This is a genomic window from Aeromicrobium sp. MLTX1, from assembly GCF_046452335.1.
Classification (GTDB): domain Bacteria; phylum Actinomycetota; class Actinomycetes; order Propionibacteriales; family Nocardioidaceae; genus Aeromicrobium.
This window is the reverse complement of record NZ_JBKFDN010000002.1, coordinates 844,476-959,150: the sequence shown is the minus strand read 5'-3', so window position 1 is coordinate 959,150 and position 114,675 is coordinate 844,476. Positions and strand designations below refer to the sequence as shown.

Below are 114,675 nucleotides of genomic sequence, written 5' to 3'. Positions count from 1 at the left end.
TGATCGGCGACCGCGACGTCACGCGCGTGCCGCCGAAGGAGCGCGACATCGCGATGGTGTTCCAGAACTACGCGCTCTACCCGCACATGACGGTCGCCGAGAACATGGGCTTCGCCCTGCGGATCGCGAAGGTCTCCAAGGCCGACATCCGCACCCGTGTCGCCGAGGCCGCCGACCTCTTGGGCCTCACGGACTTCCTCGACCGCAAGCCGAAGGCGCTCTCGGGCGGCCAGCGCCAGCGCGTGGCCATGGGTCGCGCGATCGTCCGCTCGCCGCAGGTCTTCCTCATGGACGAGCCGCTGTCGAACCTCGACGCCAAGCTGCGCGTCCAGACCCGCACCCAGGTCGCGGCCCTGCAGCGGCGCCTCGGCACCACCACCGTCTACGTCACCCACGACCAGGTGGAGGCGATGACGATGGGCGACCGCGTCGCGGTGCTCAAGGACGGCGTCCTGCAGCAGGTCGCGGCTCCGCGCGAGCTGTACGACCGCCCGGTCAACCTCTTCGTCGCCGGCTTCATGGGATCGCCCGCGATGAACCTGCTCGAGCTGCCGATCAGCGACGGGGGAGTGGCCTTCGGCACGACGCACCTCGCGGTGCCGCGGCAGGCGCTGCTCGGTGCCAGCGGCGGCTCGATCGTCGTCGGCGTGCGCCCCGAGAACCTCGCGATCTCGGACGAGGGACTGCCGATCGTCGTCGACGTCGTGGAGGAGTTGGGCTCGGACGCCTACCTCTACGGGCGGGCCGACGGGGTCAGCACTCCCGTGGTGGCGCGCACCGACTGGCGGAACCCTCCGGTGAAGGGCACGCCGTCGCACCTGGCTGTCCTCGACCCCGAGCAGGTCCACCACTTCGACCCCCGAACGGGGCTGCGGCTCGGTCGATAGCATCGGGGCCATGACACGCGTGGCGGTGCTGGGTGCGAAGGGCCGGATGGGATCGACGTCGGCGGCGGCGATCGAGGCGGCCGAGGGACTCGACCTGGTGGCCGGCATCGACGTCGGCGACGACCTCGAGGCCGTCGTCGAGGCCGACGCGGAGGCCGTGCTGGTCTTCACGACGCCCGACGTCGCCTTCGACCAGGCGCGCTGGTGCCTCGAGCGCGGCATCCACGTCGTCATCGGCACCTCGGGCTTCGGCGACGACCAGGTCGCACGGCTGCGCGAGCTCGTCGACGGACAGTCGGGCGTGGGCGTCATCGTCGTCCCGAACTTCTCGATCGGGGCGGTGCTGATGATGCGCTTCGCGGCGCAGGCGGCGCCCTTCTTCGAGTCGGTCGAGGTCATCGAGATGCACCACCCCGACAAGGTCGACGCGCCGTCGGGCACGGCGGTCCGCACGGCCGAGGTCATCGCGCAGGCGCGACGCCACGCGGGCTCGGACCCGCTGCCCGACGCCACCACCACCGACCCCGACGGCGCCCGCGGCGCCAAGGTCGAGGGCATCCCGGTGCACGCGGTGCGCGCGCGGGGCTTCATCGCCTCGCAGGAGGTCGTGCTGGGCGACCCGGGCGAGATCTTCAGCATCCGCCACGACTCGTCGAGCCGTGAGTCCTTCATGCCCGGCGTCGTCGCCGCGCTGCGCTGGATCCCGTCGCACCCCGGCGTCACCGTGGGGCTCGACGAGGTGCTCGGCCTGGAGTGAGGCCGCTCAGCCGGCGACGAGTCGCACGAGCGCGGTCGCCGCGGCCGCGGCGATGAGCATCGGCAGGAACGGCACCTTGCGCCACAGCAGCACGGCCGCGACGCCGAGGCCCACGACGCGGGCGTCCAGGACGACCTCGGAGCCGGTGCTGAGGCCCTGCACGGCGACGAGCGCCGCGAGCAGTCCCACCGGGATGAACGCCGCCGCACGCACGGTGAGCGGGTGCTCCAGCACGCGCTCGGGGACCGACAGACCCAGCAGCTTGAGCGCGTAGCAGCCGACCGCGACGGCCAGCACGCCCCACCAGATCTCAGTCATCGGCGCCTCGCGACGTGTCGGGGACGAACGTCAGACCCACCAGCACGGCGACGACCCCGCCGATGATGATCGGCGCGCCCGGAGGCGTGAAGGGCACGAGCCCGAGGGCCACGGCGGCCGCCAGCAGCGCCAGCAGCCGCGCGGCGGTGGAGTCCAGTCGCGGCCACAACAGTCCCAGGAACGCGGCGGCGACCGCGGCGTCTAGGCCGATGGCGCGCGGGTCGCCGATCCGCTCGCCCGCCACGGCGCCGGCGAGGGTCATGAGGTTCCAGACCACGAAGATCGACAGGCCCGTCCAGTAGAAGCCCAAGCGGGCCTGCCGCGGGTCGGCGCGCACGACCGACATCGCGGTGGACTCGTCGATCACCACGTGGGCGGTGCCCAGCCGGCGCAGTCCCTTGACCCGCAGGATCGGCGCCAGCGTGATGCCGTAGAACGTGTTGCGCACGCCCAGCAGCACCGCGGTCAGCGCACCCGTGAGCGGGGCGCCGCCCGCCGCGACGACGCCGAGGAAGGCGAACTGCGAGGCACCGGTGAAGGCCAGGAACGACAGCGCGCACGCCTGCAGCACGGACAGGCCGCTCGTGGTGGCGAGCGCGCCGAAGGAGACGCCGTAGAGCCCGACGCCGATCCCCACGCCGAGCGAGTCGGCGACGACCTGCCGGTCGCTGGTGGACTCGCTCACGTCAGGGTGGTGTGGAGTCGGACCTGCTTGAGCGGGCCGGTGGCACCGGCGAACTCGCGGTGGGCGCCATCGGCGGCCCACCCGGCCTCGAGCAGCCAGGCGCGCAGGGCGTCGTCGGCGGGGGAGACCCACCACACCGCGCGACTGAAGCCGTCGGCGCGCACGGTGTCGACGCACGCGTGCAGCAGGCGCGAGCCGTGACCCTGGCCGAGATGGTCGGCGTCGACGACGAACTCGCCGATCTCGGCGTCGCGCACCTGGTCCGCGTCGGGGTCGTGGCACGGGTGCACGAGGGCGAAGCCGCGCACCGTGGCGCGCTCCAGCGCGACGAGAGTGCGCATGCGCGCGTCACGTGGCGCCGTGATCAGCTGCGCCCACCGCTGTGCCATCTCGTCGGCGTCGAGCGCGTCGAGCTCGGCCCGGTCGACGACCTCGCCGTACGTGCGCTCCCAGTGGGTGCGCTGGACCGCCGCGATCCGCGTCGCGTCGTCCGGCCACGCCAGCCGAACAGACAGGTCAGCGCTCATCGGGCCACCGCCTCGGACAAGCCACGGTAGGGCGATGGCCCGACTCGAAGCATGGACTGGTTCGCTCGCTGGCGCTCGCTCATCGGGCGAACGCCTCACGCAGTCCGGAGGAGGCGCCGCCCTGCTCGAGGGCCGCGGCGAAGCGGTCGACGTTGCGGCGGGTGGGCCAGGTGCCGAAGACGAGGGCGGCGAGCGCCGCGACGACGGTGACGAGCATGACGCCGCCGCCGATCAGTCCGGCGAGACCGAGGACGGCCGAGATGACGAGGGGGATCTCGAGGACGAGGAACGCCCGGGCGATGTGCGAGGACAGCCGGCGCAGCGCGGTGTCGCGCGGATCGGGGTCGTCGGCGGCCAGGGGCGCGGGACGCGACCACGAGCGGGCCACCCAGCCGCCCGCCACGAGGACCAGCGCGAAGAGCGCCAGCGCGACCCACCAGCGGGCCGCGGGCTCGTCACCGCCGCCGAAGACGACGAGCACGAGGGCGGCGAACAGGGCGGTGACACCGAGCTGGAGGGCGACGAATCGCCTCACGTCCGCAGGACTCGGCGCAGTGGGTTCCGGCACGCGGCTCAGTATCTCACGGCGTTCGGACGGAACGTCGGGGCGCGTTGCTAGTCTGCCGACATGCAGGCCTACCTCGATCTCGTCCGCCGGATCCTCGACGAGGGAGTGGCCAAGGGCGACCGCACCGGCACCGGCACCCGCAGCGTCTTCGGGCACCAGATGCGCTTCGACCTCGCCGAGGGCTTCCCGGTCGTCACGACCAAGAAGGTGCACCTCAAGAGCGTCGTCGCCGAGCTCCTGTGGTTCATCGCCGGCGACACCAACACGCAGTACCTGCGCGACAACGGCGTCACGATCTGGGACGAGTGGGCCGACGCCAACGGCGACCTCGGTCCGATCTACGGCTACCAGTGGCGGTCCTGGCCCGCGCCGGACGGCCGCCACCTCGACCAGCTGCAGGCGGTCATCGCCGCGCTGAAGGCCGATCCGAACTCGCGCCGCCACATCGTCAGCGCCTGGAACGTGGCCGACCTCGACGCCATGGCGCTGGCGCCGTGCCACGCGTTCTTCCAGTTCTACGTCGCCGACGGGAAGCTCAGTTGCCAGCTCTACCAGCGCTCGGCCGACGTCTTCCTCGGCGTCCCGTTCAACATCGCCTCCTACGCGCTGCTCACGCAGATGGTCGCCCAGGTCACGGGCCTCGAGGTCGGCGAGTTCATCTGGACCGGCGGCGACTGCCACCTCTACGTCAACCACCTCGACCAGGCGCGCGAGCAGCTCACCCGCGATCCGCTGCCGCTGCCCACGCTGCGACTCGACCCGTCCGTCACGGACATCGACGACTTCACGCTCGACTCGATCACGATCGAGGGCTATCAGTCGCACCCCGCCATCAAGGCGCCGATCGCGGTCTGACGCATGACGGTCACGGTGGCGGTGGCGGTCGGCGAGAACGGCGTCATCGGGTTCGAGGGCGGCATGCCCTGGCCCCGCACGGGCGACATGCGCCAGTTCAAGGAGCTCACGTGGGGGCACCCGATCGTGATGGGTCGGGCCACCTACGAGTCGATCGGCCGGCCGCTGCCCGGCCGCACCTCGATCGTGCTGACGCGTCGCGCCGGCTGGGACCCGGGCGATCCCGGCTTGATCGTCGCGGGCGACCTCGACGCCGCGCTGACGCGGGCACGTGAGCTCGACGACCAGGTCTTCCTCATCGGTGGCGCGGCCGTCTTCGACGAGGCACTCGAGCGCGACCTGGTCGACACGATGGTGGTCACGCACGTGCCGCTGAGCCCGCCGGGCGACACCTTCTTCGCGCCGATCGACCCCGATCGCTGGACCGAGGTCGAGCGCGTGGCGCACGCGGGCACGCCCGACTACGAGATCGCCACGTACGTCCGCCGCTGACCCCTTGTCGCGAGCCCGTCGCCGTTCGACACTGGCCGGGAGGACAGGAGTCATCCATGGCACACGGCGACATCACGCACATCGACATCCCGGCGTCCGACCACGAGCGCGCGAAGGAGTTCTACGGCGCGCTCTTCGGCTGGAAGTTCCAGGAGTACCCCGGCTACGAGGGCTACCCCATGTGGCAGGCCCCCAACGAGATCAGCGGCGGCGGACTGGCTCCCCGCTCGGACGACTTCACCCAGCCCCGCTCGTACGTCGAGGTCGACTCGATCGACGACGTGCTGGCGACGGCGCGCGAGCACGGCGCCCGTGTGGTGATGGAGCGCCAGCCGATCTCCGAGACGAGCTGGTGGGCGATCCTCGAGGACCCCGACGGCAACGTCATCGGTCTCTACGAGGGCACCACCGACACCTCGGGCGGCTGACCCGTCAGAGCAGGATGGCGAGCTGACGCGACTGGGCCACGAGGCGCCCCTGGTCGTCCCACAGCTCGCCGTCCTCCTCGTGGAACCCGTCGGCGAGGTGGCGGGTGCTGAACCGCGACGCCACCCAGGACCCGGGCTCGGGCAGGCGGTGGAAGTGCACGGTGAGCTGCACCGTCATCGACACGAGCGAGCCGAGCTCCAGCACGGGCGGGGGACAGGCGTCGACCAGCAGGCCGAGGGCGGGCCAGTCGATCTCGGTGCCGCCGTCGAGGCGCTGCCACAGGTCGATGGTGGGATCGCCCGACGGCTGGCCGACCGCCCAGCCGGGCGGGTGCGCCATCCGGTACTCCACGCGACCGAAGAGGCCGTGAGCCGGCATGCCCGCCTCGCGCGGGTCGGGAAGCGTGCCCGGCTCGGGCAGGACGGGCGCGGCGCCCAGCTCCTGGGTGGCGCCGTGGTGGTCGCGCGCGAAGCTGGCGGTCATCCGCGCCAGCGGCCGTCCGTCGCAGGCGAGGTCGACGTCGATCGTCTGCACGCGCCGGCCCAGCTTGACCGGCGTGACCGTGAGGTCGGCGGTCGTGCCGGCCTCGGGGGAGGCGAAGTAGGTGATGGCCGCCACGACGGGGCGGCCGACGTCGGCGTGGTCCATCGCCGTGCGCAGCATCGAGGCCAGGACCCACCCGCCGTTGGGCTTGCCGAGCGGCGTGTTCCAGCGATCGGTGACCTCCAGGGTCAGCCGTCCGGTGCCGTCGGGGGTCGCGATGGTGTCCTGCGGGTAGAAGTCGGTCACGGCCTCATCCTGCACGAGGGCACCGGCGCCGTGACGGTAACCTCGGAGCATGACGTCTCCGCTGGCGACCGAGGCCGCGCCCTTCGGCCGGCTCCTCACTGCGATGGCCACCCCGTTCACCCCGGACGGTGGCCTCGACCTCGACGCCGCCGCGGCGCTCGCGACCCACCTCGTCGAGATCGGCAACGACGGCATCGTCGTCTCCGGCACCACGGGCGAGTCGCCCACCACGACGGGCGAGGAGGACGGCCGGCTGCTGGCCGCCGTGCTCGAGGCCGTCGGCGACCGCGCCACGATCGTGGCCGGCGTCGGCACGAACGACACGCGCCACACCGTCGAGCTGGCCGAGCAGGCCGTCCGCATCGGCGCCCACGGTCTGCTGGTCGTGTCGCCGTACTACAGCAAGCCGCCGCAGTCCGGGCTGCTCGCGAACATCGACGCGGTCGCGGCAGCCGCCGGCGACACGCCGATCATGCTCTACGACATCCCCGGACGCACCGGCGTCGAGATCTCCGAGGAGACCTACGTCGAGCTCGAGTCGCGTCGCACGGTCCTGGCCGTGAAGGACGCCACCGGCGACCTCGCCCGGGCCGCGCGCCTGCGTGCGAATTCGCGTCTCGCCCTCTACTCGGGCGACGACGCGGTCAACCTGCCCTGGTTCTCCATCGGCGCCGCCGGCGTCGTCAGCGTCATCGCCCACGTGGCCGGCGCCCGCATCAAGGCGATGATCGAGGCCGTCGACGCCGGCGACCTCGTCCGGGCGCGCCGGCTCGACGACGAGCTCCTGCCGATCGTCGACGCGATCATGGGCCAGACGCAGGGCGCGATCGCCACCAAGGCCGCCCTGGTCGAGATGGGGATCATCCCCCACGCAGGCGTGCGACTGCCGCTCACGCCCGCGACGGACGCCCAGGTCCAGGTCATCCGCACGGCACTGAAGGACGCAGGCCTCCTGGCGTGAGCCGGAGCAGCGTGCGCAACCGAAGGAATTCCATGACATCACCCGCCAACGCCGCTCTCCGCCCGGAGGTCGCGTCGTGACCCACATGCACACCGAGCTGTCCACCCCGCCGCCGCTCGCCCCGGGCGCCATGCGCGTCGTCCCCCTCGGAGGACTGGGTGAGATCGGCCGCAACATGACCGTCTTCGAGTTCGACGGCAAGCTGCTGATCGTCGACTGCGGCGTGCTGTTCCCCGAGGAGCACCACCCGGGCGTCGACCTGATCCTCCCGGACTTCGCGCCGATCCGCGACCGCCTCGACGACATCGTCGGCCTCGTCCTGACCCACGGTCACGAGGACCACATCGGCGGCGTCCCGTACCTGCTGCGCGAGCGCGGGAACATCCCGGTCATCGGCTCGAAGCTGACGCTGGCGCTGCTGGCGCCCAAGCTCAAGGAGCACCGCCTCAAGGACGTGCCCACGCACGTCGTGTCCGAGGGCGACGTCGAGCAGTTCGGCCCGTTCGCGTGCGAGTTCGTCGCGGTCAACCACTCGATCCCCGACGCGCTCGCGGTCGCCATCAAGACCGCCGCCGGCGTGGCGCTGCACACCGGCGACTTCAAGATGGACCAGCTGCCGCTCGACGGCCGCATCACCGATCTGCGCGCCTTCGCGCGTCTCGGCGAGGCCGGCGTCGACCTGTTCCTCACCGACTCGACCAACTCCGACGTCCCGGGGTTCACGACGGCCGAGAAGCAGATCACCCCGGCGATCGACGCGGTCTTCGCGCGCAGCAAGAAGCGCATCATCGTGGCCTCGTTCGCCTCGCACGTGCACCGCGTCCAGCAGGTGCTCGACGCGGCCGCGAAGCACGGTCGCAAGGTCGCGTACGTCGGCCGCTCGATGGTCCGCAACATGCAGATCGCGCGCGAGCTGGGCTACCTCAACGTGCCCGACGGCGTCGTCGTCGACTCGATCGACGCGGCCCCGCCGGAGAAGATGGTGCTCATGTCCACCGGCTCGCAGGGCGAGCCGATGGCGGCGCTGTCGCGCATCGCGAACCGCACGCACGACAAGGTTCACCTCGAGCCCGGCGACACCGTCCTGCTGGCCTCCTCGCTCATCCCGGGCAACGAGAACGCGGTCTACCGCGTCATCGACGGCCTCACCAAGCTCGGCGCGAACGTGGTCCACAAGGGCAACGCCCTCGTGCACGTCTCGGGTCACGCCTCGGCCGGCGAGCTCCTGTACTGCTACAACATCGTGCAGCCGTCGAACGTCATGCCGGTGCACGGCGAGATCCGTCACCTGCACGCGAACGCCGCCCTCGCCACGCAGACCGGCGTCCCGAACGTGATCCTCGCCGAGGACGGCTACGCGGTCGACCTCGTCGACGGCCATGCCAGCATCGCGGGCGCCTACGACTGCGGCTACGTCTACGTCGACGGCTCGTCGATCGGCGACCTCACGGACTCCGAGCTCAAGGACCGCCGCATCCTGGCGTCCGAGGGCTTCATCTCGGTCATCGCCGTCGTGGACTCCACCACGGGCAAGATCGTCAGCGGTCCCGAGATCCACGCCCGCGGCCTGGCCGAGGACGACTCGGTCTTCGACCAGATCCAGCCCAAGGTCGTCGCGGCGCTCGAGCAGTCGATCGCCGACGGCGCGCGCGACGCGGCGGCACTGCAGCAGGTCATGCGGCGGGTCATCGGCTCGTTCGCGGGTCGCCGCCTGCGCCGTCGTCCGATGATCATCCCGATCGTCCTCGAGGCCTGAGGGACGGGCGAGGCACCCGTTACCGAACCTCGCCCGCACCGTAACCGCGAGGAAACAGTCGCTCACGACTCTTGAGTCGTGAGGACTCGGATCATCGTGTGCAGCCACGGCACGACGTCGCACACGGGCCGGTCGGCCATCGCGTCGCTCGTCAACGCGGTCCGACGCCAGGCGCCGGCGTGCGAGGTCGTCGACGCGTTCGTCGACGTCCAGCAGCCGTCGCTGGCCGACGTCGTCGCCGAGACCTCCGGCCCGCGGATCATCGTGCCGCTGCTGCTCAACCACGACTGCGAGACGGCCCGCCTGATGAACGAGGTGGCCGCCACGGACCCGCTGGTCCGGGTGGCCCCGGCGATGGGACCCGACTGGGTGCTGGCCGAGATCGGCGTGCGTCGGCTCATCGAGGCGGGCGCGAAGCCCTCGGACACGATCGTCATGGTGGCGCCCCAGGCCAACGGCTCGCCGGCGCTCACCGACGTCTCGAAGGCGGCCCGCCTGCTGAGCGCGGTGTGGGGCGGGCCCGTGCACGTCGGAGTGGTGGACGGCGTCGGCACACCGGTCGAGGACGCGCTGGACGTGGCCCGCGCCCACAACCGGAGGGTCGTCGTCTCGATGTACGCGCTGGCGTCGGGGGAGGGGGCCTCGGCCATCGGGCGTCTCGGCGCCGACGTGGTGACGGCGCCGCTCCTCGGGGCGGGCGCCCCGGATCCGCGCCTCGTCGCGCTCGCGCTGGAGCGTGCCGACGTCCTCGCGACGCCCGGCGAGGTCGGATCCGCGATCCGCTGACCCCGGTCGCCCGCGCGGCGTGGGTCCGTGAGAAGTCTCAGGTTCTGGTTTAGCCTTGGGATCATGGCGACCCGAACGTCTTCCCCGCCGCGCAAGCGGCCGTCCGGCAGCCAGGCCCGCAAGAAGAAGCCCGCGGCGCGCAAGCCTCCTGCGCGCAAGCCGGCACCCCGCACGGGTCCTGGTCCCCTCAGCGCTGCCCTCCAGGGCACCATGCGCGCCTCCACGGCCTTCTGGCTGGGGCTGGCGGGCGTGGTCGGCGCGATCGCGCGCAGCATCGGTCACGGTGCCCGCGAGCTCGACGCCGAGCAGCGCCGCGACGGCGTGGGCCTGGCGCTGGTCTCCCTCGCGCTGGTCACCGCCGCGTCGGTCTGGTGGGACATCCCCGGCGGGGTCGGCGCCACCGTCCGCCGCATCACCACGGGCTCCGTGGGCGTGCTCGCGTGGGCCGTCCCGATCCTGCTGGCCGTCGTCGCCTGGCGCACGCTGCGCCACCCGGACCGCAACGGACCGGCCGGTCGCCAGGCGATCGGTTGGGGAGCCATCGTCGGCGGCGTCCTGGGCCTCGTGCACCTTGCACACGGCACCCCGCGCCCCAGCGACCCCGACATGTCCGAGGCCGGGGGAGCGGTGGGCTTCCTGTTCTCCGCGATCCTCGTCGACCTGCTCAAGACGGGCTGGGTCGTCGCGCCGATCCTCGTCCTGGTCGTGATCTTCGGCGTCCTCGTCGTCACCGCCACCCCGCTCTACGCCGTGCCCGATCGCGTCTCGTCGCTGGTGAGCCGCGCCCTCGGCAGGGACAAGGCGGTCGAGCCCGAGCCCGCGCCCGAGCCGGTCAAGAAGCGTCACCCGCGCACGATGCCGGTGGTCGACGACGAGCCGTTCGAGAATCCGCTCGTCGACGGGCCCGACGAGGACCGCCAGGTGTCCGTCAGCCCGCCGCCCGTGCCCGTGATGTCCGAGCCCGAGCCCGAGCCCCAGCCCGACCCGCGTCCGCTGGAGCCGCTGCCGGTCCGCGCGGAGCAGCTGGCCCTCTCGGGCGACATCGTCTACACGCTGCCCGAGCCGAACGCCCTCAAGGAGGGCACGCCGCCCAAGGCCCGCTCCGCCGCGTCCGACGAGGTCGTCGGACGGCTCACCGAGGTGCTCGAGCAGTTCCAGATCGACGCCACCGTCACCGGCTACACCCGCGGCCCGACGGTCACCCGCTACGAGGTCGAGCTCGGCCCCGCGGTGAAGGTCGAGAAGGTCACCGCGCTGAGCAAGAACATCGCGTACGCCGTGGCCTCCAACGAGGTCCGCATCCTGTCGCCCATCCCGGGCAAGAGCGCGATCGGCGTCGAGATCCCCAACGTCGACAAGGAGATGGTCTCCCTCGGCGACGTGCTGCGCTCGAACAAGGCGCGCAGCGACCACCACCCGATGGTCATCGGCCTGGGCAAGGACGTCGAGGGCGGCTACGTCGTGGCCAACCTGGCGAAGATGCCCCACCTGCTGGTCGCCGGCGCCACCGGATCGGGCAAGTCGAGCTTCGTGAACTCGATGATCTCCTCGATCCTCATGCGCTCGACGCCCGACGAGGTCCGCATGATCCTCGTCGATCCGAAGCGCGTGGAGCTCAACGCCTACGAGGGCATTCCGCACCTCATCACGCCGATCATCACGAACCCGAAGAAGGCCGCCGAGGCCCTCCAGTGGGTCGTGCGCGAGATGGACCTGCGCTACGACGACCTCGCGAACTTCGGCTACCGGCACATCGACGACTTCAACAAGGCCGTCGCGTCGGGCAAGCTGCAGGCGCCTCCGGGCAGCGAGCGCGTCCTGACGCCGTACCCGTACCTGCTGGTGGTCGTGGACGAGCTCGCCGACCTCATGATGGTCGCGCCGCGCGACGTCGAGGACTCGATCGTCCGCATCACGCAGCTGGCCCGTGCTGCCGGCATCCACCTGGTGCTGGCCACCCAGCGACCCAGCGTCGACGTCGTCACCGGCCTCATCAAGGCCAACGTGCCGAGCCGCCTCGCGTTCGCCACCAGCTCGCTGGCGGACAGCCGCGTCATCCTCGACCAGCCCGGCGCCGAGAAGCTCGTGGGCCAGGGCGACGGGCTGTTCCTGCCGATGGGCGCGAACAAGACGATGCGCATGCAGGGCGCCTGGATCACCGAGGCCGAGATCGAGACGATCGTCACGCACTGCAAGGAGCAGCTGAAGCCCTCGTACCGCGAGGACGTCACCGCGCCGCAGCAGGCCAAGCGCGAGCTGGACGACGACATCGGCGACGACATGGACCTGGTCCTGCAGGCCGTCGAGCTCGTGGTCAACACGCAGTTCGGCTCGACCTCGATGCTCCAGCGCAAGCTGCGCGTCGGGTTCGCGAAGGCCGGTCGCCTCATGGACATCCTCGAGAGTCGTGGTGTGGTCGGCCCGAGCGAGGGCTCCAAGGCGCGTGACGTGCTCGTCAAGCCCGACGACCTCGCCGACGTGTTGGCGAGCATCCAGGTCGGCTGAGCCACTAGGCTCGACGGACCAACGCGTTCACCCTCGGGGGTGAACGGTGACGCGAAAGGGAACGCTGCATGACCTACAACGCACCTCCGCCGCCTCCGTCCTCGGGGCCCTACGGCGGAGCGACGCCGCCGCCGAACAACCTCGTGTGGGCCATCCTCACGACGCTGTTCTGCTGCCTGCCGCTCGGCGTGGTCTCGATCGTCTACGCGGCGCAGGTCAACGGCAAGTTCGCCGCCGGTGACCTCGCCGGCGCCCAGGAGTCGTCGCGCAAGGCGAAGCAGTGGGCCATCTGGTCCGCCGTCGTCGGCCTCGTCGTGATCGTGATCTACATCATCGTCATCGTGATCGCTGCGATGAGCGGCACGTCGACCTCGACGTCGAGCCTCTGATCTCGATCGACAGCCACCAGCGCCCCGCGCCCGCCGGACCCGTCCGGCGGCGCGGGGCGCTGATGTTCGCGGGGGTGACCGCGGCGGGGCTCGCCGCCACGGCCGTGCTCGCAGCGGTCTCGCCCGAGGAGCCCGGGCACTACCCGACCTGCCCGTTCCTGGCCGTGTCCGGCCTCTACTGCCCCGGCTGCGGCAGCCTGCGCGCCGTGCACGCCCTCACCCGGGGCGACCTGGCGACGGCGTGGGACCGCAACCCGCTGGCCGTCCTGCTGCTCCCCACGGTGCTGGTCGCCTGGGTCGCGTGGGGCCTGCGCCTGCTGGGCCGCCGCGCGTGGCATCCGAGCCGCATCCCCGCCGCCTGGATCTGGGCGCTGCTGGGCGTCGTGCTGGCCTACTGGGTGGCGCGCAACGTGCCCGGCTGGACGTGGCTCTCACCTGCCTGAGCCATACTGAACTCCATGGACTCGTCTCGCCCGGCCGACAAGCCGAGCAACCTGAACGTCCCGAACGTCCTCACCGTGATCCGCATCCTCGGTGTCCCGGTCTTCGGCTGGCTGCTGCTCCACGACGGCGGGGAGTCCATCGGCTACCGCATCGCCGCGTGGGCCACGTTCGCGGTGCTGATGGCCACCGACAAGATCGACGGCGACATCGCCCGCAAGCACAACCTCATCACCGACTTCGGCAAGATGGCCGACCCGATCGCCGACAAGGCGCTCACGGGCATGGCCTTCATCGGACTGGCGATCATCTTCACCGACCAGCCGTGGGGTCCGGTGTTCTGGGCCGCCGTGATCCTCATGCTCCTGCGCGAGTGGGGCATCACGGTGATGCGCATGGTCATGGTGCGTCGCGGTTTCGTCATGCCGGCGGGACGCGGCGGCAAGCTCAAGACCGTCCTCCAGTCCTTCGCGATCGCCGGCTACTGCCTGCCCTTCGAGCTGTGGGACGGCGTCGTGCCGGCCGCGCTGCTCGTCGTCACGCACGTCCTCATGGCCGCGGCGCTCGTCGTGGCCCTGGTCACCGGCGTCCAGTACGTGATCGAGGCGCGCCGCCTGGCCGCCCAGCCCGCGGGCGACGTCTCGCGGTGAGTCCGCTGGTCGACGCCGCGGCCGTCGTGGCCGACCTGCGCGCGGCCGGCCAGACCGTGGCCACCGCCGAGTCGCTCACCGGCGGCCTCGTGTGCGCCGCGCTCGTGGACGTCCCCGGCGCCTCCGCCGTCGTCCGTGGCTCGATCGTGGCCTACCAGCCCGACGTGAAGATCGAGCTGCTCGGCGTCGATGCGGACGTCGTGGCCGAGCACGGCACCGTGAACGCCGAGGTCGCCGAGCAGCTGGCGCGGGGCGCCCGCGAACGGCTCGGTGCCACCTGGGGACTGGGCACCACGGGAGTCGCCGGTCCCGGCCCGGCGGAGGGGCATCCCGCGGGCACGGTGCATGTCGCGGTGGCGGGTCCCGACGGCATCACCTCGCGCCGGCTGCGGATCGACGGCGACCGCGACGCGGTGAGACGTTCGGCGGTCCGCGCCGTCGTGGCGGACCTGCACTATAGGCTGGGGAAGAACGACGGCTCGACGAGCGTTGAGCTCGACAGGGAAGGGTGATGGCGATGACCGCGATGCGTGAACTCATCGGTGACGTGCTGCGCGCGCGTCGTCTCGCCGAGGGCCTGACCCTGCGCGACGTCTCCGAGCGGGCCCGGATCAGCCTCGGCTACATCTCCGAGGTCGAGCGTGGTCAGAAGGAGGCCAGCTCCGAGCTGCTCGCCGCCCTGGCCCAGGCGCTCGACGTCCCGCTCAGCAAGGTCCTGCTCGACGTCAGCTCGCTGCTCGAGCTGGAGGAGGCGGCCGATCTGGCCACCGTGTCGTCGATCGCCCGCGACGAGGCCCAGGCCTCGGCCGCGTGAGGCACAGCGAGTTCTGGCAGCGCATGGAGGCTGCCCTCGGGCCGGCGTACGCCGCGTCCTGGGCGCGCCAGCAGGCGATCGCCTCGCTGGACGGGCGCACCCCGGTCGAGGCGCTCGACGCGGGCATCGACCCGCAGCGCATCTGGCGCGCGGTGCACGCCTCGCTCGACCTGCCGGCACGCGACCGTTGAGCTAGCGTCGAGGAATGAGCGATCAGAGCGATCTTCCCGACCTGACCGGCAAGCGTGTCGCGATCATCGCGACCGACCACTTCGAGGAGTCCGAGCTCACGACCCCGCGCGACCAGCTGGAGGCAGCCGGCGCGGACGTGAGGATCTTCGCCCCGCACGAGGGCACCCTGCAGGCGATGGAGGGTGACGTCGACAAGACGATCTCGGTCCGCGTCGACGGCACGCTCGAGGGCTTCGACCAGCGGTGGCCTGACGTCCTCGTGGTTCCCGGCGGCACCGTGAACGCCGACCACCTGCGCACCGACGAGCAGGCGCAGGGGATCGTCTCGGCCGCGTTCGAGTCGGGGCTGCCCGTCGCGGCGATCTGCCACGCACCGTGGCTGCTGGTCTCGGCCGACCTCGTGAAGGGTCGGCGCCTGACCAGCTTCCCGAGTCTCGCGGTCGACGTGCGCAACGCCGGCGGCGACTGGGTGGACGAGGAGGTCGTGGTCGACGGCAACCTCATCACGAGCCGCAATCCCGACGACCTTCCGGCCTTCGTCGGCGCGATCGGCGAGGCCCTCACCGCCTGAGACCCTTCCCGCGAACGCCCCTTCCCCCGTGTGACGTCACGAGGGGGAGGGCCGTTCGGCGTGTCGTGCTTCCGTCGAACACCTGTTCGGCCTAGGCTCGTCCACAGGCCGACGGTGAGGTCGGGCAGCATCCACAGGCGAGTCGACGAGGCTCACGAATGTCAGTGGGTCCGCCTACCGTCGAAGATGGCCCGCCACCCGACCGCGACGGTCGACGACACGAAGGACGCAGCATGGCTAAGAGCAGCACCACCCCCTCCAACAGGGACATCGCCAAGGAGCGAGCCAACAAGGACAAGGCGATCGAGAACGCCCTGGCCCAGATCGACCGCTCGTACGGCAAGGGAGCCGTCATGCGCCTGGGCGACCAGGCCCGCGCCCCGATCGAGGTCATCCCCACGGGCGCCGTCTCGCTCGACGTCGCGCTGGGCATCGGCGGCCTGCCGCGCGGCCGTGTCATCGAGATCTACGGCCCGGAGTCCTCCGGCAAGACCACGGTCGCCCTGCACGCGGTGGCCAACGCGCAGAAGGCCGGCGGCGTGGCGGCGTTCATCGACGCCGAGCACGCGCTCGACCCCGAGTACGCCCGCAAGCTCGGCGTCGACACCGACGCCCTGCTGGTGTCCCAGCCCGACTCCGGCGAGCAGGCGCTCGAGATCGCCGACATGCTGATCCGCTCCGGCGCGCTCGACATCATCGTCATCGACTCCGTCGCCGCCCTCGTGCCGCGCGCCGAGATCGACGGCGAGATGGGCGACAGCCACGTCGGCCTCCAGGCCCGCCTCATGAGCCAGGCGCTGCGCAAGATGACCGGTGCGATCAACGGCTCGGGCACCACGGCGATCTTCATCAACCAGCTCCGCGAGAAGATCGGCGTGATGTTCGGCAGCCCCGAGACCACCACGGGTGGCAAGGCGCTGAAGTTCTACGCCTCGGTCCGCCTCGACGTGCGCCGCATCGAGACGCTCAAGGACGGCACCGACATGGTCGGCAACCGCACCCGCGTCAAGGTCGTCAAGAACAAGGTCGCGCCGCCGTTCAAGCAGGCCGAGTTCGACATCATGTACGGCCAGGGCATCAGCCGCGAGGGCAGCCTGATCGACCTCGGCGTCGACGCGGGCTTCGTCCGCAAGGCCGGCGCCTGGTACACGTACGAGGGCGACCAGCTCGGCCAGGGCAAGGAGAACGCCCGCAACTTCCTGCGCGACAACCCCGACCTCGCCGACGAGATCGACAAGCGCATCAAGGAGCACCTCGGCATCGGGCCGCAGGTCGACCAGCCGGCCGATCCCGCCACCGTCGTCGACGACCTCGCGGGCGACCTCTCGGCCGCCGACTTCTGATGATCGACCCCACGGATCCGGACACGGATCCTCGGGCCGTCGTCGTCGCGGGCCGGACGATCGCGATGGATCGTCTGGCCGCGCGCGACCGCAGCCGCGGTGAGCTGCTCGACGCGCTCGCGCGTCGCAAGTTCCCCGAGGACGTCGCGCACGTGGTCGTCGACCAGCTCGAGTCCGAGGGCCTGGTCGACGACGAGCGGTTCGCCCGGTTGTGGGTCGAGCAGCGTGGTCGCGCGAAGGGCCTGGCGCGTTCGGTGCTGCGGCTGGAGCTGCAGCGCAAGGGCGTCGCGCCCGAGGTCATCGACGTGGTCCTGGCCGACGTCGATCCCGACCTCGAGCGTCAGGCGGCCCACCGCCTCGTGCAGCGCAAGCTGCGCTCGGTGGCCGGTCTCGACCAGTCCGTGCAGGTCCGGCGTCTCACGGCGATGCTCGCCCGCAAGGGCTACGCGCCACAGGTCGCCTTCGACGTGGTCCGCGCCGAGCTCGACGCCGATCACGTGGCGATCGAGTCCACCTGACGCCGGTCGCCCTACGCTGTCCGCGTGTTCACGTTCCGCCCCCTGGTCGACGCCGACCTGGGGGCGGTCGTGTCCTGGCGGCGCGAGCCGCACGTGCTGGTGTGGTTCCCCGACCGGCTCGACGACGTCGACCACGCACGGCGGCGCTTCGGGCCTCGGCTGTCCGGTGACGACCCGGTGCGGATGTGGATCGCCGAGCTCGGGGGAGTGCCGGTCGGCTACCTCCAGAGCTTCGTGGTGGCCACCGACGACGACCTGACCGTCCGGTGCCAGGACCCCGAGGCGGTCGCGTTCGACTACCTCATCGGCGACCCCGACCTGGTCGACAAGGGCCTCGGTACGGAGATGATCGAGCGGTTCTGCCGCGACGTGCTGGTGCCCGAGTATCCCGACGCTCCGCGCTTCCTCGCGGCGCCCGACGCCCGCAACCATCGGTCGATCCGGGTGCTCAGCAAGTGCGGCTTCGTCACGGGTCTGTGGATCCAGCCCGAGGGTGCTCCTTGGGCCGACGTGGTCTGCACCGCCCAGCGCGCGACATTCGACCCTACTGTCGAGTAACATCGCGGTCATGCCCTCGACCTACGTCATGTACCGCAAGCTCTCGGCGCTGCCCAAGGGCCGCGCCGTCTTCGGCCAGCTCTTCTCCCGCGCGGCTCCGTACTTCGCGAGCGCGCACCTGCGGATCGTCGACATGCGACCCCACCACGGTGAGGTCGTCGTGCCGCTGCGGCGGTCCACGAAGAACCACATCGGCACGGTGCACGCGATCGCGGCCTGCAACGGGCTCGAGGCGGCCATGGGGCTCCTGGCGGAGGCCACGTGTCCGCCGGACCACCGCTGGCTGCCCAAAGGCATGGAGGTGAGGTACCTCGCGAAGTCCGACTCCGACGTGGTCTGCACCGCCGACAGCGACGCGACGGACTGGGCCGAAGGGCCGGAGGTCCCGATCAGCGTGCGCGCCACGCGCGCCGACGGCACCGTGACCGTCGAGGGCACGATCCACCTCTGGGTGACGCCCAAGAAGTAGAGCGTCAGCTCAGGCTCGCGGCCGCGTGGGTGAGGCGGCCCGCACGCATCGTGGTCTCGACGCCCACGGCCCGCAGGTGTGCGGCGACGGCGGCCGAGTCGCCCACCGCCAACAGCGGGTCGCGGTCGAGCAGCACGATATCGGCCGCGCTTCCGGCCGCGAGGGTGTCGCGGCCGTCCACGCTGGCAGCGAGCGCCTCGGCGGCGCTCAGCGCCTCTCCGGGGTTCCACGGCGCCCGCCCGTCCGCCGAGCGGTGCACGGCCGCGGCCATCGCCCACCACGGGTCCAGCGGCGACACGGGCGCGTCCGAGCCGAACGTGACGGTGACGCCCGCGTCGAGGAGTCCGCGGAGCCGGAAGCAGCGGTCGGCGCGGTCGGCCCAGAGCCGGGCGGTGACGTCGCGGTCGTCGAGCAGGTGGCCGGGCTGGACGCTCGCCGTGACGCCCAGACGCGCCATCTCGGCGATGTCGAGTCCGGTCAGCAGCTGGGCGTGCTCGATGCTGCCGACGGCGCCCGTGGCGGCGAACGCGGCGAGTGCCTCGTGAGCGGCCGCGTCGCCGATCGCGTGCACAGCCGCGCGGAAGCCGGCGCCGTGCGCTCGGGTCAGCAGCTCGATGAGCGCCGCGCGGTCGTGGTTCTGCACGCCTCGGCCGGACTCGCCGCCGTAGGGGTCGTGGCAGAACGCCGTCAGGGTGTTGAGCGAGCCGTCGGAGATGATCTTGAGCGGGCCCACCGTGACCGGGCCGTCCGGCGTGACGGGGGCGCCCGTGCGCAGGCCGGCGGCGATGACGTCCTCGAGGTACTCCGGGTACACGGCCGAGCGGACCCACAGTGCGTCGAGGCCCTGCTCGACGCGCTCGCGCCAGATGGTGAGGGGCTCGGCCCACTCGAAGTCGACGATGCCGACGACGCCGCGCGAGGCCGCCTGGGCGATCGCGTCGGCCACCGCGCGACCGCCGTCCTGAGCCGCGTTGCGCTCGACGACCTCGGCCATGAGCGCGAACCACGGAGCCTCGGTCAGCGGCCCGTCGCTCGGGGGAGCGCCGAGCGCCGCGAGGGCGGCGGAGTTGAGCCAGCCGGTGTGGGCGTCACCGCTGGTGAGGACGACGGGACGGTCGCCGGTGACCGCGTCGAGCTCGGCGACCGTCGGCTCACGCTCCCAGCCGGCGAGCCGGAAGCCGAACCCGAACAGCCAGTCGCCGTCGGGGACGGACGGCAGGTGCGCGCGGACGATCTCGACCGCCGCGGCGGGATCGGTCGCCTCCGAGACGTCGAGCCGCGTGCGGGTCTGCGCCCACTGGGTGAGGTGGACGTGCTGGTCCCACAGCCCGGGGATCGCCCAACGCCCCTCGGCGTCGACCACGCGATCGCCCGGCTCGGGCGCCAGCCCCGTTCCCGCCGCCACGATCGTGCCGTCGTCGATGCGCAGGCAGACCGGCTCGCTCGGGGATGCCGAGCGGACCGGCACGAGGCGCACGTCGCGCAGGAGGAAAGGACTCACACTCACGGCACCATTGTGCTGATCCGCGCGGGTGGGTCAGCGGGCGGTCGGGCCCCCGCCGTGGTGGACCCCGGATCGCGCGGGCTCGAGGTCGACGGCCTTGACCGTCTTGGACTCGGTGAGCCGCTTCTGCACGTACACGCCGATGCGCGAGAGGATCACGTTCAGCACGATGTAGATGGCAGCCAGAACGATCGCGGTCGCGAGGCGGTTGTCGAACTCACGCCAGATCTCGCGACCGATCGTGGTCAGGCCCGGCGCCAGGATGTAGTAGCCCAGCGACGTGTCCTTCAGGACCACGACGCACTGGCTGATGATCGAGGGCATCATGATCTTGACCGCCTGCGGCAGCTGCACGATGCGCGTCACGGCGGTCTTGCGCATGCCGAGCGCATAGGCTGCCTCGACCTGACCGCGAGGCACGGCGTTGATGCCGGCGCGGAAGACCTCGGCAAGCACGGAGCCGTTGTAGAGCGTCAGCCCGATCACCAAGGGCGCGATGATTCCCACCCTGGTGTCGAAGCCCCAGAACCAGATGAAGATGATGAGCAGCAGCAGGGGGACCGCTCGGAAGAACTCCACGACGGTCCACGCCACGGCGCGGATCGGGGCGTGGTCGGAGAGCTTGGCGACTCCGAACACGACGCCGAAGACCACGGCCAGCACGATCGAGATCGCGGCGATCCGCACGGTGTCCAGCACGGCCTGACCGAGGATCTCCAGGTAGGCGGGAGTCGTGAAGACCTCCCACTTGTCGGCGGTGAACTGGTCCTCGACGGCGAGCTTCCAGATCACGGCGGCCGCGGCCAGGACGAGCGCGACGACCGTGACCACGCCGGCGATGGCGTGACGCCGCCGGGCCTTCGGACCCGCGATGTCGTAGAGGACGCTCATCGCGAGACCGCCGTCCATCGGCGCTCGAGCATGGTGGCGAAGGCACTGATGACGGCCACGATGACGATGTAACCGAGAGCGAATCCGAGGAAGATCTGGACCATCTCCGTGGCATAGGTGTTGAGGAAGCCGCGCATCCTGAAGGTGGCCTCGGCGATGCCGAACACGGCAGCGAGGGACGTGTTCTTCGCGAGGGCGATGAACGCGCTGGCCATCGGGGGCACGGTCAGCCGGAAGGCCTGCGGGAGCACGACCTGACCCATCGTGCGGGTGAACGGCATGCCGATCGCCCGCGCCGCTTCGGCCTGGCCGACGGGCACGCCGTTGAGGCCGGAGCGCAGTGCCTCGCAGACGAACGCGGCGGTGTACAGCCCCATGGCGAGCGTGATGTTCCAGAAGAAGCCGAAGTCGATGCCGATCTCGGGCAGACCGTAGTAGGTCAGCAGGATCAGCACGAGCAGGGGAGTGTTGCGGAAGATGGTGACGTATCCCGAGCCGATGCCGCGCAGGATCGGCACGGGAGCGACGCGCGCCACGGCGACCAGGGTGCCGACGACCAGCGCCAGGACCCCGGAGGCCACCGTCAGGCGGGTGGTCATCCAGAAGCCCTGCAAGTACAGCTGCCAGCCGTCGTCAGTGAGCAGCCAGTCCACGAGTCACCTCGAATCCGTCGATGTCAGACAGGCGTGGGGGTGGGCTGGTGCCCACCCCCACGCCGTCGTGTGGGTCAGGGGCAGGGGTCGAGCGTGGGCGGATCGCCCGCCTCGCCGCCGCCCTTGCCGAGCGTCGAGTCGAACGCTTCCTTCCACGTGCCGTCGTCGAAGGCCGACGTCAGGCTCTCGTTGATGAACTCGCACAGCTCGGGGTGGTCCTTGCCGTAGCCGATGCCGTAGCGCTCCTCGGAGAAGGGCTCGCCGACGACCTTGAGCTCGTCCGGGTTCTCGGCCGCGTAGCCCAGGAGGATCGCCGCGTCGGTGGTGACGGCGTCGACCGAGCCGTTGAGGAGCTGGTCCACGCACTCGGAGTAGGTGTCGAAGCCGGCCGGCGTCGCGCCGAACTCCTTCTCCACCGTCTCGATCGAGGTGGAGCCGGTGACCGAGCAGACCTTCTTGCCCTTCAGGTCGTCCGGGCCGTTGATCGAGTCGTCGTCCTTGGCGACCAGCAGGCTCTGGCCGGTGACGTAGTACGGGCCGGCCTGGCCCACGACCTGACGGCGCTCGTCCGTGATCGAGTAGGAGGCGATGACGAAGTCGACCGTGCCGTTCTGCAGGAAGGGCTCGCGGTTCGCCGAGACCGTCTCGACCCAGTCGATGTCGTCAGCGTCGATGCCGAGCTTCGCGGCCAGGATCTTGCCGATCGCGGGATCGAATCCCGTCGGCGTGTCCGAGGCGGCCGACTTGAAGCCGACGCCCGGCTGGTCGTACTTCACGCCGATCTTGACCGAGCCGGCCTCCTGGAGGTCGGCCATGCGGGTGCCGGCCTCGAAGTCCTGCTCCTCGACCTCGACGTCGGGACCGGAGTCACCCTCGTCGTCGCTGCCCGCGTCGCCGCAGGCGCTCAGTGCCAACAGGCCGGCGGCCAGGACGGCCGCGAACCGTGTCCTTCGTGCTCTCATCTTTCGTCCTCCCCCTTCGGGATCGATGTTGCGAGAAACGTCGTGATGCAGATCAGTGCTTGAGGATCTTGCCGAGGAAGTCCTTGGCGCGATCGCTCTGCGGGTTGGTGAAGAACTCGTCGGGCGTGTTCTGCTCGACGATGCGCCCGTCGGCCATGAAGACGACGCGATCGGCGGCCGTGCGCGCGAAGCCCATCTCGTGGGTGACCACGACCATCGTCATGCCGCCCTTGGCGAGGTCGACCATGGTGTCGAGGACTTCCTTGATCATCTCCGGGTCGAGCGCGGAGGTGGGCTCGTCGAAGAGCATCACCTTCGGCTCCATGGCCAGGGCGCGGGCGATCGCGACGCGCTGCTGCTGGCCGCCGGACAGCTGCGACGGCAGCTTGCCGGCCTGGGACCCGACGCCGACGCGGTCGAGGAGCTCGCGGGCGCGCTGCTCGGCCTCGGCCTTCGGCTTGCCCAGCACCTTGATCGGTCCGAGCGTGACGTTCTCGAGGACCGTCTTGTGGCTGAACAGGTTGAACGACTGGAAGACCATGCCGACCTCGGCGCGCAGCCGGGCGAGGGCCTTGCCCTCCTCGGGCAGGGGGACGCCGTCGATCTCGATGGTGCCCTCGTTGATCGGCTCGAGTCGGTTGATCGCGCGGCACAGCGTGGACTTGCCCGAGCCCGAGGGCCCGATGACCACGACGACCTCGCCGCCGGCGACCTCGAAGTCGATGTCCTGCAGCACGTGCAGGTCGCCGAACCACTTCTGGACGCCGTCCATCCGGACCATCGGCGTGGTGGTGTCTCCCATGACGTACAACCCAACCGCAGCGCCCCCGCCCGCGCAACTGTTGAACCCGGTGGGCCCGAGACCGCAACCGGATCGCAACCCGGACGCACGAGTCCGCGCCACCTCGCCCCACCAATTTTCACTGGCATCACTGGTCACATGAGTCTTGTCCGACACCCAGTAGCAAACAGGTAACAAATCTCTTCTACGATCTGCCCAACGCATGGAAGAGACGTGCGTCACGTTTCAGCCCGAGTGAGGACCCTGCCTTGAGATCCGTTTCCCTCCGTCGCACCCTGAGTGCGGCGGCCCTGATCGCCTTGGGGCTCAGTGCCCTGGCGACCCCGGCCGTCGCCGATCCGCTCGTCCCCGAGACCCGTGAGCAGGCCCGCATCCTCGGCGGCGCCAGCGCCGGCGCCGACGTGACCTCCGAGGACGAGAGCAACGGCTCGATCGCCCCCGGCGGCGTGCCGTTCGTGCCGATGGACTTCACCGCTCCGCTGGCGTTCGGCCAGGAGAAGGCCACGCCCAACGTCGAGCTCGTGAAGAACGTCCCGCTGCAGGAGGGCCAGGCGACGATGTCGAACCTGGCGTTCAAGGGCGACTACGTCTACCAGGGCAGCTACAACGGCTTCGTCGCCTACGACGTGAGCAACCCGGAGGACCCGCAGGTCGTCTCCAACACCATCTGCCCCGGCTACCAGGGCGACCTCTCGATCGCGGGCGACCTGCTGTTCTTCTCGGTCGACCAGCCGCGCAACGGCTCGGAGTGCGGCGCGGCCGCCGTCGCGTCCTCGAACGCCGCCGCGTGGGAGGGCATCCGGATCTTCGACATCAGCAACCCGGCCTCGCCGCAGTACGTCGGCAACGTGAAGACCCGCTGCGGCTCGCACACGCACACGCTCGTCCCCAAGCCGGGCGACGACAACAGCGTCTACCTGTACAACGCCGCGTACGACGTCTCGGCCTCGGCGTTCTACTGCAAGCCCCCGCACCAGCAGCTCGAGATCATCGAGGTCGATCTCGACGATCCCGCCGGTGCGCACATCGCCAAGGAGGTCTCGCTGTGGGACGCGGAGAACCCCGCGTTCACGACGGCCGACCGTGTCGACGGCGGCGCCTCCACCTCGGCGACGAACGGCTGCCACGACCTGACCGCCTACCCGGCCAAGGGCCTGCTCGCCGCGGCGTGCATGGGCGACGGCGTCATGGTCGACATCTCCGACCCGCTGAACCCGGCGGTCACCGAGCGCGTCCGTGACGAGAACTACGCCTTCTGGCACACCGCGCAGTTCAGCGACGACGCCAGCAAGGTCGTCTTCCAGGACGAGCTCGGCGGCGGCTCCTCGGCCACCTGCCTGCCCGGCACCCCGCAGTACCGCGGCGCCAACGCGATCTTCTCGATCGCGGGCGACGACCTGACCCTGCGCAGCTACTACAAGATCCCGCGCCGTCAGTCGACGCGCGAGAACTGCGTGGGCCACGAGGGCAACATCGTCCAGGTCGGCGACCGCGACGTCATGGTCCAGGCCTGGTACCAGGGAGGCGCCTCGCTGATCGACTTCTCGAACCAGACGAAGCCGCAGGAGATCGGCTACTTCGATCGTGGCTCGCTGGGCGAGAACAACCTGGTCCTCGGCGGCTACTGGGCCGTCTACCACCACAACGGCTACCTGTACGGCTCGGAGATCGGCCGCGGCCTCGACGTGCTCAAGCTCAAGGGCGACGAGTTCGCCGACGCCGTCCGCCACCGTCAGGACGTCCGCAACCCCGCCACGCAGGAGCCCATCACGTGGGACTGGAAGACCGCCCCGGTCGTCCCGTCGCTCGGGTCGCTCCCCGAGGCCGAGGTCTCGCCCGCGAGCTTCCGCGCCGGCACCGACCGCGACGTCACGGTCTCGGTTCCCGCCGGCACGTTCGACGAGGGCGAGTACGTGGACGTCTGGAGCACGGGCGTCGAGCCCGAGGTCCTGGCCACGGGTCGCGCCGAGGCGGACGGCTCCGCCTCGCTCACGGTGACCGTCCCGGGCTCGGCCAACGTCGGCACGCGCTCGTTCGTCGTCCGCGGCGACTCCGAGCTGGACGAGGCCCTGTACGCGGCCTCGGTCGAGCTGACGGCCGTCACCACCACGACGGCGCTGTCGGTCAGCCCGAAGTCGCAGGTCTTCGGCTCGAGCCCCGCCACGCTGACCGCCACGGTCACCGGTGAGGGCGCCGAGGGCACCGTGACGTTCAGCCACGGTGGCGGCGTCATCGCCAAGGGCGTGGCCCTGTCCGGTGGCAAGGCCAGCGTGAGGCTGCCGCGCGACTTCCCGGTCGCCAAGCGTCACGCGCTGCGTGCGGCCTTCGTGCCGTCGTCGTCGGGCAGCACGGCCTCGACGTCCTCGGTCGTCTCGTTCGACGTCCTCAAGGCGACGGCGAAGGTCAAGGCGGCCTCGGTCACCAAGGTGAAGGCCTCGAAGCGCGGCAAGCTGACGGTGAAGGTCACCGCCACCGGCACCACGCCGACCGGCAAGGTCACCGTCACCGTCGGCGGCAAGAAGGCGGCCGGCGTCCTGCGCAACGGCGCGGTGACCATCACGCTGCCGAAGCTGAAGGCGGGCACGTACCGCGCCACGGTCGCCTACGGCGGCAGCGCGTCGGTCTCGGCCAAGAGCGCCAAGGTGACGATCCGGGTCACCAGGTGACCTTGGCTCGTCGTGTCGTGGCCACGGTGGGCGTCGTCCTGACGCTCACCGTGGCCTCGGCCTGTTCCGGCGACGAGGAGAAGAGCGACGGTCCGGTCGTCAACGTGCCGGGCAAGGTGGGCGAGTCCAGCCGCACCGTCGACCCGGACGACCTCACGACCCCGCAGGACGACTACAACGAGGTCGACCGCGAGTTCGTGGAGATGATGGTCCCGCACCACCAGCAGGCGGTCGAGATGTCGGCGCTGGCGGCGAAGCACGCGAAGGACTCCGAGGTCGCCGGGTTCGCCCAGCGGATCAGCGACACGCAGCGCACCGAGATCGAGACGATGCAGAACTGGCTCCGCGATCGCGACCTGCCCGAGGCGCCGCTCGAGGCCACCGGCGAGCACGCCACCCACATGCAGGGCATGCTCACCCCCGAGCAGCTGGACGAGCTGGCCGCGGCCCGCGGCACGGCGTTCGACAAGCTCTTCGTCCGCCGCATGATCGCCCACCACGAGGGCGCCCTCGCGATGGCCGACCGGGCGCTCAGCGACGGCATCGACACGACGAACCGCGGCTTCGCCGCCGACGTCGCCGCGTCGCAGTCCGCCGAGGTCGCGCGCCTCAACCAGATCCTCGCGACCCTCTGAGCCCCGTCAGCCGAAGCCTCGGAACACGCCGTCGGGTCCGACGTGCGCGGCGAAGTCCTCCCAGTCGAGATTGGCCAGCAGCGCCACGTTGATCTCGAGCAGGGCGACCTGGTCCGCCGCGGCACGCATCTGCGCCGGCGGGGAGGCGCCGTCGGCGAGGAGGACCAGCAGCGGGTGCCCGGCCTCGGTCATGGCTCGCCGGTCCGCGACGATCACGAGGCTGAGGCCCGTCGGGACGGGGTGCAGCGCCGCGAGGTCGGAAAGGGAGAGTCCTGCGGCATCCGAGTCGTCGACGATCGCGATGTTCGCGTACTCGTCCCGCTCCTCCTGGGCGCGCGTCACCGCCTCGGTGAGGAGGCGCTGCCACGCCTCCTCGTCCTCGAACCACGTGCGGACCAGGGGAGTGGAGCCGTTCGGATACTCGACCATCGCGCCACCGTAGCGGCGGTCGGACTCGGACGACCGCGTGTCGACTCTCGCGTCCGCCGGCCCACGTACCATGGGACGGTCATGACGAAGACCTATGAAGTGCGCACGTACGGCTGCCAGATGAACGTCCACGACAGCGAGCGGCTGTCGGGTCTGCTGGAGACGGCGGGCTACGCCGCGGCGCCGTCGGGGGAGACCCCCGACCTCGTCGTGTTCAACACGTGCGCGGTGCGTGAGAACGCCGACAACAAGCTGTACGGCAACCTCGGTCACGTCGCGAGCCTCAAGGCGAAGAAGCCCGGCATGCAGGTCGCCGTGGGCGGCTGCCTGGCGCAGAAGGACAAGGACACGATCACCACGCGCGCCCCGTGGGTCGACGTCGTCTTCGGCACCCACAACATCGGCTCGCTGCCCGTCCTGCTGGAGCGTGCGCGCATCGCCGAGGAGTCCCAGGTCGAGATCCTGGAGTCGCTCGAGGTCTTCCCGTCCACGCTCCCCACGAAGCGCGACTCCGTGTTCGCCGCGTGGGTGTCGATCAGCGTGGGCTGCAACAACACCTGCACGTTCTGCATCGTCCCGGCGCTGCGCGGCAAGGAGCGCGACCGCCGCCCCGGTGACATCCTCGCCGAGATCGAGGCCCTCGTCGCCGAGGGCGTCGTCGAGGTCACGCTGCTGGGCCAGAACGTCAACAGCTACGGCGTCGAGTTCGGCGACCGCGAGGCGTTCTCGAAGCTGCTGCGCGCGTGCGGCCGGATCGAGGGCCTCGAGCGCGTGCGCTTCACCTCGCCGCACCCGGCAGCGTTCTCCGACGACGTGATCGCCGCGATGGCCGAGACCCCCAACGTCATGCCGCAGCTGCACATGCCGCTGCAGTCCGGCTCCGACCGCATCCTCAAGGCGATGCGCCGCTCCTACCGCAAGGAGCGCTTCCTGGGCATCCTCGACCGCGTGCGCGCGCAGATGCCCGACGCCGCCATCACGACCGACATCATCGTGGGCTTCCCCGGCGAGACCGAGGAGGACTTCCTCGAGACGATGGACGTCGTCCGGAAGGCGCGGTTCTCCAGCGCGTTCACGTTCCAGTACTCCCAGCGTCCCGGCACGCCCGCCGCCGACCTGCCCGACCAGCTGCCGAAGGCGGTCGTGCAGGAGCGCTACGAGCGCCTCGCCGCCCTCGTGTCGGAGGTCGCGTGGGCCGAGAACCAGCGCCTCGAGGGCACGGTCGTCGAGCTGCTCGTCTCCGACCAGTCGCAGGCCGGCGGCCGCAAGGACGCCGAGACCCACCGCATGAGCGGGCGCGCCCGCGACAACCGCCTCGTGCACTTCGCGCCGGGAGGTCACGACGTGCGCCCCGGCGACCTCGTGGTGACCACGGTGACGAAGGCGTCGCCGCACCACCTCGTCGCCGACGACGCGCCGATCGAGGTGCGCCGCACCCGGGCCGGCGACGCGTGGGAGGCGCGGCAGGGCCGCACCTCGGTCTCGCCCGGCTCCGTGGGCCTGGGCATGCCGTCGGTCGGGGTGCCCGCACCGCTGCCGCCGGCTCCCGCCTGCGCCGCCACCTGAGCCGGCGCGAGTGAGGGTGGCCTCACTGGAACGTGCGAAACGTTGAGGTAATCTGAATCCGCTGATGAGGCCAATGTCGTCCTCGCCCAGTTCTTTCCCCTTGGCACCGACGACAGGTTCTTTCGATGGATCGTCCTCTCTTCTCGGCCGCGCCCCCGGCGCAAGGCCTCTATGACCCCGCCAACGAGCACGACAACTGTGGTGTCGCCTTCGTGGCCACCCTCACCGGCGTGCCCAGCCACGAGATGGTGCAGCACGGCCTGACGGCCCTGCGCAACCTCGACCACCGTGGCGCCGTCGGCGGCGAGCCCAACACCGGCGACGGCGCCGGCATCCTCATGCAGGTGCCGGACCGGTTCCTGCGCGGCGTCGCCCCGACCGAGCTGCCCGACCTCGGCCACTACGCCGCCGGCATGGCGTTCCTGCCGCGCGAGCGCGTCACCGCCGCGAAGGCCGACGTCGAGCGCATCGCCGCCGAGGAGGGCCTCGAGGTCCTGGGCTGGCGCGAGGTGCCCGTCGAGCCGTCGATCCTCGGCTCCATGGCCTACGCCGCGATGCCCGCCTTCGAGCTGTTCTTCGTCACCACGCCGGATCGCTCGGTCGCGGGCCTCGAGCTCGACCGACTGACGTACGCGGTCAACAAGCGCTCGCACCACGAGGCGGGCGTCTACTTCCCGTCGCTGTCGTCGCGCACGCTCGTCTACAAGGGCATGCTCACCACCGAGCAGCTCGACGTGTTCTTCCCCGACCTGCTCGACGAGCGCATGGAGTCGGCGCTGGCCATCGTGCACAGCCGCTTCTCCACCAACACGTTCCCGAGCTGGCCGCTGGCGCACCCGTTCCGCTACCTGGCGCACAACGGCGAGATCAACACTGCCCGCGGCAACCGCAACTGGATGCGCGCCCGCGAGGCGCTGCTCGAGAGCGACCTGATCCCCGGCGACCTGTCGCGCCTGTTCCCGATCTGCAGCCCCGACGGCTCGGACACGGCCTCGCTCGACGAGGTCCTCGAGCTGCTGCACCTCGGCGGTCGCTCGCTGCCGCACGCGGTGATGATGATGATCCCCGAGGCGTGGGAGAACAACGCCGAGATGGATCCCGCGCGCCGCGCGTTCTACGAGTTCCACTCCACCGTGATGGAGGCCTGGGACGGCCCCGCCGCGGTGTGCTTCACCGACGGCAGCCAGATCGGCGCGGTCCTCGACCGCAACGGCCTGCGCCCCGGCCGCTACGTCATCACCGAGGACGGCCTCGTCGTGCTCGCGTCCGAGGCCGGCGTCCTCGACATCGACCCCAAGACGATCACCCGCAAGGGTCGCGTCGAGCCGGGCAAGATGTTCCTGCTCGACCTCGCCGAGCACCGCGTCGTCGAGGACCACGAGATCAAGCGCTCGCTCGCGACCGAGCAGCCCTACGAGGAGTGGCTGTACTCGGGCCTCGTGCGCTTCGAGGACCTGCCCGACCTCGAGCACATCGTGCACACGCACGCGTCGGTCGCCCGTCGCCAGCAGGTGTTCGGCTACACCGAGGAGGAGGTCCGCAAGCTTGTCGCGCCGATCGCGCGCACGGGTGCGGAGGCCATCGGCTCGATGGGCACCGACACGCCGATCGCGGCGCTGTCCGACCGCCCGCGCCTGCTGTTCGACTACTTCAGCCAGCTGTTCGCGCAGGTGACGAACCCGCCGCTGGACGCCATCCGCGAGGAGGTCGTCACGTCGCTCGCCGGCACGATCGGCCCGGAGAAGAACCTGCTCGACCCGAGCCCGGCCTCGTGCCGCATGCTGCAGCTGCCGTTCCCCGTGATCGACAGCGACGAGCTGGCCAAGATCCGCCACATGAACCGTGACGGCGACATGCCCGGCTTCAGCGTGCACGTCGTCCGCGGCCTGTACGACGTGCTCGGCGGGGGAGAGGCCCTCGCGAAGCGCCTCGACGAGATCTGCGCCGAGGTGTCCGACGCCATCGTCAACCGCGGCGCGCGCATCATCGTGCTGTCGGACCGTCACTCCAACGTCGACCTCGCCCCGATCCCGTCGCTGCTGCTGACCGGCGCCGTGCACCACCACATGGTGCGCGAGAAGCTGCGCACGCAGGCCGGCCTGCTGATCGAGGCCGGCGACGTCCGCGAGGTCCACCACGTGGCCCTGCTCATCGGCTTCGGCGCCACGGCGGTCAACCCGTACCTGGCGCTCGAGACCGCCGAGGACCTGGCCCGCGAGGGCGTCTACGTCGAGGGCGTCGACCCGACCAAGGCGGCCCGCAACGTGGCCTACGGCCTGGGCAAGGGCGTCCTGAAGGTCATGAGCAAGATCGGCGTCTCGACGGTCTCGTCGTACACCGGCGCGCAGATCTTCGAGTGCGTCGGCCTGTCGAACGAGGTCGTCGACCGCTACTTCACCGGCACGTCGAGCAAGCTCGACGGCGTCGGCCTCGACGTCATCGCCGAGGAGGTCCACGCGCGTCACCTCAAGGCCTACCCGACGAAGGGCATCGCCAGTCCGCGACGCCAGCTCGAGGTCGGCGGCGAGTACCAGTGGCGTCGCCAGGGTCCGGAGCACCTCTTCGACCCCGACACCGTCTTCCGCCTCCAGCACTCCACGCGCACGGGCCGGTACGACATCTTCAAGCAGTACACGCAGAAGGTGGACGACCAGTCCGGCCGCCTGATGACGCTGCGCGGCCTGATGAGGTTCAACTCGGACCGTCAGCCCATCTCGATCGACGAGGTCGAGCCGATCTCCGAGATCGTCAAGCGCTTCTCGACCGGCGCCATGTCGTACGGCTCGATCAGCCAGGAGGCCCACGAGACCCTCGCCATCGCGATGAACCGCCTCGGCGGCAAGTCCAACACCGGTGAGGGCGGCGAGGACCCCGAGCGCCTCTACGACCCCGAGCGCCGTTCGGCGATCAAGCAGGTCGCGTCGGGCCGCTTCGGCGTCACGAGCGAGTACCTCACGAACGCCGACGACATCCAGATCAAGATGGCCCAGGGCGCCAAGCCCGGCGAGGGTGGCCAGCTGCCCGGTCCGAAGGTGTACCCGTGGGTGGCCAAGACGCGTCACTCGACGCCGGGCGTGGGCCTCATCAGCCCCCCGCCGCACCACGACATCTACTCGATCGAGGACCTCAAGCAGCTCATCCACGACCTGAAGAACGCCAACCCGTCGGCCCGCGTCCACGTGAAGCTGGTCTCCGAGGTCGGCGTCGGCACGGTCGCGGCGGGCGTCTCGAAGGCCAAGGCCGACGTCGTGCTGATCTCCGGCCACGACGGCGGCACGGGCGCGTCTCCGTTGACGAGCCTCAAGCACGCCGGCGGTCCGTGGGAGCTCGGCCTGGCCGAGACCCAGCAGACCCTGCTGCTCAACGGGCTGCGCGACCGCATCGTCGTGCAGGTCGACGGCCAGCTCAAGACGGGGCGCGACGTCGTGATCGCCGCGCTGCTCGGCGGCGAGGAGTTCGGCTTCGCCACGGCGCCGCTCGTGGTCTCGGGCTGCATCATGATGCGCGTCTGCCACCTCGACACCTGCCCCGTGGGCGTCGCCACGCAGAACCGCTCGCTGCGCGAGAAGTACTCCGGCAAGGCCGAGTACGTCGTGAACTTCTTCGAGTTCATCGCGCAGGAGGTCCGCGAGATCCTCGCCGAGCTCGGCTTCCGCAGCATCGACGAGGCCGTCGGCCACGCGGAGGTCCTCGACGTCCGCGAGGCGATCGACCACTGGAAGGCCAGCTCGCTGAACCTGGCCCCGGTGCTGTTCCGGCCCGAGCTGCCCGAGGGCGCCTCGCTCCGCCGCACGGTGGAGCAGGACCACGGCCTCGACCGCGCCCTCGACAACGAGCTCATCGCGCTCGCGGGCGACGCGCTGGAGAAGGGCGAGCCCGTCCGGGCCCAGCTCGAGATCCGCAACGTCAACCGCACCGTGGGCACGATGCTCGGTCACGAGGTCACGAAGCGCTACCGCGGCGCGGGCCTGCCCGACGACACGATCGACATCACGTTCCTGGGCTCGGCCGGCCAGTCGTTCGGCGCCTTCGTGCCGCGCGGCATCACGCTGCGCCTCGAGGGTGACGGCAACGACTACGTCGGCAAGGGCCTGTCGGGCGGCCGCCTCGTGGTCCGTCCGCCGCGCGAGTCGCAGTTCGCGGCCGAGGGCCAGATCGTGGCCGGCAACGTGATCGGCTTCGGCGCCACCGGCGGCGAGATCTACCTGCGCGGCAAGGTGGGCGAGCGCTTCTGTGTCCGCAACTCCGGCGCCACGGCGGTCGTCGAGGGCGTGGGCGACCACGCGCTCGAGTACATGACCGGCGGCCGCGTCGTGATCCTGGGCCCGACTGGCCGCAACGTCGCGGCCGGCATGAGCGGCGGGTCGGCCTACGTGCTCGACCTCGACCAGGACGTGGTCAACCCCGAGATGGTCGAGGTGCGCCCCGTGCCCGAGGCCACCGGTGCCGAGCTGGAGGCGATCGTGCGCCGCCACTTCGAGGAGACGGGCTCGGCCGTGGCCGAGCAGCTGCTCCGCGACTGGCCCGCGAGCCTGGCTCGCATCAGCGAGATCATGCCGGTCAACTACCGGCGAGTCCTGGAAGCAAAAGCCTCGGCGGAGTCGGAAGGACTCTCCGAGGACGAGACGACTGCACGCATGATGGAGGTGGCAGCCCGTGGCTGATCCCCGAGGTTTCATGACCACGCCCCGCAAGGTGGCCGAGCGCCGCCCCGTCGAGGAGCGGGTGAACGACTGGAACGAGGTCTATCCCGGCGGTGCGGGCCGAGCCCTGCTGCCGATCATCTCGGAGCAGGCCGGACGCTGCATGGACTGCGGCATCCCGTTCTGCCATCAGGGCTGCCCGCTGGGCAACCTGATCCCCGAGTGGAACGACCTGGTCTGGCGCGACGACTGGGAGGACGCGATCGATCGCCTGCACGCGACGAACAACTTCCCCGAGTTCACCGGGCGGCTGTGCCCGGCGCCGTGCGAGACGGCCTGTGTCGTGGGCATCAACCGCGACCCGGTCACCATCAAGAACGTCGAGGTCTCGATCATCGACAAGGCCTGGGACATGCACAACGTCAAGCCCGAGACGCCCGAGTGGCTGACCGGCAAGACGGTCGCGGTCGTGGGCTCCGGCCCCGCCGGGCTGGCCACGGCGCAGCAGCTGACGCGCGCCGGCCACACGGTCGCGGTGTACGAGCGCGACGACAAGGCCGGTGGCCTGCTGCGCTACGGCATCCCCGAGTTCAAGATGGAGAAGTCGCACGTCGACCGCCGCATCAACCAGATGCAGCGCGAGGGCACGGTGTTCCGCACCGGCGTCGCCGTGGGCGAGGCGATCACGGGCCAGCAGCTGCGCGAACGGTACGACGCCGTCGTGCTGGCGATCGGCTCCACGGTCCGTCGTGACCTCCCGGCCCCCGGCCGCGAGCTCGCGGGCATCCACCAGGCGATGGACTTCCTGCCGCAGGCCAACCGCGTCGCGCTGGGCGAGACGGTCGAGGACCAGATCGTCGCCACCGGCAAGGACGTCGTCATCATCGGCGGCGGCGACACCGGCGCCGACTGCCTCGGCACGTCGATCCGCCAGGGCGCCCGCTCGGTGACGAGCCTGGAGATCATGCCGCGTCCGAGCGAGGAGCGGGCCGACGCCCACCCCTGGCCGACGTACCCGATGATCTACCGCGTCGCCTCGGCGCACGAGGAGGGCGGCGAGCGCGTCTACGCCGTCTCCACGAAGGAGTTCGTCGGCGACGAGGACGGCCACGTCAGCGGCCTGCACATCGTCGAGGTCGAGATGATCGACGGCCGCTTCCAGGAGGTCGAGGGCAGCGAGAAGGTCATCCCGGCGCAGCTCGTGCTGTTCGCGATGGGCTTCACCGGTCCCGAGACCGGCGGCGTCGTCGAGCAGCTCGGCGTCGACCTGGACGAGCGCGGCAACATCAAGCGCGACCTGGACTACATGTCCAGCGTCGAGGGCGTCTTCGTCGCCGGTGACGCCGGCCGCGGCCAGTCGCTCATCGTGTGGGCGATCGCCGAGGGCCGGGGCGCGGCCGCCGGCGTGGACGCGTGGCTGACCGGATCGACCACGCTTCCCACGCCGATTCCGCCCACGGCGCGACCGCTCACGGTCTGACCGTTCGGCTCCGGACCCGGCCGCGAAGGTGTGTGACTCGCGGTTGGGTTCGGAGCAGGACTAGGCTGGACGACGTGCGTAGAGCCAAGATCGTCTGCACCCTCGGACCCGCGACCGACACCGCCGAACGCATCCTCGAGCTGGCGATCGCCGGCATGGATGTGGCCCGGCTCAACATGAGCCACGGAGAGCAGAGCGACCAGCTCAAGCGCCTCGAGCGCGTGCGCCAGGCCGCCGACGCCACCGGCAAGGCGATCGCGGTCCTGGCCGACCTCCAGGGCCCCAAGATCCGCCTCGGCCGGTTCGCCGACGGCCCCCACGAGCTGAGCTACGGCGACCGCTTCACGATCACCACGCGTGACGTGCAGGGCGAGCGCGACGTGTGCTCCACGACGTACTCCGGCCTGCCGGGCGACGTCGAGGCGGGCGACGAGATCCTCATCGACGACGGCAAGGTCCGCCTGCGGGCCACCGAGGTCACCGACACCGACGTCGTCACGACCGTCGAGGTGCCCGGCGCCGTCAGCAACAACAAGGGCATCAACCTGCCCGGCGTGAACGTCAGCGTCCCCGCGATGAGCGAGAAGGACATCGACGACCTCCGCTGGGCCCTGCGCGCCGGCGTCGACTTCATCGCGCTGTCGTTCGTGCGCAACGCTGCGGACGCCGCCGAGGTCCGCGCGATCATGGACGAGGAGGGCGTCCACCGCCCGATCATCGCCAAGATCGAGAAGCCGCAGGCCGTGGAGAACCTCGACGAGATCGTCGACGCGTTCGACGGCTTCATGGTGGCGCGCGGCGACCTGGGCGTCGAGCTGCCGCTCGAGGACGTGCCGATCGTGCAGAAGCTCATCATCGAGAAGGCGCGACGCAACGCCAAGCCGGTCATCGTGGCCACGCAGATGCTCGAGTCGATGATCTCGGCCCCGCGCCCCACGCGCGCCGAGGCCAGCGACGTCGCCAACGCGGTGCTCGACGGTGCCGACGCGGTGATGCTGTCGGGCGAGACCAGCGTGGGCCAGTTCCCGATCCAGACCGTGCGCATCATGGCGCGGATCGTGGGCTCCACCGAGGACCACGGCCTGCCGCGCATGGCCGCGTTCACGTGGCAGTCCAAGACCACCACGGGCATCATCTGCCGCGCCGCCTCGCAGGTGGCCGAGTCGGTCGAGGCCGACCTCATGATCGCCTTCACCACGACAGGCGACTCGGCCCGCCGGATGGCGCGCTACCGCTCGTCCATCCCCGTGCTGGCGTTCACGCCGCACACGCTCGTGCGCAACCAGCTGGCGCTCACGTGGGGCGTCGAGACGTTCCTGACGCCCGAGATCAGCCACACCGACCAGATCGCGCTCCAGGTCGACCGCGAGCTCCTCGGTCAGCAGCGCTGCGAGCAGGGCCGACGGGTCGTCATCGTGGCCGGCGCCCCTCCGGGCATCCCCGGCTCCACCAACGCGCTGCGCGTGCACAAGATGGGCGACGCGATCAACCGCGTCGTGGCCGCCTACGACCCCGACGAGACCCCGCCCACCATCGCCTGACGGGGCACGGATCTTCGTGCCGAGAGCGGGACTCGAACCCGCACGCCCTTGCGGACAGTGGTTTTTGAGACCACCGCGTCTACCATTCCGCCATCCCGGCTCACCGTCGTGCCCGATAACCTTAGTGGGTGAACGACGCAGAACGCTCGACCGCCCCCGCGCCGCGCGTGGTGATCGCCGAGGACGAAGCCCTCATCCGGATGGACCTGGCCGAGATGCTCGCCGAGCAGGGCTACGACGTCGTGGGGGAGGCCGCCGAGGGGCAGGCCGCCGTCGACCTCGCCCGCGAGCACCGGCCCGACCTGGTGATGATGGACGTCCAGATGCCCGGCGTCGACGGCATCACCGCCGCGTCGCAGATCGCCGCGGAGCGGATCGCCCCGGTCGTCATGCTCACCGCGTTCAGCCAGCGCGAGCTCGTCGAGCGGGCCCGCGAGGCCGGCGCCATGGCGTACCTCGTCAAGCCGTTCACCGCCTCCGACCTGGTGCCGGCGATCGAGATGGCCCGCAGCCGCTACGCCGAGCTGCGAGCCCTGGAGGCCGAGGTCGGCGACCTGCAGGACCAGCTCGCCACCCGCAAGGTCGTCGAGCAGGCCAAGGCGGTGCTGCAGGAGTCCCTCGGCCTGACCGAGCCCGCGGCGTTCCGCTGGATCCAGAAGACCGCCATGGACGTGAGGCTGTCGATGCGCCAGGTGGCCGAGGCCGTCATCGAGAACGGGCCGTCTTTGCAGGGGTGACGAGCCGCGAGTGTGGCAACGGTTACAAGTTGGCTACGAAACCTCCCAATCACGCAGCATGCGAGATTTGGAAACCTCCGGCGACTAGGTTTCTTGTCACATCGCGCCGGGCGAACCGACCCGTGCGGATTACTCACACGGAGGATTGATGAAGCGCTCCACCACGACGCTCCGTCTGGCCGCACTGGCCAGCGCCAGCGCACTCGTCCTCGCCGCCTGTGGCGGCGGCGACGAAAGCTCTGACGACAACGACAAGGATGTGGCGAAGGGCGACGGCGAGTTCGTCGTCGGCTCGCTGCTCCCGCAGACCGGCAGCCTCGCCTTCCTCGGCCCGCCGGAGTTCGCCGGCGTCGACCTGGCCGTCCAGGAGATCAACGAGGCCGGTGGCGTCCTGGGCAAGGACGCGCGCCACGTCAAGGGCGACTCGGGCGACACCGACTCGGGCATCGCTCCCGCCGAGGCCGACAAGCTGATCAAGGCCAAGGCCGACGTCATCGTCGGCGCCGCTTCGTCGGGCGTCTCGATGACCGTCATCGACAAGATCCTCGGTGCGGGCGTCGTCCAGTACTCGCCGGCCAACACGTCGACCGACTTCGACGAGGGCAAGTACGCCGAGCCCGACCTGTACTTCCGCACCGCTCCGTCCGACGTCCTGCAGGGTGCCGTCATGGCCAACCTGCTGGTCGAGGACGGTCGCCAGAACGTCGCCATCCTGGCCCGCCAGGACTCGTACGGCGAGACGCTGGCCGAGCAGGTCAAGTCCGGCCTCGAGGCCGCCGGCTCGAAGGTCGCCGTCACGTCGTTCTACGGCGAGAAGGCTCCCTCGTACGACGCGCAGGTCGACGACGTCGCCGCCGCGAAGCCCGACGCCGTCGTGCTGATCGCGTTCGACGAGACCAAGAAGATCATCCCGCAGCTGGTCGGCAAGGGCGTCGGCCCGCAGGACGTCGCGACGTACTTCGTCGACGGCAACGTGGCCGACTACTCGGCCGAGTCGTTCGCGCCCGACCTGAAGGGCGTCAAGGGCACGGTCCCCGGAGCCGAGGCCACGGGCGAGTTCCGTGAGCGTCTGCTCGCCGTCGACCCGAAGCTGAAGGACTACTCCTACGCGGCCGAGTCCTACGACGCGGTCATCACCTCGGCGCTGGCGGCCATCGCGGCCGGCAACGACTCGGGCGAGGCCATCGCCTCGGAGCTGGTCGAGGTCACCAAGGGCGGCGAGAAGTGCACCACGTTCAAGCAGTGCGCTGATCTGCTGGCCGACGACAAGGACATCGACTACGACGGTGTCTCCGGTCCGATCGAGATGAGCGACACGGGCAGCCCGACGTCCGCCTCCATCGGCATCTACGAGTACGACACGAAGGGCGGCTACAAGGCCGTCAACTACATCGCGGGCGACATCTGAGTCGACTGACTCAGTCTCCGCACAGGAGGGCCCGGGGCGCACGCCCCGGGCCCTTCGCCTTTCCTGGGGGCGGTGACCCGGGGGAGCGGTGCCTGGTCAACCTCATGGACCTCCCATGCGGTTGATGGGGCACCGCGACCCGGGCGGAAGGGTTGACAGCTCACCGCTCCAGCACGGTCACGCGAAAGCGCCCCGAGTCCGTCGGACTCGGGGCGCTTCGGGGTGCGGTGGGGGTCAGCCGGCCTGCTTGCCCAGCGTGCCCAGGTACAGCTCGATGACCTTGGGATCGTTGGACAGCTCGCGACCGGTGCCGCTGTAGGCCGTGGTGCCCTGGTCGAGCACGTAGCCGCGGTCGCAGATCTGCAGGCAGCGGCGGGCGTTCTGCTCGACCATGATGATCGAGACGCCCGCCTGGTTGATCTTTCGCGTCTGGACGAACACCTCGTCCTGCATGACGGGGGACAGGCCCGCGGACGGCTCGTCGAGCAGCAGCACGGACGGGTCCATCATGAGGGCGCGGCCCATGGCCACCATCTGGCGCTCGCCGCCCGACAGCGAGCCGGCACGCTGCTTCGCGCGCTGGCCCAGCGTCGGGAACAGGTCGGTCACGAAGGCGAACCGGTCCTTGAACTTCGACGGGTCCTGGTAGCAGCCCATCTCGAGGTTCTCCTCGATCGTCAGGCTCGGGAACACGTTGTTCGTCTGGGGGACGAAGCCGATGCCCTGGCTGACCAGCACGTCGGCGCGCTTGTTGGTGATCTCCTCACCCTTCAGCGTCACCGTGCCGGAGTGGATCTTCACCAGGCCGAACAGGGCCTTGAGCAGCGTGGACTTGCCCGCGCCGTTCGGGCCGATGATGCCGACCAGCTCGCCGGGCTGGCAGTACAGGTCGGCACCGTTGAGGATGTTCACGCCCGGCAGGTAGCCCGCGATCAGGTTGTCGGCGCGGACGACGGCGCCGTCGGCGCCCTCGGCGTGCTTCCGACGCTCCGACTCGGGGGTCTGGGGAGTGGGGATGGCGTCGCTCACTGGCTCTCCTCCGCATCGATCTCGGCCTCGACCTGCTCGGCCAGCTCGTCCTCGTTGAGCTCGCTCAGGTCGGTGTCGTGGTGGGCGCCCAGGTAGGCGTCGATGACGCGCTGGTCGGCCATCACGGCATCCGGCGTGCCCTCGGCGACGATCTGGCCCTGGGCCATGACGATGACCCAGTCCGAGATGTCGCGGACCATGTCCATGTCGTGCTCGACGAACAGGACCGTGCGGCCCTCGTCACGCAGCGACTTCACGTGCCCGAGCAGGGACTGCTTGAGCGCGGGGTTCACGCCGGCCATCGGCTCGTCGAGCATGATCAGGTCGGGGTCGACCATGAGCGCGCGGGCCATCTCGAGGAGCTTGCGCTGGCCGCCCGAGAGCGATCCGGCGAAGTCCTCGCGCTTGGCGTCGAGCTTGAACCGGGTGAGCAGCTCGTCGGCACGAGCGGTGATCTCGTCCTCCTGGCCGCCCCACAGGGCCTTGACGATCGCGGGGAAGAACTTCTCGCCGCGCTGGCCGGTGGCACCGAGGCGCATGTTCTCGATGACCGTGAGCTTGGAGAGCACCTTGGTCAGCTGGAACGTGCGCACCATGCCCAGGCGCGCCACCTTGTAGGCGGGCACCTTGGCCAGCGAGTTGTCCTCGAAGGCCCACGAGCCGGTGTCGGGGACGTCGAAGCCGGTGAGCAGGTTGAACAGCGTGGTCTTGCCGGCGCCGTTCGGCCCGATCAGGGCGGTGATGACGCCGCGCTGGATCTCGATGTGCTCCACGTCGACGGCCTTGAGGCCGCCGAACGTGCGGGTGATGTCGTCGCCGACGACGATCGGGTCGGGCTTCTTGACGCCCGGATCGTTCGGCAGGGCGGCGAGCGCCTCGCGGGCGCTGGTGATGTCAACGGGCATCGATCGCGATCTCCCTTCGGTCGCCGAAGATCCCCTGGGGTCGGTAGATCATCAGCAGCATGAGGCCGAGGCCCATGAGAATAAAGCGGATGAGGCTGGCCTGCGTGTCAGTCATGATCGAGGCCGGGATCAGCGGGTCGACGCCGGAGGTGGCCTGGCTGAAGAACTCGCCGAGGCCACTGATGAGGAACCAGAAGATCATGGAGCCGACGACGGGGCCCAGCACGCGGGCCGCGCCACCGATCAGCAGCGCCGTGTAGGCGAAGAACGTCAGGTTGGTGCTGTAGTCCGAGGGCACCACCGACGCCTGCTTGAGCGCGTAGAAGATGCCGCCGAGGCCGCCGATCATGCCGCCGAGCATCAGCGCCTGCATCTTGTACAGGAACACGTTCTTGCCCAGCGAGCGGACGGCGTCCTCGTCCTCGCGGATCGAGCGCAGGACGCGGCCCCAGGGGCTGCGCATGAGCGCCCAGATCAGGAGGCAGCACAGCGCCACCGCGAGCCAGCCGACCGTCATCGCCCAGAGGTCGTTGCGACCCCAGGAGGCGATGCCGATGTCGATGCCGCCCGTGTACGGGTTGAGGTCGTTCCACGTGTCGGTGAAGCCGTTGAGGCCGTTCGAGCCGCCGAAGACCTTCTTGGTCTCGACCGCGCCGAACACCAGGCGCAGGATCTCCGCCGCGGCGATCGTGACGATCGCCAGGTAGTCGGCCCTCAGCCTCAGGGTCGGGACACCGAGGATGAGCGCGAGCAGCAGCGAGGCGAACAGGCCGGCGGCGACGCCGACCAGCAGGGGCAGGTCCAGGCGGACCATGGTGACGGCGAGGCCGTAGGCGCCCACCGCCATGAAGCCGGCCTGGCCGAAGTTCAGCAGGCCCGTGTAGCCGAAGTGGACGTTGAGGCCGATGGCGGCGAGCGCGAAGACGATCGCCTGGGGGCCGAAGGCGTTGGAGAACGCCGCGTCGATGATGTTGCCGATGTCCATGGGTCAGCCGATCCTCTCCGCGCGGCCCAGGATGCCCTGCGGCCTGATGAGCAGGATGAGGATGAGCACGATCAGCGCGCCCACCTCCTTGATGGAGCTGGGCACGCCCAGCAGGGGGCCGACCTCGGTGATGACACCGATGACGAGGGAGCCGATCACGGCGCCCCAGACGGTGCCCAGGCCACCGAGCACGGTCGCGGCGAACACCATGAGCAGCAGCTGGTAGCCCATCATGAAGTTGACCTGGCTGTTGACGCCGAGCAGGACGCCGGCCAGGGCCGAGAGGGCCGCGCCCATCGTCCAGACGGAGGAGATGACGCCGTCGACGCGCATGCCGGACGAGGCCGACAGGGCCGGGTTGTCCGAGACGGCGCGCATCGCCTTGCCCAGGCGGGTGCGGGACATGATCGTCGTGGTGACGACGATGGCGACGATCGCGATGCCCATGATCGCGATCTCCTTGTCCGACAGGTCGAACAGGCCGAAGTCACGCGCTCGCTGCGAGGTGTACTCGTTGTAGGAGCGGGTGCCGGCGCCGAAGAAGAACTGGAACAGGTTGCGCAGCAGCAGGCCCAGACCGATCGAGACGATCATCATCGCGATGATGCCCGTGCCGCGAGATCGCAATGGTCTCCACAGCACGCGGTCCTGGCCCCAGCCGAAGATGCCACCGATGGCGATCGTCAGCAGGCCCGCCAGGATCAGTGGCAGCCCGAAGGTGACGTTGAGGACGTATGCCGAGATGGCGCCGAAGGTGATGAGCTCGCCGTGCGAGAAGTTCGTCAGGCCCGTGGTGCCGAAGATCAGCGACAGGCCCATCGCGGCGAGCGCGATGATGAGGCCGTACTTGAGGCCGGAGACCACGCTGTCGACGAGACGCTCGGCGAACGGCGTGGCCTCGACGACCTTGCCGTTCAGCGGGAAGGCGACGTTCTGGCCGGACGCCAGGTTGACCTTCACCGTCAGGGTCTTCTTGCCCGTCAGCTTCACGCCCGCGGGGAGCGTGGACTCGTCGATCGAGACCTCGTACGTGCCCTTGCCGGGGATCGCGACCGCGGCCACGCCCTGATCGTTGGTGACGGCCGTGCCGAGCTCGGAGCCCGAGTCGTCCGCGACGCTCACGGTGACGCCAGGGACGGGTGGCGGGTTGTCGGCCGCCTTGCCGCCTTGCTGGTCGAGCAGCCGTACGCGGATCGCAGGACCCGTGACGGGGGCATCGGAGGCCGGCGCCGAGGCACTGGGTCCGGGTGTGGGGGACGTGGTCTCAGCCATCGCCGGATTCGCGAGAAACACGAGTCCGGCAACAATCACCGAGAGCAGCGCCGCTGTTCGCAGTCGCACGCATTCTCCTGTCGCTGTCTGCGCACCGGGGTCAGGTGCGCCAGAGTCGATCCCGAAGAGCATAGCGATCCGAGCGTTTCCCCGCCGGTCTCTCGCGGGTCCCTTTGGTAACAGTTCGGTTTCGATTGCGAGGTCGGACAGCCATTCACACGAGCCGACGCGGAGGCGTAGGCTGTCGCCCGTCCCCGTCCGTCCCCCGCCCGGAGGTGCCACGTCGATGGCATTGCGCCAGCCCGTCGAGATTCGCGATGTCGAGGTCGACGACGCTTCCGCCCTGATCGCGCTGTGGGCCGCGTGTGCGGACGCCGTGACGGACGAGGGGTCCGAGGCCTACACCCAGCAGGCGCTGTGGCGCTGCCCGACCGAGGCCGAGGCCCGCGAGGCGATCGAGTTCAACGCCCGCGAGCACCGACGCCGCTTCTTCGTGGCGCTCGTCGGTGGTGAGATCGTCGCCGCGGCGACCGCCGACCTCGCCACGTTGAACCCGATCACGATGTCGAAGGTCATGATCGTGTCCGACCTGCAGGTGCGTCCCAGCCATCGCCGCCGGTCGATCGCGTCGGGCCTGCTGGCCGTCGTGGCCGCGCACGCCGAGGAGCAGGACTGCGAGCTCGTGCTCGCCTCGTCCGCCGCCCACGCGCGCGAGCCCAACCGCTACCTCACGAAGCTGGGCTTCAACCAGATCGCGGTGCTGCGCGCGATCCCGGTCGGCAAGCTCAACGCCCGGCTGGCCGCGAAGGCCGCCGGCTCCCGCGAGACGGGCCGTCTGCTGGCCGTCCGTCGCTCGCTGCGCCGCCGCGCCGCCGTCCGCGGCTGACCTGTCGGCGCGGGCGACTAGGGTCGTCCCGTGGACCGACTCCTGCTGATCGACGGACATTCGGTGGCGTACCGCGCCTTCTTCGCCCTGCCCGTCGAGAACTTCGCGACCTCGACCGGCCAGAGCACCAACGCGGTGTTCGGCTTCACCTCGATGCTGATCAACGTGCTGCGCGACGAGCGGCCCACGCACGTGTGCGTCGCGTTCGACCTGTCGCGGCAGTCCTTCCGCACCGAGGAGTACGCCGAGTACAAGGCCAACCGGTCGAAGTCGCCCGAGGAGTTCTCCGGCCAGGTCGCCCTGGTCAAGGAGGTGCTCGACGCGCTCGACATCCGCCACGTCGACAAGGCGGGCTACGAGGCCGACGACATCATCGCCACCCTCGCCACGCGCGCCGAGGCCGCCGGCATGGAGGTGCTGGTCTGCTCCGGCGACCGCGACGCCCTCCAGCTGGTCACCGAGCAGACGACGGTGCTGTACCCGCGCAAGGGCGTCTCCGACCTCGCGCGGATGACCCCCGAGGCCGTGCAGGAGAAGTACGGCGTGCTGCCCGAGTTCTACCCCGACATCGCCGCCCTCGTCGGCGAGACCAGCGACAACCTGCCCGGCGTCCCCGGTGTCGGTCCCAAGACCGCGGCGAAGTGGATCAACGGCTACGGGACCCTCGAGGCGCTCATCGGGCGCGTCGACGAGGTCCCGGGCAAGGCGGGCCAGTCCCTGCGCGAGCACCTCGACTCGGTGATCCGCAACCGCCGCCTCAACGCGCTCGTGCGCGACCTCGACCTGCCGCTCGGCCCCGCCGACCTCACGATCGACACCGCCTTCGACCGCGAGAAGGTCCACACGGTCTTCGACTCGCTCGAGTTCACCGCCCTGCGCGAGCGCCTGTTCACCACCTTCCCGGGCGTCACCGAGGAGGTGCAGCCCGAGGCCGGCTTCGACCTCGAGGGCCGCGCGCTCGCGCCCGGCGAGGTCGCGGCCTGGCTCGACCAGCACGCCGGCGGCGACGTCGGCCTGCACGTCCAGGGCTCGTGGGGCCGGGGCTCGGGCGACGTCATCGCCCTGGCCATCGCCGCCGAGGACGAGGCCGCCTGGATCGACGTCGAGCAGCTCACCCCCGAGGACGACGCCGCGCTGGCCGCCTGGCTCGGCGACCCCGACCGCGGCAAGGTGCTGCACGACGCCAAGGGCCCGATCCTGGCGCTCGCCGATCGCGGCTGGGCCCTGCGCGGACTACGCGCCGACACCGCCGTCTCGGCGTACCTCGTCCGCCCTGACCAGCGCTCCTACGACCTGGCCGACCTCTCGGTGCGCTACCTCAAGCGCGAGCTGCGCGACGACACCGCCGACACCGGGCAGCTGTCGCTCGACACCGACGACGACGCCGAGGTCGCGATGCTGCGGGCCCGGGCCGCCCTCGATCTCGCGGCCGCGCTGGCCACCGAGGTCGAGCAGTCCGGCGGCACGCGCCTGCTGGCCGAGGTCGAGCTGCCGCTGGTCTCCACGCTCGCGCGGATGGAGCAGGCGGGCATCGCGGTCGACGACGACGCGCTGCTCACCCTCGAGTCCGAGTTCGCCGCCCGCGCGCAGGAGGCCGCGAACGGCGCCTACGAGGCGATCGGCGGCAAGGAGATCAACCTCGGCTCGCCCAAGCAGCTGCAGGTGGTGCTGTTCGAGGACCTGGGCATGCCCAAGACCAAGCGCACCAAGACCGGCTACACGACCGACGCCGACTCGCTCCAGCAGCTCTACGCCAAGACGGGTCACCCGTTCCTCGAGCACCTGCTCGCGCACCGCGACGTCACGAAGCTGCGCCAGACCGTCGAGACGCTGCGCCGCTCGATCTCCGACGACGGCCGCATCCACACCACCTACGCGCAGACGATCGCGGCCACCGGGCGGCTCAGCTCGAACGACCCGAACCTGCAGAACATCCCGATCCGCACCGCGTCGGGCCGACGCATCCGCGAGGCGTTCGTCGTCGGCGAGGGGTACGACACCCTGCTCACCGCCGACTACAGCCAGATCGAGATGCGGATCATGGCCGACCTGTCCGAGGACGCCGACCTCATCGAGGCGTTCAACTCGGGCGAGGACTTCCACACGGTGATGGCGGCGAAGGTCTTCGAGCGCGAGCCCGACGACATCGGCACCGAGCTGCGCGCGCGGATCAAGGCGATGAACTACGGCCTCGCCTACGGCCTGTCGGCCTACGGCCTGAGCCAGCAGCTGTCGATCTCCACCGGCGAGGCCCAGGGCCTCATGGACGACTACTTCCAGCGGTTCGGCGGCGTGCGCGACTACCTGCGCGGCCTGGTCGACGAGGCCCGCCAGACCGGCTTCACCGAGACGATCATGGGCCGGCGCCGCTACCTGCCCGACCTGCAGAGCGACAACCGCCAGCGGCGTGAGATGGCCGAGCGGATGGCGCTCAACGCACCGATCCAGGGCTCGGCCGCCGACATCATCAAGGTGGCGATGCTCAACGTCGAGCGCGCCATCGACGAGGCCGGTCTCCAGTCGCGGATGCTCCTGCAGGTGCACGACGAGCTCGTGCTCGAGACCACGGCCGGCGAGCTCGACCAGCTCACCGAGCTGGTGCGACGCGAGATGGCCGCGGCGGCCGACCTGTCAGTGCCGCTCGACGTGTCCGTCGGCGTCGGTCGCTCCTGGCACGAGGCCGGTCACTGAGCCGTCCCGCGGGGGAGTGGGCCGCAGCAGCGGCCACGCCAGCAGCAGGGCGGCCACCACGGCGGCCACGCTCGCCATCGTGACCACGAGGCCGACGATGTCGATCCGCCAGAACCACGCCACGGCGAACACCGTGGCCGACGCGGTCCACAGCAGGACGGCGACGCCGGTGGAGCGGCGCGCGAGCGCGTCGAAGACCAGCAGGTAGACCACGGCCAGGAACGTGCCCGAAAGCGCGAACAGCCACAGGTCGTCCGCGACCTCGCGGTACTGGTCGCCGCCAACGAGGATCAGCGCGAGCTCGGGCAGCAGGGCGCTGCCCGCCACGACGGCGAGGCCGAGCAGTCCGACGAGCCCGGCCGCGCGCAGGCGCGTGCGGTGGGAGGAGTCGCGGGCCATGCTCGGGAAGAACACCACGCTGACGAACTGCGGCAGGAACAGCGTGGACTTGGTGAGGATGAGGCCGGACGCGTAGAGGCCGCTGTCATGGGCCTCGAAGCCGCCGCGCGCGATCAGGGCGTCGACGTTGCTGAAGGCGAAGTACGCCAGCAGGGTGGCGGCCGAGGCGACGGTCTCGAACACGAGCGGACGCCGGCTGTGGACGTCGCCGGTGCCGGTGGCCTTGAGCAGTCCGGCGCCGAGCATCACCGGCAGCCAGGCGCCGACCGCCAGGCCCATCATCGCGCTGGTGGCCGAGGGCTCGATGAGCAGACCGGCGACGCCGCCGAAGAGCCGGCCGAAGCCGTTGCCGACGTAGAGCGCGGCCAGCTTGCCCCATCGTCCGGTGCCCTGCGCGACGCCGAGCTGCGCGCCCGCGAGAGTGAGAGGCACGAGCATCGCCCCGCACCACACCACCGCGAGCACCGAGTCGAAGGAGAACGCCGGCGTCAGCACCGGGCTCGACAGAGCCACGGCGAGACCGACCGCGAGCGACACGGCGAGGGCCACCCGGGAGGCGGTGTGGACGATCTGCACCGTGTGGTCGGGGTGGACCGAGATCCGGCGCGCGATCGACGCCTGCAGCGCCAGCGCCACGACGTTGGCGATGAGGATGAGGCTCAGCAGCGCCGTGAGGGCGCCGAACTCCGCCGGCACGAGCAGGCGCGCGGCGACGAGGTTGAAGCCGTACGTCGCCACGTTCATCACCATCATCGCGACGGCGACGATCGTGCCGCTCGAGAGCGTGGCGCGCGTGGGCCGGTTCACGAGCTCGCCCCGCGGGCCTCGTCGGCGAAGCGCAGCACCTGCGGCATCATCCACGCCCACACCAGGGGCGCGGACTTCACGGTGAAGTGCAGGCCGTCCTCGTACAGCGGGTCGCCGCCCAGGACGGGGTTGTAGCCCTCGGAGCAGAACGCGGCGAACGAGTCGACGACGGGCACGTCGTTCTCGGCCGCCCACGTGGTGACGACGGAGTTGACGCGCTCGACGCGGTCGATGTCGTTGAGCTGCTGCATCTCGCTCTTGTCGAAGGCGGGGATGTCGTGGCAGGCCAGCGTCGACAGCGCGAGCGTGCCGGCGCCGTCGGCCTTGCGGTTCACCTCGTCGAGTGCGGTGCGGATCAGCTCGTCGTGCTCGGGTGTGCCGAACTTCGCGACCTCGTCGTCACGGACGAGGTCGGACACGAACGTCTGCGGGACGAAGAACAGCAGGACGTCGGGCTTCTCGGCCGCGACCAGGGCGGGCCACTCCTTGCGCCAGTCCAGGCAGCTGCGGGTGGGCTCGTTGGCCTCGCCGTCCACGACCTTCTGGAGGGCGAAGGGGTCACAGCCCAGGTGGGTGGTCTGACTCATCGAGAGCTGGCGGAACTCGTGGGTGGCGACGTTCTTGTAGATGCTGAACGGGATCGAGTTGCCCAGCAGCATCGTGGAGCGGCGCGCCTCGGCGGTGTAGGGCTCCGGGGTGAGCTCGAGCGGGGGCAGGTCGGAGTGCGGCCCGTAGCCGGCCAGCTCGGACTGCGGCGGCTGGGAGTGTGCGACGACGAACGCGCTCGTGAGCACGAGGGGAGCCGCCATGATCGTGATCGCCCGCGACACGCGACGGGCCGAGGCGAAGAAGGGCCGCCGGCCGCGGATCGGCGCCTCGATGAAGCGGTAGGTGAGCCAGGCCAGCACCACCGACACACCCACCCGCACCGCGTCGAGCGCGAGCCCGTCGAGTCCGGTGGTGCCCGAGTTGAGGTAGACGATGACCGGCCAGTGCCACAGGTACAGCGGATAGCTGATGAGGCCGATCCAGCGGGGGACCGGGCTGCCGAGCGCGCGGTTGAAGGTGCCCGAGGTGCCGCTGGCGGCGGCGAGGATCGCGACGAGCGCGGCCAGGCAGACCAGCACGAGACCGCCGCGGTAGACGGCCGCGGCCGACGAGTCGGTGACGACCATCGCCGCCACGACGAGCGCGAGGGCGCCCCACGCGGTGACGTCGGTGAGCACGGAGGAGCGGCGCTCGCGGAAGGCCGCCCGGCCCAGCACGAGGGCGGCGCAGACGCCGATCAGCAGCTCGAAGGCCCGCGTCACGGTGCTGTAGTAGAGCGACGTGATCTCGGTGCCGTTGGCGTAGCCGCTGGCCATCGCGAGCGCCGACGCCGCGGCGAGCGCCGCGAAGACCACGGCCTGCCGGCGACGGGCCCGGACCACGGCGCTGACGAGCAGCAGCAGGAGCGGGAAGACGATGTAGAACTGCTCCTCGATCGACAGCGACCACGTGTGCCGGACCGGCGAGGGGAGCGAGAGCTGGTCGAAGTACTGCTCGTCGCCGAGCATGAACCGCCAGTTCGAGACGTAGAACAGCGAGGAGACGATGTCCCAGGCGACCGCGGTGCGGCGGCCGGGAAGCGTCCAGATCCACGCGGCGACCGAGACGGCCAGCAGCACCGTGACGAGCGACGGCAGCAGCCGCCGCATGCGGGCGCCCCAGAAGCGGACGACGCTGATGCGGCCCCAGCGGTCCTGCTCGGCGACCAGGAGGTTGGTGATCAGGAAGCCCGACAGGACGAAGAACAGGTCGACGCCCAGCCAGCCGCCCCGGAGGAAGCGCTCGTCGAGGTGGAAGACGAGGACGCCGATGATCGCGACCGCGCGCAGGCCGTCGAGGGCGGGACGGTAGGGCAGTCGCGCACGCAGCGCAGGAGTGGGAGCCGACATGAGGTTCGAGGCGGCGGGCGGGGCCCGCGGGTCTCAGCGTCCGTCGTCGAGGAGTCGGCGCCGGGCGCCGCCGTCGGAGTGGTCGTCACGGTCGGTGCCGCGCACCGAGCCACGCTCGTCGTGGTCGCGGTCGGAGTACTCGTAGTCGTCGGCGAAGCCGTGACGGCCGCCGCGGGCGCGCTCGACCTGGTGCGTGAAGCCGAAGAGCATCGCGCCGACGCCGGCGATGCCGACCGCGGCGACGATCGAGGCCAGGGCGCGGTAGAGGTACTGCGTGTTGATCGGGCCGCACACGCCGGCCTGGAACTTGTCCGCGGGCGGCTGCAGCGCGGAGCCGCACTCGAAGATCGCGCCCGAGCTGGTCTGGATCTCGGTGATGGGCGTCAGCAGCAGGTAGATCCCGTACGCCAGGAACGGGATCGCCGCGAGGATCGCGACCTTCGTCCCGAGGTTGGGGACGGGGCGAGAACGCACATCGGAGTCGTCGAGCATGTGACGCATACTACTATGGCGAACGCCGTGCGTACGCGCGGGTAACCAAGAGTTAGGGCTGTGTCTGTGCGCCGTGGGATCGTTCTCGCCGGGGGTCTCGGGACCCGCCTGCGAGCCGCCACCGGCGACCTGCCCAAGCCTCTCGTCGAGGTCGGCGGAGAGCCCCTCGTCGCCCACCAGATCCGTCGCCTCGTCGCCGCCGGCGTGCCCGACGTGGCCGTCGCCGTCGGGTACGGCGCCGACCGGGTCGAGCAGCAGCTGGGCACCGGCGAGGAGTGGGGCGCACGCCTCTCGTACAGCCGCGAGGACCAGCCGCTCGGCACCGGAGGCGCGCTCGCCCTCGCCGCGCGCGGCTCCGTCGCACCCGACGACACCGTCGTGGTCGTGAACGGCGACCTCCTCTCGCGGCACGACCTCGCGGCGCAGGTGCGCGCGTTCGAGGAGTCCGGCGCCGCCGCCCTCCTGCACGTGCGCGAGGTGCCCGACGCCCGGGCCTACGGCCTGGTCTCGGTCGACGGCGACCGGATCACGGGGTTCCACGAGAAGCCCACCGAGGCGCGAGCCGGTCTCGTGAACGCCGGCACCTACGTGCTGCGTGGGGAGGTGCTGCTCGACCTGCCGGACACCGTCCCGCTGTCGGTCGAGGTCGACGTGTTCCCGCGCCTGGTCGGGGTCGCCGACGTCCGCGCGCACCGCGACGACGCGGATTTCCTCGACGTGGGGACGCCCGAGGCCCTCGAGCAGGCACGGCGGGCGTGGGCGTGACGGCGGCGCCGGCACGCGCCCGGGTCGCCTCGCTGGACGGCATCCGCGGCGGCTTCATGCTCCTCTTCATGGCCTATCACTTCGGCCTGACCGTCCTGGGTGGAGCCTGGACCGGCATCAACGTGTTCTTCGTGCTCTCCGGATTTCTCATCGCCCGGCTGCTGCTGGTCGAGCGCGAGCGCTTCGGTCGGGTCGACCTGCTCGGCTTCTACCGGCGCCGGGCCCGCCGGCTGCTGCCCGCGCTCATCGCGCTGCTGCTGGTCCTGGCGGTGTGGGGGCTGGCGTTCGCCGACGACGCCGCGCGACGCCAGTTGCGCGGCGACCTCGTGGCCACGCTCGGCTTCGTCATGAACTGGCGGCTGATCGCGCAGGCCGACCAGTACTTCGCCGAGTTCGGCTCGGCCTCGATGCTGCGCCACGCGTGGACCCTGTCGGTCGAGGAGCAGTTCTACGTGGTCGTGCCCCTGCTGCTCGCGGTCCTGGCCTGGTTGGGATCGCGCCGGATCGCGGCCGTCGTCCTGGTGCTGCTGGCCCTCGCCTCGGCGTGGTGGACCGCGCAGGTCGGCGTCGGCGACGCCACCGCGCAGGCGCACGCCTACTACGGGACCGACACCCGCGTGCAGTCCCTCCTCGTGGGCGTCCTCCTCGCGTACCTCGTGGCCGGGGCCGGGGCGGTGACACGTCGCGTCCCGTCGAGGGGAGTGCTCGAGCCGATGGCCTGGGCGTCGCTCCTGGGCCTGCTGGCCGCGCTCGTCCTGGTGGACCCGATGTCGTCGCTGTTCTTCGAGCGGGGCGGCATCCTCGTGCAGTCCGCGATCGTGGCGGTGCTCGTCTGGGCATGCGTCGCCCGGCCCGATCTCTCGGTGCACCACGTCCTGGGCTGGCGGCCGCTGGCGTGGCTCGGCGAGCGCAGCTACGGGCTGTACCTCTACCACTGGCCGGTCAAGCTCTGGATCGAGCGCGGGGTGCCGCAGATCGGCACCGCCGCCGAGATCGTGGTCGGCTGTCTCGTCACGACCCTGCTGGCGGCGCTCAGCTATCGCTACCTCGAGCGGCCCGTGCTCGACCACGGCCTGCGCGGCCTCGTGCCGCGGCTGCGCCGCCCGGGCTGGCTCGCGGTGGTCGGCCCCGCGTCGGTCGTCGTGATGGCGGTGCTCGTCGGGCAGGTCCCCGCCACCGGACAGGCCGTCGCGCCGCGCGACGTGCCGCCCCTGCGCGCCGGCCAGCCCGCCTACGAGGCGGGGGAGGAGCCCACCCGCATCGCCGTGTTCGGCGACTCCCTGCCCGACCGGCTCGCCGAGGTCTTCCCCGCCGAGCAGTACGAGGACCTCTCGGTGACGTCGCTCGCCGTGCCCGGGTGCGACCTCCTCGAGTCGCGCATCGCCTACCGCGAGCTCCAGCAGGACGAGGAGTGCCGGGCCGCGAAGCGCGACTTCGCCGCGAACGTGCGCGACGCCGACGTGGACACCGTGCTCGTGATGCTGCCGACGTTCGCGGCCATCCCGCACGAGGACCCCGACGGCGAGCCGATCTGGCTGGACTCCTCGCGGTTCCGGCGTGAGGTGCTCGACGCCCTCGACCGCCTCCGGGAGGGCGCCGCCGAGTCCGGCACCACGATGCAGGTGGCCACGCTGCCGTGCCGCGACCCGCGCCAGATGGCCACGATCCCGGGCATCTCGACGTACGTCGCCGACCACCCCGAGGTCATCGACGCCACCGCCGAGCCCTCGGTCGTGAACGACTGGGTGCGCGCGTGGGCGCGCGCACGCTCCGTGCCGCTGGTGGACCTCTACGACGTGCTGGGCTGCGGCGACGGACCCGTGCAGGAGATCAACGACGTGACCCTCTTCAGCGACGGCCTGCACTTCGACGACGAGGCCGCGGCGATGGTGTGGACCTGGCTGGCGCCGACGGTGCGCGACCGGGCGCGGGAGGCCACGCGATGAGCTCGGTCTTCTCCCTGCGGAACAGCCAGGGCTCGCGCAGCGCGACCCTCGACGGCGTGCGAGGGCTGGCCGTCGTCGTGCTGCTGCTCTACCACTTCGGCGTCTCGGCCCTGCAGGGCGCGTGGGTCGGCATCAGCCTGTTCTTCGTCTTCTCCGGCTACGTGATCGTCATGATCATGCTCAAGGAGCACGCTCGGCGCGGCCGGATCGACGTGGTCGACTTCTTCCGGCGTCGCGCCAGGCGCCTGCTGCCGGCGCTGACGATCATGCTGCTGGCGATCGCCACGTGGGGCGTGCTCGCGGCCGACCACGCCACGCGCCGCTCGATGCGCGGCGACATCTTCGCCACGATGGGCTTCGTCATGAACTGGCGGCTGGTCCAGCAGGCCGACCAGTACTTCGTCGAGTGGGCCAACCCCTCGTTCCTGCGCCACGTGTGGACTCTCGCGGTGGAGGAGCAGTTCTACCTCGTCGCGCCGTTCCTGGTGATGGCGCTGATCCGCTTCGTCCACCGTCGGTGGGCGCGCGTGGCCGTGGTCGCGTCGCTGGCCACCGCCTCGGCGGTGTGGACGGCGATCGTGGGCGTCGGGTCCACGGAGGCACAGGCGCACGCGTACTACGGCACCGACACCCGCGTGCAGGCGCTGCTCGCGGGCATGGCGGTCGCCTTCGCCGTCGGACCCGACCGCGACGGCCGCCGGCCCGCCGACATGCGCCCGCGGGTCGCGGCGCTCTGGGCGTGGGCCGCCACCCTGACCTCGATCGTCTGCTTCTTCGTCGTGCCGCCGCTGTCGCCGTTCATGTTCGAGTCCGGCGGCATGCTGATGCTGGCCGCGCTCACGGCCGTCGGCCTGGCGGGCGCCGTGCAGGTCGGACCGGGCCTGTTCCGCCGCGTGTTCACGGTGGCGCCGCTGGTGTACCTCGGCATCCTCACGTACGGGCTCTACCTGTGGCACTGGCCGGTGAAGCTGTGGCTCGACCGCTACGCGCCGGCCCTGCCCGTCGAGGGCACCCTGATCCTCGGCTCGCTCGTCACGCTCGCGCTGGCGGCGCTGAGCTTCCACCTCGTCGAGGTCCCGGTGATGCTGGGCGGCCTCGCGCGCCTCACCGGGGGGATCGACCGCGGCCGCGTCCTCGCGGTCGGGGCCACCGCGGCGGTCGTCCTCGCCGCGGTCCGGGTGGGCGACGTGCCCACCGTCGAGGAGGACCTCGAGGCCGGCCGGGTGCCGGCGCTCGTCGACGGCACCCCGACGTACGCGCCCCAGGGCGAGACCGTGCGCGCGGCGCTCTACGGCGACTCCGTCGCCCACTACCTCGCGCAGGGCTTCCCCGACCGCACCTTCGCCGACCTCCAGGTCACCGACCTGGCCACCGAGGGCTGCAGCCTGCTGCCGCTGACGATCCACTGGACGCCGCGCAACCAGGAGGAGGTCTCGGACGAGTGCCGCGAGGGCCGCGAGAACCTCACGCAGGACCTGCGCGACGCCGACGCCGAGGTGCTGGTGCTCATGGTGGGCTCGGTCCTGGGCGTGCCGCACGAGCGCGAGGACGGCAGCCTGCTCGAGGTCGACGATCCCGCCTACCGCGCGGCCGTGGAGGAGCAGCTCGACGGGCTGCTCGCCGACGCTCGAGCCGCGGACGTCCAGCAGGTGCAGCTGGCCACGCTGCCGTGCCGCGCCGACTCGATCGGCGACTACCAGATCGACGCGGAGGACCAGGACTGGTTCGACGAGCGTCCCGAGATCGCCGAGACGGTGGTCGACCCGCGCCGGATCAACGGCTGGCTCACGGCCTGGGCGGAGACGAACGGCGTGCCCGTGCTCGACCTCTACGACGCACTCGAGTGCCAGCGCGGCTTCGCCAGGGAGCGCCACGGGATCGAGGTCTTCCGCGACCAGCTGCACTTCTCCGAGGAGGCCACGCCGATGGTCTGGACGTGGCTCGCGCCGTCGATCCGGGAGCGCTGGCAGACCCGCGCGTGAACCCGCTCGGTTCACCCCAGAATCCGGTTACCAGCAGGTAGGCTGGTCGCCGCACGAAAGGCATTCATGGACACCTCCGCATTCTTCGACCGCGCCCCCACGCTCTTCCCCGGCGATCCGCAGGACACCGATCCGATCGATCCGTACTGGGACCAGGTCAAGGCCGACGTCACCGGCTTCACCTCCTCCAACGAGCTGGCGATGCTCAACCTCGCGGCATCCCTGATGCCCGCCGACGAGGCCTATCTCGAGGTCGGCACCTTCAAGGGCCGGTCGATGTGCGGCACCGTTCGCGACAACGCCGACAAGGTCTTCTACGCCATGGAGAACTTCCTGGAGTTCGGCATGGCCGGCCAGGAGGCCCGCGAGGAGCTGATGGCCAACCTCGCGAAGTACGGCGAGGGCGCCGACGTCCGCCTCCTCGAGGGCGACTGCTTCCAGCTGATGGCCGTTCCGCACATCATCGACCGCCCGGTCGGCGTCTACTTCTACGACGGCGAGCACACGCTGCTGGCGCACTATCTCGCGCTGGCGGTCGTGGAGCCGCTGCTCGCCGACGAGGCGCTCGTGCTGATCGACGACGCCACGTGGCCCGTCGTGCAGCGCGCCCACCGCCTCTTCCTCGACCGCCACCCCGGTTGGACGATCGACGCCACGTGGGACGCGAAGTCCGACGACGACCCGCGCTGGGCCAACGGCCTGCACGCACTGACGTTCCGCCGCACGGCCCCGTCGGTGCTGAAGGGCCGCGACGAGTGGCTGCGTCGCTACCAGGTGCACGTGCAGAACCGGCTCAACCGGCTCGCGTGGAAGGCCGCGACGAAGTTCCCGGGCATCATGAAGCTGGGCGCCCGCATCGTCATGGGCCGGTCGCGCGCGATCGAGCAGAAGCAGGACTGACGACCGCCGCTCCGCCGTCTCGTCAGCGCGTGCCGAGACGGCGCGAGCGCACGAGCGCGGCGGCCACGATGGAGGCGGCCCCGGCGGCGCAGACGCCGACCAGCTCGTACGGGGTGTCGTGGAACCACAGCACCACCAGCACGCACTGCACGCCCAGGACGAGCCACGTGAACCGGCCGAGCCAGGGGCTGTCCAGGCCCATCTCGGCGAACAGCGACACCTGCACGAGCGCCCACAGCACGCCGAGCGCCACGCAGGCGACCGCGAGGCCGCCGAACTCCGCGTACTCGGCGCCCCCGGCGAGCTCGACCCAGAACGAGGGGGCGACCGCGATCACGGCGACGCCGGCCACGCCGAGCGCGAGGATCAGCAGCAGCGACCGGCGGAACGAGCGGGCGGCCCCCGGGCCCTGCATCCGCGGGACCAGCAGCAGCGCCACGAACTGGGTGCCCCAGCCCATCGCCCGGCCGAAGGTCGCCGCGAGGGCGTAGCCGCCCGACTCGTGGTCGTCGAGGTAGGCGCGGGCCAGCGTGACGTCGACGTTCGTCAGCGCGATGAACGCGCCGAGCGACATCGTGGCGCGGATCAGCTCGGTGCCGAGGCTCTGGTCCTCGGCGAGCGTGAGGTCGTCGCGGCACAGCCACGCCCCGAGCACGGCCACGCCGGCCGCCACGAGCAGGAGGAGGGCGAAGACCTGGGCCACCGAGAGGCCGAGCGCCGCGCCGCCGGCTCCGGCGGCGAGCCGCCCTCCGGCGGTGGCGACGTAGATCGCCGAGAGCGCCGCCAGCCGGTCGCGACCGAGCAGGATGCCCTGGAACGCGCCGGTGAGGGTCATCGGGACCAGCGTCAGGCCGAGCCAGACGGCCGACCACGCCGTGTCGAGCCGGAAGGCGTCGGCCAGCAGGGGAGAGGCGAGGATCGTGGCTCCCGCCAGCGCCGTGCCGACCGTCACGGCGGTGCGCAGACCCTGCGAGTCCGACGACGCGCCGGCCACGTGACGGGCCACGATCACTTGGAGCGCGCCCGCGGGGACCGCGAGCACGATGCCGTAGGCGGAGAGCGCGGAGAAGCCGCCGAAGTCCGCCGGACCGAGCGCGCGCGACAGGATGAGAACGAAGACGTAGCTCAGCAGATTGGCGACGGCCATCGTGACGCCGAGTGCCGCCCCGGCGCCCGGACGCGTGCGAGACGAGGGGGACGGACGGGGCATGGCGACCTCAGGCTACCGGGCTTCGTGACTCGCCGGTAACAGATGTGTGACGCGGGCTATATTGGACGACGCTGTGCCCGCGGCCGACCGGCCGGACCTCGAGGGAGTTCTCTGTGCGCCTGTTCACCCACTACCGCTTCGTGGTGGGCTCGGCGATCGTCGCTCTGGCGCTGGTCATCGGCCTCAACGGCTGGGGCACCTTCTACACGGACATCAAGCCCGAGATCTACATCCGCCCGTGGGCGATGCTCGGCCAGTACATGTCGTCGTGGACCGCGTCGCCGTACCTGGGCTCGCCGAACTTCAACGTGGGTCTCGCGCCGGTGCTGCTCGTGCTCTCCGCGCTGCGGGGGATCGGCCTGTCGCCCGAGCTGGCGTTCAAGGTCTTCCACTTCGTGCTGTGGCTCGTCGCCGCGTGGGGCGCGGCGCGCCTGACGCGGGTCGTCGCTCCGCGGGTCGGGCGCTGGGGTGGCCTGCTGGCGGCCGTGCTGTTCCTCGCGAACCCCTACACGATCAGCGCCGGCGCCACGCTGGCCATCGCGCTCCCGATGGCGCTGCTGCCGTGGCAGCTGCTGTGTCTCATCCACGGCCTGCGCCGTCCGGCCAGCTGGGCCTGGCCGGCGCTGTTCGGCCTCACCTTCTTCGCGATGAGCGGCATGAACGTCGCCGTCGTCCCGCTGCTGCAGCTGCTCGCGGTGATCCCGGTCGTCCTCGCGATCCGCGCGAGCGAGGGACTGCGCTGGCTCGAGGCGCTGCGCGTGCTCGCGAAGTCCGCGCTGTTCGTGGTCGTGCTGTCGCTCTACTGGCTGGTGCCGGCGTTCGCCGCGCTGACCACGGGCGCCCAGATCGTCGAGGGCTCCGAGTCGCTCACCGGCATCGCCAAGGTCTCGTCGCTGACCGAGGTGCTGCGCGGGCTCGGCCTCTGGCCGCTGTACGGCTCCAGCTCGGCCGGGCCCTGGGTCCCCGAGCACGCGGTCTACGTCGTGAGTCCGCTCATCATGGTGCTGACGGCCCTGTGGCCGGCCCTCGGCCTCACGGCGCTGGCCTGGGCACGGACCCGCGCCCGGGTCTTCGTCACGGTGGCCGTGTTCGGCGCCGCGGTCGTCATGGTCGGCGTGTTCCCCACCGAGGACGGTCCCGCGTCTCCCTTCGGCCTCCTGCTGGCCCAGCTGCTCGAGATCCCGGCGCTCTCGGCCTTCCGCACGACCAACAAGATCGGCGCGGTGCTCGTCGTCGCGATGACGATCGGGCTGGTGATGGCGGTCGTCCACCTCGCGCCGCGCGTCTGGCGCTTCCACCCCGCGCGCACCGTGGTGGTCGTCGTCACCGCCAGCGTGTTCGCCGCCTGGTGCCTGCCGGCGCTGTCGGGCCGCCTCTACATCTCGCCGATCGACGTCCCGGACTACTGGCACGAGGCCGCCGCCTCGGTGGACGAGAGCACCCGGCCGGGCTCGGTGCTCGTGCTGCCCGGCCAGGTCCGCCCGTTCTACCGGTGGACCGAGGAGCGTCCCGACGACATCGTCAACGCCCTCATCGACCGGCGCGCCGTGCTTCCCGAGACCACGCCCAACGCCTCGCCGCCCGGCGTGAACTTCCTCGCCGCGCTCGACGGCTCGCTGCAGTCCGGCACGTCCACCGGGGCCGTCGTCTCCACGATGGCGCGCTACCTCGGCGCCGGGCAGGTGCTGCTGCGCAACGACGTGGTGTGGGAGAACACCGGCGGCGCGCGCCCGTCCGAGATGAACCAGCTGGTCGCGGGCGACCCCGGCCTCTTCGGTCGCGAGAACATCGGCGTGCCCGGGCAGAACACGCTCTCGCCCGCCGAGGAGGACCCCTTCTTCCACGGCGAGCACCTGCTGCCGCCCGTCCAGATCTACGACGTCGGCGGAGCGCGCGACCCGCTGCGCGCCGTGCCGCTCGACGGCCAGGTGATCGTGGCGGGCGACGGCTTCTCGTTCCCCGCGATGGCCGACGCCGGCCTGCTCGACGACTCGCCGCTGGTGCGGTACGCCCAGGACCTGTCCACCGACGACTTCAGCACGGCGCTCGACACGGTCGGCCGGATGGTGCTGACCGACACCAACGCGCGCCGCAGCGTGATCGCCAACCGGCTCACCGTCGGCCAGGGCCCGCTGCTGCGCGAGGACCAGGACCCCGGCGCCACCCGCACGCTCGGGACCAATCCCGACGACCAGACGGTGCGCGTCGACTCCGTCGTCGAGGTCACCACGTCGCGCTCGGGCGGCACGTTCTTCGACCTGCCCTACGGCACGGGCGACTTCGCCGTCGACGGCGACCTCACCACGGGCTGGCGCTTCGGCGACTTCGGCACCGCGGCGGGCCAGCGTCTCGTCGCGAAGTTCGACGAGCCCGTCACGCTCGACGAGGTCCCCGTGGCGCAGCTGCCCATCGGCGACGTGCAGATCGACGAGGTCACGGTGTCGGCCGGCGGCCGGAGCGACACGATCACCCTCCCCGAGAGCGGTCTGGCCACCGCGCGGCTCGGCGGCGTCGAGACCGACGAGGTCACGCTCACGATCGACTCCACCCGCGGCGAGGGCTTCAACTTCGTGGGCATCGCCGAGATCGGCCTGGGCCAGCTGGCCCACGTCGCCGGCCGCACCCCGCTCACGCTCTCGAGCACGTACGACGAGCTCGACGCCGACGACCGCCTGCGCTTCGCGCGCACGCCGCTCGACGTCCTGCTGACCCGCGTGCAGAACACGCCCTCGATCAACGACGACTCCGAGCGTGCCCTGAACCGCGTCGTCACGCTGCCCGACCGCCGCGCCTTCGAGACGAAGGCCGACGTCCGCGTGAACGGCCCGGTCGAGGTCATGTACGACCGGGTCGAGGGTCGCGGCAAGGAGGTCGAGGCGGAGTCGAGCGGCTACTACTTCGACAACCCCGCCTACCGGGCCTCGCGCGCCGCCGACGGCGACGCCGACACCGGCTGGGTGCCGGGCGGCAACACCCGCGGCGCCTGGTGGGAGATCCGTGGCGACGAGCGCCGGATCGACCGCGTCGTCATCGACCAGGAGCCCGCCCGGATCCTCGACGACCAGACGCGTCACCGCGCCTCGCGCGTGACCGTCAGCGTCGACGGCCGGGACGTCGCCGAGTCCGAGATCGGCCTGGGGGAGACCACGATCGAGCTCGACGAGCCCGTCCGCGGCTCCGCCGTGCGGGTGACGATCGACGGCATCGCCGGCGATCCGACGGGCGTTCCGCCCACGTTCCGCTCGATCGACACGGGGCTGCAGATGCCCGACGCCGACGAGGACGAGCAGCAGTGCCTGCCCGTCGCCCTCGCCGACGGCACCGGCCTGCTCATGCGACCGCAGACCAGCCTGCTGGCGCGCAAGGACCAGCAGGGCACGCCGTGGGTGGGCTGCGGGACCACGCGTCTCGAGGCCGGCGAGCACACGATCGACGCGAACCCCGCGTTCATCCTCGACTCGCTGCAGCTGAGCGACACCCGCGAGTCGCTCGAGCGCTTCGGCTCGCCGATCATCTCCGAGACCACCCGCGACGGCGACGCGCACCAGACACTCGACGTCGAGGTCGCCGACGGCCCCTACGCCGTCGTCACGGGCCAGAGCTACAACCCCGACTGGCGGGCCACCGCCGACGGCAAGGACCTGGGCGCCCCGGTCACGCTCGACGGCTTCTCCACGGGCTGGATCGTCGAGGACGGCGCCGCCGCCACGATCGACATCCGCTACACGCCGCAGACCTGGGCGAACATCGCGCTCGGTGCCAGTGGCGTCGGCCTGCTCGCGGCGCTCGCGCTGATCGTCGGCGCCCTCGTGCGCCGCCGCCTGTTCGCGCTGCCCGACGGACCGGCCGGGCCCACCTCGCTGCGGCCGCGCTGGGCCTCGACGCCCGTGCTCGCGGTGACCGGCGTGGTCGGCGCCGGACTCCTGCTCGGCTGGGGCGGCCTGGCGGGCGCCCTCGTCGCCGTCGTGCTGACCTGGCTGCGCCCCGTCGACCCGCGCCGGCTCGTATACCTCGGGTCGGGGCTGGTGTTCGCCTCGATCCTGGCGCTGCTGGTCGTGCAGGCCCGGCGCGACGGGATCGGGGAGCTCTCGGCCGACGTGATCGCGGCCAGCCTCGTGCCGCACCACCTCGCGGGCGCGGGCCTCGTGCTGGCCGTCGCCGGCAGCCTGATCCTGCTCCTGCGGAGGGACGACGATGACTGAGCCCCTGGTGTCGGTGATCGTGCCGACGCGGAACAACGCCCGCACGATCGAGCGCTGCCTGGCCTCGGTGCGCGCACAGGACCACCCGCACGTCGAGCTCATCGTCGTGGACAACCACAGCACCGACGGCACCGACGACGTCGCGCGGGGGATCGCCGACGTCGTCATCACCGCCGGTCCCGAGCGCAGCGCCCAGCGCAACCGCGGCATCCGCGCCGCCGAGGGTGTCTGGATCCTGTGGCTCGACAGCGACATGTACCTGCCGGTCGACGCCGTCAGCGCCGCCGTGCGCACCGCCGCCGCCACGGACGCCACGGGCGTGGCGCTGCCCGAGCGCACGATCGGCGACGGCTTCTGGACGGCCTGCCGGGCGCTCGAGCGCGAGTGCTACCTCGACGCGCCGTGGCTGCACAACCCGCGCCTGCTGCGTCGGGCCGACATGCTCGCGGACGGGTTCCACGAGTCGATGTCGGGTCCCGAGGACGCCGACCTGCGCTTCCGCATCCGCGACGCCGGCGGCACCGTCGAGCTCGCGCCCGTCGTGGTCGACCACGACGAGGGCAGGCTGACCCTTCGGGAGATCTGGCAGAAGCGCTACTACTACGGGCTCAGCCTCCCGGCGCTCGTCGACCGTCACGACCGAGCGATGGCCGACCAGGGCTCCGGCGTGCTGCGCGCCTACGCCCAGAGCTGGCGCCGGCTCGCGCGCCGCCCCGTCCACGCGATCGGCATGGCCGGCATGCGCGTGATGGAGGCCGCGGGCTACCTGTGGGGCGCCCGTGCGGGTCGCCGCCGGGCGCGGGTGTGAGGATCGACGGGTGACGCGCGAACTGTTGTGGGTGTCCCTGCCCGACCAGCGGCCGCGTCGCGAGCTGTTCTACATGTCCCTCATGGGCGACACGCACGTCACCGCCCTGGCGCGCGACGAGCCGGTGGGCGACCTCACCTGGGTGCCCAGCACCTACCGCCGGCCGATCAAGCGCTTCATCGAGGCCGGGGCGCTCGCGTGGGTCAACGAGCTCCGCGACCAGGACCCCGCGGACTTCGACTGGGTCGCCTCGCTCGAGCTGTGCTCGCTCGTCACCGGTCAGGCGTCGCGCTGGCGCCGGCGTGGTACCGGACGGCGTCCGCTCCAGGCCGTCGTGACGTGGGAGAACCTCGCGCGCCAGCCGCTCTACCGCGTGCCGCCCTATCGCCAGGCCCTCGAGTCGTGCCGCAGCGCCGAGCTGCTGCTGTGCATGGTCGACGCGGCGCGCGACCACCTGCTGGAGAACCGCTTCGACGACGCGGTCATCCGCGTCGTGAAGCCCGGCGTGGACACCGAGATCTTCACCCCGGCCCCCGAGGTCGTCGACCGCCCGCGCGTGGCGTTCGTCAGCCCGCTGGCCGAGAACAAGGGGATCGACCGCATCCTCGAGGCGATGCGTCTCGTGCGTCGCGAGATCCCCGAGGCCGAGCTCGTCGTCGCGGGCCGCGGGCCGCTCGAGGGGCTCGTGCGTGCCGCGGCCGACGACCCGGACGGCGGGGTCACGCTGGTGGGCGGCCTCGACGCCGCGGGCGTGGGCGACCTGCTGCGCAGCGCCGCCGTCTTCACGACCGCGCCGCGGCCCACGTGGAAGTGGGAGGAGCAGTTCGGCCTCGCCTACGTCGAGGCCCAGGCCTGCGGCCTGCCGGTCGTCACCACCCGCTGCGGCAGCAACCACGAGGCGATCGCGCCGGGGAACGACCTGCTCGACGTTGAGGGACCCGATCAGGTCGAGGCCCTGGCGGCCTCGCTCGTCGGCTGGCTGTCCGACGCCGAGCGTCGCCGCCGTCAGGGCGAGGCCAACCGTGCGTGGGTCGTCGAGCACCACGACTTGCTCACGCAGTGCCGGCGCATGGGCGAGGCGTTCGCCGAGATGGAACGCCTCCACGGGGCGCGCTGATGAGACGCGCGACCACGCCCACCGCCGTCGGCGGCCTCGTCGGCCTGCTGGCCGCACTCGTGATCCTCGGCCCGACGCTGGCACCGGGCTTCCAGCTGGGCTACGACATGGTGTTCGTGCCCGACCTGGGCTTCGGGGAGCGCACCCTCGGCGTCGACGGAGCGGTGCCGCGTGCCGTGCCGAACGACCTCGTCGTGGCGGTCCTGTCCACCGTCCTGCCCGGCTGGCTGGTCCAGAAGCTGCTGCTCGTCACGGTGTTCGTGGTGGCCGGCGCCGGTGCGGGAGCGCTGCTGCCCGGCCGGCGGGCCGCGGTCGCCGGCGCGCTCGTCGCCTGCTGGAACCCGTGGGTCGCCGAGCGGCTCGCGATCGGCCACTGGGGCTACCTGCTCGGCTACGCCGCGCTGTTCTGGGTCGTCCGCACCGCGGGCCGCGTCCGCCGGGGCGAGTCCGCCGTGGGATCGCTCGGCGTGGTGATGGCGCTGGCCGGACTCTCCGGCTCCACCGGCGCCGTCCTCGCGGTCGTCATGGCCACGGCCGTGCTGCTGGCGGGCTCGCGCTGGTCGCGGGCGTGGCGCGCCTGGGGCTGGGCCATGCTCGTCTCGGTCCTGGTCGCCGCATCGTGGTGGTTCCCGTTTCTGCGCTCCGACGCCTCCTCGTCGGCGGACTCCGCGGGCGTCGAGGCCTTCGCGGCCCGCGGCGACACGCCCTGGGGCATGGTCGGCTCGGTGCTGACCGGCGGGGGCATCTGGAACGAGGCCAGCTGGTTCGCCGAGCGGCAGAGCCTGCTGCTGTCCGGCGTCGCACTGGTCGGAGTCCTCGCAGCGGTCGTGATCGCCTGGTCCGACGCGCGGGTCCGGTCGCGGCCCGAGTACCTCGGTGCCGCCGTCGCCGGGCTCCTCGGCGTGGTCGCGGGCATCGCGGCCGGTCTGCCCGGTGGCCGCGAGCTCGTGTCCTTCCTCGTCCTCCAGGTCCCCGGGGGCGGACTCGTGCGCGACGGGCAGAAGTTCGCCGCGCTCTGGATGGTCGCGGTGTCGCTGGCGGTGGGCCTGTGCGCCGCCCGCCTCGCCGCCACGGCGTCCCGGCGCGGCGCCGGGCGCTGGATCGCCGGGGGACTGGCCACCGCCACCGGCCTCGTCACCGTCGTGACGCTGCCCGGGCTCGCCGGGGGTGCGGGCGGCCGCTGGGGCTCGGTCGACTACCCGGTGGACTTCACGTTCGTCGCCGAGCGGCTGGAGCGGGCCGAGCCCGGCGCCGTCGCGGTGCTGCCGTGGACCCAGTACCGCCGGTACGACTGGAACGACGACCGGGTCCTGCTCGACCCGTGGCCGCGCCTGCTCGAGCGCGACGTCCGGGTCAACGACGCGCTGCCGCTGCGTGACGGGGTCGTGGCGGGGGAGGACCCCCGAGCGGCCGACGTCACGCGCGCCCTGGGCGCACCCGGCGGCGACGTCCTGGCGGCACTGCGCGCCGTCGGCGTGCGCCACGTGCTGATCCAGCCCGACCAGCCCGGACCCACCCTCACCGCGCTGCAGCTGGCCGACGCCGACCTGCGGGTGCGCACCGAGTCCCTCGAGTGGTGGGACCTCGGCGACGACGGGCTCGCCACCGTTGCCGCGGCCGAGCCGATCGACCACCTCGGTCTCGCGCTGGGCGGCCTCGGTCTGGCCCTCGCCGCGGGAGGGGCCGTCGGCGCCGTCGTCCGGAGGCCGCGCGAGCACTCCTGAGGCGCCGGATCACGCGTGTGTCGTCTGCGGGACAAGCCGCCGGTGGGCTGCTAGGGTTACCGATAAGTATTCCTCGACTACGGAAAACAGGGGCACATGAGCGAGAACGCGGTCTGGACCATCGGCGGCAGCGCTGCCGGGATCATCCTTGGAATTCTCGCGGTCCTCGGCATCGTCGCGAGCCAGACCGCCGTCAAGCAGGATCAGACGCACTCGTCCGTCATCGCGTACGACGAGTCCTGATCGAACCGGGGTGACACACCCCACCATCGACGAACCCTCCGCGACGCCCGACGTCGCGCAACGGGTCAGAATCGCCGCCAGCACCTTGCTGGTGGCGATTCTTCCGTGGGTCGTCGCGCCCGGGCGCACGCAGCCCGACACCAAGCTCGATCTCACGGTCGCCCCGTGGGACTACCTCGCGCGAGCCCTGTACGCCTGGAACTCCCACGCGGGCCTCGGCGAGCTGCAGAACCAGGCCTACGGCTACCTCTTCCCGTTGGGGCCGTTCATGGGCCTGGCCGACGCGATCGGCCTCCCCGGCTGGGCCGCGCAGCGCCTGTGGTGGAGCCTGATCCTCGTCGTCGGCTTCACCGGCACCTATCTCGTCGCCCGCCGCCTCCTGCGGCTGCGCCCCGACCTCGCCCTGCTCGCCGGCGCCCTCTACGCCATCGCCCCGCGTGTGGTCACGGTGCTGCCCGAGATCTCGGTCGAGGCCTGGCCGGGTGCCGTGGCGCCCTGGCTCGTGCTGAGCGCCTGGACGATGGTCCGGCCCTCCACCGACCGAGCCAGTCTGGTCCGGGCCGCCTCGATCACGGGACTGCTCACCTTCTCTCTCGGCGGCGTCAACGCCACGGCGTCCGCCGTCGTGCTGCTGCTCCCGCTCCTGGTGCTGCTCACCGCACCGCGCGCCGCGCGGCGTGGGCGCGCCGTCCTCGCCTGGTCCGCGGGCGTGCTCGTCGGCGCCGCGTGGTGGGTCGTGCCGCTCCTCGTGCTCGGTCGCTACGGCTACCCGTTCCTGGACTACATCGAGACCGCCCGGATCACCACGGCCGTGACCTCGGTGCCCAACGTGCTGCGCGGCGCCGACCACTGGATCGCCTACATCCTCGACGCGGAGTCCCACCCCGTGTGGCAGTCCGGCTGGGTGCAGGCGCAGGGTCTCGTCGCGATCGTCGCGGGCATGCTCGTGGCTGGCGCCGGGGTCGCCGGACTCGTCGTCCTCGGTCGCGACCGCGAGCGCCGCGACGTCTCGCGCTTCCTCGTCGGCTCGGCCCTGCTGGGCACGGTGCTGATGGCGGTGGGGCACGCCGGGATCGTCGGCTCGCCGGTGGCCGAGCTCGTCCGCGACTTCCTCGACGGGCCGGGCGCGGCACTGCGCAACGTGCACAAGGCCGACCCGCTGGTCCGGCTGCCGCTCGCCCTCGGCGCGGCGGCCCTGGTCGCGCACGGCCTCGGTCGCGCGCGACGGATGCCCAGGACGGCCACCGTGGTCGTGCTCGTGGCGGCCCTGCTGTCGCCCATGGCGTGGTGGTCGGGTCGCGGCGGGGACGCCAACAGCTACGACGAGATTCCCGCGACGTGGCGCGAGGCCGCGGCCGACCTCGACGCGCTGCACGCGCAGGACGGCGGCTCCACGCTCGTGCTGCCGGCTGCGCGCACGGCGGAGTTCACGTGGGGCAAGACCTCGGACGAGCCGCTCGTCGCGCTGGCCGAGTCGCCGATCGTCACGCGGCCCGCCGCGCCGCTCGGACATCCCGGCGCGACCCGGCTGCTCGACCGGATCGACGCGGCAGCAGCGTCGGGCGTGGCGCAGCCCGGACTCGCCGACCTGCTGGAGCGGATGGGGGTGGCGCGTGTCGTCGTCCGGCACGGGGTGCTGCCGCTCGTGCAGGCGCTGCCGGCCGACCGGGTCGAGCGCACGCTGGACCGCTCCCCGGGATTCGCCGAGCACCGGCGCTTCGGCGACCTCTCGGTGTGGACGGTCGGCTCCGGTCCCACGCCGCTCGTCGAGTCGATGCCCGCGGACGGCGAGGTCGTCGTCGCCGGTGGCCCCGAGGCGCTCCACGACCTCACCGCGATCGGCCTGTCCCCGTGGGCGTGGACCTCGGTCTCGCCGGCGGCCGAGGACGCCGACGTGGTGACCGACTCGCCGCGCTGGCGACAGTTCAACAGTGGTCGCCCGGCCCAGCTCGCCTTCGGCCCCACGCTCGACGTCGATGACGACGGCCCCGTCCCGATCGGGGCGCGCGACCTCCCGCCCGCCGGCGACCGCACCACCCAGCCCGTGCGTGAGTGGATCGGCCTGTCCTCGGTCGAGGCGTCCAGCTCGGGTGCGGATCCGTTCGCCGCCGCCTGGTCGGGCACGGACTCCGGACCCGCGGCCGCGCTGGACGGCGATCCCCGGACGGCCTGGCTCACCGACGAGGTCACCGACGGTCGACTCGTGCTCACGCTCGACGATCCGGCACCGCTGGGCACGGTCACGGTCGAGCCCGCCGAGACCACACCCGCGACCGAGCGGGTCACCCTGCGCGCGGTCCGTGCGGACGGCAGCTCCCGCGCCGAGACCGTCGACGCCACCTCGGACTGGACCGCGGACTTCGGCACCGAGGAGTTCACGCGCCTCGCGGTCGTCCTGCCCGAGGCGCCGCGACCCGTCGTGCGGGGCGTCGCCGAGGTCGCCAGCTCCGAGCAGGAGTGGGGCTCGCGCCTGCTCCTGCCGGGCGAGGTCGATCCGCAGCGCACCGGCGTCCTGCTGAGCCCGCTCGAGGAGGACGCCGCGGCGCCGCGCTGGGCCTTCCGGTCCACCGCCGAGGCGCGCGTGCCGGTCGAGGTCACGGCGCGCGCCCGCCCGGGGGCCGAGCTGGAGTCGCTCCTCGACGCCCCGGCCACGTTCGACTCCGAGGACCGTGCCCACCCCGACGAGATCGCCTCGCGGCCCGGCGCCGCGTTCGATCGCGACCCGACCACGTCCTGGCAGGTCCCCGACGGTCGCGATGCCGCCACCGTCGAGGTCACGCTGCCCGAGGACACGACGTTCGGACGGATCACCACGGACGGGGCGGGCATCGACTCGATCCGCGCCACGGTCGGCGGCCGGGTGACCGTGCTCCCCGCGACCGGTGGCGTCGTCGAGGGCTCGGGCGACCGGGTGACCCTCACCGTCGTCCGCATGCCGGGGGAGGGCGACTGGACCGTGCCCGACCTGGACTTCGAGGCGATCGACGAGCCCGGACCCGTCCGCGTGCCGTGCTCGACGGTCTCGGTCGGGGACTCGACGGTGCGCGTCGGCGGCGAGATCGCCCGCTCACGCCTGGTGAGCGGCGACCCGTTCACCCTGCCGGTGTGCGGTGACGACGAGGCCTCCGTCGGCCGCGGCGTCGTCGAGGTCCGTCCCGAGCTGCCGCCGGCGCTGCAGCTCGAGCGGATCGTGCTGGGCACGGTCGACTCGGCGGCGGGAGTCGGCCGCTCGGTGCAGTCACGGGAGGAGAGCCCAGGACGCATCGTCGCCTCGCTGAGCGGGGGAGACGACGCCGTCATCGCCCTGACGCAGGGCGCGAACGCGGGCTGGCGGGCCACCACGGCCGACGGTGACGAGCTCGAGTCCGTCACGATCGACGGCTGGCGGCAGGGCTTCCGCGTCCCCGCGGCGGTCTCCGGCGAGGTGGTGATCGACTTCGCTCCGTCCACCGCGCACCGCTGGGGTCTGGCCACCGCGCCCGTGGCGCTCCTGCTCCTGATCGGCGCACTCGTCGCGACGCGTCGCCGACGTCTGCCAGACGACACCTGGCCCGCGCCCGCGGACGAGCCCGACCGCCGGCTGGGCTGGGCGGTGTCGGGAGCCGTCGGCCTGCTCTGCGGTGGACCCGCAGGCCTGGCGCTCGTGGTGGTGGCCTGGCTGCTGCCGCGCCGGCTGGTCGTGCCGGCCGCCATCGTCATGATGGGGCTCGGTGCCGTGGCCATGGCCGCGCTCGGCGTCGTCGACCGGACCTCGGCCGGCACCGTGCTGGGTCAGCTGACGGGGCTGCTCACGCTCGCGCTGCTCGGTCGCGGGCTGTTCGACCCCGGGCCAGCGTCAGGACCGGACGCTCGACGAGCAGCCACGACAGCGACGCCAGCGCCACGCTGAAGCCGACCACCGCGTAGAGCACCCACCAGAAGCCGGTGGCGAAGAGCGTGGCGCCGGTGACCTCGAACAGCACCTGGAGCACGACGAGGTGCCACAGGAACACGCCGTAGGAGATGTCGCCGAGCCAGCGGGTGACGCCCCAGCGCGCGACCGCGCCGGCAGGGGTCCCGGGACGCGGCTCCTGCACGCACGCCGCCAGCAGCAGGAGTGCGAACAGCGCGTACAGCGCTTCCTTGACCACGGCCTGGCCGACGGTCGGCGCCGTGAGGTCGCGCGGGCCCGCGATCGGCGAGGAGGCCAGCACGTAGGTGACGACCGCCAGCAGCACGAGCGTGGGCCGCGAGCTCCAGACGGCGAGCAGCCCGGGTCGGGTGGCCAGCGGGCCGACGCCGCGGCGGTGGCCCTCGGCCAGCAGTGCCACGACCGTGCCCGCCCCGAACCACGCCAGGTGGCCCAGGACGCTGGTCGCCAGCACCCCGGCGCCACCGTCGGACCCCGCGTGCGTCCACGCGGCGGCCACGGCCTGCGCGACGAGGCCGACCGCGCCGACCGCCAGCGTGAGCCCGACGAGCGCGCCGACGCCGCGCGAGCCGCGCCGCCAGAGCCCGCGGGTGAGCACGGCCCCGAGCAGCGGCACGAGGACGTAGAACGTCACCTCGGTCGTCAGGCTCCAGGTCTGCGTGAAGGACTGGTAGTAGTCGCCGGTGTATCCCTGCAGCACCAGCAGGTGCGCGGCGACCTTCTCGGCGCCACCGCTGCCGGATCCGGTGACCCACACGGCCGCGGCGAGCACGCCGGCGAGCGCCAGCCAGTAGGCCGGCAGGATGCGCGCGGCGCGGCGCACGGCATACCTCCCCAGTGAGCCCGGCTCGCTCGCGACGCCGTCCAGGCCGCGCGCGATGGCGGGCCGCAGCAGCAGGAACGCGGAGATCGCGAAGAACACCGCCACGCCCGCGTCGCCCCGCGCGACGAGCCCTCCGACGAGGTCGATGTTGGCCGCCCCGGTCCAGAACGCGACGTGCGAGACCAGCACGAGACCCGCCGCGACGGCACGCAGCCCGTCGACGAAACGCAGGTGACCCATGGGCCCTCCGGGATGGTCGTACATCAGGTAGGTTGACGTCGCACTGCGCCCGGCAGTGCGACGCGTCACGTCTGGAGGCTAGTACGGATGACACAGCAGTCCCACCAGGTGTCAGCCGATCCCTCCGCGGTCGACGTCCGCCGTCCGGTGCTGCGTGCCCGTGCCCCGCTGCGCATCTCGTTCGCGGGCGGCGGCACCGACGTGGCGCCGTTCCCCGAGCGTGAGGGCGGCGCGGTCCTGTCGGCCACGATCTCGGCCTACTCCTACTGCACCCTGCGTCCGCGCACCGACGGGCAGGTCACCATCAAGTCGCTCGACTACGGCTACTCGGTGGGCTTCAACGTCGACGACGACCTCGAGCTCGACGGTCAGCTCGACCTGCCGAAGGCCACGATCGCGCGGCTGCGCCAGTACCCCGGCGCCGTCCAGGCGACCGGCTTCGACCTCTTCATCCACACGAACGCCCCGCCGGGGTCCGGCCTGGGCTCGTCGAGCGCGGTGATGGTCGCCGTGATCGGCGTCGTCGCGCAGCACCTCGGCGTCGACCTCACCGAGTACGAGGTGGCCGAGCTGGCCTACCGGCTCGAGCGTGAGGACCTCCAGATCCCCGGTGGCGCCCAGGACCAGTACGCCGCGGCGTTCGGCGGCTTCAACTACATCGAGTTCACCGACAAGGTCGTCGTCAACCCGCTGCGGATCCGCGACTCGACGATCCACGAGCTCGAGCACAACATGCTGCTGGCCTACACCGGCAACACCCGCGTCAGCGACCACATCATCGACGACCAGGTGTCGCGGTACGAGCGCGGCGAGGAGGAGGCCCTCGAGGGCCTGCGCGCCCAGAAGGTGCTCGCCGAGGAGATGAAGCTCGCGCTCGTGCGCGGCGAGGTCGACACGCTGGGCCGTCTGCTGGGTCGCGCGTGGGACGAGAAGCGCAAGATGTCCGACCGCATCGCCACGCCACTCATCGACCAGGCGATCGAGAAGGCGCTCACGCTCGGCGCGCTGGGCGGCAAGGTCACCGGCGCCGGCGGCGGCGGCCACCTGGTCTTCATCTGTGAGTTCGAGCGACGCCACGTCGTGGCGGAGGAGCTGACCCGCATGGGGCTGGCGGTCTCGGAGTTCACGTTCTCGAGGGAAGGACTGGTCACGTGGAGGGGACAGAGTTGACGATCGAGCACCATCTGCACCGCGTCTCGGACGACGCGGTGGCGCAGGTCGTCGCACAGCGCCAGACGCTGGGCATCGACGCCTGGGCCACCCTGGCACGCGCCCTCGAGGAGCCCGCGCTCGTCGAGGCCGTGGACGCCGCGGGCCGGGCCGTCGTCGAGACGCTCCGGTCCGGCGGCACCATCCTGGTGGCCGGCAACGGCGGCAGCGCCGCGATCGCCAGCCACGTCGCGGCCGAGTTCGTCGGCAAGTGCATCCTCGACCGCGCGCCGCTGCCCGCGGTGTGCCTCGCGGACTCGCTCACCTCGATCACGGCCGTCGGCAACGACTACGGCTTCGACGACGTGTTCGTCCGCGGCGTCCAGTCGATGGGCCGCCCCGGCGACCTGCTGATCGCGATGTCCACCAGCGGGCGCAGCGAGAGCATCCTGCGCGCGCTCGACGCGGCTCGCGAGCGTGGCATCACCACCGTCGCGCTCACCGGCGAGGGCGGCGGCGACCTGCCGGGCCGCGCCGACCACGTGCTGCACGTGCCCTCGGACTTCACGCCGCGCATCCAGGAGGTCCACATGCTGTGGGCGCACGCCTGGTGCGAGGCGGTCGACGTGCTGTCGCAGCCGACGTCCTGACCATGTGGACCGCCGAGGCGCTGCTCGGACGCGACACCGGTGAGATCCCGCCGCCGGACCGCGACGTCCCATGGGACCTCGTGCTGCTCGACCGCGACGGCACCCTCAACGTGCACCGGCCGGGCTACATCGCGTCGCCCGCAGAGCTGCGGCTGCGCCCCGGCGCGGCCCGCGCGGTCGGACAGTTGACCCGCGCCGGCATCCGCACCGTGCTGGTCACGAACCAGCGGGGGATCGCCACCGGGCAGCTGTCCGAGCAGCAGCTCGTCGAGGTCCACACGGCGCTCGTCCACCGGCTCGCGCGGGCCGGTGGGCGGCTCGACGGGATCGAGGTCTGCCCCCACCAGACGGGCACCTGCGACTGTCGCAAGCCGCTGCCGGGGATGCTGCTGCGGGCCCTGGCACGGGCGCCGTGGGCCCGCCCCGAGCGCGTCGTGATGGTCGGCGACCAGCCCAGCGACGAGGCCGCGGCGCACGCCGCGGGGGTCGCCTGGCTGGACGCGGGACCCGCGGGCGTGGGCAGCGCTCGCATCGCGGATGTACTCATCAGTAGGGATCCGCAACAAGAGGGATTCGTGGTGCTACGCTCTCGCGAGAGGTAACTCACAAATACTGTTTGCAGCACCCCTAGACCGGAGGCACTTGTGCGGAAGTTTTCTCGTGGCGCGGTGGCGTTCCTGACGCTCGGAGCGTTCCTTCTGACGCTGGGCGTCGCGATGAAGGTGTACGCCTACGACCGCCTGGCCGTGGTCCCCAAGGACCAGAACACCCAGCAGGTCCTGGGTGACGACAACGCCAACTTCTTCGACGCCGACAACGTGGCCCCCGGCTCGGGCCCGATCTCCACCGTCGCGACCGTCATCGGCGATCCCGACCTCGCGTCGGAGGCCTCCGACGAGAACGACGGCGCCGACATCGGCGTCTACACCAAGGGCCAGAGCACCGACAACAACGACCAGGCCCCGCCGATCGACTTCCTCGAGCAGACGTTCGCGATCGATCGCTTCACCGGCGAGGCCGTCCCGTGGTCGGGCGCCTCGCAGAACGGCGAGCCCATCGAGTTCGAGGGCCAGATCATCAAGTTCCCGTTCAACACGCAGAAGAAGAGCTACGAGTACTGGGACGCCACGATCAAGGCGCCCATGACGATGGAGTACGAGGGCACCGAGAAGGTCGAGGGCACCGACGGCTCGATCGACACCTACCGCTTCTTCGGCTCGGTCCCCGAGACCGAGTTCGGCGTCCGTGAGGTCCCGCGCGGCATCTTCGGCCTCGAGGACACCGAGGCGGTCGAGGCCACGCGCACGTACGCCAACGAGCGCACCATCTGGGTCGAGCCCGAGACCGGCGTCATGGTGAAGGTCCAGGAGGCCCAGAAGCAGTGGCTGAAGCTGGACGAGCCCGGCGCCCAGGACGTCGTCGCGATGGACACCGTCTCGGCGTCCACGCCCGAGACGGTCCAGGCCACGATCGACGACTACGGCTCCAAGGTCGGCGTCCTCAAGGCCGTCCGCACCTGGCTGCCGCTGGCGATCGGCGGCCTCGGCATCCTGTTCATCGTGGTCGGCGTCGCGCTCGCGGTCCGGTTCCGCGGCAACCGTGACGCCGATGTGAACGACGACGCCTACGCGACCGCCTGACGGTCCCCGGCACCGCAAGGGCCGCCGCCCCCTCCGGGGGACGGCGGCCCTTCGTCGTGTGCGGTGAGCGTGTGAGTCGCTGGGGGCCTCAGGAGCGCGCGACGCGCTCGACCAGGTCGGTCAGCTCGTGGCCCGTGCGGTCCCAGTCGAAGCGCAGCGCGAACTCGCGCGCGGCGGCGCCCAGCTTGGCGCGCTCGTCGGGGTCGGCCAGCAGCCGGCGCAGGCCGGCGATGAACTCCTCGTCGGTGTCGACGAGCAGGCCCGTGTGGCCGTCCTGGACCGACTCCTGCGTGCCGCCGGCGTAGCGGAACGCCACCGTGGGAACAGCGTGGTAGCCGGCCTCGAGGATCGTCAGGCCCCAGCCCTCCTTGATGGACGGCATGGCCAGGGCCGCCGCTCCGGCGAGCAGCGCGTGCTTCTCGTCGTCGCTCACGTGGCCGTGGAAGACGACCCGGTCGCTGACGCCGGCGCGGCGTGCGTGCTCGACGAGGGAGTCCATCCAGTCGCCGCCGCCGATGACGTCGAGGGCGATGTCGTCGAACTCGTCCTTGAGCGCGGCGACGGTGTCGATCGCGAGCTCGACGCGCTTGTGCGGCACGAGACGGCCCAGGCACGCCAGCCGCGTGCCCCGCTCGGGCTCGGGCTCGTGCTCCAGGACGTGGTCGGGTGCCTCGTTGCCGCTGTAGACCACCGAGACGCGCGCGGGGTCGACGCCCACGGCGGCCAGCTCGCGTCGCGAGGCCTCGGACACCGTGACGTACTGCTGGCGGCGGTACACGAAGGGCGCGACGCGCGACTCGAGGAACCAGCCGATCGAGGAGATCGGGCGCGGGAAGAAGGTGAACCACTGCTCGCGGTGGACGTGGTGCACGACGGCCAGCAGCGGCTTGGCGAACACGAGGGGCGTCCAGAAGGGCACGCCGTTCTGGACGTCGAGGACGATGTCGTAGCGGCGACGGCGGCGCCACACGTGCCACAGGCCCCGCGGGTAGACCGCGAAGCGGCCTCCGGCGCGCGCCAGGCGGAAGCCGTGACGCTCGGCGCGGGCGGTCCCGCCGGGGAAGGAGGAGGCGAACAGGACGACGTCGTGGCCGCGCTCGGCCATGGTCGCGGCGGTCCGCTCGGCGAACACCTCCGCGCCGCCGGCCTCGGGATGCTCGAGGTCACGCCAACTCAGGATGGCGATGCGCAATCCGCTGATAGCGTGCTCTCCTGTCCGTGCGAGGGGTGAGGTGTCCGATGTCCTGTGAGGTGTGCTCCACACCGACGACGCCCGTGACCCTGCGGGACGGCGTCTCGGTGCTCGCGACCTGTCCGAAATGCTCTCACATCGAGCGCGATCCCAAGGCCGCTCCGGCGCATCCGCGCGACGTCGCCTACGGCGGCGACCCCGGCCTCGACCGGGTGCGGCTCGCCCTCACCTCGCGCACGCTGCGCCGGGCCGCTCCGCTGCGGTCCGGGGCCCGGGTCTTCGAGATCGGCTTCGGCGGCGGCGCGATGCTGCGCCGCTACCTCGACGAGGGCCATCCGGTGGCGGGCTGCGACCCCGACCAGCTGCACGTCGACGTCGACCCGCAGGTCCGCGCGCGGGCCGAGCTGCACGCGTGCGGGATCGAGGAGGTCCCCGAGACCGCCGCGCCGGCCGACCTCGTCTACGGCGTCCACGTGGTCGAGCACGTGCAGGACGTCCACGCCCTGGCTCGCGCCGCGCACCGGCTGCTGAGCCCGGGTGGCCGCGTGCTCTTCCTGACGCCGGCGGCCGACAGCGCCTCCCTGCGCGCCTTCTCCGACGCGTGGTGGCTGCTGGAGGACCCCACGCACGTGCGCTTCTTCTCGGCCGACTCGATCACCCGGCTGCTCGATGCGGCGGGCTTCGCCGACGTGCGCGTCTCGCGATCGCTCACCGACAACCTCACGATGGAGGGCGCCAGCCTCGTGCGGCGTCTCCGTCCGGCCGACCGGCCCGCCGGGGTGCTGGCGTCGCGCACCACCCGCTGGCTCGCGATGGCGCTCGCGCCGGCCGCGCTGCTGCTGCGGCTCGTGCGCCCGCGCTGGCGTCCCACGCTCGTCGTCACGGCCACGAGGCCCGCCCGATGAGGGGCGAGGGCATCGGCCGCTCGGTCCACCTCTTCCGCTCCTTCCTCGTCGAGCAGACCGAGCCGCACCGCTTCTACGGTGCGCTCGCGCGCGACTCGGCCGACCTCGTCGAGCACGAGATGTCGCTGCACGGACGGCTCGTCGTTGACATCGGCGCGGGCCCGCTCGAGTTCGCCGAGGAGTTCCGTCGCCGCGGCGCCCGCTACGTCGCGGTCGACCTCGACCCCGACGTCCCGGCGCTCGCCGACGGGGGAGTGGCGGCCGACGCCGCGGCCCTGCCGTTCGCCGACGGCTCGGCCGACCTCGTGTTCTCGTCCAACCTGCTCGAGCACGTCCGCGACCCCGAGGTCGTCGCCCGCGAGCTGGTGCGCATCGCGAAGCCCGGCGGACTGGTGTTCCTCTCCTACACGAACTGGTGGTCGCCGTGGGGCGGCCACGAGACGTCGCCGTGGCACTGGCTCGGCGGGCGTCGCGCGATCGAGCGGTACACCCGCCGTCACGGGCACCCGCCGAAGAACCGCGTCGGCGAGACCCTCTTCAAGCTCTCGGTCGCGTGGGGGATGCGCTGGGCGCAGCGCGCCCCGGGCGTGCGCGTCGTGTCCGCGCGGCCGCGCTACCTGCCGCGCTGGGCGTCGTTCCTCGTGCGCGTCCCCGTCGTCCGCGAGGTCCTGTCGTGGAATCTGCTGCTGCTGTTGCGACGAGATGGGCGCGAAGTCGCCGAACCGGGCGAACTCCGGGGTACCCTGTGAGTTGAGTCCTACTCGCCAGTAGAAAGCTGGCGGACTCAGGCGAAGGGAAGCACGGATGCGCGCGTTGATTGCTGGCGGCGCCGGTTTCGTCGGATCGCACCTCGTGGAGCGACTCGTCGACGCGGGACACGAGGTCGTCGTCGTCGACGACTTCAGCACGGGCCGACGTGAGAATCTCGCCGCCGTCGCCCACCAGGTCACGATCGTCGACGCCGACATCGCCGATGCGGCCGCGGTCGACGCGATCGAGGGCCCGTTCGACCAGGTGTACAACCTCGCCTCGCCCGCCTCGCCGGTCGACTACCACCGCCTCCCGATCCACACGCTGATGACGGGCTCGATGGGCGTGAAGAACACGCTCGACCTCGCCCACGCGCACGGCGCCCGCTACCTGCTGGCCTCGACCTCCGAGGTCTACGGCGACCCCCAGGTCCACCCGCAGCCCGAGACCTACCTCGGCCACGTGAACCCGGTCGGTCCCCGCTCGGTCTACGACGAGGCCAAGCGCTTCGGCGAGGCCATGACCGCGGCCTACCGCCGCGAGTTCGGCGTCGACACCAAGATCGTGCGCATCTTCAACACGTTCGGCCCGCGCATGCGCGTCGAGGACGGCCGCGCCATCCCGAACTTCGTCCACCAGGCGCTCACGGGCCGTGAGATCACCGTCGCCGGAGACGGCCACCAGACCCGTTCGATCTGCTTCGTCGACGACCTCGTCGGCGGCCTCGTCGCGATGATGGAGTCGAGCGCCACCGGCCCGGTCAACCTCGGCAACCCCGAGGAGATCTCGATGCTCGACCTGGCCACGTGGATCCGCGACCTGGCCGAGTCCTCGTCGCAGATCGTGCACGTGCCGCGTCCCGTCGACGACCCGCAGATCCGCCGCCCCGACATCACCCTCGCGGGCGAGCTGCTCGGCTGGTCGCCCTCGACCACGGCCGAGATCGGCCTCAAGGCGACGATCGAGGACTTCCGCAACCGTCGCTAGGGTGGCGCCATGCACGCTGCCGACCGCCTGATCTCCTTCGTCGACGCCTCGCCGACACCGTTCCACGCCTGCGAGACGGCGGCCGCGCGGCTGACCGAGGCCGGGTTCACCGCGGTGGACCCGCGCGACGCCTGGCCCACCGCGGCGGGACGTCACTTCATCGTCTCCGGCGGCACGCTCGTCGCATGGTCGACGGGGGCGGACGCCCCGGCCCACGCCGGGTTCCGCATCGTCGGCGCCCACACCGACAGCCCCAACCTGCGACTCAAGCAGCACCACGACGGCTGGCGCGACGGCCAGGCCACCGTGGCGCTCGAGCCCTACGGCGGGCCGCTGCTGGAGTCGTGGCTCGACCTCGACCTCGGCATCGCGGGCCGCGTCGCGCTGAGCGACGGCACCACCCGCACGGTCCGGGTCGACGCGCCGCTGCTGCGGGTGCCGCGACTGGCCATCCACCTCGACCGCGACGGCTCGAAGCTCGACCGCCAGCGCCACCTCGACGCCCTCGCCGGCCTGACCCGTCGTCCGTTCCTCGAGGTCGTGGGGGAGCGTGCCGGGTTCGACGGCTCGGCCGTCACCGGCTTTGACCTCATGACCTTCGACCTGCGCCCCTCGGGCCGCACCGGCCCCGACGGCGAGCTGGTCGCCGCCCCGCGGCTGGACAACCAGGCCACGTGCTCGGCGGCCCTCGACGCGCTGCTGGGCGCGGTCGAGGCGGGCGACCCCACGGCACGCCACGTCATGGTGCTGTTCGACCACGAGGAGGTCGGAAGCACGTCCGAGCGCGGCGCCGACTCGCCGCTGCTGTCCTCGGTGCTCGAGCGGATCGTGCTGGCCGCCGGTGGCTCGCGCGACGACGTCTTCCGCGCGGTCGCGGCGTCGGTCTGCGTCTCGGGCGACATGGCCCACGCAACGCATCCCAACCAGGCCGACAAGCACGAGCCCCTGCACCGCATCGCACTCGGCGGCGGTCCGGTGCTGAAGGTCAACCAGAACCTCCGGTACGCCACCGACGGTGTCGGCGCCGGGATCTTCGCGGCGGCATGCACCGCCGCCGGCGTGCCGCTGCAGCGCTACGTCCACCGCGCCGATCTCCCGTGCGGCTCCACGATCGGTCCGATCAGCGCTGCGAGGACGGGTATCCTGACGATCGACGTCGGTGCGCCGCAGCTCGCGATGCACTCCGCGCGCGAGGTGATGGCCGCGGCCGACGTCGAGTCGTACGGACGGGCCCTGCGCTCGTTCCTGATCTCGGACTGAATCGGGGAAGTTTCCATGAGGTGGGCCCTGCGCGCTCTCGCCTGTGGCGTGAGTGGTCTCGTGATGGTGACGGGACTCGTGGTTGCCTCGCCGGCCGAGGCCGCACCTCGCGCGACCGTCAAGGCCTCACGCACGACGGTGATGCCCGGCGAGAGCTTCTCCGTCGTCGTGACGTCGGGAACCCGGGTGCGGCGCCCCGTCGTCCTGAAGTACCGCGTCGGCTCCGCGTGGCGCAGCCAGCGCGCGACGACCGACGCGAGGGGCGTGCTGCGGACGACCGCCGCCATCACGCGGTCCCGGGTCGACTACCGCGCCGTCCTGCCGGCGACGACCGTGCGCGGGAAGCGCCACCGAGCGCTCTCCACGCGGACGGTGACCGTCCGCACCGTTCGCCCCGCGGCGGACACGACCGTGCGCGTCTCCGGGGGACAGGTCCGGGTCGCCGCGCGCGTCACGCCCGCGCGCCCCGGCCGCAAGTTGAGCCTGCAGCGCCGCGACGGCTCGACGTGGCGCACCGTGGTCGCGGGCCGTCCGGGCAATGCGGCCGGACGCGTCGACTTCGGCGTCGTCGGCACGCAGCGGGACCTGGCGGGACGCTCGTTCCGGGTGGTCGCGGGTCGCTGGAAGGGCGCGCCCCAGGTCGTGGGCACCGCGCAGGTCGTGCCGTCCCCGCCCGCCTCGTCGCCGGACCCGACCCCGGACGAGCCGCTCGAGCAGCCGACGACCGAGCCCACCACGGAGCCCACGCCCACGACCCCGCCGCAGGTGACGTCGCTGGCCGTCGAGGTCCCGGGGCCGCGCGGCCCGGAGGCCTGCACGCAGATCATCACCACCAAGACCGACTACGTGAAGGGGCGGCTGACGTTCCACGACCGTCGCGACGGCCGGTTCACCACGGTGACGGCCGGCCTGCGCGTGCGCGGCAACTCCACGGCCTCGATCGAGCGCAAGCGTCCCTACAAGGTCAAGCTCGACGCGAGGGCCTCGCTGCTCGGCCTCCCGCAGAGCCGTGACTGGGTGCTGCTGGCCAATCACTTCGACCGCTCGCTGCTGCGCAACGACGTCGCGATGCGCGCGGCACGGATGCTCGGCGTGCCGTGGGCGCCCCACCTCGAGTCGGTGGAGCTGCGCATCAACGGCGCCCTCTGCGGCGTCTACCAGTTCGGGGAGGGCATCGAGACGCACGACGGGCGCGTCGAGCTCGGCGACGGCGACACGCTGCTCGAGGCCGACACGAACGACGACGACGATCCCGAGTTCCGCACCGACCGCGGCCTGCGCGTCTTCCTCAAGGACGGCGACACGAACCACCCGGCCCGGGTGCGGCAGGCGTTCCAGGAGGTCGAGGACCTCCTCTACGACGAGTCCTTCCCCGAGAACGGCTACCGCGAGCGCATCGACGTCGACTCCTTCGTCTCGATGTACCTCGTCAACGAGCTGACCAAGAACCTCGACGCCGGCTTCCGCAACAGCGTGTACCTCGTCATGCGTGCCGACGGCACGCTCGCGATGGGCCCACCGTGGGACTACGACGTCTCGCAGGGCCTGTACGAGCTCGGCTACGCGGGCGACTCCCACCTGCCCTCGGGCTGGTGGATCGGCCGCCACTTCCACCCGCAGTTCCCCGACGACGGCTGGCGCCAGGCGCTCCTGCCCTCGCAGCTGTGGGCCGAGCCCGGTGGTCACTACTACAACCGGCTGCTGACCGACCCGTGGTTCGTCGAGCAGGTGCGCGCCCGCTGGCGCGAGGCCGCGCCGCAGCTGGCGACCCTCGCCGCGCACGGCGACGAGGAGTCCGCGCGACTGCTCGAGAGTGTGACCGCGAACTTCACGCCGGTCGCCGAGGGCGGGGCCGGCCAGCTGGTCTGGGCCGCACCCGAGGAGATCGGCACGTGGACCACCGTCCTGCGCTTCGCCAGCGACCCGGACTCGGGCGTGGAGCCGGGGGAGGGCTGGCTGCGCGAGACCGCCCGGCTGCGCGACTGGATCGCCGGCCGCACCGCCTGGATGGACGAGCAGCTCGGCCGTTCCGACGGCTGAGCCGCCGGTTTTACGCGACACCCGTGCGTGACGTAGACTGACAGTTGCGCTGGCTCCGGCATGCCCGGAATCGGTGCACATCCTGTCCACACTCAATTCCATCCACTCGGAGCCCAACTACATGACTTCCGGCCTCGCAACTCCTTCTGCGGCCCCGCAGGTTGCGGTCAACGACATCGGCAGCGAAGAGGACTTCCTCGCCGCGATCGACCAGACCATCAAGTACTTCAACGACGGCGACATCGTCGACGGCACCATCGTCAAGGTGGACCGTGACGAGGTCCTGCTCGACATCGGCTACAAGACCGAGGGCGTCATCCCCTCGCGCGAGCTGTCCATCAAGCACGACGTCGATCCGAACGAGGTCGTCCAGGTGGGCGACTCGGTCGAGGCCCTCGTCCTCCAGAAGGAGGACAAGGAAGGCCGTCTGATCCTGAGCAAGAAGCGCGCCCAGTACGAGCGCGCCTGGGGCGACATCGAGAAGATCAAGGACGAGGACGGCGTCGTCGAGGGCACCGTCATCGAGGTCGTCAAGGGCGGCCTGATCATGGACATCGGCCTGCGTGGCTTCCTGCCCGCGTCGCTGGTCGAGATGCGTCGCGTCCGCGACCTCGACCCGTACATCGGCCAGAAGCTCGAGGCGAAGATCATCGAGCTCGACAAGAACCGCAACAACGTGGTCCTGTCGCGCCGCGCCTGGCTCGAGCAGACGCAGTCCGCCGTGCGCCAGAACTTCCTCAACGAGCTCAAGAAGGGCCAGGTCCGCAAGGGCGTCATCAGCTCGATCGTCAACTTCGGCGCCTTCGTCGATCTCGGCGGCGTCGACGGCCTGGTGCACGTCTCGGAGCTGTCCTGGAAGCACATCGACCACCCGAACGAGGTCGTTCAGGTCGGCGACGAGGTCACCGTCGAGGTGCTCGAGGTCGATCTGGAGCGCGAGCGCGTGTCGCTGTCGCTCAAGGCGACCCAGGAGGATCCGTGGCAGCACTTCGCCCGGACCCACCAGATCGGTCAGATCGTCCCGGGCAAGGTCACCAAGCTCGTCCCCTTCGGTGCGTTCGTGCGCGTCGAGGAGGGCATCGAGGGCCTGGTGCACATCTCCGAGCTCGCCGAGCGTCACGTCGAGATCCCCGAGCAGGTCGTCCAGATCGGCGACCAGGTCATGGTCAAGATCATCGACATCGACCTCGAGCGTCGTCGCATCTCGCTGTCGCTGAAGCAGGCCAACGAGACCGAGGTCGCCGCCGAGGCCGACAGCTTCGACCCGACCCTCTACGGCATGGCGTCGTCCTACGACGAGCAGGGCAACTACATCTACCCCGACGGCTTCGATCCGGAGACCGGCGAGTGGCAGGAGGGCTTCGAAGAGGCCCGCGCCACGTGGGAGCGTCAGTACGCCGAGGCGCACGAGCGCTGGGAGGCCCACAAGAAGCAGGTCGCCGAGGCCGAGAAGGCCAACCTCGAGGCCGGCGAGGTGGGCGAGTACACGTCCGCCCCCGCCCAGGAGGAGTCGACCGGTGGCTCGCTGGCGTCCGACGAGGCGCTGCAGGCCCTGCGTGAGAAGCTGACCGGCGGCGAGTGATCTCCCGCTGAGCACGACGAAGGCCCCCGACCATGTGGTCGGGGGCCTTCGTCGTCCTCGGAGTCGGTGTCGTCAGGAGTCATACGACGCACCGAAGGTGTCGCGGGCGTGGCTGCGCGGGCCGGGGCGGACGCCGAGTCCGTCGTGGTTGATGGTCGACCACAGTCCGGCCGCGAGCGCCGCGGCGGTCAGGGTCATCAGCAGGAGCAGGAGAATCATCATGGCATGAATTCTGCTCTCAGTGATATCCTGCCAACAGTGGCTGGAACGCCATCACCCGTCAAGATCCCGCCACACTCGATCGGAACCCGCCAGGAGGTCGTCATGACCAAGATCGCGATGATCGTCCCCGAGCTCGCCGAGCCGTTCGGCATGGGCGTGCTTGCCGAGATCTGGGCCGAGCCGTACCACCCCGACGACGACAACCCGGTCTTCGAGTTCGTGGCGTGCACGCCGGTGCCCGGCATCGTCACGGGCACCTCGGGCTTCGACTACGTCGTGCGGCACGACCTCTCGGCCGCGGACGACGCCGATCTGGTGGCGGTGGCGGCCCAGCGCCACTACCGCGACGAGGACCCGCGCATCAGCGAGGTGCTGCGCGCGGCGCACGAGCGCGGCGCCACGATCATGGCCTCGTGCTCGGCGACCTTCCACCTGGGCCACGCCGGGCTGCTGGACGGCCGTCGCTGCACCACCCACTGGCGCTACGGTCCCGAGCTCGCGGAGACGTTCCCCGAGGCGGTCGTCGACACCGACGTGCTCTACGTCGAGCAGGACGGGATCGTCACCGGCGCGGGCTCGGCCGGCGGCATCGACGCCAACCTGCACCTCATGCGCCAGTGGTACGGCTCCCGCGTCGCGGCCACGGCGGCCCGACGGATCGTGGTGCCGCCGCACCGCGACGGCGGTCAGGCGCAGTTCGTGCGGGCGCCGATGCCCACGATCGAGGCCGAGACCCTCGCGCCCGTGCTCGACTGGGCGCAGCAGCACCTCGCCGAGCCGCTCACCGTGGCCGCGCTGGCCCAGCGCGCGCACCTCTCCGAGCGCACGTTCGCGCGACGGTTCCGCGACGAGACCGGCACGACGCCGTGGCAGTGGCTGCTGGGGCGCCGCGTGGCGATGGCCGAGGAGCTGCTCGAGACGTCCGAGCTCTCGATCGAGCAGATCGCGAACCGCGTGGGCTTCGGCAACGCCGCCACCCTGCGCCACCACTTCGGCGCGATCCGCGGCACCAGCCCGCAGGCCTACCGGCGCTCGTTCACGTGCATCGAGTCGGCCTGAGGCCGCTCAGAGCTCGGTGCGCCTGACCTTGCCGGTGGCGGTCCGGGGGAGCGCCTCGACGCGCTCGTACTCCTTGGGCCGCTTCGGCGGGGCCAGGCGCTCCCGGGCGGCGTCGCGCAGCGCGTCCTCCGAGGCGTCGCCGACGTGCGCCGCCACGACACGCTGGCCCCAGCGATCGTCGGGGCGTCCGAACACGGCGATCTCGACGACGCCCGGGACCTCCACGAGCGCGGCCTCCACCTCGGCGGGGTAGACGTTCACCCCGCCGCTGATGATGAGGTCGGTGCGGCGCGAGTCGAGGTACACGTAGCCGTCCTCGTCGACGCGGCCGAGATCGCCCACCGTGAACGCCGGACCGTCGACGGTGTCGCGCCAGGCCGCGGCCGTCCGCTCCTCGTCGTTCCAGTAGGAGAAGCGTCCCCACGGCGGCACGGCGCACCACAGCTCGTCCTCGTCGTCCACGGTGATCGCGCGCCCCGGCCGGGCGCGACCGACCGTGCCCGGATGCTCGGCCCACTCCGGCGCCGAGCACGCCGTGAACTGGCCCTCCGTGGAGCCGTAGAACTCCCAGACGACTTCGGTGCCGAAGAGGGTGTGGGCACCGCGGCGGATCGGGTCGGGGCAGGGCGCGCCGGCGTGGGCCACGAGGCGGAACGACGAGACGTCGAGCGTGGCGCCGGCCTCCAGGTGCGCCAGCAGCCGCTGCAGGTGCGCCGGCACGCAGAACATCGTCGTGGGACGCAGTCGCTCGACCGCCTCGCCGAAGCCCTCGGGCGTGAAGGCGGGCAGCACGGCGACGGACCCACCCGCCAGTGCCGTGCCGAGCGCGAACCGCAGGGGCGCGGAGTGGTAGAGCGGCGAGACCACCAGATTGACGTCCGACGCGGTGAAGTCCCAGAGGTCACGCTCCTCGAGGACCGCCCGCTCGGCGTCCGTGGCATCCCAGAAGCCCGACCACACGCCCTTCGGCCGTCCCGTCGTGCCCGAGGTGAAGTGCATCGGGCGGCAGCGCGGGTGCGGGTCGAGGTCGGCCGGCTCGGGCGCGAGCAGGTCGGCGAACCGCACCAGCGAGTCCAGCACGAGGGCGGGGGAGACGTCGGCGAGGATCGGCTCGCGCTCGTGGGCCGTCAGTCGCGGGTCGAGCGGCACGGGGATCCGTCCGGAGGCGACGCAGCCCCACACCGCCGCCAGTAGCTCGACGCTGTTCGGCAGGCTCACCACGACCCGGTCTCCGGGCCGGACGCCCGCCGCCCCGAATCCTGCCGCGATCCGTCCGGCCAGGCGGCCCAGGTCGGCCGCCGGCATCGCCACGGGCACGCCGGCCTGGTGTGACATCGCTCATTCCTCTCGCGGGGGATCCTCGAAGTCTCTGGGATCTGCGTGCTCAGTATGGTTGACTGGCCAACGGCCGTTCCCCCGACCCGCATTGGTTTCGATGACCCAGACCCCCAAGCCCGGACACCGGCGCAAGCCCGTCGTCCGCGACCCTTGGTACGTCCGTGCTCGCAAGCACGGAGCCCTGGCGACCGGCGTGGCCTCCCTCGGCGTGGCCGCCGTCGCGGCTCTCGGCACCTCCACGGTGAGCCTGGCCGAATCTCCCGACGCGGCCGACGCCACCCCCGTCGCCCACGGCGACATCGTCACCGAGGCCCTCAGCGGCTCGGCCCCCGCGCGCGCCAGCCGCAGCAGCGCCGAGCGCCCGCCCCTCCCGTCCGCGGTCGAGGCCGAGGCCATGGTCGAGGGCTCGCTCTACGCGCAGAAGACCGTCCCGGTCCGCGCCGACGCCTCCGACGACTCCCCGGTGCTGGCCACCGTGGCGAAGGGCAAGACCCTCCAGGTCACGGGCGAGACCCGCGGCGACTGGACGCAGGTCATCCACAACGACCTCCCGCGCTGGGTGTCCACCGATCTCGTCGACGAGGAGGAGCCGAAGCTCGGCCCCTCCGAGGGCACGATCTCCACGGCCGCCTGCGCACGCGGCTCCGCGGTCGAGTCGGGCCTGCAGCCCGACACGGTGCGCGTCTACCGCGCCGTCTGCGCGCGCTTCCCCGAGGTCGCCAGCTACGGCGGCCTGGCCGGCCGTGGCGAGCACGCCACGGGCCACTCGCTCGACATCATGGTCCGCGGCCAGCTCGGCTGGGACATCGCCGCGTTCCTGCAGGCCAACCGCACCCAGCTGGGCGTGGACTACCTCATCTACGAGCAGCGCATCTGGACCGTGAAGCGCGGCGGCGAGGGCTGGCGCGGCATGAGCGACCGTGGCGGTGCCACCGCGAACCACTACGACCACGTCCACGTGACCACCGTCGGCAACGCCGGCACCCTCTGAGCTCGCCGCGATGGCACGTCGGGTCGGCCTGACCGGAGGCATCGCCTCGGGCAAGAGCACCGTCAGCGCGCGCCTGGCCGCGCTGGGCGCCATGATCATCGACTACGACCGGCTGGCCCGCGAGGTCGTCGAGCCCGGCAGTCCAGCGCTCGACCTCATCGCCCAGCGCTTCGGCGCCGGCGTGATCACCCCCGAGGGCACGCTCGACCGACCCGCGCTCGGTGCGCTGGTCTTCGCCGACCCGGCGGCGCTGAAGGACCTCGAGGCGATCACGCACCCCGCGATCCGCGACCTGGCCGCCCGGCGCGAGCAGGAGGCCGGTCCCGACGGCATCGTCGTGCACGACAACCCGCTCCTCGTGGAGATGGGCGCCGCGGCCGCGTGCGAGGTCGTCATCGTCGTGGACGCGCCCGAGGAGATCCAGATCGCCCGCATGGTGGGGGACCGCGGGATGAGCGAGGCCGACGCCCGCGCCCGCATCGCCGCGCAGGCGTCCCGCGAGGACCGCAACGCCGCGGCGGACGTCCTCATCGAGAACACCGGCACCCGGGAACAGCTGAGCGCCCGGGTCGACGAGGTCTGGAAGGACCTGGTCGAGCCGGGCGCTCGGTGAGCGGGACGCCGCTGCAGTAGCGTCCGCTCGGGAGTGACCGCTTACGCGGCCAGTTCGGGATCGGCGATCTCGCGCAGTCGCGCGATGGCCTGACGCTCCACCTGACGGACGCGCTCGGCCGAGATGCCGTGGCGCTTGCCGATGTCGGCGAGCTTCTGCTGGCGGCCGTCGAGCAGGCCGTAGCGAGCCTTGACGATGTCGGCCTCGCGCGCCTCCAGTCGGTCGACGAGGGCGAGCAGCTGGTCGCGAGCGTCGTGGTCGAGCATCGCCAGGTCGGGGCCGGGCGTGCTGTCACGGGCGATCAGGTCGCCCAGGCTCGTGTCGCCGTCCTCGTCCACGGGGGAGTCGAGGCTGACGTGGTCTCGGCCCCAGGCGAGCAGGTCGATGACGCGCTCGACGTCCATGCCGAGCTCGGCGGCGATCTCGGCGGGCTCGGGGTCGTAGCCCAGCTGGCGCTCGAGGTTGCGACGGGCGCCGGAGACCTGGTTCAGCTCCTCGACGACGTGCACGGGAAGGCGCACGACGCGCGCCTGCTGCGCGACACCGCGGGTGATGGCCTGACGGACCCACCACGTGGCGTAGGTCGAGAACTTGAAGCCCTTGGCGTAGTCGAACTTCTCCACCGCGCGGATCAGACCCGTGTTGCCCTCCTGGATGAGGTCGAGCATCGGCATCTGCGCGCGGCCGTACTTGCGCGCGATCGACACGACGAGACGCAGGTTCGCCTGGACGAACTCCTGCACGGCGCGGTCGCCCTCCTCGGCGATCCACTCCAGCTCCTCGCGCGTGGCGCGCTTGGGCGCGCCGCCCTTGGCGCGTCCGATGCGGCCGGTCTCGAGCAAGTGGCGGGCGTACAGCCCGGCCTCGATCGTGCGGCTCAGCTCGACCTCGCGCTCGGCGTCGAGCAGCGGGGTGCGCGCGATCTCGGACAGGTACATGCCGACGCTGTCCTTGCCCTCGAATTCACGGTCTTCCACGGTGATCCTCCTGACGGTGGCTTCACCCGGTACAACGAACGGGAGTGCGCTGGTGTTCCGTTCTCAGGAGTTTCTTGGAATGGCGCCGATCACGTGCTACGCGTGGCGGTGTCGATGATCCACGCCAGCTCCCAGGCCCGCTGACGCCACGCGGCGTAGCGGCCGCTGACGCCACCGTGGCCCGCGGCCATCTCGGTGCGCAGCAGCACCGAGCGCTCGGCGCCGGTGACCTCGCGCAGCCGGGCGACCCACTTGGCCGGCTCGACGTACAGGACGCGGGTGTCGTTGAGCGAGGTGCCGGCGAGGATCGCGGGATACGGGACGTCGGCCACGTTCTCGTAGGGGGCGTACCCCTTCATGTAGGCGTAGACCTCGGGATCGTGCAGCGGGTCGCCCCACTCGTCCCACTCGATGACCGTGAGCGGCAGCGAGGGGTCGAGGATCGTGGTGAGCGGGTCGACGAACGGCACGTCGGCGAAGATGCCCGCGAACGCGTCCGGGGCCAGGTTCGCCACGGCGCCCATCAGCAGGCCGCCGGCGCTGCCGCCCTCGGCGACCAGCCGGTCGGCGGAGGTCCAGCCCTCGTCGGCCAGGTGACGGGCGCAGGCGACGAAGTCGGTGAAGGTGTTCCTCTTCGCCAGCTGCTTGCCCTGGTCGTACCAGGCGCGCCCGAGCTCGCCGCCGCCGCGGACGTGGGCGACGGCGTAGACGAAGCCGCGGTCGAGCAGGCTGAGCCGGGAGATCGAGAAGTCGGGGTCGAGGCTGATCTCGTACGAGCCGTAGCCGTAGATCAGTCCCGGGGCGCTGCCGTCGCGCGGCGTGCCGCGGCGGCACACGATCGACAGCGGCACGAGGGCGCCGTCGTCGGCGCGCACCCAGGCGCGGTGCTGCTCGTAGTCCTGCGGGTCGAAGTCGCCCAGCACGGGCGCGCGGCGCCGCAGGATCCGCTCGCCGGTGGCGGGGTCGAGGTCCCAGATGGTGGCGGGCTCGACGTAGGACGTGTAGCCGATGCGGAGGTAGCGCGGGTCCCACTCGGCGTTGCCGGCGAGGCCGCACGTGAACAGCTCGGCGTCGAACTCGAGCTCCTGCGGCGCGCCGATGCCGTCGTCGCCGATGTCCATGAGGGCCAGGCGCGTGGTGGCGTCGCGCCGGTACGACACGGCGAGGTGGCGCGCGAACGCGTCGGCCGCCTCGAGCCGGACGTCGTCGGACCCGGGGATGAGGACGTGGGTGTCGGTGGGCTTCTCCAGCGGCGCCAGGACCAGCTCGAAGTTCACCGCGCCGTCGTTGTGCAGGATCGCCAGCTGGTCGCGGCCGCCGACGACGACGTGCTCGACGGAGTAGTCGACCCCCTCGCGGCGCGGCCACACGACGGCGAACTCGCCCGTGGGGTCGTGCGCGTCGAGCAGGCGGACCTCGGTGGTGATCTTGGACCCGACGGCGATCACCAGGAAGCGCTCGGAGCTGGTGCGGCCCAGGCCGACGAAGTAGCGCTCGTCGGGCTCCTCGAACACGAGGACGTCGTCCTCGGTGGAGCCGAGCTCGTGGCGCCACACCCGGTGCGGGCGCCAGGCCTCGTCGACCGTGACGTAGAAGAGGTGGCGGCCGTCGGCCGACCACGTGGCGCCGGGCGCGGCGCCCTCGACGACATCGGGCAGGACCTCGCCGGTGGAGAGACGCCGGACGCGGATCGTGTAGCGCTCGTCGCCCTGGGTGTCGACCGACCAGGCCAGCAGGTCGCCGTCGTCGGAGATGCTGAACGCGCCGAGGGAGAAGAACTCGTGACCCTCGGCCTCCTCGTTCGAGTCCAGCAGGACCTCCTCGCCGGGCAGGGTGGCGCCGGGCTCGACGACGGGCGGCTCCCAGTCGTCGGGGCCGGCCAGCGGCACGCGGCACCGGATGCCGTACTGGCGTCCCTCGACCGTGCGGGAGTAGTACCACCAGCGGTCGTGGCGCACGGGGACCGACATGTCGGTCTCGAGCGTGCGGTCCTTGATCTCGGTGAAGACCTGCTCGCGCAGGTCGGCCAGGTGCGCCGTGGTGTCCTCGGCCCACGCGTTCTCGGCCTCGAGGTAGGCGATCGTCTCGGGGTCGTCCTTGTCGCGCAGCCAGTCGTAGGCGTCGACGACCGTGTCGCCGTGGTGGGTGCGCTCGCGGGGACGGCGGGGGGCGGAGGGGACGGTCGGCCGCGGGTCGGTCATTCCCCGACCGTACCGGCCGGCTGCGACACCGTCCCGGCATGGCCGGGAACCAGATCGGGGTCGTCGGCGCGCAGGGTCCGCACGGGCCCGACGGGGGTGTGCCGCGTCTCGAACCGCACGGTCACCAGGCCCATGCCGCGACCCCACACCCAGCCGTCGCCGTGCTCGGCGTGGTGGACGTCCATGCCCGGCGACCAGTCGCGCCGCGGCGCGGGGGCCGGGACCTCCTCGACCGGCTCGGGCAGCACGGGCTCGTCGTCCGGGACGTCCTCGGCGAACAGGTCGTCCTGGACCCAGTCGGCCAGCCCGCTGATGCCCACGCCCAGCAGGCGCAGGCCACCACCGGTGTCCGTGGCGTCCAGCAGGCGGCGGGCGGTCTGGACGATCAGGCGCGTCTGGTCGGTGGGCCCGGGCAGGGTGAGCGAGCGCGTGTGGGTGGTGAAGTCGTGGTAGCGGACCTTCAGCGTGACGGTGCGGCCCGACAGCTGTGCGCGCCGCAGTCGCTCGGCGGTCTTGCGGGCGAGCGAGTCGCAGATCAGGCCGAGCTCGGCGCGGTCGACGATGTCGGTCTCGAACGTGTCCTCGGTGCTGACGGACTTGTTCTCGCGGTGCGAGCTGACGGCGCGGTCGTCGATGCCGCGCGAGAGCCGGTGCAGCGAGGCGCCGGAGGCCGAGCCGAGCAGGTCGACGAGTTCCGCCTCGGAGTGACGCCACACGTCGCCCACGGTCGTGACGCCGATGTGGCGCAGCCGGGCCTCGGTGGCGGGGCCGACACCCGCGATGACGCCGATCGGCATGGGCTCCAGCAGGTCCCGCTCGGTGCCGGGCGCGACGATGAAGGAGCCGTCGGGCTTCTCGATCTCACTCGCGATCTTGGCCATGAGCTTCGACGACGCGACGCCAACCGACGCGGTGAGCCCGTCGGTCAGTCGCGTGACGTCGGAGCGCAGCTCGTCGACGAGCTGCGGCAGCCGGTCGGGGTCGAAGTGCTCGCCCGCCGCCAGGTCGACGAACGCCTCGTCGAGCGAGAGCGGCTCGACGGCGGGGGAGAGGGCGCGCAGCCGGTCCATGACGATCCGCGAGGCCGCGCGGTACGCGTCGAACCGGCCGGAGAGGAAGGCGGCGTGGGGACAGCGCGAGCGGGCCTCGGCCATGCTCATCGCCGAACGGACCCCGAACCTCCGCGCCTCGTACGACGCGGTGGAGACGACGCCGCGCTGACCGATCCCGCCGACGATCACGGGCTTGCCGCGCAGGGACGGCTTGTCGCGCTGCTCGACCGAGGCGAAGAACGCGTCCAGGTCCAGATGCAGGATCGAGGCCGTCGGACGCATGCGCCCATTGTCGCGCCGTGCCCCGACGCTCGGGCCGTTCCCCCGGCGACACGACGGCGTAACGCGCGGGATACGAGAGATTTCTAGCCTGACGACACCATGAACGGTCTCCCACGTCCCGCGGCCCTCGAGCGGGCGATCGCCGATCCGCCCGCGGTCCCGGAGGTGCGCGAGGCCTCCGACCTCGCGGGCCTGGACCGCCGGTCCGTTCGTGCGGAGGACCTGCTGGCGAACTCGGTCGCGGTCATCGCGCCGGCGGCCAGCGCCCTCAGCGTCCCGTTCGTGCTGTTCGCCGTCGTCGGCCCCGGCGCCTGGCTCAGCGCGGTGCTCGGCTTCGGGCTCGCGCTGCTGCTCGCGGCGGTGTTCTCGCAGTATGCGACCCGCATCGCCGCGCCCGGCTCGATGTACACGTGGGTGACCCGGTCGCTCGGACCGTGCGCGGGGCTCCTCGTGGGGGCGTCGATGCTGCTCGGCTACGCGATCCTCGTGGCGTTCGGCCTGTCGCAGACGATGCGCCGGTCCACCGACGCCGTCGCGTCCGCCGCCACCTCCGCGCCCGCGCTCGGCGCCGGGGCCCAGTGGTGCATCGGCGTCGCCGTGGTGATCGTCTGCCTGCTGGTCTCCGTGCGCGGCGTGCGGGTGGCGACGCGCTTGGCGCTGGTGGTGGAGTCGGCACTGGTCGTGGGTCTGCTGGTCCTCGCCGGGCTCACGTTCGCGCGGGAGGGCGCGCCACCCCTCGCCATCCTGTCGCTCGAGGGAGCCGATCCGTGGCGGGTCCTGCTCGGGGCCGTCGCCGTGCTGGGCATCACCGTCGGCTTCGAGTCGTCGGCGGCGCTCGGCGGCGAGGCCGAACGACCCTTCTGGAGCGTTCCGCGGGCGATGACCGGAGCCCTGCTCGTGGCTGCGGGACTCTACGTCGTCGCGTTCACGGCCGTCGGCACGCTGGCCGCTCCCGCGGGGGAGCGCCGGGGCGGCCCCGCGCAGTGGTGGTTCCCGGAGTCGGTGGACGCCCACGTCGCCGACGCCGTGTTGAGCTCGCTGCTCGCGGTCTCGTTCCTGGCGCTGACCCTGTGCGCGTGGAACGCCCTGGCCCGGGTGGTCTTCTCGTTCGCCCGCGAAGGCGTCCTGCCCGCCGCGCTGGGCCGCACGCACGCCCGGTGGGGGTCGCCCGTCGGGGCGCTCCTCGTGATCGCACCGATCGCGATCGCTCCCGCGACGCTCACCCTGGTCACGGGACGCCAGGTGGGCGTGCTCTCGATGACGCTGCTGCAGCACGCCGTGCTGGTCCTGTTCGTCGCCTACGCGCTGGTCGCGCTCGCGCTGCCGGTCTTCCTGCGCCACCTCGACGAGCTGACGCCGGGTCCGCTGGTGCTCGCGGCCGTCACGGCGGCGCTGACGCTGCTGCTGGCGGGACTCGCCATGGTCGAGGACGTGCGCCGCGGCGACTTCGGCGGACTGACGCTCACCGGAGGCTCGCTCGGCGTCGGGCTGCTCTGGTTCGCGGGCCTGCGGTGGCTCCGGCCCTCCGCGCTGCGTCGGATGGGCATCCACGACGAGACCATCCGCACGGACCTGCTGAGCGCATGAGCGGACCGGGTCAGTCGTCGAAGGTGCCGCCCGCGGCCTTTCGCGGCCGTGAGCCCGGCGCCGTCGACAACGCCTTCGCGATCCTCGAGGAGGTGGCCCGCTCCGGAGCCGGCGTCTCGGCGCGGGAGATCGCCGAGAACCTCGGCATGCCGCGCGCGACCGCCTACCGGATCCTCAAGCACCTCGTGCAGCAGGAGTACCTCGTGCGCAGCCCCGACCTGTCGGGGTTCGCGCTCGGGCAGCGCGTCCGCGACCTCGCCCGGGGAGCCGAGGCCCTCGGGACGACCGCCGATCCCTGAGGGTCAGGGCCAGCCGAGCAGCACGCGAGCCCGGACCGCGGAGAGCGGCAGGAGGCCCGACTGGCCCCCCCGGGCCTGCATGGCGCGGGAGTCGAAGGAGCGACGGCGGTTGTCGCCCAGCACCCACAGATGCCCCGGAGGCACCGTGACGTCGTAGGCCACGTTCGACACGTCGATCGGCGGCTCCGCGAGGTACGGCTCGTCGACCACGCGGCCGTTGCGCATCAGCAAGCCCCCGGGCGCGCAGCACGTGACGCGGTCGCCCGGCAGTCCCAGCACCCGCTTGACCATCGCGGTCTCCCTGCCACCCTCGCCTCCGGCGGCGCCCGAGCGGGCACGGTCGGCCTCGCGCCAGCTGCGCGGCACGTCGAACACGACGACGTCGCCGCGGTCGAGGTGCCGGGTCCCGAGCGACGTCGTCAGGAGGGTGCTGCCGACCTCGTGGGTGGGGGCCATCGAGGGCGAGGTGACGGTCGCGTGCCCGAGGAGTCCGGTCAGGAAGCACACCGCCAGCATCGCCGCGAGGGCCGTGGCCGCCCACCAGGCAAGGTGGCGCGGACGACGCGACGTCAGCCCGCGGGGCACGTCCGCGGTCCGTCCGTCTCGCACCACTCGCGCACGAGGCCCTCCATGTAGCGGATCTCGGTGGTCTGCTCGGCGATGATGTGCGTCGCGGTGCTGTGGACGAAGGCGTTCGACTGGACCGGCAGGTAGTCCTGCGACATCGTGACGGCGCCCTCGTGGTGCTCGATCATCGCCCGGAGGAACGCGACCTGCGCCTCGGGCGGGGCGAGCGTGGCGATCTCGTCCACGCTCTTCTGCGCGATCATGCCGGGCATCGAGCCGGCAGCGTGCTCGTGCTCGGCCGAGGTCCCGGTCTCCTGCTGCCAGGCGCGCAGCCACGCCGTCATGGTCGTGATCTCGTTGCGCTGGTCCTGGATGATGAAGCGCGCCGAGGCGTTGACGCGCTCGTCGAGCGCCGGGTGCCGGCGGACGTTCTCCGAGAGCTCGATCGCCTGCCGGTGGTGCGCGATCATGTCCCGCACGAACGCGACGTCGGCGGCCTGGGGCGGCTCGGCCTTCTCGAGACGGGGGAAGGTCTTCACGGTGCCCCAGGGGCGCTCCACCGTGGGTCGCTGCGAGGCCGTGTCGGCGGCGACGGTGCCGCCGAGCGCCACCTGCTGCGGCTGCGATCCGCAGGCGGCGAGGACCAGGGCCGTCAGGGCGAGGGCGAGCGGTCGCACGAGGGTCGTGAGGCGCATGAGGTGCTCCATCGTCGAAGGGGTTGGGGGACCGGGGCGCCATCCGTGCGGATGGCGCCCCGGCGCGGTTCAGTCCGTCGTCAGCTCTTGACGACGAGCTTCACCGCGGCGCTGCCCGGCTTGACCGTGCCGCTGCCCGCGTACGACACCTTCACCGCGTAGCCCTTCGGCTTCTTCGGTGCCGTGAACGTGAGGTTGGCCTTGCCCTTCACGAGGGTGAGGGTCCTCACGGTGCCGGTCACGACGAGCCTGACCTTGCCGGTGGCGGGCTTGCCCGCCGCGGTCACCGAGATGGCGACCTTGTTCTTCCGGCCGGGCTTGACCGACTTCGCCGCCAGTCGCACCGCCACCTTCGGCGTCGCCTTGGCGACGGGCCGCGTGGTGGGCGCCGTCGTCGGTGCCGTGGTGGGCGCCGTCGTCGGAGCGGTGGTCGGCTCGGTCGTCGGCTCCGGGGTGGGAGCCGTCGTGGGCGGGGTGCCCCACACGACCGCGTCGGACTCGGCGACGTTGGACGGGAAGCCCGCGGCCGACGCGCTCACCTTGACCGAGATCGACGCGTTCATGTCGGCCTCGCTCAGGGTGTAGTCCTGACCGGTCGACACGGCCTCGCCGTTGCGGAACCAGGTGTACGCGTAGGTCAGGCTCTGCGCCGCGCTGCGCCACGTGCCCGCGCTCGACGTCAGGACCTTGCCCACCGCGGGAACGACCGTGGCGGTGCTGTCGGCCTTGTCGGTGATCTTCGGCTTGACCGTGTTCTCGGGCGTGCAGGGCTTCGTGACCGCGTTCACCGAGGAGAACGGGCCGTTGATGCACTTGCGCGCGTCCTGGATCGTCGGCTTCTGGGCGAAGAAGTCACGCGGGACCAGCTGGAACTTCTGCCAGTGGATCGGCATCGGCGACTGGTCCTCGTCCTTGTCGGTGTGGTGGAACCCGACGTTCACCCACGCCACCGGGTCGGTCAGCTCGTGCGTGTCGTTCGCGACGTAGTCGAGGATGGTCTGGCCCGGGCAGCCCGCGTTGAGGTTGTCCGAGGCGTACTCCTCGCACGAGCGGTAGTTCGTGAACGAGACCGCCGGCGACGTGACGGGGATCAGCGCGTTCGACGTGTTGTTGTTCACGATCTCGTACGAGCGCGCGTGCCCGTCCTTGTTCTTGCTGTTCGGGTTCAGGACGCGCCACCAGCTGAGCTGGTCGTGGTCCTCGTTCTCGACCGAGGAGAACGCCGAGCCCTTGACGGTTCCCGTGCCCTCGACGATCGGAGCGCGCGTGCCGGATCCGGGACTGCTGAAGTCCCACTGCTCGACCGTCTGCCGCTCGCCCTTGTCGATGCCGAAGTCCACCTTGTAGATCGCGTTGTGCCAGTGCGAGCCCGCGTACGACTGGACCTCCTTGGTGGTGGTCTGGCCGCCCTGGGTCGTGGTCACGGTCGACTTGCCCGACAGCGGCCAGCCGACCTTCGGGTTGGTGCCGAAGAACGCGCCGGTCTGGCTCTCGGAGGCCCAGCCCGGTGCGATGTCGCCCGTGGCGCCCAGGCCGACGTCGATCTGGCCGTGGTCGTCGAACGCGACGCGCTGCTGGTACTCGTACCAGCTGATCTTCGAGATGGACGAGACGGCGAGGGTCGTGCCCTGGTCGGCGTACAGCGTGCCGCCGCCGATCTGGGTCTCCTGCGCGTGCGTCATCAGGCCCGTCGGGTCCTCCTGCACGCAGATGCCCGGGATCGTCCGCTCGACGAGACGTCCGCTGTACGTGAACGACTGGTCCACGTCGAGCGCCTCGCCGGAGCACACCTCGGGCCCCTGCGTCATCAGGTACTGCTTGCCGAACCCGTACGAGGTGATGTCGTTGTACTGCACGTGACCGGTGTCGTACGGCACGTTCAGCTGGGCGATGTTGAGCTGGTCGAGCACGCGCTTGTAGCCCGCGTACTCGTAGTCGCCCGTGGCCGGCTTGAACTCGATCTGCTCGAGGATGAGGCCCTTGATCGGGTGGATGCGCGCGCACATCCGCCACGCGGACCCGTTCGCGAGCTCCTTCTCGATGAGGCTGTCCGCACACGCCAGGGGCGACTCGGCGGCGGTCGCCGCCGTCGAGGGCAGGACCGAGACCAGGCCTGCCGTGAGGAGTGCGGTCGCGCCGGCGGCGACGATCCGCGTCAGTGTCTTCTTTCGCATCGGACTTCTCTCCCTGCTCACTGCGTGCGGACGATCTTCTGGGTGGACAGGTTCACGACGAAGTCGAAGGTGTTGAGGTACACCCCGGACGCGGTCGAGACCATCAGCTGGGCGCAGCGGTCCTCGCCGCACTCCTTGCCCTTGGCCGTGGTCTTGTTGAAGACCCAGGCACCGGCGACGTAGTCGACCTGGTCGGGGTCGATGAGCGGGACGCCCATGTTCTCCTCGAACTCGGCCTTGAACGCCAGCTTCTCGTCGGACTCGACGGCGATCCGCATCGCGAGGTCCGCCTCGGTGGCCGAGGTCGGGGGCTGCGCCTTGGCCGACTTGGTCGAGTCGACGACCTTCCCGGTCTCGAGGTCCACGACCTGGTCGTAGGCGATGTCGTGCGTGTAGTCGTAGAGCGCCACGACGGCCTTGCGGCCGGAGTAGTCGTCACCCAGGTCGGGCAGGTCCGCGTAGAGGAACTCCGGGCCGGTCTTGCCGCGGACGTCGGTCGCGTCCCCGGGGATGGTGGAGTCGGTCGACGCGACGTGGATCGCGTAGCCGGTCTCCTCGGCGGACAGCGTCGCGCGGTCGGCGCCGAGCTTCGGCTTCTTCGTGGGCAGGTCGCCGTCGCCGACGACGGTGAACTTGCTGCTCTCGCCGGAGTCGGTGCCGCTCACGTCCTGTTGCGCCATGACGTAGGTCGTCGCGGCGGCGGTCAGTCCGAGGGCGAGTGCAGCGACGGCGACTTTGCGTGTCCTCCAGGGCACGCGCTGTGACGCATTCACATGGTCTCCTTGTGGGGCTGGTTGGGTGATCGACGCCGGAGGAGCCGGAGCCGTCGGGACCGGCCCAGGGAGCCGGTCCCTCGGTCCGCCGCTGCCGGCGGGCCGAGGTCTGGGGAGCGGCGCGGCCGCACGAGTCAGCGCACGGTGGCCTTCCTGGTGACCGAGGCGCCCGCGGTGGAGGCGTCACCGGCGTAGACGACGCGTACCGTCGCGCGGCCCTTGCGCAGGCCCTTGATGGTGAGGGTGCGGGTCCCGCGGGAGAGGGTGGTCCGCACGATCTTCGTCTTGCCGCGGACCTTGACGGTGACGGTGACGCGCCCGGAGCGCGTGCCCACGGAGGCGACCTTCGCGGTGACCTTCAGCCGGCCCTTGCGGGACGACTTCGCCGAGACGCTGAGGCGGCTCGTGGCCCGGGCGACCGGCCGGCCCACGCTGGTGGCGCTCGTGCTTCCGGCGACGTTCGTCGCGGTCACGACGACCGCGACCCGGGAACCGGCGTCGGCCGCGGTGAGCCGGTGGGTCCGCCCGGTCGCACCGGCGATGGCCTTGCCGTTGCGCGTCCACCGGAACGTGTGGCTCGCCGAGGCGCTCCACGAGCCCGTCCCGGCGGTGAGGGTGCTGCCGACGCGGGCGGTGCCCGCGAGGGTGGGTCGCGCCACGTTGACCGGCGCGACCGCGACGGGGGCCGGCGTGGTGACCGGCCCGAAGCCGGTGGACTCGGCGAGGCCGGCGGTCCAGCCGGACTTCGACGCGGTGGCTCGCACCCGCAGCTGCGAGCCGACGTCGGCGGTGGTGGTGGTGTAGCTCGGCCCGGACCCGACGACCGTGTCGCCCCGCAGCCACTGCAGCGTCACGGTGGCGTCGGCGGGCGTCCATGCGCCCGGGGTGGCCGTCAGGGCCGAGCCGACGGTGGTCGACCCGGAGATCGTCGGCTTCGTGACGTTCGCGATCGCCTGGACGGGGGCGGTGCCGCCCGTGACGAGCGCCGTGGGCGCACTCGTGGCGGACTCGGTCGCGCCCTGCACCATCGCGATGGACTGCACCGAGATGCGGTGGCCCGCGTCCGCGTCACGGAGTCGGTAGGTGGAGCCGGTCGCGCCGGCGATCACCGCGCCGTCGCGCAGCCACTGGAAGCTGAAGTCCACCCCGACGGTCGGGTACCACGTGCCGCGCGTGGCCGTGAGCACGGAGTCCACCGCGGCGGTGCCGGAGACCGTCGGCACCGTGAGGTTCTCGCTGATCTGCGTCAGGTAGGCGTTGGCGACATAGGTCTGACCCGTGCCGAGCGTGATCGGGGTGGCCTGGGGCTTGTCGGGCTGGTTGTCGTACCACTCGCTGACGGCCTCGTTCTGGTTCTCGAACCACAGGATGTAGGAGCCGGCGTCCAGTCCGCGGAACTCGTACGCCCCGGCGGAGGAGTTGGCGACCGTCGCCTGGACGAACTCGCCGCTGAGCCGGTAGAGCGAGACGTCGATGCCGGGCGCGATCACGTGACCGGTCTCGAGGACCGTCCCTCTGATGACACCGGTGCCCTCCGCGTGCGCCACCGAGGGGGTGAGCGTCGTCAGCGCCGTCGAGGCGACGGCGGCTGCGGTGAGCTGGGACAGGACTCGAGTGACAGTCATGCGGGGAAGTTCCTTCGGGCAGGGGTCGATTCGGGCCTCAATCTGACGGCGGTGCGTTTCGCGCGGCGGTCGCGGTGGGATCCGGTGCGTTACGAAAGCGCCGTCCGTGTGAAGGAGTCGCGACCGTGAATGAGACACCGAATGGGACAGGGCCCCGGCGGGCCGGGGCAGCCGTGACGGCCGTGTAAACATCAGGTCACCGGTGCGGGAGCCGGAGAGCCCGGGCCCTACGCTGTCGGCATGGTCGCCCCCGCCGCCCCGATCGCACGCATCGCGCGTGCCGGTGCGGTGAGCCTGTGGGCGACGCTCATGGCGGTCGGCGCGCACGTCGCCGGCAGCGGGCAGCCGCCGCCGGCCGTGGTCCTCGTGCCGGTCGTCGCCGGCGGGACCGCTCTGGCCTGGTGGGCCGCCGCGCGGCGGATCGGCTTCGCTGCCGCCGTCGGGCTGCTCGCTACCCCGCAGATCGTCGTGCACGTGCTGACCGGCTACGTCCACGGCCACGAGCTCGTCCCCGGCTGGGGCATGCTGCTGGCCCACGCGGCCGCGCTGGTGCTGGTGGCGGCGGGCGTGGCGCTGGCCGAGCGGCTGTGGTGGGCGTGGTGGCGTCGCGTCACCTTCGTCCTGAGCCTGATCCGGCCGTCGTCGGCCCCCGTGTCGGTCGCGATCGCGCGGCGTGGGACCGACCCGCGTCTCCCGTCCGGTCTGCTGGAGCACGTCGTGGTGCGGCGAGGCCCGCCCTTCTCCCGGGTCGTCATCGTCCCGGTCGCCCGCGTCTGCGGGTGACCTCGTCCCGCCTGTCCCCAGGCGGTCCCAGCTCAGGAGAAGAACCACATGTCCCTCACCCATCACGTCACCCGCACCGCCGCCGTCCTGCTTGGATCGACGGCACTGGTCGCGGGCACCGCGGCCGCTGCCTCGGCACACGTCTCGGTCACCCCGTCGTCGACGGCAGCCGGCTCGTACGCCGTGCTGACCTTCTCGGTCGGCCACGGCTGCGAGGCCTCGCCGACGACGCAGCTCACCTTCCAGATCCCCGAGGAGGTCATCGCCGTCACGCCGACGGTCAACCCGAACTGGACGGTCGAGAAGAAGATCGAGAAGCTCGAGTCCGCGGTGAAGGGCAGCCACGGCAGCGAGTACACCGAGCGCGTCGCGGAGGTCGTCTACACCGCGAAGACGCCGCTCGCCGACGGCCTGCGCGACACCGTCTCGTTGCAGCTGCCGCTGCCGGAGGAGGAGGGCGAGAAGCTCGTCTTCCCCGTGATCCAGACCTGCGAGAAGGGCGAGACCGCCTGGACGCAGACCTACGAGGAGGGCCAGGACGAGCCGGAGTCCCCGGCGCCGTTCATCACGACCACGGCCGCCGAGGCCGACGGTCACGGCCACGGTGACGCGGCCGAGTCCGACGAGGAGCCGGCCGAGGCCGGCTCGGGCTCGGACGCGCTCGGCTGGACCGGCGTCGTGCTCGGCGCCCTCGGCCTGGCGGCCGGCGGCCTCGCGCTCGGACGCACGCGGAAGCGCGCGTGACCTTCGCCCCACGCACCCGGAGGGCACGGCTCGCCGCCCTGCTCTCCGGGCTGCTCCTGCTCCTGGCTTGGCCGACCGCAGCGTTCGGCCACGCCACGCCGATCGGGAGCAACCCCTCGGACGGTCAGGTCCTGACGTCCTCGCCCGGCGAGCTCACCGTGTCGTTCACCGAGCCGGTGACGCTCGCCGGGAACGGCAACGCCGTGCTCGATGCCACGGGCGAGGTCGAGCCCGCGGAGTTCTCCGTGCGGGACTCCGTCCTGACCATCCGCCCCGACCAGCCCCTGCCGACGGGGACGCACGTCGTGACGTGGCGCGTCGTGTCGGCCGACTCGCACCCCGTCACCGGTGGATTCACGTTCGCCGTGGGCCAGGAGACGCCCGGCGCCATCGGCGTTCCCGACTCCGAGGCCCAGCGCGAGCTCGTCGTCGCCCGGACGGTCGTCGAGGCACTTCGCTACGCCGGCGTGCTCGGCCTCGCGGGCCTCGTCGCGTTCTGGCTCCTCGTCGCGCCGCGTCCCGTGCGCCGCCACGAGGCCGTCGAGCGCCGCACGCGCGGTGTCGCACGAGGACTCGCGCTCCTGTGCGTCGTGGGCTCGATCCTCCTCATCCCCCTGACCGCCGTCTGGGAGTCGGGCGCCGACCTCTCCTCGGTCGTGGCGTGGGAGTCCTGGCGGGACGGCTCGACGTCGTCCGCGGGCACGGCCGCCCTCGTGGCGACCCTCGGCGCTGTCGCCGCCCTCTGGGGCCGCACGCGCGAGCCCGTCCTCGCCGCCGTCGGCATCGCCCTGCTGATCGGCTCGCTCGCGCCGGTCGGTCACACGCGCAGCTACGGCCCGTGGTGGGTGGTGGTCCCGGCCGACCTCGTCCACGCGACCGCCGGTGCCGTGTGGTGGGGCGGGCTGCTCGGCCTCGCGATCGTGCTGGCCGCCGGATCGACCCTGCGCGTCCAGGACCGCGCGACGACGATCAGCCGGTTCTCCGTCCTGGCCGGGGTCGCCGTCGTCGCGCTCGCCGTCGCGGGGGCCGTCCTCTACTGGAGGGTCGCCAACTCGCTTCCGGCGCTGTGGCAGACCGGGTACGGGCGCGCGGTGCTGGTCAAGACCGCTCTGCTCGTGCCCGTCGTCGCCGTGGCGGTCTGGAATCGGCGAGTCCTCGTCCGCCGGGTCAGCGGCCGCGACGCCACCGGTGCCGAACGCGTGCTGCGTCGCACGGTGGCCTTCGAGGCCGTCACGATCGCGGGGGTGCTGATCGCCACCGGCGTGCTGGTGGGGCAGACCCCGCCTCCGAGGGCCGACACCGTGCTGGAGGACGTTCCGATCGTCCAGCGCGTCGAGCTGGACCTCGCCGAGACCCACCGCGTCGAGCTCGTCGTGACACCGGCCCGCCGCGGCGTCAACGCCGTGCAGGTGACGCTGACCGACGCCGCCGGCCGCGTCGTCGATCTCGCGGAGCCCCCACGGCTGCAGATCGCACTCGAGGAGGGCGACCTCGGCCCGATCAACCGGCCGCTCACGCGAACCGCCGAGGGGCACTGGGAGGGGACCGCGGACCTGCCGCTCCCCGGATCGTGGCGCTTCCTCGTGGCCGCGCGGCTGACCCGCTTCGACGAGCCCGTCGTGTCCGCGGAGGTGGAGATCCCATGAGCCTGCGTCGAGGATCGGCCCTGGCCGCCGTGGCGGCACTTCTCGCCGTGCTCCTGGGGTCGGCCCCGCCGGCCCTGGCGGACGCGTCGGTCGACGCGGTCCTGCCCCAGGGAGACGGGACGTCCGTTCTCGTCGTCGCCGTCGACGGGGGATGCGGCGACGCGTCGACGACCGGCCTCGTCCTGGAGATGCCCGAGGGCGTCGCCCTGGTCGACGCGACCGCACCGGACGGCTGGACGCGCCTCCTCGAGGGCTCCCGCGTCGAGTTCACCGGACCGGGGATACCGGCCGGACAGGTGACCGAGTTCCTGCTGACGTCGCGCATCGGCGCCGAGCCCGGCGCGTCGGTCGTCCTCGGCGTGGAGCAACGGTGCGCCGGTGGCGGCCGGGGTGAGGCGTCCTCGGCGGAGTTCGAGGCGACGCCCGAGTCCGTGGATCCGCGGATGACCGTGCGCCGTCCGCCGAGCGTCTCCCCGGGGGCCGACGGCGCGCAGGTGGCCCTCGTGGTCGCGGTGCTCGTTCTCGCGGCCGCCTCCGGCACGGCCGTGGCGCGGCGCCGGAGCGGGCGTCCCTAGCCGACCGTCCACAGGCCGCGCCGAGCCCGTCCGGCCGTCCACAGGCCGCCGGCGAGGGGTTCAGCCGGACCCTCCTCGACCACGAGGGTCGGCCCATGACCGAATCCGTGTTCCGCGCCCACACCCACGAGGACCTCCTCAACGCCCTGCCCACCTTCTTCGGGTTCGTGCCCCGCGAGTGCGTCATCGGCATGGCGGTCTCGGGTCCGCGCTGCCGGTTCGGGTTCCGGCTGCGGCACGACCTGCCCGAGCCGGGCGACGAGCAGGCGCTCGCGGCCGAGCTCGCCCCGCACCTGCTGCGCAACGGGGACGAGGGCTTCTTCGTCTTCGGACTCTCCTCCGACGCCGAGCGCGCCCGGACGATGGCGCTGGCGCTGCGCGACGCCCTGCCGCCGGGCCGTGACTGGCTGACGATCTGGGCCGACGACCACCGGCTCTGGGCCGACCTCCCGGAGGTCCCGCCCGAGGGCCAGCCGTACACGCTCGACGCCCACCACGAGGCGATCGTCCGCGCCGTCGCCGAGGGTCAGGTCATCGCGCGGGACCGGTCCGACCTCGCCGCCGAGGTGGCTCCGGCGCGCGACCCCCGTCGCCGCTGGCTCGACGCGGCGCACGACGAGGAGCTCGGGCGCTTCATGGCCCGGGCACTGACCACCGATCCCGACGCATTCCTCGCGGGGGAGTGCGCTGCCGTCGCCGATCTCACCGACCGGTTCCTGGCGGGGGAGCACCTCACCGACGGGCAGCTCGTCGAGCTCGCGGTGCGTGCCTCCGGACGACAGGTCCGCGACACCGCGTGGCTGCGGATCACGCGGGACAACGCCGGGCAGATGTACCAGCTGTGGGCGGCGGTCTCGCGCATCGCGGCCGCGGACTTCGCGCCGGCGTCACTGTGCCTCGCGGGGTTCTCGGCCTGGCAGATGGGCGACGGGGTCCGCGCGCGGTTCGCGCTGGAGCGGGCCCTCGTGCTGGAGCCGCACTACCGGATGGGCCAGCTGCTCCGCGGCGCGCTCGAGGCGGGGATGCATCCCGACCTCTGGGCCACAGCGGGCGCGAGGCCCTGATCCGCCCCTAGGCTGGCGACATGGGACAGGACGTCGAGGCCCGGGAGTTCACGGGCGAGGACCGGGCTCGGTACCGCGCCAAGGTGCGTCGCAACCTCGACGTGCTCGCCGCGATGCTGGGACAGCAGGACTTCTCGGTGCCGGATCCGCACGTCGGCATCGAGATCGAGTTCAACCTCGTCGACGACTCGGGCGACCCGGCGCTGCGGAACTCCGAGACGCTCGACGCGATCGCGACCGAGGACTTCCAGACCGAGCTCGGCCAGTTCAACGTCGAGATCAACGTGCCGCCGGCACCCGTTGCGGGCCGCGGACTGGCCGACATGGCCGAGCGCATGCGCGAGGACCTCAACGTCGCGCAGGGCAAGGCGCAGAGCGTCGGCACCGGCCTCATGATGATCGGCATCCTGCCCACGCTGGACGCGCCGCACCTGACCCGCGAGGCGATCTCGGCGAACCCGCGCTACCACCTGCTGTCCGACCAGATCCTCACCGCACGCGGGGAGGACATCCACCTGGTCATCAACGGCGTCGAGCGGCTGCGCACGACGATCGACACGATCATCGCCGAGGCCGCCTGCACCAGCACCCAGCTGCACCTGCAGGTCGAGCCCGACGACTTCGCGCCCACGTGGAACGCCGCGCAGGCGATCGCGGGCGTCCAGATCGCCGTCGGCGCGAACTCGCCCTTCTTCCTGGGCAAGCGGCTGTGGCACGAGACCCGCATCGCCCTGTTCGAGCAGGCCACCGACACGCGCACCGACGAGCTCAAGGCGCAGGGCGTCCGGCCGCGGGTGTGGTTCGGCGAGCGCTGGATCACCTCGGTCTTCGACCTGTTCGAGGAGAACTCGCGCTACTTCCCGGCGCTGCTGCCGATCGTCGAGGACGAGGATCCGGTGGCCGAGATCGAGGCCGGTCGGATCCCGGTCCTGCCCGAGCTGCGTCTCCACAACGGCACGATCTGGCGCTGGAACCGCCCCATCTACGACGTCGTCGACGGCAAGCCGCACCTGCGCGTCGAGAATCGGCTGCTGCCCGCGGGTCCCACGGTCAAGGACACGGTGGCGAACGCGGCGCTGTTCTACGGCCTCGTGACCGCGCTGACCGAGCAGGAGCGTCCCGTCTGGAGCCAGCTGTCGTTCAAGGCGGCCGAGGAGGGCTTCCACGAGGCGGCCGCGGCGGGCATCGAGGCGCAGGCCTACTGGCCCGGCATCGGCACGGTGCCGGTGCGCGAGCTCGTGCTGCGCCACCTGCTGCCCCTGGCTCACGTGGGCCTCGAGCGTCGGGGCGTGGACGGCGCGGTCATCGACGAGTTCCTCACGATCATCGAGCGACGCTGTGTCACGGGGCGGAACGGCTCCACGTGGATGACCGAGCAGTTCGACCGGATCCACGAGCGTGGGAGCGACGTCTTCGACTCGATGCGGGCCCTCACGCGCCGCTACGCCGAGCACATGCACAGCAACGAACCGGTGCACTCCTGGCCCGTCGACTGAACCGGTACTCGTCCGTCTTGGGGACCGTGGCACACTGGTGCCAGAGGTTGACCGCAGGCCTCATTGTCATGCCCCGAACGACGTTGTGAGGTTGATGATCCGGTGACTCGTGCCGCCCAGACCGCGAAGGCAGCGACCACGAAGAAGGCGCCTGCACCGGCGTCCAAGAAGGCCGCGAGCGCGTCGGAGGAGGTCACCGACGCGAGTTCCGCCGTGAAGAAGGCCCCCGCCAAGAAGGCTCCGGCGAAGAAGGCCGCCGCCAAGAAGGCTCCGGCGAAGAAGGCCGCCGCCAAGGGTGGCGAGGTCGTCCTCGGCGACCAGGTCGATCTGGCCGACGTGCTCGAGACGAAGCCCGCGGTCGACGCCGACGGCAAGAAGGTCCTCCCGGACATCGCCGACGAGGTCTTCGAGAAGGACCTGAAGGAAGATCCCACGCTGAAGGAGGACGAGGAGGCCAGCTTCACGCTCTCCTCGGCCGACGACACCGACGAGCCCGCGGTCCAGGTCACCGTGGCCGGCGCCACCGCCGACCCCGTCAAGGACTACCTCAAGCAGATCGGCAAGGTCGCGCTGCTGACCGCCGCCGAGGAGGTCGAGCTCGCCAAGCGCATCGAGGCCGGCCTGTTCGCCGAGGAGAAGCTCGCGAAGTCCAAGCGCGTCGCGGACAAGCTCCGCGAGGAGCTCGACTGGATCATCATCGACGGTCGCCGCGCCAAGAACCACCTGCTCGAGGCCAACCTGCGACTCGTCGTCTCGCTGGCCAAGCGCTACACCGGCCGCGGCATGCTCTTCCTCGACCTGATCCAGGAGGGCAACCTGGGCCTCATCCGTGCGGTCGAGAAGTTCGACTACACGAAGGGCTTCAAGTTCTCCACGTACGCCACGTGGTGGATCCGCCAGGCCATCACCCGCGCCATGGCCGACCAGGCCCGCACCATCCGCATCCCGGTGCACATGGTCGAGGTCATCAACAAGCTGGCCCGCGTCCAGCGCCAGATGCTCCAGGACCTGGGCCGCGAGCCCACCCCGGAGGAGCTGGCGGTCGAGCTGGACATGACGCCCGAGAAGGTCGTCGAGGTCCAGAAGTACGGTCGCGAGCCGATCAGCCTCCACACGCCGCTCGGCGAGGACGGCGACAGCGAGTTCGGCGACCTCATCGAGGACTCCGAGGCGATCGTCCCGGCCGACGCCGTGTCGTTCACGCTGCTCCAGGAGCAGCTGCACGCCGTGCTCGACACCCTGAGCGAGCGCGAGTCCGGCGTCGTCTCGATGCGCTTCGGCCTCACCGACGGCCAGCCCAAGACCCTCGACGAGATCGGCAAGGTCTACGGCGTCACGCGCGAGCGCATCCGCCAGATCGAGTCCAAGACGATGAGCAAGCTGCGTCACCCGTCTCGCTCGCAGGTCCTCCGCGACTACCTCGACTGAGCCTCACCACACGGCGAACGGCCCGCGACCTCACGGTCGCGGGCCGTTCTTCGTGTGAGGCCGGTCAGCGGAGGCGGCGGCGGACCGCGCGGGCGAGACGCCGGGCGGGGGAGACCGGGCCGGCCTTCGAGCGGACCACGGGCGGGAAGCCGGGGTCGGCGGCCACGGCCGCGAGGGCGGCGTCGAAGCGCTCGACGCCGCCCTCGGGACCGAACCCGTGCCGCAGCCCGTGGCGCGCGAGGAACGCCGCGTAGACGTCCCAGCGCTCTCGATGCCCGTCGACGAGCGCGGCCCAGTCGGCCTGCGCGAACAGGTCGGGCACCGAGACCTCGGACGGGTCGCGCTGGTCGAGTCGCACGAACGGGATGCGGTGGTATCGCGCCAGCTCGAGGGTGCGCGAGTCGTGCGCCAGCAGGACCGCGGGCGTGCCGGAGATCAGCGACACGATCGTGCCGTGGATCCGCGTGCCGAACGCGAACCGCTGGCTCCTCAGGAACTCCTGCCACGCCGGGATGTTGAGCGGGAACACCGTGCGTCCGGGAGCGAACACCGGGTGCTCGGGGGAGAGCGGCAGCCGGGGGTCGTCGCCGGACAGTGAGGTTCCGCGTAGCAGCAGGCGCAGCGTGTGGACGTCCTGCCCGATGTAGGTCAGGTGCCGGTGGCGGCGCAGGCTCTGCTCGAGGATCGGGCCCATCTCGGTCACGTAGGGCGAGATCGTGATGGCGATCGGGTCGTCGGCCCCGACGGCGTCGGGGAGCCGCAGCGGCAGCTCGGGACCGTGGAGGAACATCGACGGACAGCCGATGACGTCGACCTCGGAGTCGTCGAAGCCCAGGCCGACGAGGTACTCCTTCGTGAAGTCGCCGCGGACGCCGATCGACGGGCCGCGGTCCAGCACCGCACGGACGAAACGCCGGGTGGCCTGCTCGACGGCCTCGCGCTCGTCACGGGGTGCGTTGCCGTCGAGGTCGGCCTGCGCGCCGACGCCCAGCACGGTGAAGCCGGTGGTGAGCTGCTCGATCGCGGTGGACTGGCGGTCCAGCGCCTTGAGGTTCGAGGCGCGGAAGTGGTTGGCGAGCGGGAAGACGACGTGGTCGAACTCGCGGTTGACCCGGGCGGGGTCGGCGAACCAGGGCCCCGTGGGCGCCGCCGTGACGTCGTCGCCCGGATGCGTGAGGAGCCGCTCGGAGGCGTGGCTGAACGCGAGGTTGCCGACGTTGTTGCCGATGAGGTTGCGCTCGAGGACGGTGGTGGCGTCGGCCGGTTCCAGCGTGGGGTGGTGGACCTTCAGGAGAATGCGCGCCACCCGCCGGACTATACCGACGCGGCGCCCGGCCGCCGCGGTCCCGTGACCCCACGAGGCAATGGGTTAGGCTGTCGCGACCGCTTGTTGTCGTCTCGGGGGAGTTCCACCGTGTCCGTCAGTCATCGACTTCGACTCGCGAGTGTCGCCGCCCTCGGTGCGCTCGTGCTGCCGCTCGTCGCCGCTTCCACCACGTTCGGAGCGGACGAGACCGAGGTCGCCGACCCCGCCGCGGCCGCCGAGCCGCAGGCGGCGCCGACGGAGGAGGCGCCCCGTGTCGAGACCCAGGCGGTGACCCCGCAGGCCGTCGCGCCGGCCGCCACCGCGGTCCGCGGACGCCCCTACGGCGCGGCCTACCCGGTCGAGGTCGAGGCCAACTTCTCGCGCCCGTACTTCGACCGCGGCGCCTCGAACCGCGACTACTCCCTGCTGAACGACCTCGAGCGCCTCATCCGCGGCTCGTACAAGACCCCGCAGGGCAAGCTCAAGTCGAAGAAGCAGCGCCGCGCCACCTCGGTCTACGCCGCGAACTCGCGCATGGAGGACTCGGTCCGCGTCGGACGCGAGCTCGTGCGCGCCGCCAAGGCCGGCGTCAACGTGCAGTTCATCCACCCGAACGCGCACCTGTCGGGCGCCTCGAAGAAGCTGCGCAAGCAGCTGAACGGCACGAAGTACGGCAAGTTCCGCATCTGCTCCAACGGCAAGTCGATGGCCTGCCTCTCGCGCGTCAACGGTGCGATCATGCACTCCAAGATCGTCATGGTCAGCGACACCTACACGCGCAGCAACAAGCGCGCCAAGGGCGTCGTGTGGACCGGCTCGACGAACTTCGGCGGCCGCAGCGCGGAGCGCACCTACAACAACGGCAGCACGGTCTACAACGACAAGAAGCTCTGGTACCAGATGCGCGGCGTCTGGAAGGACATGTGGGCCGAGCGCCGCATCGGCTCCGACTACGGCCGCTACATCGCCAAGCGCAGCACGCGCTACGGCTACCGCACCGCCACCCGCGACGGCTACTCCAGCGCCTACGCCAAGCGCGGCCTGCTGTACTCGAACCTCTCGAACTACACGGTCCACGTCACGCCGCTGCGCGCGACGCCCACCAACGGCCGCGACCCGATCCTCAACATGCTGAACCGCATCGTCCCCGACGAGCAGTGCCGCATCCGCGTCATGGAGAACCGCTTCAAGTACCGCCGCATCGCGCTGGCGTACAAGCTGGCGGCGCTCAACAACGGCGGCTGCCGCGTCTCGGTCGTGGCCTTCAAGGACGACCTGAAGAAGAACTACCTCGAGCACTGCCGCCAGCTGCTGCGCGTGTGCAAGCCGATCCTCGACGTGCTCAAGACGTCGCGCACCGAGGTCGACGCGGCCTACGCGCAGATCCACGACAAGGCGATCCTGGTCGACGCGAAGCTCAAGCGGAACAAGATGAACCCCGAGGAGCGTCTCCCGGGCGGTGGCGTCTGGCCCAAGTCCGGTGCGCGCGTCAAGCTCGTCCTGGCCGGCTCGGCCAACCTCACGGGCTCCAACCTGGTGGCCAGTGACGAGATCACGACCATCACGACCGACCCCGACGTGTATGACGCGTACGTCGAGCACTGGCGCTCGGTCACCCAGACGAAGTCGTACGGCGTCTTCAAGTACTGAGCCTCACGTACGGGGCGACGAGAACGGCGCCGGACCCCTCGGGGTCCGGCGCCGTCGTCGTTCTCGGCTGGGCGGGAGCGCCTCAGACGGTGAGTCGGTCGCTCTCGTCGTGGTAGTCCACGGCGATCTCACGCAGTCGCGTCTCGTGCAGTCGGGCGTGGTGGCCGCAGAAGACCAGGTCGCCGCCCGAGGGCAGTTCGACGCGAACCAGCGCCTGCGCACCGCAGCGATCGCAGCGGTCGGAGGCGGTGAGGGCGGGGAACTCGGCAGTGGCCGTCACTGTGTCCTCATTTCGTCGGGTGTCGTCGAACATCACCATGAATACTCCCTCATCCGGCCAAACGCGCGTCGGACGCGCCGACGGGGCGTGTCACGTGCGATCCGGTGGGGTCGGCTCGATACCGTGAGAGCCGGGGGAATCGATGAGGAGGAACCGGACATTTCCACGTACGACGCACGCAATCTGCTCGTCCTCGAGGGGCTCGAAGCGGTACGCAAGCGACCCGGCATGTACATCGGCTCGACGGACACCCGCGGCCTCATGCACTGCCTGTGGGAGATCATCGACAACTCCGTCGACGAGGCGCTGACCGGTCACGGCGCGCACATCGACGTCCTGCTCCACGGCGACGGCTCGGTGGAGGTCCGCGACGACGGACGCGGCGTGCCGGTCGACATCGAGCCCAAGACGGGCCTCACCGGCGTCGAGGTCGTCTACACGAAGCTGCACGCGGGCGGAAAGTTCGGCGGCGGCTCGTACAACGCCACCGGCGGCCTCCACGGCGTCGGTGCCTCCGTCGTCAACGCGCTCTCGGCGCGCCTCGACGTCGAGGTCGACAAGGGCGGCGCCACATGGGCCATGTCGTTCCGCCGCGGCGTGCCCGGCGTGTTCGCGGGCGACGGCGCCGACGCGGACTTCACGCCCGACAACACGCTGCGCAAGGTCGGCAAGGTCGCGAAGGCCCGCACGGGCACGCGCGTCCGCTACTGGGCCGACCCGCAGATCTTCATCAAGGGCGCCAAGTTCTCCTACGAGGACCTCGTCGCCCGCGCCCGCCAGACCTCCTTCCTCGTGCCCGGCCTGCGCATCCGCATCCGCGACGAGCGCGCCGACGAGCCGCGCGAGGAGGACTTCTTCCACGAGGGCGGCATCTCGGAGTTCTGCGACTTCCTCGCGCCCGACGGACCCGTCTCGGAGGTGCTGCGCATCCAGGGCGAGGACACCTTCGTCGAGACCGTGCCGGTGCTCGACGAGAAGGGCCACATGACGCCGCAGGACGTCGAGCGCACGCTCGGCGTCGACATCGCACTGCGGTGGGGCACCGACTACGACACGGTCGTGAAGTCGTTCGTCAACATCATCGCCACGCCCAAGGGCGGCACCCACGTGTCGGGCTTCGAGCGCGGCGTCACCAAGACGTTCAACGAGGTCCTGCGGAGCTCGCGCATGCTCAAGAACGGCGACCCCGACGTCATCAAGGACGACGTGCTGGAGGGGCTGACCGCCGTCGTCACCGTGAACCTCGCCGAGCCGCAGTTCGAGGGTCAGACGAAGGAGGTGCTCGGCACCCCGCCGGTCACCCGCATCGTCAACAAGATCGTGGCGCGCGAGCTCAAGGCGTTCCTGACCTCCACCAAGACCGCGCAGAAGGCCAAGGCGCGCCAGGTGATGGAGAAGGTCGTCGGGGCCTCCCGCACGCGCCTGGCAGCTCGCCAGCACCGTGACACGCAGCGCCGCAAGAACGCGCTCGAGTCGAGCGCCCTGCCGGCGAAGCTCGCCGACTGCCGCAGCAACGACGTCGAGCGCTCCGAGCTGTTCATCGTGGAGGGCGACTCGGCCCTCGGCACCGCGAAGTCGGCGCGCGACGCCGAGTTCCAGGCGCTGCTGCCGATCCGCGGCAAGATCCTCAACGTCCAGAAGGCCAGCATCGGCGACATGCTGAAGAACGCCGAGTGCTCGTCGATCATCCAGGTGGTCGGGGCCGGCTCGGGCCGCACCTTCGACCTCGACGCGGCGCGGTACGGCCGGATCATCTTCATGGCCGACGCCGACTCCGACGGCGCGCACATCCGCTGCCTGTTGGCGACGCTGTTCTTCCGCTACATGCGCCCGATGGTGGAGGCCGGCCGCGTCTACACCGCCGTCCCGCCGCTGCACCGGATCGAGCTCGTCTCGCCCAAGAAGGGGCAGGACAAGTACATCTACACGTACTCCGATCCCGAGCTGCAGCGGAAGCTGGCCGAGCTGAAGAAGCGCAACATCCGCTGGAAGGACGCGCCGCAGCGCTACAAGGGCCTGGGCGAGATGGACGCCGACCAGTTGGCCGAGACCACGATGGACCCGCGCCACCGCACGCTGCGCCGCCTCACCGTGGACGACGCCGAGGCCGCCGCCGACGTGTTCGAGCTGCTCATGGGCAACGAGGTCCCGCCCCGCAAGGAGTTCATCGTCGTCAACGGAGGACACATAAGCGAAGAGGACTTGGACTTCTGATGGGGGAGTGGCTGCCCTACCTCGGGACATTCGTTGCTGGCGGTGGTCTCGGTGGTCTGGCGGTCTATCTCATCGCACCAAAGGCAGACCGCGAGCGGCTGAAACTGGACCGTGAGAAGTGGGAAGCGGAGAAGAGGGCGCACGTGCGGGAGCGCCGGATGAAAGACCTAGAAGCCCTTCAAAAATCACTTGAAGATGTGTTGGAACTGCGGGACTTCAACGCCCGTCCATTCTCGCCGGAAGTGTTCGGGCCCGATAGTCGCGAGAAGGTCAAGAGCCTCATGGCGACGACTGCAACGGTCATGTCATTGGAGGGGACAGCAGTAGAGGACGCAGTGGCTCTACTCAAGGCGCAGCAAGCGGCGCTCTTCTGGACTCGACAGATGACGAACTTGGAGAGGCCTGAGTACCCCACTCAAGCCGACGACTACCCGCGTGCTGTGAGCGATGCTCTGGTAATCGTCCGTCGCTTGCTGGACTCCATCTGAGACACTGCCACGGGGTATCTCCCGCCATTCCGCATGCGTTGCGGGAGTTGGCTCACGTAGGTTGAGGTCTCATGGAGTGGTGGCACTACGGCGTTACGTATCTGGCAACCTTCGTCGTTGGTGGCGGTCTCGGCGGAGTGCTCGTGTACGTCTTCGCGCCCAAGGCCGACCGGGAGCGGCTGAGGCTCGACCGGGAGAAGTTTCAGGCTGAGCGCACCGAGCATGTCCGACAACGGCGGCTCAAGGACCTTGAGAACCTATACGACTGTCTCAGGAAGGTCAGCCAAGCCGGTTACACCTTGAATGCGAATCCAGACAACTCCGAGTTGGACATGCAGCAACGGCTCAACGTCAGAGAACTTGTCAGGGCGGTAATTGAAGTTGCTGGGTCTGACTACGTTTCCCCCGAACGCAGCGTGCTTCTTATGAAGACAACAGACGCAGTGTTGCTGGGTGAGGGCGATTACTTGGTGGAGGTTGAGAAAGCCGTGCTGACGGTGCGGCGTCTCTTGGATGAGGTCTGATGATGGAGTCCGCTCCGCATCGAGGCACTTACTCGCCCAAGACGTATTCGCGGGTAATCTGCCGCAACACCTGATTCTCCACGTCTAGCGCGTCTAGAGCGGCCTTGTACTCGTCCCGACCATTGAAGATGGCTTGCCACAGTTGACTGCTCTTGTCGGCGCAGGCGTCCGCCGCCTTATCCACAGGACTGGGAGCAAGCATCACAACCCGGGCGTGCAACGACCGGCTTTCCTCTATGAGTTCACTGGCGCGCTCAGTGTCCAAGCCGCTGGTGTCAACCAAGTTGCCATCGCCGTCCCACGCGCCTCGCAAAGCCGACATGAGAAAGAGGCGGTATCGCTCTGTGACAGCGAAGTAGAGCCCGACCTCATTGAGTAGTCGATTCTTGATATATCGCGCCTCTTCGGCGTCCACCCTTCGCTTGTCCGACTTCGCCATAGACCACGACGTGAGTAGGCCACCCGCGACAGCGCCAATCACAACCGTGACGGCACTCCACCACCACGGCGCGTTCTCCGAGGTCAAGAATGACCAGTCCATTGCTGCCTTTCAGTCGCACCCACGAAACGCCACTAGGATGGCACGACAGAGCCCCCGGTACCTAGGTCGTATCGGGGGCTCTGCTGTCGGCTGTCAGCCCTTGAAGCGCACGTACACGTCCTTGATGGTGGGCGTGTACTCCTCGCCCGTGCGGGGAGCCTTGCGCTTCTTGTCAGCAGGCTTGCCGGTATCCACGCTGTTGTACTCCCACTTGTGGGTTCCGTCTCCCCCATGCGCTTGGTGAAGGCGTCATGTGCCCTTTATAGCGGACGAGGTTCATCATCCAGGGCGCCTACGAGATCGACTCCGAGCTCATCGACGCCTGACCCGACTCGGGATGGACGATGAGATCCAGCGTCGGCTGACGTTGCTGCGAGAGGACGTGATGAGGTCCTGTGCAGGTCTTGCCACTGTCACGACCAGCGAGGCGCCGGGCATGCGGTTCGTCGACGTGGCACCGATCGCTCCGGGCGCTCTCGGCTTTCACTGGATCGAGTTCTGGTCTGACTCCGATGTCGTCGAAGCGCTGCAGGTGCAGGCCGGGCACCACGGCGGACGGTGGGAGCTCGGCGCGGCGGTGGAGGACGTCGAGTTCATCTCGCAGCTGGCGCGTGCCGTCGTCGCGGGACACGTGGTGGAGACTTTTGGACCGGGCCGCCCTCGCGTCGACGTCACGCTGATGAGAGGTGAGGTTCTCAGCGAGACCGGGTACGGCACACCGCGCGGCTGCTTGCCGGTCCCGGGCTGGCTCCGTCGAGGTCGGACTGTTCGTTACGAGTCGTACAGCGCGCTCTGACCGCCTCCGGCCGCGGTGGCGCATACCCCGAGAAGGTGCCATCGATCACCGCCTTCGGCCCGCCGGCGACGCGGCGATCTGGGCACGGCCGACGTTTGAGGCGGGAGAGAGGATGGGCGCATGCGGAGTCTGAGCCTCACCTCGCCGATCGTGGCGGCGCCGATGGCCGGAGGGCCGACGACGCCGGCGCTGCTGCGCGCCGTCAGCGACGCCGGATGTCTCGGTTTCGTGCCGGCGGGCTACCGGACCGCGGCGCAGCTCGCCGAGGACGTCGCGGAGGCACGCGCGTCGTCGGGCGACTTCGGGGTGAACCTGTTCGTCCCTGAGCGCGAGCCCGTCGACCTGGACGCGGTGCGGCGCTACCGCGACCTCATCTCCGCCGAGGTCGAGTCGACAGGGGCCGAGGTGGGCCCCGTGGTCGCGGACGATGACGACGACTGGGACGCGAAGATCGATCTCCTGGTCCGCGAGCCGGTCCCGTGGGTGAGCTTCACCTTCGGACTCCCAGACGTCGGCACTGCGACCCGGCTGCGGAAGGCGGGCTCACGCCTGCTCCTGACGGTCACCGACCCGGACGAGGCCCGTGCGGCGGCCGAGCTCGATCCGGACGGACTGGTCGTCCAAGCGGCAGCGGCCGGCGGGCACCGCGGGACCTTCGACCAGCGGCGCGAGCCGGGGACCGAGGACCTGCCGTCGCTCGTCCGTGAGGTCGTCGCCGCGACCGGAGTGCCGGTGATCGCCGCCGGGGGAGTGTCCGACGCCTCAGCGGTCCGGACGGCGCTCGAGGCCGGTGCCGAGGCCGTGGCGGTGGGCACGGCGCTGCTGCTGGCCGACGAGGCAGGGACCCGCCCGACCCACCGGGCAGCGCTCGCGGACCCGGGATCCGAGACCGCCACGATGCGGGCGTTCACCGGCCGCGTCGCGCGGGGGATCCGCACCGCCTTCAGCGAGCGGTACGAGTCCGCGGCTCCGCCGGCCTATCCGGCGGTCCACCACCTGACCTCGCCGATGCGCCGCCGGGCCGCGCAGCACGACGACCGCGACCACCTGCACCTCTGGGCCGGAACCGGGTTCCGGGAG

102 protein-coding genes and 1 tRNA gene (2 of these 103 running past the window's edge) are annotated in these 114,675 nt (G+C 71.4%); 68 read left to right on the top strand and 35 right to left on the bottom strand.

The genetic code is table 11. The features are described 5' to 3' along the window. Both ACK99Q_RS15075 and dapB read left to right on the top strand, forming a co-directional pair. Positions 1–887 carry the 3' portion of an ABC transporter ATP-binding protein gene (locus ACK99Q_RS15075; protein WP_410186920.1) on the top strand. 187 nt of this gene lie to the left of the window's left edge, so only the last 887 of its 1,074 coding nucleotides appear in the window; its start codon lies off the left edge, out of view; its stop codon occupies positions 885–887. 10 nt (positions 888–897) lie between these two features. Continuing rightward, positions 898–1,644, top strand: a complete 747-nt coding sequence (dapB, locus tag ACK99Q_RS15070) for a 4-hydroxy-tetrahydrodipicolinate reductase (protein ID WP_410186919.1) — start codon at positions 898–900, stop codon at positions 1,642–1,644. 6 nt (positions 1,645–1,650) lie between these two features. On the opposite strand, the gene ACK99Q_RS15065 is transcribed toward dapB, so the two are convergent. From ACK99Q_RS15065 to ACK99Q_RS15050, 4 genes are all read right to left on the bottom strand, one after another. Beyond that, a complete protein-coding gene (locus tag ACK99Q_RS15065; RefSeq protein WP_410186918.1) occupies positions 1,651–1,962 on the bottom strand; it encodes an AzlD domain-containing protein in 312 nt (103 codons plus the stop codon). Beyond that, positions 1,955–2,647, bottom strand: coding sequence for an AzlC family ABC transporter permease (locus ACK99Q_RS15060; RefSeq protein WP_410186917.1), 693 nt, complete (start codon positions 2,645–2,647; stop codon positions 1,955–1,957). The genes ACK99Q_RS15065 and ACK99Q_RS15060 overlap by 8 nt, the downstream gene beginning before the upstream one ends. Then, complete coding sequence (locus ACK99Q_RS15055; RefSeq protein WP_410186916.1) at positions 2,644–3,174, bottom strand: N-acetyltransferase family protein; 531 nt, start codon at positions 3,172–3,174, stop codon at positions 2,644–2,646. Before ACK99Q_RS15055 ends, ACK99Q_RS15060 begins: the two co-directional genes overlap by 4 nt. Positions 3,175–3,253: 79 nt before the next feature. After that, positions 3,254–3,709: a hypothetical protein gene (locus ACK99Q_RS15050; RefSeq protein WP_410186915.1), complete on the bottom strand. Its 456-nt coding sequence runs from the start codon at positions 3,707–3,709 to the stop codon at positions 3,254–3,256. Positions 3,710–3,802: 93 nt separating this feature from the next. Between ACK99Q_RS15050 and ACK99Q_RS15045 the strand changes: the two genes are divergently transcribed. Genes ACK99Q_RS15045 through ACK99Q_RS15035 form a run of 3 tightly spaced genes read left to right on the top strand, consistent with a single transcriptional unit; the run spans position 3,803 to position 5,517 of the window. Then, on the top strand, positions 3,803–4,597 hold the full coding sequence (locus tag ACK99Q_RS15045) for a thymidylate synthase (RefSeq protein WP_410186914.1): 795 nt from the start codon (positions 3,803–3,805) through the stop codon (positions 4,595–4,597). A gap of 3 nt (positions 4,598–4,600) precedes the next feature. After that, positions 4,601–5,089 (top strand): dihydrofolate reductase, encoded by a 489-nt coding sequence (locus tag ACK99Q_RS15040; protein ID WP_410186913.1) that lies wholly within the window; start codon positions 4,601–4,603, stop codon positions 5,087–5,089. A 56-nt stretch (positions 5,090–5,145) separates the two neighbouring features. Next, positions 5,146–5,517: a VOC family protein gene (locus ACK99Q_RS15035; RefSeq protein ID WP_410186912.1), complete on the top strand. Its 372-nt coding sequence runs from the start codon at positions 5,146–5,148 to the stop codon at positions 5,515–5,517. 4 nt (positions 5,518–5,521) lie between these two features. On the opposite strand, the gene ACK99Q_RS15030 is transcribed toward ACK99Q_RS15035, so the two are convergent. After that, positions 5,522–6,307 (bottom strand): thioesterase family protein, encoded by a 786-nt coding sequence (locus ACK99Q_RS15030; protein ID WP_410186911.1) that lies wholly within the window; start codon positions 6,305–6,307, stop codon positions 5,522–5,524. 49 nt (positions 6,308–6,356) lie between these two features. Here ACK99Q_RS15030 and dapA point away from each other — a divergent pair, with 49 nt between their 5' ends. The 15 genes from dapA to ACK99Q_RS14955 all read left to right on the top strand — a co-directional run bounded on the left by dapA (position 6,357) and on the right by ACK99Q_RS14955 (position 18,260). Next, complete coding sequence (dapA, locus tag ACK99Q_RS15025; protein WP_410186910.1) at positions 6,357–7,268, top strand: 4-hydroxy-tetrahydrodipicolinate synthase; 912 nt, start codon at positions 6,357–6,359, stop codon at positions 7,266–7,268. Positions 7,269–7,344: 76 nt separating this feature from the next. Continuing rightward, complete coding sequence (locus ACK99Q_RS15020) at positions 7,345–9,024, top strand: ribonuclease J (RefSeq protein WP_410186909.1); 1,680 nt, start codon at positions 7,345–7,347, stop codon at positions 9,022–9,024. 78 nt (positions 9,025–9,102) lie between these two features. Further along, positions 9,103–9,810 carry a sirohydrochlorin chelatase gene (locus tag ACK99Q_RS15015; protein ID WP_410186908.1) on the top strand — a complete coding sequence of 236 codons (708 nt, stop codon included), beginning with the start codon at positions 9,103–9,105 and terminating at the stop codon, positions 9,808–9,810. Between the two features lie 63 nt (positions 9,811–9,873). Continuing rightward, positions 9,874–12,315, top strand: a complete 2,442-nt coding sequence (locus tag ACK99Q_RS15010) for a DNA translocase FtsK 4TM domain-containing protein (RefSeq protein WP_410186907.1) — start codon at positions 9,874–9,876, stop codon at positions 12,313–12,315. 68 nt (positions 12,316–12,383) lie between these two features. Continuing rightward, positions 12,384–12,704 (top strand): CD225/dispanin family protein, encoded by a 321-nt coding sequence (locus ACK99Q_RS15005; RefSeq protein ID WP_410186906.1) that lies wholly within the window; start codon positions 12,384–12,386, stop codon positions 12,702–12,704. Between the two features lie 74 nt (positions 12,705–12,778). Continuing rightward, the gene (locus ACK99Q_RS15000; protein ID WP_410186905.1) at positions 12,779–13,147 is read left to right on the top strand and encodes a DUF2752 domain-containing protein; all 369 of its coding nucleotides are present in this window, start codon (positions 12,779–12,781) and stop codon (positions 13,145–13,147) included. Between the two features lie 15 nt (positions 13,148–13,162). Then, on the top strand, positions 13,163–13,795 hold the full coding sequence (locus tag ACK99Q_RS14995; protein WP_410186904.1) for a CDP-alcohol phosphatidyltransferase family protein: 633 nt from the start codon (positions 13,163–13,165) through the stop codon (positions 13,793–13,795). Further along, complete coding sequence (locus ACK99Q_RS14990; protein WP_410186903.1) at positions 13,792–14,307, top strand: CinA family protein; 516 nt, start codon at positions 13,792–13,794, stop codon at positions 14,305–14,307. Before ACK99Q_RS14995 ends, ACK99Q_RS14990 begins: the two co-directional genes overlap by 4 nt. A 5-nt stretch (positions 14,308–14,312) precedes the next feature. Beyond that, entirely contained in the window at positions 14,313–14,609 is a 297-nt protein-coding gene (locus tag ACK99Q_RS14985) for a helix-turn-helix domain-containing protein (RefSeq protein ID WP_410186902.1), read from the top strand. Continuing rightward, positions 14,606–14,800, top strand: coding sequence for a DUF3046 domain-containing protein (locus ACK99Q_RS14980; RefSeq protein ID WP_410186901.1), 195 nt, complete (start codon positions 14,606–14,608; stop codon positions 14,798–14,800). The genes ACK99Q_RS14985 and ACK99Q_RS14980 overlap by 4 nt, the downstream gene beginning before the upstream one ends. Positions 14,801–14,814: 14 nt before the next feature. Further along, entirely contained in the window at positions 14,815–15,372 is a 558-nt protein-coding gene (locus tag ACK99Q_RS14975; RefSeq protein ID WP_410186900.1) for a type 1 glutamine amidotransferase domain-containing protein, read from the top strand. 233 nt (positions 15,373–15,605) lie between these two features. Then, positions 15,606–16,715: a recombinase RecA gene (gene recA, locus ACK99Q_RS14970; RefSeq protein ID WP_410186899.1), complete on the top strand. Its 1,110-nt coding sequence runs from the start codon at positions 15,606–15,608 to the stop codon at positions 16,713–16,715. Beyond that, positions 16,715–17,233, top strand: coding sequence for a regulatory protein RecX (locus ACK99Q_RS14965; protein ID WP_410186898.1), 519 nt, complete (start codon positions 16,715–16,717; stop codon positions 17,231–17,233). Before recA ends, ACK99Q_RS14965 begins: the two co-directional genes overlap by 1 nt. A gap of 24 nt (positions 17,234–17,257) precedes the next feature. Beyond that, positions 17,258–17,791, top strand: a complete 534-nt coding sequence (locus tag ACK99Q_RS14960; protein ID WP_410186897.1) for a GNAT family N-acetyltransferase — start codon at positions 17,258–17,260, stop codon at positions 17,789–17,791. 10 nt (positions 17,792–17,801) lie between these two features. Further along, positions 17,802–18,260 carry a hotdog fold domain-containing protein gene (locus ACK99Q_RS14955; RefSeq protein ID WP_410186896.1) on the top strand — a complete coding sequence of 153 codons (459 nt, stop codon included), beginning with the start codon at positions 17,802–17,804 and terminating at the stop codon, positions 18,258–18,260. Positions 18,261–18,264: 4 nt separating this feature from the next. Here ACK99Q_RS14955 and ACK99Q_RS14950 read toward each other — a convergent pair whose 3' ends face one another. The 5 genes from ACK99Q_RS14950 to ACK99Q_RS14930 form a co-directional block, all read right to left on the bottom strand. After that, positions 18,265–19,767 (bottom strand): amidohydrolase, encoded by a 1,503-nt coding sequence (locus ACK99Q_RS14950; RefSeq protein ID WP_410186895.1) that lies wholly within the window; start codon positions 19,765–19,767, stop codon positions 18,265–18,267. 30 nt (positions 19,768–19,797) lie between these two features. After that, positions 19,798–20,673 carry an amino acid ABC transporter permease gene (locus tag ACK99Q_RS14945; RefSeq protein ID WP_410186894.1) on the bottom strand — a complete coding sequence of 292 codons (876 nt, stop codon included), beginning with the start codon at positions 20,671–20,673 and terminating at the stop codon, positions 19,798–19,800. Then, a complete protein-coding gene (locus ACK99Q_RS14940) occupies positions 20,652–21,308 on the bottom strand; it encodes an amino acid ABC transporter permease (RefSeq protein ID WP_410186893.1) in 657 nt (218 codons plus the stop codon). Before ACK99Q_RS14940 ends, ACK99Q_RS14945 begins: the two co-directional genes overlap by 22 nt. Before the next feature lie 74 nt (positions 21,309–21,382). Continuing rightward, positions 21,383–22,270: a glutamate ABC transporter substrate-binding protein gene (locus tag ACK99Q_RS14935; protein ID WP_410186892.1), complete on the bottom strand. Its 888-nt coding sequence runs from the start codon at positions 22,268–22,270 to the stop codon at positions 21,383–21,385. A gap of 52 nt (positions 22,271–22,322) precedes the next feature. Then, positions 22,323–23,051, bottom strand: a complete 729-nt coding sequence (locus ACK99Q_RS14930; RefSeq protein ID WP_410187002.1) for an amino acid ABC transporter ATP-binding protein — start codon at positions 23,049–23,051, stop codon at positions 22,323–22,325. A 269-nt stretch (positions 23,052–23,320) separates the two neighbouring features. On the opposite strand from ACK99Q_RS14930, the gene ACK99Q_RS14925 reads away from it, so the two are divergent. Beyond that, positions 23,321–25,738 (top strand): Ig-like domain repeat protein, encoded by a 2,418-nt coding sequence (locus ACK99Q_RS14925; protein ID WP_410186891.1) that lies wholly within the window; start codon positions 23,321–23,323, stop codon positions 25,736–25,738. Continuing rightward, entirely contained in the window at positions 25,735–26,373 is a 639-nt protein-coding gene (locus ACK99Q_RS14920) for a DUF305 domain-containing protein (protein ID WP_410186890.1), read from the top strand. The genes ACK99Q_RS14925 and ACK99Q_RS14920 overlap by 4 nt, the downstream gene beginning before the upstream one ends. Before the next feature lie 6 nt (positions 26,374–26,379). Here ACK99Q_RS14920 and ACK99Q_RS14915 read toward each other — a convergent pair whose 3' ends face one another. Beyond that, complete coding sequence (locus ACK99Q_RS14915) at positions 26,380–26,802, bottom strand: DUF6924 domain-containing protein (RefSeq protein WP_410186889.1); 423 nt, start codon at positions 26,800–26,802, stop codon at positions 26,380–26,382. Positions 26,803–26,883: 81 nt separating this feature from the next. On the opposite strand from ACK99Q_RS14915, the gene miaB reads away from it, so the two are divergent. From miaB to pyk, 4 genes are all read left to right on the top strand, one after another. Next, positions 26,884–28,368 (top strand): tRNA (N6-isopentenyl adenosine(37)-C2)-methylthiotransferase MiaB, encoded by a 1,485-nt coding sequence (miaB, locus tag ACK99Q_RS14910; RefSeq protein ID WP_410186888.1) that lies wholly within the window; start codon positions 26,884–26,886, stop codon positions 28,366–28,368. Positions 28,369–28,493: 125 nt separating this feature from the next. Continuing rightward, the gene (gene gltB, locus ACK99Q_RS14905) at positions 28,494–33,032 is read left to right on the top strand and encodes a glutamate synthase large subunit (RefSeq protein ID WP_410186887.1); all 4,539 of its coding nucleotides are present in this window, start codon (positions 28,494–28,496) and stop codon (positions 33,030–33,032) included. Continuing rightward, on the top strand, positions 33,025–34,491 hold the full coding sequence (locus ACK99Q_RS14900; RefSeq protein WP_410186886.1) for a glutamate synthase subunit beta: 1,467 nt from the start codon (positions 33,025–33,027) through the stop codon (positions 34,489–34,491). The genes gltB and ACK99Q_RS14900 overlap by 8 nt, the downstream gene beginning before the upstream one ends. A gap of 74 nt (positions 34,492–34,565) precedes the next feature. Next, on the top strand, positions 34,566–36,032 hold the full coding sequence (gene pyk, locus ACK99Q_RS14895; protein ID WP_410186885.1) for a pyruvate kinase: 1,467 nt from the start codon (positions 34,566–34,568) through the stop codon (positions 36,030–36,032). Positions 36,033–36,049: 17 nt separating this feature from the next. Here the strand turns inward: pyk and ACK99Q_RS14890 are convergent. Beyond that, positions 36,050–36,132, bottom strand: a tRNA-Leu gene (locus tag ACK99Q_RS14890). A 28-nt stretch (positions 36,133–36,160) separates the two neighbouring features. Here ACK99Q_RS14890 and ACK99Q_RS14885 point away from each other — a divergent pair. Next, the gene (locus tag ACK99Q_RS14885) at positions 36,161–36,769 is read left to right on the top strand and encodes an ANTAR domain-containing response regulator (protein WP_317628310.1); all 609 of its coding nucleotides are present in this window, start codon (positions 36,161–36,163) and stop codon (positions 36,767–36,769) included. Positions 36,770–36,917: 148 nt separating this feature from the next. Beyond that, on the top strand, positions 36,918–38,177 hold the full coding sequence (locus ACK99Q_RS14880) for an ABC transporter substrate-binding protein (protein ID WP_410186884.1): 1,260 nt from the start codon (positions 36,918–36,920) through the stop codon (positions 38,175–38,177). Positions 38,178–38,411: 234 nt separating this feature from the next. Here ACK99Q_RS14880 and ACK99Q_RS14875 read toward each other — a convergent pair whose 3' ends face one another. From ACK99Q_RS14875 to ACK99Q_RS14860, 4 genes are read right to left on the bottom strand one after another with little or no spacing between them, the layout of a single operon-like run. Next, positions 38,412–39,206, bottom strand: coding sequence for an ABC transporter ATP-binding protein (locus ACK99Q_RS14875; protein WP_317628309.1), 795 nt, complete (start codon positions 39,204–39,206; stop codon positions 38,412–38,414). After that, positions 39,203–40,111, bottom strand: a complete 909-nt coding sequence (locus tag ACK99Q_RS14870; RefSeq protein WP_410186883.1) for an ABC transporter ATP-binding protein — start codon at positions 40,109–40,111, stop codon at positions 39,203–39,205. Before ACK99Q_RS14870 ends, ACK99Q_RS14875 begins: the two co-directional genes overlap by 4 nt. After that, on the bottom strand, positions 40,101–41,096 hold the full coding sequence (locus ACK99Q_RS14865) for a branched-chain amino acid ABC transporter permease (RefSeq protein ID WP_410186882.1): 996 nt from the start codon (positions 41,094–41,096) through the stop codon (positions 40,101–40,103). Before ACK99Q_RS14865 ends, ACK99Q_RS14870 begins: the two co-directional genes overlap by 11 nt. Positions 41,097–41,099: 3 nt before the next feature. After that, on the bottom strand, positions 41,100–42,368 hold the full coding sequence (locus ACK99Q_RS14860) for an ABC transporter permease subunit (RefSeq protein ID WP_410186881.1): 1,269 nt from the start codon (positions 42,366–42,368) through the stop codon (positions 41,100–41,102). Between the two features lie 286 nt (positions 42,369–42,654). On the opposite strand from ACK99Q_RS14860, the gene ACK99Q_RS14855 reads away from it, so the two are divergent. Then, on the top strand, positions 42,655–43,254 hold the full coding sequence (locus ACK99Q_RS14855; protein WP_410186880.1) for an N-acetyltransferase family protein: 600 nt from the start codon (positions 42,655–42,657) through the stop codon (positions 43,252–43,254). A 30-nt stretch (positions 43,255–43,284) separates the two neighbouring features. Further along, the gene (gene polA / locus ACK99Q_RS14850; protein ID WP_410186879.1) at positions 43,285–45,945 is read left to right on the top strand and encodes a DNA polymerase I; all 2,661 of its coding nucleotides are present in this window, start codon (positions 43,285–43,287) and stop codon (positions 45,943–45,945) included. On the opposite strand, the gene ACK99Q_RS14845 is transcribed toward polA, so the two are convergent. Genes ACK99Q_RS14845 through ACK99Q_RS14835 form a run of 3 tightly spaced genes read right to left on the bottom strand, consistent with a single transcriptional unit; the run spans position 45,886 to position 49,580 of the window. Then, positions 45,886–47,151, bottom strand: a complete 1,266-nt coding sequence (locus ACK99Q_RS14845) for a lipopolysaccharide biosynthesis protein (RefSeq protein WP_410186878.1) — start codon at positions 47,149–47,151, stop codon at positions 45,886–45,888. The two genes, polA and ACK99Q_RS14845, sit on opposite strands and share 60 nt — an antisense overlap. Next, entirely contained in the window at positions 47,148–49,088 is a 1,941-nt protein-coding gene (locus tag ACK99Q_RS14840; RefSeq protein WP_410186877.1) for an acyltransferase family protein, read from the bottom strand. Before ACK99Q_RS14840 ends, ACK99Q_RS14845 begins: the two co-directional genes overlap by 4 nt. 33 nt (positions 49,089–49,121) lie before the next feature. After that, on the bottom strand, positions 49,122–49,580 hold the full coding sequence (locus tag ACK99Q_RS14835) for a hypothetical protein (RefSeq protein ID WP_410186876.1): 459 nt from the start codon (positions 49,578–49,580) through the stop codon (positions 49,122–49,124). A 60-nt stretch (positions 49,581–49,640) separates the two neighbouring features. On the opposite strand from ACK99Q_RS14835, the gene ACK99Q_RS14830 reads away from it, so the two are divergent. The 4 genes from ACK99Q_RS14830 (at position 49,641) to ACK99Q_RS14815 (ending at position 55,173) form a co-directional block, all read left to right on the top strand. Then, positions 49,641–50,345, top strand: coding sequence for an NDP-sugar synthase (locus tag ACK99Q_RS14830; protein WP_410186875.1), 705 nt, complete (start codon positions 49,641–49,643; stop codon positions 50,343–50,345). Next, entirely contained in the window at positions 50,336–52,291 is a 1,956-nt protein-coding gene (locus ACK99Q_RS14825; protein ID WP_410186874.1) for an acyltransferase family protein, read from the top strand. Before ACK99Q_RS14830 ends, ACK99Q_RS14825 begins: the two co-directional genes overlap by 10 nt. Further along, positions 52,288–54,273, top strand: coding sequence for an acyltransferase family protein (locus ACK99Q_RS14820; RefSeq protein ID WP_410186873.1), 1,986 nt, complete (start codon positions 52,288–52,290; stop codon positions 54,271–54,273). The genes ACK99Q_RS14825 and ACK99Q_RS14820 overlap by 4 nt, the downstream gene beginning before the upstream one ends. A 66-nt stretch (positions 54,274–54,339) precedes the next feature. Further along, positions 54,340–55,173: a class I SAM-dependent methyltransferase gene (locus ACK99Q_RS14815; protein ID WP_410186872.1), complete on the top strand. Its 834-nt coding sequence runs from the start codon at positions 54,340–54,342 to the stop codon at positions 55,171–55,173. Between the two features lie 22 nt (positions 55,174–55,195). Here ACK99Q_RS14815 and ACK99Q_RS14810 read toward each other — a convergent pair whose 3' ends face one another. Next, positions 55,196–56,383: a lipopolysaccharide biosynthesis protein gene (locus ACK99Q_RS14810; protein ID WP_410186871.1), complete on the bottom strand. Its 1,188-nt coding sequence runs from the start codon at positions 56,381–56,383 to the stop codon at positions 55,196–55,198. A 113-nt stretch (positions 56,384–56,496) separates the two neighbouring features. Between ACK99Q_RS14810 and ACK99Q_RS14805 the strand changes: the two genes are divergently transcribed. From ACK99Q_RS14805 to ACK99Q_RS14780, 6 genes are all read left to right on the top strand, one after another. Beyond that, on the top strand, positions 56,497–60,585 hold the full coding sequence (locus ACK99Q_RS14805; RefSeq protein ID WP_410186870.1) for an alpha-(1->3)-arabinofuranosyltransferase family protein: 4,089 nt from the start codon (positions 56,497–56,499) through the stop codon (positions 60,583–60,585). Continuing rightward, complete coding sequence (locus ACK99Q_RS14800) at positions 60,578–61,393, top strand: glycosyltransferase family 2 protein (RefSeq protein ID WP_410186869.1); 816 nt, start codon at positions 60,578–60,580, stop codon at positions 61,391–61,393. Before ACK99Q_RS14805 ends, ACK99Q_RS14800 begins: the two co-directional genes overlap by 8 nt. Before the next feature lie 10 nt (positions 61,394–61,403). After that, on the top strand, positions 61,404–62,510 hold the full coding sequence (locus ACK99Q_RS14795) for a glycosyltransferase family 4 protein (RefSeq protein WP_410186868.1): 1,107 nt from the start codon (positions 61,404–61,406) through the stop codon (positions 62,508–62,510). Beyond that, positions 62,510–64,234, top strand: a complete 1,725-nt coding sequence (locus ACK99Q_RS14790; protein WP_410186867.1) for a hypothetical protein — start codon at positions 62,510–62,512, stop codon at positions 64,232–64,234. The genes ACK99Q_RS14795 and ACK99Q_RS14790 overlap by 1 nt, the downstream gene beginning before the upstream one ends. A 96-nt stretch (positions 64,235–64,330) precedes the next feature. Beyond that, positions 64,331–64,477 carry a hypothetical protein gene (locus tag ACK99Q_RS14785; RefSeq protein ID WP_153302813.1) on the top strand — a complete coding sequence of 49 codons (147 nt, stop codon included), beginning with the start codon at positions 64,331–64,333 and terminating at the stop codon, positions 64,475–64,477. 91 nt (positions 64,478–64,568) lie between these two features. After that, on the top strand, positions 64,569–68,366 hold the full coding sequence (locus ACK99Q_RS14780) for an alpha-(1->3)-arabinofuranosyltransferase family protein (protein ID WP_410186866.1): 3,798 nt from the start codon (positions 64,569–64,571) through the stop codon (positions 68,364–68,366). Here the strand turns inward: ACK99Q_RS14780 and ACK99Q_RS14775 are convergent. Then, on the bottom strand, positions 68,266–69,519 hold the full coding sequence (locus ACK99Q_RS14775; protein WP_410186865.1) for an acyltransferase family protein: 1,254 nt from the start codon (positions 69,517–69,519) through the stop codon (positions 68,266–68,268). The genes ACK99Q_RS14780 and ACK99Q_RS14775 overlap by 101 nt on opposite strands. Before the next feature lie 18 nt (positions 69,520–69,537). Here ACK99Q_RS14775 and ACK99Q_RS14770 point away from each other — a divergent pair, with 18 nt between their 5' ends. The 4 genes from ACK99Q_RS14770 to ACK99Q_RS14755 all read left to right on the top strand — a co-directional run bounded on the left by ACK99Q_RS14770 (position 69,538) and on the right by ACK99Q_RS14755 (position 72,889). Continuing rightward, the gene (locus ACK99Q_RS14770) at positions 69,538–70,620 is read left to right on the top strand and encodes a GHMP kinase (RefSeq protein WP_269306588.1); all 1,083 of its coding nucleotides are present in this window, start codon (positions 69,538–69,540) and stop codon (positions 70,618–70,620) included. After that, entirely contained in the window at positions 70,617–71,249 is a 633-nt protein-coding gene (locus ACK99Q_RS14765) for an SIS domain-containing protein (protein WP_410186864.1), read from the top strand. Before ACK99Q_RS14770 ends, ACK99Q_RS14765 begins: the two co-directional genes overlap by 4 nt. Before the next feature lie 2 nt (positions 71,250–71,251). After that, entirely contained in the window at positions 71,252–71,851 is a 600-nt protein-coding gene (locus ACK99Q_RS14760) for a D-glycero-alpha-D-manno-heptose-1,7-bisphosphate 7-phosphatase (RefSeq protein WP_410186863.1), read from the top strand. Between the two features lie 66 nt (positions 71,852–71,917). After that, entirely contained in the window at positions 71,918–72,889 is a 972-nt protein-coding gene (locus tag ACK99Q_RS14755; protein ID WP_410186862.1) for a DUF3068 domain-containing protein, read from the top strand. A gap of 88 nt (positions 72,890–72,977) precedes the next feature. Here the strand turns inward: ACK99Q_RS14755 and ACK99Q_RS14750 are convergent, their stop codons facing one another. Beyond that, positions 72,978–74,081, bottom strand: a complete 1,104-nt coding sequence (locus ACK99Q_RS14750) for a glycosyltransferase family 4 protein (protein WP_410186861.1) — start codon at positions 74,079–74,081, stop codon at positions 72,978–72,980. Between the two features lie 83 nt (positions 74,082–74,164). Here ACK99Q_RS14750 and ACK99Q_RS14745 point away from each other — a divergent pair, with 83 nt between their 5' ends. The 6 genes from ACK99Q_RS14745 (at position 74,165) to rpsA (ending at position 81,605) form a co-directional block, all read left to right on the top strand. Further along, positions 74,165–74,986, top strand: coding sequence for a class I SAM-dependent methyltransferase (locus ACK99Q_RS14745; protein WP_410186860.1), 822 nt, complete (start codon positions 74,165–74,167; stop codon positions 74,984–74,986). Next, positions 74,983–75,735 carry a class I SAM-dependent methyltransferase gene (locus tag ACK99Q_RS14740; RefSeq protein ID WP_410186859.1) on the top strand — a complete coding sequence of 251 codons (753 nt, stop codon included), beginning with the start codon at positions 74,983–74,985 and terminating at the stop codon, positions 75,733–75,735. The genes ACK99Q_RS14745 and ACK99Q_RS14740 overlap by 4 nt, the downstream gene beginning before the upstream one ends. A gap of 55 nt (positions 75,736–75,790) precedes the next feature. After that, complete coding sequence (locus tag ACK99Q_RS14735; RefSeq protein WP_410186858.1) at positions 75,791–76,723, top strand: NAD-dependent epimerase/dehydratase family protein; 933 nt, start codon at positions 75,791–75,793, stop codon at positions 76,721–76,723. Between the two features lie 9 nt (positions 76,724–76,732). Beyond that, positions 76,733–77,983 (top strand): M18 family aminopeptidase, encoded by a 1,251-nt coding sequence (locus ACK99Q_RS14730; protein WP_410186857.1) that lies wholly within the window; start codon positions 76,733–76,735, stop codon positions 77,981–77,983. Positions 77,984–78,031: 48 nt separating this feature from the next. After that, positions 78,032–80,023: a CotH kinase family protein gene (locus tag ACK99Q_RS14725; RefSeq protein ID WP_410186856.1), complete on the top strand. Its 1,992-nt coding sequence runs from the start codon at positions 78,032–78,034 to the stop codon at positions 80,021–80,023. Positions 80,024–80,144: 121 nt separating this feature from the next. Beyond that, positions 80,145–81,605 carry a 30S ribosomal protein S1 gene (gene rpsA / locus ACK99Q_RS14720; protein WP_410186855.1) on the top strand — a complete coding sequence of 487 codons (1,461 nt, stop codon included), beginning with the start codon at positions 80,145–80,147 and terminating at the stop codon, positions 81,603–81,605. A gap of 72 nt (positions 81,606–81,677) precedes the next feature. Here the strand turns inward: rpsA and ACK99Q_RS14715 are convergent, their stop codons facing one another. Further along, complete coding sequence (locus ACK99Q_RS14715) at positions 81,678–81,827, bottom strand: hypothetical protein (protein WP_410186854.1); 150 nt, start codon at positions 81,825–81,827, stop codon at positions 81,678–81,680. A gap of 102 nt (positions 81,828–81,929) precedes the next feature. Here ACK99Q_RS14715 and ACK99Q_RS14710 point away from each other — a divergent pair, with 102 nt between their 5' ends. Further along, on the top strand, positions 81,930–82,886 hold the full coding sequence (locus ACK99Q_RS14710) for a helix-turn-helix domain-containing protein (protein WP_410186853.1): 957 nt from the start codon (positions 81,930–81,932) through the stop codon (positions 82,884–82,886). A gap of 6 nt (positions 82,887–82,892) precedes the next feature. Here the strand turns inward: ACK99Q_RS14710 and ACK99Q_RS14705 are convergent, their stop codons facing one another. Beyond that, on the bottom strand, positions 82,893–84,221 hold the full coding sequence (locus ACK99Q_RS14705) for a class I adenylate-forming enzyme family protein (protein WP_410186852.1): 1,329 nt from the start codon (positions 84,219–84,221) through the stop codon (positions 82,893–82,895). 100 nt (positions 84,222–84,321) lie between these two features. Between ACK99Q_RS14705 and ACK99Q_RS14700 the strand changes: the two genes are divergently transcribed. Together ACK99Q_RS14700 and coaE are read left to right on the top strand one after the other, a co-directional pair. Next, entirely contained in the window at positions 84,322–85,215 is an 894-nt protein-coding gene (locus tag ACK99Q_RS14700) for an SH3 domain-containing protein (protein ID WP_410186851.1), read from the top strand. A gap of 10 nt (positions 85,216–85,225) precedes the next feature. Then, positions 85,226–85,828 carry a dephospho-CoA kinase gene (gene coaE, locus ACK99Q_RS14695; RefSeq protein WP_410186850.1) on the top strand — a complete coding sequence of 201 codons (603 nt, stop codon included), beginning with the start codon at positions 85,226–85,228 and terminating at the stop codon, positions 85,826–85,828. Positions 85,829–85,869: 41 nt separating this feature from the next. Here coaE and ACK99Q_RS14690 read toward each other — a convergent pair whose 3' ends face one another. The 3 genes from ACK99Q_RS14690 to ACK99Q_RS14680 form a co-directional block, all read right to left on the bottom strand. Further along, on the bottom strand, positions 85,870–86,766 hold the full coding sequence (locus ACK99Q_RS14690; RefSeq protein WP_410187001.1) for an RNA polymerase sigma factor RpoD/SigA: 897 nt from the start codon (positions 86,764–86,766) through the stop codon (positions 85,870–85,872). 128 nt (positions 86,767–86,894) lie between these two features. Beyond that, positions 86,895–89,006 carry a S9 family peptidase gene (locus tag ACK99Q_RS14685; RefSeq protein ID WP_410186849.1) on the bottom strand — a complete coding sequence of 704 codons (2,112 nt, stop codon included), beginning with the start codon at positions 89,004–89,006 and terminating at the stop codon, positions 86,895–86,897. Next, positions 89,003–90,340 (bottom strand): DNA polymerase IV, encoded by a 1,338-nt coding sequence (locus tag ACK99Q_RS14680; RefSeq protein ID WP_410186848.1) that lies wholly within the window; start codon positions 90,338–90,340, stop codon positions 89,003–89,005. The genes ACK99Q_RS14685 and ACK99Q_RS14680 overlap by 4 nt, the downstream gene beginning before the upstream one ends. A 99-nt stretch (positions 90,341–90,439) precedes the next feature. On the opposite strand from ACK99Q_RS14680, the gene ACK99Q_RS14675 reads away from it, so the two are divergent. Then, the gene (locus ACK99Q_RS14675) at positions 90,440–91,927 is read left to right on the top strand and encodes an APC family permease (RefSeq protein WP_410186847.1); all 1,488 of its coding nucleotides are present in this window, start codon (positions 90,440–90,442) and stop codon (positions 91,925–91,927) included. Beyond that, positions 91,924–92,226 carry a helix-turn-helix domain-containing protein gene (locus ACK99Q_RS14670; RefSeq protein ID WP_410186846.1) on the top strand — a complete coding sequence of 101 codons (303 nt, stop codon included), beginning with the start codon at positions 91,924–91,926 and terminating at the stop codon, positions 92,224–92,226. The genes ACK99Q_RS14675 and ACK99Q_RS14670 overlap by 4 nt, the downstream gene beginning before the upstream one ends. Positions 92,227–92,229: 3 nt before the next feature. On the opposite strand, the gene lepB is transcribed toward ACK99Q_RS14670, so the two are convergent. The 5 genes from lepB to ACK99Q_RS14645 form a co-directional block, all read right to left on the bottom strand. Continuing rightward, positions 92,230–92,811: a signal peptidase I gene (gene lepB, locus ACK99Q_RS14665; protein ID WP_410186845.1), complete on the bottom strand. Its 582-nt coding sequence runs from the start codon at positions 92,809–92,811 to the stop codon at positions 92,230–92,232. Next, positions 92,796–93,488, bottom strand: coding sequence for a DUF305 domain-containing protein (locus ACK99Q_RS14660; protein WP_410186844.1), 693 nt, complete (start codon positions 93,486–93,488; stop codon positions 92,796–92,798). The genes lepB and ACK99Q_RS14660 overlap by 16 nt, the downstream gene beginning before the upstream one ends. An 80-nt stretch (positions 93,489–93,568) precedes the next feature. Next, a complete protein-coding gene (locus ACK99Q_RS14655) occupies positions 93,569–95,662 on the bottom strand; it encodes a hypothetical protein (RefSeq protein WP_410186843.1) in 2,094 nt (697 codons plus the stop codon). 17 nt (positions 95,663–95,679) lie between these two features. Continuing rightward, on the bottom strand, positions 95,680–96,417 hold the full coding sequence (locus ACK99Q_RS14650; protein WP_410186842.1) for a hypothetical protein: 738 nt from the start codon (positions 96,415–96,417) through the stop codon (positions 95,680–95,682). Between the two features lie 152 nt (positions 96,418–96,569). Beyond that, positions 96,570–98,060: a hypothetical protein gene (locus ACK99Q_RS14645; RefSeq protein ID WP_410186841.1), complete on the bottom strand. Its 1,491-nt coding sequence runs from the start codon at positions 98,058–98,060 to the stop codon at positions 96,570–96,572. 240 nt (positions 98,061–98,300) lie between these two features. Here ACK99Q_RS14645 and ACK99Q_RS14640 point away from each other — a divergent pair, with 240 nt between their 5' ends. The 7 genes from ACK99Q_RS14640 (at position 98,301) to ACK99Q_RS14610 (ending at position 105,796) form a co-directional block, all read left to right on the top strand. Further along, positions 98,301–98,843 carry a hypothetical protein gene (locus ACK99Q_RS14640; RefSeq protein WP_410186840.1) on the top strand — a complete coding sequence of 181 codons (543 nt, stop codon included), beginning with the start codon at positions 98,301–98,303 and terminating at the stop codon, positions 98,841–98,843. A 48-nt stretch (positions 98,844–98,891) separates the two neighbouring features. Next, complete coding sequence (locus ACK99Q_RS14635) at positions 98,892–99,587, top strand: YcnI family protein (protein ID WP_410186839.1); 696 nt, start codon at positions 98,892–98,894, stop codon at positions 99,585–99,587. Beyond that, positions 99,584–101,233: a copper resistance CopC/CopD family protein gene (locus ACK99Q_RS14630; RefSeq protein WP_410186838.1), complete on the top strand. Its 1,650-nt coding sequence runs from the start codon at positions 99,584–99,586 to the stop codon at positions 101,231–101,233. The genes ACK99Q_RS14635 and ACK99Q_RS14630 overlap by 4 nt, the downstream gene beginning before the upstream one ends. Continuing rightward, positions 101,230–101,808, top strand: a complete 579-nt coding sequence (locus ACK99Q_RS14625) for a hypothetical protein (RefSeq protein ID WP_410186837.1) — start codon at positions 101,230–101,232, stop codon at positions 101,806–101,808. The genes ACK99Q_RS14630 and ACK99Q_RS14625 overlap by 4 nt, the downstream gene beginning before the upstream one ends. 95 nt (positions 101,809–101,903) lie before the next feature. Next, positions 101,904–102,872: a DUF4192 domain-containing protein gene (locus ACK99Q_RS14620; RefSeq protein WP_410186836.1), complete on the top strand. Its 969-nt coding sequence runs from the start codon at positions 101,904–101,906 to the stop codon at positions 102,870–102,872. A gap of 20 nt (positions 102,873–102,892) precedes the next feature. Next, positions 102,893–104,368, top strand: coding sequence for a glutamate--cysteine ligase (locus ACK99Q_RS14615; RefSeq protein WP_269306627.1), 1,476 nt, complete (start codon positions 102,893–102,895; stop codon positions 104,366–104,368). Positions 104,369–104,470: 102 nt separating this feature from the next. After that, on the top strand, positions 104,471–105,796 hold the full coding sequence (locus ACK99Q_RS14610) for an RNA polymerase sigma factor (RefSeq protein ID WP_331283485.1): 1,326 nt from the start codon (positions 104,471–104,473) through the stop codon (positions 105,794–105,796). A 64-nt stretch (positions 105,797–105,860) separates the two neighbouring features. Here ACK99Q_RS14610 and ACK99Q_RS14605 read toward each other — a convergent pair whose 3' ends face one another. Further along, the gene (locus ACK99Q_RS14605) at positions 105,861–107,102 is read right to left on the bottom strand and encodes a polysaccharide pyruvyl transferase family protein (RefSeq protein ID WP_410186835.1); all 1,242 of its coding nucleotides are present in this window, start codon (positions 107,100–107,102) and stop codon (positions 105,861–105,863) included. A 108-nt stretch (positions 107,103–107,210) separates the two neighbouring features. On the opposite strand from ACK99Q_RS14605, the gene ACK99Q_RS14600 reads away from it, so the two are divergent. After that, positions 107,211–108,752: a phospholipase D-like domain-containing protein gene (locus ACK99Q_RS14600; RefSeq protein WP_410186834.1), complete on the top strand. Its 1,542-nt coding sequence runs from the start codon at positions 107,211–107,213 to the stop codon at positions 108,750–108,752. A gap of 82 nt (positions 108,753–108,834) precedes the next feature. Here ACK99Q_RS14600 and ACK99Q_RS14595 read toward each other — a convergent pair whose 3' ends face one another. Continuing rightward, positions 108,835–109,065, bottom strand: coding sequence for a hypothetical protein (locus ACK99Q_RS14595; protein ID WP_410187000.1), 231 nt, complete (start codon positions 109,063–109,065; stop codon positions 108,835–108,837). 54 nt (positions 109,066–109,119) lie between these two features. On the opposite strand from ACK99Q_RS14595, the gene ACK99Q_RS14590 reads away from it, so the two are divergent. From ACK99Q_RS14590 to ACK99Q_RS14580, 3 genes are all read left to right on the top strand, one after another. Further along, positions 109,120–111,246, top strand: coding sequence for a type IIA DNA topoisomerase subunit B (locus ACK99Q_RS14590; protein ID WP_410186833.1), 2,127 nt, complete (start codon positions 109,120–109,122; stop codon positions 111,244–111,246). After that, complete coding sequence (locus tag ACK99Q_RS14585; RefSeq protein ID WP_410186832.1) at positions 111,246–111,734, top strand: hypothetical protein; 489 nt, start codon at positions 111,246–111,248, stop codon at positions 111,732–111,734. The genes ACK99Q_RS14590 and ACK99Q_RS14585 overlap by 1 nt, the downstream gene beginning before the upstream one ends. Positions 111,735–111,805: 71 nt before the next feature. Then, a complete protein-coding gene (locus ACK99Q_RS14580) occupies positions 111,806–112,258 on the top strand; it encodes a hypothetical protein (protein WP_410186831.1) in 453 nt (150 codons plus the stop codon). A gap of 28 nt (positions 112,259–112,286) precedes the next feature. Here ACK99Q_RS14580 and ACK99Q_RS14575 read toward each other — a convergent pair whose 3' ends face one another. Continuing rightward, complete coding sequence (locus tag ACK99Q_RS14575) at positions 112,287–112,673, bottom strand: hypothetical protein (RefSeq protein WP_410186830.1); 387 nt, start codon at positions 112,671–112,673, stop codon at positions 112,287–112,289. 463 nt (positions 112,674–113,136) lie between these two features. Between ACK99Q_RS14575 and ACK99Q_RS14570 the strand changes: the two genes are divergently transcribed. Both ACK99Q_RS14570 and ACK99Q_RS14565 read left to right on the top strand, forming a co-directional pair. Then, positions 113,137–113,595 (top strand): hypothetical protein, encoded by a 459-nt coding sequence (locus tag ACK99Q_RS14570; protein ID WP_410186829.1) that lies wholly within the window; start codon positions 113,137–113,139, stop codon positions 113,593–113,595. A 120-nt stretch (positions 113,596–113,715) separates the two neighbouring features. Continuing rightward, positions 113,716–114,675, top strand: partial view of a nitronate monooxygenase gene (locus ACK99Q_RS14565; protein ID WP_410186828.1) — the 5' portion only. The gene runs 48 nt beyond the window's last position; 960 of the gene's 1,008 nt are visible here — the first part of the coding sequence; the start codon lies at positions 113,716–113,718; its stop codon lies off the right edge, out of view.

Bases quoted from the DNA above. Each gene is read 5' to 3' on its own strand.
- dapB (WP_410186919.1), top strand. From the start codon at position 898: ATGACACGCGTGGCGGTGCTGGGTGCGAAGGGCCGGATGGGATCGACG.
- ACK99Q_RS15065 (WP_410186918.1), bottom strand. From the start codon at position 1,962: ATGACTGAGATCTGGTGGGGCGTGCTGGCCGTCGCGGTCGGCTGCTAC.
- ACK99Q_RS15055 (WP_410186916.1), bottom strand. From the start codon at position 3,174: ATGAGCGCTGACCTGTCTGTTCGGCTGGCGTGGCCGGACGACGCGACG.
- ACK99Q_RS15045 (WP_410186914.1), top strand. From the start codon at position 3,803: ATGCAGGCCTACCTCGATCTCGTCCGCCGGATCCTCGACGAGGGAGTG.
- ACK99Q_RS15040 (WP_410186913.1), top strand. From the start codon at position 4,601: ATGACGGTCACGGTGGCGGTGGCGGTCGGCGAGAACGGCGTCATCGGG.
- ACK99Q_RS15035 (WP_410186912.1), top strand. From the start codon at position 5,146: ATGGCACACGGCGACATCACGCACATCGACATCCCGGCGTCCGACCAC.
- dapA (WP_410186910.1), top strand. From the start codon at position 6,357: ATGACGTCTCCGCTGGCGACCGAGGCCGCGCCCTTCGGCCGGCTCCTC.
- ACK99Q_RS15010 (WP_410186907.1), top strand. From the start codon at position 9,874: ATGGCGACCCGAACGTCTTCCCCGCCGCGCAAGCGGCCGTCCGGCAGC.
- ACK99Q_RS15005 (WP_410186906.1), top strand. From the start codon at position 12,384: ATGACCTACAACGCACCTCCGCCGCCTCCGTCCTCGGGGCCCTACGGC.
- ACK99Q_RS14995 (WP_410186904.1), top strand. From the start codon at position 13,163: ATGGACTCGTCTCGCCCGGCCGACAAGCCGAGCAACCTGAACGTCCCG.
- ACK99Q_RS14985 (WP_410186902.1), top strand. From the start codon at position 14,313: ATGACCGCGATGCGTGAACTCATCGGTGACGTGCTGCGCGCGCGTCGT.
- ACK99Q_RS14975 (WP_410186900.1), top strand. From the start codon at position 14,815: ATGAGCGATCAGAGCGATCTTCCCGACCTGACCGGCAAGCGTGTCGCG.
- recA (WP_410186899.1), top strand. From the start codon at position 15,606: ATGGCTAAGAGCAGCACCACCCCCTCCAACAGGGACATCGCCAAGGAG.
- ACK99Q_RS14965 (WP_410186898.1), top strand. From the start codon at position 16,715: ATGATCGACCCCACGGATCCGGACACGGATCCTCGGGCCGTCGTCGTC.
- ACK99Q_RS14955 (WP_410186896.1), top strand. From the start codon at position 17,802: ATGCCCTCGACCTACGTCATGTACCGCAAGCTCTCGGCGCTGCCCAAG.
- ACK99Q_RS14945 (WP_410186894.1), bottom strand. From the start codon at position 20,673: ATGGACGGCGGTCTCGCGATGAGCGTCCTCTACGACATCGCGGGTCCG.
- ACK99Q_RS14935 (WP_410186892.1), bottom strand. From the start codon at position 22,270: ATGAGAGCACGAAGGACACGGTTCGCGGCCGTCCTGGCCGCCGGCCTG.
- ACK99Q_RS14930 (WP_410187002.1), bottom strand. From the start codon at position 23,051: ATGGTCCGGATGGACGGCGTCCAGAAGTGGTTCGGCGACCTGCACGTG.
- ACK99Q_RS14915 (WP_410186889.1), bottom strand. From the start codon at position 26,802: ATGGTCGAGTATCCGAACGGCTCCACTCCCCTGGTCCGCACGTGGTTC.
- miaB (WP_410186888.1), top strand. From the start codon at position 26,884: ATGACGAAGACCTATGAAGTGCGCACGTACGGCTGCCAGATGAACGTC.
- gltB (WP_410186887.1), top strand. From the start codon at position 28,494: ATGGATCGTCCTCTCTTCTCGGCCGCGCCCCCGGCGCAAGGCCTCTAT.
- ACK99Q_RS14880 (WP_410186884.1), top strand. From the start codon at position 36,918: ATGAAGCGCTCCACCACGACGCTCCGTCTGGCCGCACTGGCCAGCGCC.
- ACK99Q_RS14870 (WP_410186883.1), bottom strand. From the start codon at position 40,111: ATGCCCGTTGACATCACCAGCGCCCGCGAGGCGCTCGCCGCCCTGCCG.
- ACK99Q_RS14865 (WP_410186882.1), bottom strand. From the start codon at position 41,096: ATGGACATCGGCAACATCATCGACGCGGCGTTCTCCAACGCCTTCGGC.
- ACK99Q_RS14860 (WP_410186881.1), bottom strand. From the start codon at position 42,368: ATGGCTGAGACCACGTCCCCCACACCCGGACCCAGTGCCTCGGCGCCG.
- ACK99Q_RS14855 (WP_410186880.1), top strand. From the start codon at position 42,655: ATGGCATTGCGCCAGCCCGTCGAGATTCGCGATGTCGAGGTCGACGAC.
- ACK99Q_RS14840 (WP_410186877.1), bottom strand. From the start codon at position 49,088: ATGTCGGCTCCCACTCCTGCGCTGCGTGCGCGACTGCCCTACCGTCCC.
- ACK99Q_RS14835 (WP_410186876.1), bottom strand. From the start codon at position 49,580: ATGCTCGACGACTCCGATGTGCGTTCTCGCCCCGTCCCCAACCTCGGG.
- ACK99Q_RS14820 (WP_410186873.1), top strand. From the start codon at position 52,288: ATGAGCTCGGTCTTCTCCCTGCGGAACAGCCAGGGCTCGCGCAGCGCG.
- ACK99Q_RS14815 (WP_410186872.1), top strand. From the start codon at position 54,340: ATGGACACCTCCGCATTCTTCGACCGCGCCCCCACGCTCTTCCCCGGC.
- ACK99Q_RS14810 (WP_410186871.1), bottom strand. From the start codon at position 56,383: ATGCCCCGTCCGTCCCCCTCGTCTCGCACGCGTCCGGGCGCCGGGGCG.
- ACK99Q_RS14800 (WP_410186869.1), top strand. From the start codon at position 60,578: ATGACTGAGCCCCTGGTGTCGGTGATCGTGCCGACGCGGAACAACGCC.
- ACK99Q_RS14790 (WP_410186867.1), top strand. From the start codon at position 62,510: ATGAGACGCGCGACCACGCCCACCGCCGTCGGCGGCCTCGTCGGCCTG.
- ACK99Q_RS14785 (WP_153302813.1), top strand. From the start codon at position 64,331: ATGAGCGAGAACGCGGTCTGGACCATCGGCGGCAGCGCTGCCGGGATC.
- ACK99Q_RS14770 (WP_269306588.1), top strand. From the start codon at position 69,538: ATGACACAGCAGTCCCACCAGGTGTCAGCCGATCCCTCCGCGGTCGAC.
- ACK99Q_RS14760 (WP_410186863.1), top strand. From the start codon at position 71,252: ATGTGGACCGCCGAGGCGCTGCTCGGACGCGACACCGGTGAGATCCCG.
- ACK99Q_RS14740 (WP_410186859.1), top strand. From the start codon at position 74,983: ATGAGGGGCGAGGGCATCGGCCGCTCGGTCCACCTCTTCCGCTCCTTC.
- ACK99Q_RS14735 (WP_410186858.1), top strand. From the start codon at position 75,791: ATGCGCGCGTTGATTGCTGGCGGCGCCGGTTTCGTCGGATCGCACCTC.
- ACK99Q_RS14730 (WP_410186857.1), top strand. From the start codon at position 76,733: ATGCACGCTGCCGACCGCCTGATCTCCTTCGTCGACGCCTCGCCGACA.
- rpsA (WP_410186855.1), top strand. From the start codon at position 80,145: ATGACTTCCGGCCTCGCAACTCCTTCTGCGGCCCCGCAGGTTGCGGTC.
- ACK99Q_RS14715 (WP_410186854.1), bottom strand. From the start codon at position 81,827: ATGATGATTCTCCTGCTCCTGCTGATGACCCTGACCGCCGCGGCGCTC.
- ACK99Q_RS14710 (WP_410186853.1), top strand. From the start codon at position 81,930: ATGACCAAGATCGCGATGATCGTCCCCGAGCTCGCCGAGCCGTTCGGC.
- ACK99Q_RS14705 (WP_410186852.1), bottom strand. From the start codon at position 84,221: ATGTCACACCAGGCCGGCGTGCCCGTGGCGATGCCGGCGGCCGACCTG.
- ACK99Q_RS14700 (WP_410186851.1), top strand. From the start codon at position 84,322: ATGACCCAGACCCCCAAGCCCGGACACCGGCGCAAGCCCGTCGTCCGC.
- coaE (WP_410186850.1), top strand. From the start codon at position 85,226: ATGGCACGTCGGGTCGGCCTGACCGGAGGCATCGCCTCGGGCAAGAGC.
- ACK99Q_RS14690 (WP_410187001.1), bottom strand. From the start codon at position 86,766: ATGTACCTGTCCGAGATCGCGCGCACCCCGCTGCTCGACGCCGAGCGC.
- ACK99Q_RS14685 (WP_410186849.1), bottom strand. From the start codon at position 89,006: ATGACCGACCCGCGGCCGACCGTCCCCTCCGCCCCCCGCCGTCCCCGC.
- ACK99Q_RS14680 (WP_410186848.1), bottom strand. From the start codon at position 90,340: ATGCGTCCGACGGCCTCGATCCTGCATCTGGACCTGGACGCGTTCTTC.
- ACK99Q_RS14675 (WP_410186847.1), top strand. From the start codon at position 90,440: ATGAACGGTCTCCCACGTCCCGCGGCCCTCGAGCGGGCGATCGCCGAT.
- ACK99Q_RS14670 (WP_410186846.1), top strand. From the start codon at position 91,924: ATGAGCGGACCGGGTCAGTCGTCGAAGGTGCCGCCCGCGGCCTTTCGC.
- ACK99Q_RS14660 (WP_410186844.1), bottom strand. From the start codon at position 93,488: ATGCGCCTCACGACCCTCGTGCGACCGCTCGCCCTCGCCCTGACGGCC.
- ACK99Q_RS14655 (WP_410186843.1), bottom strand. From the start codon at position 95,662: ATGCGAAAGAAGACACTGACGCGGATCGTCGCCGCCGGCGCGACCGCA.
- ACK99Q_RS14645 (WP_410186841.1), bottom strand. From the start codon at position 98,060: ATGACTGTCACTCGAGTCCTGTCCCAGCTCACCGCAGCCGCCGTCGCC.
- ACK99Q_RS14640 (WP_410186840.1), top strand. From the start codon at position 98,301: ATGGTCGCCCCCGCCGCCCCGATCGCACGCATCGCGCGTGCCGGTGCG.
- ACK99Q_RS14635 (WP_410186839.1), top strand. From the start codon at position 98,892: ATGTCCCTCACCCATCACGTCACCCGCACCGCCGCCGTCCTGCTTGGA.
- ACK99Q_RS14625 (WP_410186837.1), top strand. From the start codon at position 101,230: ATGAGCCTGCGTCGAGGATCGGCCCTGGCCGCCGTGGCGGCACTTCTC.
- ACK99Q_RS14620 (WP_410186836.1), top strand. From the start codon at position 101,904: ATGACCGAATCCGTGTTCCGCGCCCACACCCACGAGGACCTCCTCAAC.
- ACK99Q_RS14615 (WP_269306627.1), top strand. From the start codon at position 102,893: ATGGGACAGGACGTCGAGGCCCGGGAGTTCACGGGCGAGGACCGGGCT.
- ACK99Q_RS14595 (WP_410187000.1), bottom strand. From the start codon at position 109,065: ATGTTCGACGACACCCGACGAAATGAGGACACAGTGACGGCCACTGCC.
- ACK99Q_RS14585 (WP_410186832.1), top strand. From the start codon at position 111,246: ATGGGGGAGTGGCTGCCCTACCTCGGGACATTCGTTGCTGGCGGTGGT.
- ACK99Q_RS14580 (WP_410186831.1), top strand. From the start codon at position 111,806: ATGGAGTGGTGGCACTACGGCGTTACGTATCTGGCAACCTTCGTCGTT.
- ACK99Q_RS14570 (WP_410186829.1), top strand. From the start codon at position 113,137: ATGGACGATGAGATCCAGCGTCGGCTGACGTTGCTGCGAGAGGACGTG.